Raw genomic sequence first — 115,343 nt, forward strand, 5'->3', positions numbered from 1 at the left:
TGATCTCTATGAATCTTTGATTGATTAGCAGCATATTGAGCAGGATAAATGAAAAGAAGAGTTGATAATATCCTTAATAATGAAATGTGCCAATCATAATGTCCAATATTCAATACAGTAAACGCCATATAACCAACAGCTACCGTCATAAATACAACTGTTATTCTTCTCCACACATTTGCTTGTTTTCTATGATACTCCGCAGTTTCTTGATAGTCACCTGTAACACTAATATTACCAATTATGTTTACTATTTTCTTTGCACTCTCAAGTTTATTTGATAGTTCATTCAATAATCTATTACTCTGTTCTATGACTTTATTTTTTTCTTCTACTATTTCTTTACTTAAAGAAGATTTTAATTGATTAAACTCATTTTGAAATCCTGCAGATAATTGATTTATTTGTTGCTGTTGTTGACTAAATCTTTGATCAATCTGTGTAACTAGTTGATTAAAGGAACTAATTTTATTTTTAATATCATTAAATTTGTTTTGCATTTCTTTTAATTCAGATGTTACTAAATTTCTAAAGTCTGTTACAATCTTTGATAAATTATCTCTTTTAGGTATTATAAAAGGAAGAGAATTTATAGATGGTATTGCATTTATTAAACTATTCTTCGCATTATTAATATGTCCATAATTTTTGTTTACCAAAAAATTATTTATATCGTTAAGGGCTTGTTGAAAGTATGTTTGAATGGTATTAAGCGTATTTTTAATCGTGAATTCGACGTAAACGATACTCATTCTTGCTTCAAAATATTCAATTATAGATATAATTAAATCTCTATCCTCTATTGGTATTTGTGAAGCATCATCAGAACCTAAGCGGCTTCTTATCTGATCAATTACCATAAAAACTTGATGATTATTTATATTTTGGTTTGTACCCATACCTCCACCCTTTTTATTTCTTCTCAATAATCTTTATTTCTTCTTCTGTTAAATCGTATAAACGGTACACCAGCTGGTCTATCTCGCGTTCCCATGCGGTGGTGTCTGTATTTGGGTTGGCTTTCTTAGCCTGAAGAATTTTGTCTACCAGCGCCTCTATCTGCGAAACTATCGGCTGATTGGAGGCGGTGATGGAGGGAATTTTATGTGGCTCTAGAGCTTGAACACTGATAATTACATCACCAGTACCAGTTTTTGGTGAATTCTCTAATAGTTGCTTTATAGATAATCTTGAATTTAAATAACCACATAAAAACTTAATATTTTTACCAGTCATTATAACATTACTATCAATTGTATACATACTTTTATTGTCATAAGAAAATCTAATTACTGAACCGATCCTTTTCCATACCACCTTCTCCTTCTCAAATTTACCAAGATATTCATCATTGGGATTATTATCCAGTTCCAGCCAATGATGTTGTCCAGGAAAATCCTGATTTTTTTGTTTTTCATTTCTTGAATACCTGCATTGACCTCTGTCTTTTAATTGAATCTCAAATTTTTTTAAATGGTTGTAGATTGCAGGATATTCATTTGGAATAATTTTATAACTATTATATTTAGCAATAATCACCCACAGCCCTGCCCATTCGTAGTAGTAGCGTTTTATATCGCGCCCTCTTAAAATTGGTTTGATAATGGCTTCGGTGCGTTCCCTTTCGGCCACATCTTTACAATTATCAAGTATCTCATTGCGCTTTTCGGTGGTGATGATAAAGGCTTCGTTTAAGCCGGTTACAATTCCACGGTAAATATTCACATCCCAATCCCTTAGGGGCTTGCCCTTCCGCTCAATTTTTTCTTTGAGCCTTTGCTCAGCGCTGTTGCCTATGAACCAGGCATCTTTAGTAAGTTTATTTAAGATTACGCCACGCTCATTGAGTTGTTTAGCTATGTCAGCATTATTATTTTCTTTTTGTAAAGTAACTGCCAATAGTTTGTTATCATTGTTTGCTTTTTGTATCAACAGGATGTTTGTATCAACGGTGGCATTTTCAAAAACACCGGGACCTAAATCAATTAACAGTATGGGATTTAATCTTGAGAAGAACTTTCTTAAAACTTCTCCGTAACCCGCACGCATCCATTTGTTAGAAGTGATGTAACACAAAAATCCAGATTCTTTTAATAGATTAATTCCTTTTTCATAAAAAAGACAATAAATATCTCCAGTCCTATCAAATGTTTTATAATTCTGATTTTTGTATAAGTCGGCATATTTTAATTTTGATTTGTCACTAATCGATTTTTGCAATTGAACATACGGCGGATTCCCAATCACGATATAAAATCCCTCACTTCGATCCTGTTCGGTATAAACTTTTACTCCAAACATCCACTCGGGGTCAAACCAATCTGCGTGAGTGTTCTGATCGAATGGGTCCCATTTAGTTATTTTTTCTGTAATGTCATTTGGAAAGCCGTTATGTTCTAATGCAATTTTTAATTCCGCTCTTAACTGCCTCTCTTTTTTCTGGAGTTCATATTTTTCTTTCCGGCTGTTTGTGTAAAAAATTTCTTCTCTAACTTTGAATAAATTCTTTTCCAGTTTTTCAATTTCATTTGAAGTTAGTTTCATTTGTTCCGAACGTTCCAGTCCAATTAATGTATTAGCAGCAACAAATTTTGTTTCGAGATTGGGCAGGGCACGAATGTCGCGGTTTTCTTTTGTGTCATCAATTTCCTGTTCAACGAGGAGTGAAATGAAAAATCTCAGTTTGCTTATTTGAATTGCTATCTCCTGTATGTCAACTCCGTAAATGCAATTTTCAATCAGACCTAATTTTCTTATATAATCAATCGACTTGTTCTGTAGAGATACTTCAGTTTCGTGTCGAATTTCTGCAGGCACTTTCTCGAGCATTTTTTTCTTCCATATCTCATTCTGAGGATCGAGCTTATGCAATGCAAGAACGAGTTTATGCAGAACTCCCATAGGAAAAGCACCGCTGCCGCAGGCAGGATCCAGCACTTTTAGATTTTCTATTGCATCAATTAAAAATTCTTTTTCTTCTGCTGTAAATTCGGGTTGAGTATCGTCATACGAAAATAGCTTTTTGAGTTCAGCTGTAAATTGCTCTTCTTTGTTTATCCATCTGCCTCTTAATAATTCTTCCTCAAGTTTCAGTTGACCAACAATTACACTATTGCCAAACATATCGGCCTGGTCTGTTCCAAGTGGCAAATAACTTTTTGCACGTTCAATTACCTTGTTTTTCAAATAAGCAATTAAAGATTCATCAACCATATACTCGACAATTTCTCGCGGTGTGTAATAACTACCGGTGGATTTTCGTGCTGTGGTTGCTGTTTCGGGGACATAGGCAGCTAAAAGATTCTCAAAAACTTTACCTAAAAGTTCAGGGTCTAATGCAACATCCTGGTCAACCGGAGTATTCTCGTCGATTGTAAAGTTATATTGCTTAAAAATGGAGAATAATCCTTTGACTTTTTTGTTATTAGCTTTTTCAATGTAGTTAGAGAGGTTTATTTCTCTTTCCGTTTCAAGAAAGAAGAGTTCATCCGGTACTTTAAGTCGGGTTTCATTTTTTGGATTATCCGAGAAGCAATCGATTCTTATTTCTTTTCCATCAACTTTTTTATCAAGCGATTCAAACAAACCACCATTAAGAAAAGGTACTTTTTCAAATTGCTTCAGGAATAGTTCTTTATTTTTAATAAATCTTTTGTAACGGTAATAACCTTGCTCAAGATACGCATCGCTTACAAAGCCACGTTTTTCTGCCTCGTCAACAAAAATTCTGCTATTTGGGTCATCGCTTTTCATTTTTGTATTAAGTGTGGCAAAAAACAAATTTTGAAGTATGGCTTTGTAGTAAGTACTGCCGGTTTTATCCTTGTAGTTTATAATTTCATCAATTACAGATTTTTCAAAGAGTGAAGGAGGAATAAGTCTTTTCTCTTTCATAAACCAGATGAAAATCATTCTGGTGATAAGTCGGATGAGACTCTTTGCATTTCTGTTTTCCCTGTCTTTGTCTTCATCATCAGGAAATTCGACAAGATCCATAGCCCAGAAAAACCAGTTCGCAATTTCTGTGTAAAATTCTTTTGTAACTTTCTCTACGCTGAATGCATCTATTATTTTATCGAGGGTTGAAAAGTCGGCAGAGGTTATTTGATTGATAAATGTTTTGTTCGCCTGCTCTTTACTGACAAAGTAAGTGTATCTTTTGAAATTGTTCCAGTCTCTTTTTCCCGTTGCGAGGGGAATTGCGTAGATTAAAGAAAAACGGAAATCACTTTTATCATCGTAAAAAATAAAAAAGCCACCGATGTAACTGTTGAGATTTTTCAGGATTTTTTTACCTAATGCGTATTGTGCTTTTTTGCCGGAGCGTTCGGAGAGTTCTTTGCTTACTTTAACAGTAACAACTATCATTTTGTCATGATTCTCTAATGTGAACTCACCTAAATGTAAACAGTCGATGAAATTTTCATCGTTATACTGCGGAAGGGATCTATTAATTTGTCGAAATGTTCTTGCCTTTTCTCTTAAGAGGTGAACAATATATTCAGGGTCAAAATTGGTTGTAAGGTTGCTTATGATTTCTTTGATGCTCATAAATTACTCCCTCGTTGCTTGGATCTTTTTTAACCGCTAAGGGCGCTAAGAAACGCAAAGATCATTGTGTCAGAGCATTCTTTGCGCAACCTTTGCGTTCTCTGCGGTTTAATTTTTCAGTCTTTCATTTCTTCCTTTTTCTTTGCCCATTTAATCAATGTTTTTAACCGCTAAGGGCGCCAAGAATCGCAAAGGTCACTGTGTCAAAGCGTTCTTTGCGCATACTTTGCGTTCTCTGCGGTTTAATTTCTCAGTCTTTCATTTCTTCCTTTTTCTTTGCCCATTTAATCAATGTTTTTAACCGCTAAGGGCGCCAAGAATCGCAAAGGTCACTGTGTCAGAGTGTTCTTTGCGCATACTTTGCGTTCTCTGCGGTTTAATTACCTTCACTGAGATTTATTCAAGATTGCCACTATTACTTCTTTTTCTTTCGATGATATTCTTTGTTTTTCTTTTGATAAATAATCTTCGCCTAACTCAGCTTCCAATTGGTTTATTTCTTCTATTATGCTTTTGAAATCCATAACTTCAGTTTTAAGATTGGCAATTCTTCTTAATGTATATTCAGACAAAGTTCCGTAGTCAATAATATCTTCTCTTAACATGCGCAGGAATTTTTTATGAGGTAACAACTCAGCAGACTCGTTAGTGCGGATAAGGAAGTCAAGTTTACCGAGTGCTTTATTTTCAATGCTAAACATTGAAGCTCCATTACTGGATGTATTTTCATAATTTTTAACTCTCTCATACATTTCCCAGAATTCATCGTCAATTTCAATTGGTTTTTCCTCCGGTTCGCATTTAATTTTTTCGAGTATCTCTTCAAACGAAGAATCAGAAATATCCATTTTCCCATCAACTTTCCTTAAAAGTCTTATGTACACTCTGCTTTTACGGAAGCAAACAATCATTTCGTCTTCATTAGAAGTTTTAGTTACTTTTACTCGACTTGGAAATTGGTCGATTGTTGAAATTACTTCTGGGTATTTCTCTTTAATTTCCTGATAAAGATTAAGAATTTTTGTATGGAAGCTTTCCTCTTCGCTTTCGTCAGGAGTTTGCATTAATTTTTGATAAAGCTTTGAAGGTGTAGGTTCTTCGTCGATATCAAATATTTTTGAATCTTCTCCTAAGGTATTGTGTATCATAAACATCTTATTCTGTGCAATTTCTCGGGAGCGAACCAGTTCGGCACCCTTTTCGGTCGGGAAGAAGTTAACGATATAGATTTTATCAAATACTTTTTTGCTTATGCGATTAATTCTTCCAAGTCTTTGAATTACTTTAACGGGATTCCAGGGAATATCATAATTAACAATCATTCCTGCGCGATTAAGGTTAAAACCTTCGCTCAGTTTATCCGTTGAAAGTAAAATGTCATAATCATTGTATTGTACACTCGCCGATGCATCAAAATTCTTATTCACCTCTGAAATTTTCGAATCGCTTATTGAGCCTGTAACAACTAGCGTTCTTTCAGCAAGTTGCGGCTTTAACTTTTTCATTTTTTCATAAACATAAATTACAGTATCGGCGTATTCAGAAAAAATTACAATCTTTCTTTTGGGTTCATGTGGCGATGGTACCTCATTCAATTCTTTTTCGATATTTTTAAGCAGACAGGAAACCTTGGGGTCATTATCAATCAAATTTAGATTTGAAAGTCTGTCAAGAATTTCATCAAACAATTGAATATCTGATTGAATATCCGCAATAAATTTTTTTGCATGTTTGAACTTTTCGATCTGGTAGATCTTATATTTTTTCGGGTAAGTTTCTTTTTTAAGAATTTCTGGATACTCTTTTAATTTATCTTCAATTTCATCCGGTGTCCATTCGACAATTCTTTCAATTAATTCTCTGTCTAAAATATATTTCCCTTTTTCTGGATCGTCATTTCCTGTTTTAGTTATAAATTCAAGTACAGTTTAGTTAATATGTTTGAAGTTCTTGATACTTTGCACGAATGCGCCGAAAGAGCTTTCAAATCTCTTAACAAGGAGTCTGCGCATAATATCGAATAAGTTACGCTGTTGTAACAACTCACGATTTTTTTCTTTATCCTTGTCATCGGACGATCTGGTGTCAACACCTTCCTCATAAACAAAAGGCAGATAAATAGCGCCTTTGAATTTCCCACCGTAATCAGGGTCTTCAAAATAATTAGTCATTATTTCATCATAAAAACTTGATTGCTCGTCGGTCAATTCATAAAACCATTCAATCGGTGGTTCGACTTTAGATAAATCTTTAACCTCATTTTTGTAGAAAGGATTTTTCAATAAATCCAATCGATTTCTTCTAATAGTTATTGGTTCAATTACATCGCGAATTTGTTTAGCCAGCGAATGTGATTTCCTTTTAACTCTTCTTAGGTCAATTTCACTTTCGTCAAATAATAATCTGTAATAACTCTTAGCCCTATTTAATTTACGTTTATCTTTCGAATTATAATTTTTTGTAATATAGGCAAGTCTATCGAATAAAGTATTTATTGTTCTAAATGTAGAGATGATGTTGTTTTCAAGCGTGATTGACGATTGTTTGGGAATAATGAAGAGATTGAGCATAGCCAGAATATCTTCCGGTTTATTATTGAAAGGTGTGGCAGTAAGTAGAATTACCTTTTTATTTCTGCAAATATTTTTTAGAAGTTCATAACTTTGAGTATCGGGATTTCTGAAGCGATGTGCTTCATCGACAATAATAACTTCAATGTCATCATTGTTTTTCACAAAATCTAAAACTTCTTCAAGGTCACCAATTGAGCGAGCCTCCCAATCATAAAGCTGAAATTCATTTAAATATTTCCGCCAGCCTTCAGTTTTATTATCATCGCCAATTAAACCAGGCGGACACAACACAAGTCCTCTTGCTCTCAACTGTTTAGCAATCATGCAGGCAATTACAGATTTACCGAGTCCTACTACATCTGCAACCAGTACCCCGCCATGCTGCTCGATGATCGAAAGAGCAATTTCAACAGCATCATTTTGATATTTATAGTTTTTGTACCCTTTTTTACTTAATAATTCTTTGAGAGAGGACGATAAAGATTTATGCTGGAAAGAATCGAGATATGATTTTAAAACGAATACATACGCTTCGAATGGTTTTATTTTTCTGATATGAGTTTCGTTTTCAATAGTTTTGATCAATCTTTCTTTAATATCTTCCTGTTCTGTAATTTTAACTGCGGTATTCCATAAATCATCAAAGTATTTTTCAGCTTCTTCAAAGCCGTAATCGCTAATTTCAACATTAAATTCGTTTTGCTCAGAAAGACCCGCCCGGGTTAGATTGCTGCTGCCTGTAATAAATAATTTTGACTTACCAACCTGTCCTTCCTCCAACTTAAATAAATACAATTTTGAGTGGTTCGGCCGATAGGTTTTTCTTATAATCAATCTATTGTCGGCAATTAATTTCAGGAAAAAAGTCGATTGTTCATAGAACTCCTTGACATCAAAGGCATCATTATTAATTGATTTTTTAACTGAACTAAAGAAATTTTCTATTTTTTCCTCATCAGATAATTTTTCGTCCTCTGAGTGCTCAATTAAACGATAATTGATCTTATCGACATCAAGTCCAACGAGCACTTTAATTGTCACTTTTGGATTTTCTTTTAGTCCATTATACAATTCTCTGATGCCAGAGAAATAAAAAAAACCTATCAGAAATTTTAATTCGTCGCTCTTTGCGAGTAATTCGATAAGTCTTGTTTTTAATTGCTTTTGCTGACTATTCGTTATGAAATTGCTCATTGAGTTAACAGAGAAGGATTTTTACTTAAAATATTTTTTGTAAAATAATGAATTATCATAACTATACAAAGCATAAAGAATTAAACTCAGATATCCCGAATAACAAAAGCAGGTTTAAATTGAAAGCCCTCAAAACAGAGTGCATCGATTTTTAATACTTCAAAAAATTATCTCTTGCCATAATACCGTCTACAAGGAATTAAAGAGCAGATAAGATCAGCTATGGTTACTTAACAATGCCCCGTTACTCTCTGCATATAATAAATGAAGGTTCTATTTTACTTCATTTTTGAATTACAATAGTTCTGTAGATGAATCGTCTGGAATTAATCAGCAATTTTAAAAATAAAAAAGCCTTGCAACAGATTTAAGTTACAAGGCATTAAGGGAGTGAGCGCGGGTGGGCTCGAACCACCGACCCTCTGCTTAAAAGGCAGATGCTCTACCCCTGAGCTACGCGCCCCGAAAAAATGAACGTAAATATTAGATAATTAGTACTAATTGAGATGCAAATATATCGTTTCTGGCAATAAATTCCAAATTTATGGCTTATATAGTTCGATGTGAATTGGGCTTCTTAGTCGAAGTCTTGCAATGAATGCGATATTACTAAAAAATAAGTTTACAAAGGCAATTAACTGATTATTTAGTTGCATTCGATATGCAATAATTGCTCAATAGTTTTCCAATTAAATATGGAAACATTACCGTCATCATTAACTGCAAGGAAAGCTCCTTTCGATAATTTTCCGATTGGAGTACTTGTATACCAGATACCATCTGTATTTGTTGTATTTGTTCCGATAAAAGAGCCAATATAATTAAAATTAGCTCTATCAAATATCAAGAACCTATTATTTTTCTTTGACTGATTCGTGATTATCCATTTACCCCTTTTATCATCACATTTTACTAAAAATATTCCTTCAATCTGGCCATCAAATAAGCCATCACCCATTACATTTCCAGTAAAATTACCCTCGAGGTCGTACACCTTTATAGTAGACTGGGTTGTATCCTCTTCGGCAATCAATAAGAGATTGTTTTCAACGTCGGCATGGATAGACTCAACAACATGCAGTACACCTTTTGCTGTGGTATCGCCAAAAGCTTTTTCAAATCTCCACTTCATATTATTATTTACAATAGTCACTGTATAAATATGAACTCTCTTATTAAGTAAATTACGAGGGGGGATTTTTTCACCGTCTAAATTGTAATTATCTGTAACATACAATCTGTAATTAAAATCATTTGTTTTATATACGAAAATTCCATAAGGTTTTTTTAACAATGAATCACCCAGAGTACCAATCGATTTGAATTCTGGCAGTTGAAAAATCTGTACTCGATGATTGTCTCTTTCTACTACAAAGGCCAAGCTATCGATTACAAAGATGCCATTAGGTCTATCCATCTGGCCTGGTTTGTCGCCTTTAGTACCAATTCTTTTAATGTTTTTACCTGTTTCAGCGTCATCAACTATTAGACAATCAGAGGACTTGGCAGTGGATATAATCCATTTCTCTCCGTTTTTACCCGCCCAGAAGGCTGGCGAGTCGACATTATCTGTTGTATCACGTTTAGTTTGAATATATTCTTTAACTATTACAGGATCTATTGTAGATGAGCATTTTAATGTAAAGAGATTCAGACTAATGAGTAATATAATCTTTTTCATTATTCCACACTTTAATCTGTTTTAACAATTTTATAAGTCAAATTTAATACCTGCAGTAAAATGGATATTATAGTATTCAGCTTGATATGTCCTTGAACTTTCGCCTGCATAATATCGTAAGGGTTGATTTAACAGGTTATTTACTTCAAAAAACAGTCGTAACTGAGGCATAATTCGGTAATAACCATTAAAATCTAAGTAAGTAACTTCATCATAATACCTTTCAAGTCCAGGTGTTAAATCTAATTCATCCGGGTCTAAATAAGGTGCAGTGTAGTTAAATGCAACTCCCAGTGCCATTTTTTCATCTTGATAAGTTAGAGCTAAATTGAGAGTATGCGGAGCCGTCCCTGGTAAAGCAATGTCTTTATCTCCATCGACCTGTTCGCTAAGCATTGGATTATCGGCTTTTGAATATATGTAAGTATAATTTGAATAAAAGTTGAGATTATTTAATAATCCGGGTAAGAAATCCAAGCGTTTTTGTAAACTAAACTCAAAACCAAAGAGTGTAGCACTAGCACCGTTACGAGGCTGGAAAATTTCATAAACATTACCTGATACAGGGTCGAAATAATCATCCTGGTTATAGATATAAATAAAATCTTTAATACTTTTATAGAAAACTCCGCCTGAAATTATGCCCACATCTTCAAAATAATTTTCAAGCATCAAGTCGAAATTCATAGAACGAGTAGGTTTCAGTGCAGGATTACCAACTTCTAATTCATTATCTTCTGTAATAATATTTCTATAGGGCACCAGGTCATAATAGTTTGGACGTGCAATTGTATTTGTCCATGCTGCTCTTAGTATTAGATTTGGCGATAAGTTAAACTTAATATGAACTCCTGGTAAGAAATTGGTATACGAATCGCTTCCATAAGTTTTATTAATTTCTTCAGTCTCTTCGTTAAACTCATTTCCTGCGTAATCAAGAGAAGTATTTTCCACTCTAAAGCCTGCAATAATTTTTAAATTTTTATCGACGTTTTGTTCAAGCATGGCATAGGCAGCAAATATTTTTTCTTTCGCATTAAAATTTTGGGGTGCATATTCTGCTGGTACATCTTCTTTCTCGAAAAGAGTCTGGTCATTCAAATCTAGGCTGCCTAAAAATTCTTCTGTTGCAAATTTACCAATCTTATAAGGACCTGCCAGGAAGTTATTATCAGTATAATCCTTCACGGGTACATTGGCTAAAGTTTCGAAGCTATTAATGGGTGTATATGAGAAGAAGTTATTATCTCTCAATTTATCTTTCTTTGAATATTTGGCACCAAATTTCAGAGTATTTTTATTAATTCCTTGTGAAATTGGCAGTTCTAAGTCTATTTTCGCTGAATAATTTTTTTCTTCCGTAAACTGGCGTTCTTCTGTTAGCTCGTCAAATTCCCAATTATTCAAGTCCTCTGGTAACGAGGAATTATAATTTATAATAGGCTTTTCCGGGTTTGATATATCATAAAATTGTTCAATATTTTTCACCTGGAATGATATATATCTTTCATTAGGTCTTTCCTCCGATGCTGAAGAATAGTAAGTCGCCCAGTTGATTTTAAGCGAGGTCAAAAGAACATGTTCGCCTTTTAACGATATCGTAAATGTTCTCTGGTCTTCTAATCTTGCATTATTATTCCTATTGTTGTTAATGCCACCTTTTGTTTGTTTTACAATTCTGTCTTTATCGAGACGATACCTTAAACGATATCTATTTTCCCAATCGTTTCTTTGATTATACATTGTTTTTAGATATATATTATCAGTTGGAGATAGTTGATAATCAAATGATGCTGCAAGGCTTTGTCGTAATCTTCTAATCTTATATGCTCTTACTTCCCATTCAGAGGGAAAAATATTTCCATCATCATTTTCCCACGTCCCTTCTGTATTGTCCGAGCCTAAATTGTGGTCAAATAAAGAGCCACTTAGCACCACACCCAATTTGTTATTTATGTATCTATTAGCGAATACAAGAGCACCATTCCAGATCGGTTTTTCTGATAGGAAATTATAACCACTCGCCAAAGTACTACTTAATCTTAAAAGTGAGGATGGTGCACGCGTAACCAGATTTACAGCTCCCCCTATTGCATCGGCGTCCATATCTGGAGTAATAGCTTTGTTAATCTGGATTGTTTGAACCATATCTGATGGAATTAAATCGACCTGCACATTTCTTATTTCTGCCTCTGCAGATGGTACTCTTTCTCCATTAATCATAATAGAGTTTAAGCGTGGTTCTGTTCCTCTTATATTAACATAACGTGCTTCTCCTTGATCATAATTAACAGTAATTGAAGCAACTCTTTTTAATGCATCGCCTATATTCTGATCCGGAAAACGTCCTATCTGATCCGTCGAGATAATATTTGTAATGTTATCGTTGGTTCTTTGTTGATTAAGCGCTCTTGCCTGCCCTTCTATTCTTTCTCCTAATACTACCACTTCACCAGCTTCAACTATTCCAGGCTTTAATTTAATTTCAACAAATGTTGTTCGGTTAGCTATAATTTCTACCTTTTCTTCTTTTGCTTGATATCCAAGATAAGACACCCTTAAGCTATATTTCCCCTTTTCTAAATTTAATATCGTAAAGTTTCCGTTGTTATCCGTCGTGCTACCGATGGATAATTCTTTAATATAAACATTTGCCCCTATCAACGTATGCCCTTCTGTATCCATTACCTTACCAGCTAATTTACCGACCTGGGCAAAAACTAAACTTGCCCAAAAATTAATCAAGAAAAATGGTATAACTATTTTTTTCATTTCTCCTCCATAAATGGATTTGTTTAATTCGAAATCTAATCCGCAATCATTAAATTTATATTAACCCAATATTAAAATAATGTTAAGATGACTTTGCTATTTTTTGTTCTATCATTTGTATTTTTAGTGAAATGTTTTCACTATACGTAATTGTGGAGTTACAAATATTTTACTTATGATATGATAGTTCTGAAATTGCAAGCTCTTAGATTATTATCTTATGTTCATTGTTTAGAATAAGTGCTTCAATTACTATAAAAATTAAAACAGATGTTTAATGAATTGCCTTCGGGGCATTGGACTTTTCGTTTTGAATTGATTTAAGATGAAACTGGGCGGGATAAGCGAAATTAGAATACGAGAATACCACAAATGGTTTTATCCCCGATTTTTTTTATATTGTTAACAATTTATTTAACGATTGCAAAGATGAAAGACGCCAAAATACTAATTGCTGACGACGACGAAACTTTGTGCTATCTCTTAAAAGAAGAATTGGTTAACGAAGGTTACCGCGTCGACGTTGTTTACGACGGTAAATATGCTATCGAAAAGTTAAAATCGATTCCATACGATATTCTTCTACTCGACCTCGAGATGAAAGAAGTTCATGGCGAAACCGTACTCGAATATGTTATCGAAAATCACCCTTCAACACAGATTATCGTATTGACCGCAAAATCCGACGTACGGACAGCCATCGATTGCATCAAAAAGGGAGCTTATGATTTTATTACCAAACCCTACGAATTTGGTCAGCTCTGCGTAACCATCGAACGCGCTATGGAGCATAAAGACTTAATTGTCAAAAATAAAATTCTATCTTCGAAAGTTAATCAGGCATATACAGGTGCAATTATAGGCGAAAGTGAGGCAATTAAGGAAGTAATCCGTCTGGCTGAAAAAGCAGCTCGCTCGGATTCGAATATTTTACTCGAAGGCGAAACCGGTACAGGCAAGGAATTATTTGCGGAGTTTATCCATAAAAATTCAGATAGAGCTTCAAAACCATTTGTCGCAATTAACTGTGCTTCGTTGCCCGACCAGTTAATCGAAAGTGAATTGTTTGGTTATGAAAAAGGCGCTTTTACAGACGCAAAATCTTCAAAACAGGGTCTGGTTGAAATTGCCAACGGCGGTACTCTCTTTCTCGACGAAATTGGCGAATTGAGTCTTACACTTCAACCCAAATTCCTCAGATTCCTTGAAAACGGAGAATTCCGTAGAATCGGTGGGGTTACAAATTTAAAATCGAATGTGCGGGTTATCGGAGCAACTAACAAAAACCTGATGGAAGAAGCTGAAAATAAGAACTTCAGACGCGACCTCCTCTTCCGTTTAAATGTAATCACGCTTACAATTCCACCGCTTCGACAGCGTCAGAATGATGTTCTCCTTTTAGCAGAGTATTTCCTGAGAAAAAAGTCTCCTGTAAGATCACTCAAAAAGTTATCCGAAAGCGCTCAAAAGGCACTTCTAAATTACAGCTTCCCCGGCAATGTGCGTGAGCTTGAACATATGATCGAAAGGGCAATTATTTTTTCGGACGGAAATATTATTCAACCGAAAGATTTAAACATCCCTAAAGATGAATTCGATTTCACTAAATTTTCTGAAAAAGATGGAGAATTCCTTACGCTCGAAGAACTTGAAAAAATTCATATCAAAAATGCGCTGGACAAATTTCAATGGAATCGGGAAAATACAGCCCGTGCTCTTGGAATAAGTCAAAAAACTCTCTATTCGAAGATTATCAAGTACAAATTGAAATAAAATGAATAGACGGAATTTATCGACATCTCATCTGACACACGATCTGAATAATATTATCACTCGGATTCTAAACAGTCTCGAACTCCTCAAGAAGAAAGTGGCAAACTATGATGAAGTCGAGCCGATTATCAACAGCATCGAAAGCAGTGCCTTTATGGCTACTGAAATAATGGAAGACATGCAAGCCGATTCTAAGGGTAAGCCACATCACAAAAAGAAAATCGACGTCAATAAATTAATCGAAATTCTGGTTTCTACAGTTAGCCTTAGCCAAAGAAATAAAGTCAAATTCAATCTCAAACTTCAACCCGACCTGTACCCCCTCGAAGGGCGCTATTCCGATTTTTACAGAATTTTTCTGAATCTCATCGTAAATGCAATAGAGGCAATTAATAACCGGGGAACCATTACAATAACAACTTCCAATATCAATATAACCGATCGTTCTGGTTCATCGGATTTATTCAACACTCAGCCTTACATACAAATAAAAATATCCGATAACGGCACGGGTATCGATCCAGAAATAATTCCTTTTATTTTCGACGAAAATTTTTCGACCAAGTCGAAAGTTAAAAATAGAGGCTTCGGACTGTCGATAGTAAAACAAATAGTCGATAGTTACGAAGGCGTAATCAAAGTCTGGAGCGAGAAAGGTAAGGGAAGTGAATTTTTACTTACATTCCCATCACTGGGGCATCCGAAAGAAAAAACTACCGAAAAAGCAAAACAGATCCTTTTAGTGGAAGACGAGGAAATTTTACTGGAATTGCTGACCGAATTACTCGAATCGTACGGGTATAAAATTACTGCTGTTTCAGACGGTAAAGGAATGTTTAAAAAGTACGACCCGGCCAATCCTCCCGACCTTTTGATTATTGACCAGAAACTGCCCGATATCGAAGGGATCGAATGCATAAAAAAATTAAGAACTATGAACAAAACAATTCCAATCATACTTGCTTCAGGTTCTCAAACCGATTACAGCTTAGAACCAGGAATAAACGAGATTGTCAGCAAAATAATTCATAAACCCTATAACTTCGATGAAATCCTTTCGATGGTAAAGGAATTAATTGGTTAGTTTTTGCTCTCGTCTGATTTTAAATCGATTATATTCAGATCGTTTACATATGGTGTAATTACGGGTTTTTTAATTGAGCCGAGTTTTTCAAGTACTGCAACTATATCGCGTGCAGCATTTTCAATAAATTCGATTCTTTTAAGAATAGCCTCCTTAGAAAAATTTTCTTTCGACAATTCACGCCTAATTGCAGCAGTGGAGAGATTTATCAAAGTCAGAGGCTGTTTGATTTCATGATTCGCCGTTACGACTGTAGCAGCATACGTTTTGATTTTTTCTATTTCAATCAGGAACTTATTTGTTTCGCTGAAGCGAAGAGCTGATTTAATTCGTGCCACAAGTTCGGTACGATTAAACGGTTTTTTAATATAATCGAACGCCCCAGCCTGCAAGCCTTCTTTCAGATTCTCAGCTTCTGTAAGCGCTGTCAAAAGTATTATCGGAATTTGTTTGGTCTCTTCGGTATTGGTTAAAGTTTTGCATACGTCGTAACCGGACATACCAGGCATCATAATATCAAGAAGTATCAAATCGGGTTTTTCTTCGATCGCTTTTTTAATGCCCATCTTTCCATCATATGCTTTGATCACTTCAAAGCCTTCCTGTTCGAGCCTGTCCTGAAGTAAGAATACATTATCTGGATAATCGTCAATAACCAAGATCTTTTTCATTTATACGCTCTTGCCTTGAAGAATGTTTTTTATTTTAGCCGCAAGCAGAGAGAATTCGACAGGTTTTGTAACCAGATCGTCAAAACCGTTTTTTTCGATAACCTCTTTGTTTTCGAGCATTGCATAAGCCGTTAGAGCAATTACAGGTATTGAGGCAGTTCTGTTTTCTGTTCTAATTTTTTTAATAGTTTCAAAACCGTCCATCATCGGCATCATTATATCAAGAAAAATTAAATCAGGCTCAACATGATTCAACGTCAGAAGGCATTCCATTCCATTGTGAGCAAAGATGGCATTGCAGCCCAGCTGCTTGACAAATTCCCCGATTGTAAAAAGTGTGTCCTGATCATCGTCAACTATCAAGACAGTCGGCTTGTTTTTTTTGACCACAGTTTCTTCTGCCGGTTTTGGGGTTTCGTCGGTTTCGATTAATTTTTCTTTGAGAAACTCATTATCAATTTTTATTCTATCACGGATTACTTTGAGTATATCGAGAGGATGATTTTTTTCCCGTAGCGCAATTGAGTTCATTACACGCGTCAACTCTTCGGCATTCATACTATCATATCTTTCGGGGAGTATTAATATAATCATTGTATTTCGCGTAAAGACGTTATGCCGTATCATTGCAGTAAACAAAATTGCATCGGCAACAAACGACTCAACATCGATAAGAAAAATTTGTGTCGAGTTAAAGTCAATAGCGCTCATTGCCGCTTCGAGACCCGACCTGTATTCAAAATTTGACAAACTTTCACTTTTCAGTGAATCATAAATTTCTTTCTTTTTATCCACCCAGAAAATTGTTTCGGCTTTATTGCCGAGATAGCTTTCCACATCGTTTATCAACTTTTCCAGCCTTTGCCGCGACACCGGTTTTACAACAAAATCGTATATGTTGGGTATCCAGCCAACTTTTTGATCTTCCAGAACGGTAAGTATTATTACAGGAGTATTCGCGTACATTCCCGTCTTCAGTTTATAGAGCGTTTCCCATTCTCTTCCACGATCGTCAATATTTCCGATAATAAATACGTCGGGTTTTTGTTTTGTCTTTGGATCAGACAGATTTTCTGTTTTTAACTCCATCACTTCGTAATTATACGAGGCAAGATAATCGGCAATTAATTTGTATGTATTTTGATTCGATGTAATTATAACTGCACATTTTTTCAGGTCGGAATCTTTTGTTTGGAAAGTCTCGACTTCAGAATCGAAAGTTTCGATAATTATATTATTCAGGAGGAAAGAAAACCGCGAACCTTCTCCGGCTTTCGACTCAAGTTCAATTTTCGAGCCCATCAATTCCAGGAAATGTTTTGCTATCGATAGTCCGAGACCAGCTCCGCCGTATTTACGCGAAGTGTTCGTCTCGATTCTTCCGAATTCTTCAAATATCTTTTCTTTATTTTCTTCAGTAATGCCCACGCCTGTATCTTCAACTGCAAATGCGAGTGAAGTCTCGTCCATCTGTTCTACTTTCAATCTTACATATCCTTCTTCGGTAAATTTAAATGCGTTGAACAGTAAATTAGAAAGAATCTGTTCAAGTTTAGAACGATCAGCCTCGACCATGAAATCGATATTTTTCGGCAGCTCGAGAATAAATTTCAACTTTTTTTCTGCCGCCATCTGTTCGACGTCCTGGATAATATCTTCGATCAAATCGGAAAGTAAGAATCTTTCTTTGTTCAGTTCGAGTTTACCAGCATCCACTTTAGAAAAGTCGAGAATATTATTAATCAGTCGTAAAAGTTTTTTCCCGTTTCTTAAAATAACTTTTAACTTTCTGCTGCTTTTTTCGGAATTAATTTCTTTTAGCATTAATTCTGTCAAACCGAGTATCGAGATCAGAGGCGTTCTCAATTCGTGCGACATATTAGCAAGAAAGCGTGATTTTATATTGTAAAGCTCCACAGCTTTTTTTCTTTCTTCTTCGAGTTCTTCTGCTTTTGCCTTTAATTCCAGATGGAGCTGTTTGAGTTCTTTATTTTGCAATTGGTATTCTTCGTTCAAGCGCCTTAATTCGCCAACCAGATTTTCGAGTTGTTGAAGCGACCGAGCATTGACAAGACCTACAGCCAGTTGCTCCTGAATATTATTCAAATAAAGCTTGATATCGCTGGCAGGTAATTTTTCCGACGCCAGTTCCAGTACGGCTACTGTTTTATTATTATAAATTATTGGGTATAAGAGCAGATAACGAATTTTAATACTACTAAGTCCCGTTCTGATTACAGGGTGATTTTCTTCAAAAGTCAGTTCAATTATTTCCTTTTTATCGATAGTTTGTTTAAGATAGGCCTCCGGCTTTTCTATCGAGTTGCCCTCGATGCCGTAAGAGGCACCGGTTATTAATTTATTTTTATCTATTACGTAAATTATTCCGAAACTAATTTGAGTCGTTTTAATAATCTTGTTTAGTGCGGCGTCGCATATTTCATCGAGTGAAGGATTTTTATTGATCAGTTTAATAAATTCTGTGTATTCTCTTTCGGTCTTTTCTTTTTCGTTAATAACGTCGAGCATCTTATTAAATGCTTGGCCGAGTTTGCCAATTTCGTCTTTTGTAATAATTCGCGCTCGGTGATTTAAATCTCCTCTGGCAGTAATTTCAGCAGCTTCATCGAGTATCGAAATCTGTTTTCTGAATTTATAGGTAAAAATCAATACTATTATAAATGTGAAGGCTCCCCCAGAGACGATAACAAGAATAACAACATTCTTGAGAGTATTTCTGAAATTTACACCTTCTTCGAATGTGTCGAAGGTAAGAAACGAGAATTTTCCCGAAGGAATTACAATTTGTGTGGGTGTATAAATCGATGCGCTGAAATCTATTTCGTCTGATTCTATGCTGAAAATATCATAGTTGTTCTTGTATTTAAGGTTGTCAATTGCTTGCTCAAGATAGTTCACTATACTTTCATTCTTCAAAGGATTTGATACTTCCATTACTTTATTATTGACCACAAATGCAATTTCCGAACGAATCTTTTCGCTTATTTTCGTCAGGAAATCCGAGTCGATTATCATACCATAATAATAAAAATTATCTTGAGAATTCAGATAGCCGAGGACTATTCTTGGATTGTTATTAATGAATTCTTTGAAGTCCAGTCTACTCAGATCGAGCTTGTACTTTTTTTTTGATTTAAACGACTGCAGATCTATAATTGAATTATCTTTTAAAGTAAATAAAAAATCGATTCCAAGTGAATCAATGTCAACTGAATTACTATTATTAATAATTCTTTTTATGTCGTATTCATTTTGCTGTAAATAATTTTCGAAGAGGAAAATGAAGTCGTTGGTTGAATTAAGTATCAATTGCGATTTAAAGCGTGTAAAAAGCCTCTCAGTTAAAGAATAGTAGATAGTTGACGAGGCACCAATTGTAATGAGTACAATTACAAGCGATATTAATATCAGCTTGGCATTTAGTTTCATCTTTTCCCGACATAGTTATTATAGAGCCATATTATTTATCTTCGTATTCTTTTTCTCTTTGGGATTCCTGCATATATTGTTTTATTTCGTCGGTATTCTTTTTCAATTGTTCTTTCAAAACGCCTTTGCTCTTCTTGTCGGAAATTCTGTCTTTAAGCGACGGCAGTATATCGGCTTTAATAAGCATAATAATTTCTTTTGTTGTTAAACTTTTCTGCTCGTAACCGAATATATATCTCAATCCCAGAACCCACCAGGGGAGATCTTTCAGGATTGGGACGCCGCGTCTGTCCGAAGTCTCTTCGTTAACGTAGAGTCCTCCGATAGCAGTTTCTTCACCGTCGAGCAGAAGCACACTTGTTTCTGCAGTTGTCTTACGAATTTCGGTTGTAATCGTTCCTGGATTAGCCGAGCTTCTTTCAACTTTCAGCTTTAGGTAAACATAATCTATTCCGTCTTCTGTATAGATATAAGGAGTAACTTCGATAATTGTTCCGGTTGAGTAGAATCGGTCAATAATATTCCCTGCAAAATCGCGTTCTTTAATTGAAATATCCGAGCCAACCTGCGTCCTGCCTTTAACTCCGTTTACAGTGCTAACAGTAGGACGTGAAATTATTTTCCCGAGATTTTCTGTTTCGAAAAATCTAAACAAAGCCGTTGCGTCTCCTTCAAATTCACCCATTGTAAACTGTGATTTAGTTTCGATACCGAATTCGGGCGGTTGCTGCTGCACTTGAGTTGTTGTGGTTGAAGATTGCTCCTGTTGTTCCTGTAATGTTACCAATTTACCACCAATTGATAAGCCGCTTCTCGACAGAAGGAATTCCCAGTTGATTCCTCGTTCTCTCATATCGGCTACATTTGCCTCGAAAAGAAGTGCAGAAATTTTAACTTCCCTTTCGTCGACGGGGGCATAAATTTCTTTTGAAAGTTCAGCTTTAGCGTCGTCTTTTTTCTTGACAATTATTGTCGATTCGGTCTCCTCAAACATTAAATTATTGTACTGAACTATGATTAACAATGCTTTTTTGTACTGAATATTTTTCAGTTCTATTCCGATTGGTTGATTGATTTCTACAGTTGATACGATTTTTTTACCAGTAATTTTCTGGCTGACTGCGCTCAGCACTTCAATTGCCTGATTAAATGTAATATTCTCCGAAAGTGTAACAAGTTCTTCAGGGTTGACATAACCTTTTAATTTCTCCTGCAAATCTATTTGTGCATGCAGCAACGCTGAAATCAACATGACCGATATAAAAATTAACCTTTTCATTTTATTTACTCTTTTTATTTTCTTTTTCGAGTTTTAGAGTAACCGTTTCGACAATGCCGCCTTTATTGAGGATAAAGTTGACCTGATTGTTATCGTAGTCGATCTTTGTAAGATAACCGAGATAAACTTTGTCACCTTCCCATAATAGATAAGTATTTCCGCTTGCATCTGAAAGGAACGCCCCATCGGGAATTAATGCCAGCAGCGAAGCCGATTGTACATCCAGCAGTCCATCTACATTCGGTGGAATTTCATTGCGTATCAAAGGATAAAATATATCATATACTGGATTTGGTGTTAAACTATTTTCAGCATAATCTTTAACATAAAAGCGATCGTCATTCGAAAAATAGACATTCACTGTAAATTTATACGAAACGAGATAATGCGGAATCCCATCCTTATCCACCTGGACATTGTTTGCCATGTTGAGATCACTAATTTTCTTTAACATCTTGCTCTCTTCGATTGCATAAATCAATCGATTTAAATCATTGAAGGTGGCAACTCCACTTAATTTATATACATAATAATTGAGTTGACTTCCAGTCTCAGTTCTGTCATATTCGATATTAACGTATGAATAAGGCGAAAATGTGAATGATATTTTATTAACAAAATCATAGAAATCCGACTGCGACAGATTGAACGGAACATTATATTTTCTATTCGATAAAATTGAATCGAGTTTTGCAACTTTATCTTTCAAGAGGACCAGTTGTTGTTCAAGTGTTTCAGTATCGAGCTGAAAGAGTGTCAGATCTTTAATTTTTTTCTGTCTATCCTCAATTTTCCCTTTTAGATAAACATAGTTAAACAATGAGCCAACAGCTACAACACCTATGAAAATTGCAAGAATTATAACCGTATTTTTTACTTTGAGGCTCATTGAATTGAACTCTTCTTTTCATTGAGTTTAAGATTAATTATGAATGAGAAAGCCGACTTTTCCCGGATTGTTTCCGAATTAATATTTTTTATAACTGCAGTCGGATAGTTTTGTGCAAATTCTGTAAGTACACTTCTTGAAAGAGAAAAGCCATAAATGATTATATCGCCTTGATTAGGATTTTCGAATTTCGATATCCAGAAATTTCTTCTCCGTTCCATAAAATCCGAAATTGCTAAAAGATTTTCGTTCCAGATGCCGGCATTTACTGTAGCAGAATCGAGTATCGACTGGGTTGCGTCAAAATTGTTGATTCGATTTTGAAGAGGAGTAATTTGTTCGATCAATGCTTGATTTTGCATCTGTTTCTGGTTTAGTCGAGCAATTTCTAAATCGAATTCATTAATTTTTTGCAGATTAGATAGACTTTCAAATGTAAAGAAAAAAGTAGCGGCAAATAGCAATGGCATTACAGCATAACTGTGCCACCCAAACTGAAGAAACTTTTGATTTTCCTGAATATAACGCGGCAGTATATTAATTCCGACGTGCTTTTTCTCAAGTTCGTCAAAATATTCGACGGCTGCAGAAATTGGGATGGAGTAGAGTGCCAGCTCTTTCTGAACCTCTTCACTTAACTCGGAAATATCGATATCCTCAAATTTCATTTCACTTACATTTGCTTCTGGAAATGTACCATAAAAAGAGAGAATAAGATTTTCGGAACGGTCTTCTCCGCACAAAATAATATTGTCGAGTTTTGTTATACCACCATTTTCCATTTCGAGCAAAATTTTTGAAAAGTAAACATCGTATGTATGCAAATTTGTGAGGCCTACGTCGAGAGTTGCTCCGATGTGCTTTAATTTATTTCCTTCGAGGAAAATCAATTTACTGGTTTCCCTTCCAATATAAATTATCAGCGTATTGTCCTCAGGGAAAAAGTTTCCGTTTTTTGCCACATAATATGCCAGCGATAATTCAGCCGGCTTAATTGCTGGAATTTTTAAATAACGCCTCTTATTAAAGTTTGCCAGGCGATTAATAAGATTAACGGCCGGAATCTCTCCTTCGAGAAATACGCTAAGTAAAGTCTTCTCGTCAAATTCTGTGTAACCAAGCATGTCAGGGCTTACTTTTACGCCTTTCGAATTCTCTATATCGGAAATAATTGCCTGTAATAACTTCTTCTTATTAGTATCAGCGGGAAGTTCAGAGAAGTGATAATTAGCCGTCGGTTCGCTCACTACAGGCATAAACTGAACCTGTGAAAGCTTGATGCCCGAGAGTATTGAATTTAGTTGCGACATATCCGAAACGTCGCTGCCTTCGCTTTCAGAATCAGCTATGTTTGCCAATTCATCGAATGAAAGGTCCTTATCTGCAGCGGGAGTTTCCAGATCGAGCATATAATTGCCTGTGCCAGCTCTGCCCGGCGCCGATACAGAAAGAGACATTACGCGCAATACTTTGACAGATTCTTTCTCTTTTTCGAGCAATGCGACTTTTGCATTACTACTTTCCGTATAAACACTCAGTAGATATTTCATATTATCACGCTTTTAGTAACTGCATAATTCGAGTTTTATTATTAGCGTATGCAATTGCATTTTCCTTCGAAATCTTCCTTTCGGTATAAAGTCTCAACAAATCCTGTTCCAGAGTAATCATTCCCTGCTGAGTACCCTGATTAATCATCATATATATTTCGCTTGTATTATTGTTCTTTATTGCGGCTTTAACGCTGGGCGTAACAATCAGTACTTCTTTGGCAAGGACACGTTTACCATCGAGACTTGGAACAAGTTTTTGAGATACGACAGAAATCAATACATCGGCGAGACGATTTCTAACACGTTCCTGTTCAGATGGATGAACTTCGGCAATTATACGATCAATCGACTCAACCGCTGAAGATGTATGTAGAGTCGAGAAAACTTTATGGCCGGTATCGGTTACTTCGAGGGCAGCCATAATTGTTTCAGGGTCTCTCATTTCGCCAATTACAATTATATCGGGATCCTGACGCAAAGCCTGAATTACGCCATCCTTAAATGAGAGGACATCTCTTCCTACTTCGCGATGTTTTATAATAGATTTTTTTGACGTATGAACATATTCAACAGGCGATGCAATGATAACGATATGACATGGGTCGAACTGATTATGATAATCGATAATAGCGTCGAGAGTGGTAGATTTACCCGAACCAGTAATACCTGTAACGAGCGAAAGTCCGAATTTGATATAATTATGGCTCATTGCTCTAATGGCAAGAGGATGAAATTCGAGTGAATTCAGAGGTCTAACTTTAGCCTGTATTGCTCTCATATTAAGAGCAAGCGTATCGAGGTCGAAATATGCATCGGCACGAAATCGTACGTTTCCATTTTCTTTTTCATAAAAGAATGTATAACTAAAATCGAGATTACGTTCTGTAAGTAGAATCTGACGTTGATTTGGATTTAATAGCGACATAATCAGTATTCCTGCTTCGTCAGGAGTCAATTGCGGTAAATCCTGCACACGTTCTTTATTGCCATAAATTCGAAACCAGACGTATCCTTGAGTTCCAAATCCGCCAATCTCAACGTCCGATGCCTCTCGCTCCAGCATCAGCGTAAGGATATGATTGGCAAATTTTAACAGCAGGAGTTTTTGTTCATCGTTCAATTTATCGATATGCTCGGCGATAAAGCGCACTCTTTCTGGACCGAAATAAATTTCAGGTATCTTTGAAACGAATGCAGACAATAATTGTTTAGCTTGTTCTATCATAATTACACAAAATAAGTAAATAATTTATTTTAATCTTCCATTGTAGCGCCAATAACTTCCTGTATAGATGTAAGTCCCAATTTTACTTTTTCGAATCCCGACTCGCGCAAACTTTTAGTACCATCTTTCCGTGCCTGATTTCTGATGGCTTCTTCATCTACTTCGTCTCCTGAGGATACAATAATTTTTCTAATTTCTTTTGTAAAATAGAGCGCCTCGTGAATAGCAAGCCGACCTTTGTAGCCGGTATGATTGCACTTTTCGCAACCCACAGCGTCGTAGATCTCGCAATCCTTCCATTCATCTAAGTCCAGACCTAAAGATTTAATATGCTCTTCGACATTATCCACTTTCTTTTTACAGTTTTCGCACAATCTTCTAATCAATCGCTGAGCTACAATGATATTAATTGCATAAGCAATAAGAAAAGGCTCGATGCCCATCTTATAAAGACGTGCTACGGCGCTGGGAGCGTCGTTTGTATGAAGAGTTGAAAATGTAAGGTGACCGGTATTGGCAAGTTTAATTGCAGTTTCAGCCGTTTCCTTATCTCTCATTTCGCCCACAAGGACAATATCGGGATCGTGTCGCAGGATGGCTCTTATCGCCTGTTCAAAATTCATCTTGTGACCGATTTTCAATTGACGCGCTCCTTCAATTACGTATTCAACCGGATCTTCAACAGTCAGAACATTTTTTGTCGGGTCAATTACTTGATATAGTGCGGCTATTAGAGTGGTCGATTTACCACTTCCGGTCGGTCCTGTCAGAATAACCATTCCCTGCGGTTGTTTAATTGCTTTTTCGAATGCGGTGCGTGCATACCCCGTCAATCCGAGTTTGCTTAAATCGCGTATTACTTTTCGATCGTCGAGTATACGAATGACGATACTTTCGAATTTGTTTCTTAGTTCTGTGCCCACTGTTGGCAATACCGAAACACGAAAACGAATAATATGACCATCGATTTCCCTCTGAATAAAACCGTCCTGAGCTTTTTCGCGTTCGAAACGGTCGAGTCCTTTTGAACGATCTTTAACCACAGCCATAACAGCTTCGGGCATAGTATTTTCCTGTACATGCCATAGCTGCAGTTTACCGTCGATTCTGAAATGGATTTCAGTACGCGTTGCCGATCGGGGAATAATATGAATATCGCTTACTCCTTTTCGCACTCCTTCGACTAAAGCGGCTTCTACCAGATTAATCAACGCGCTTTTATTAATTTCCGCATCGAGTTCTTCTTCATCAATACTGGCTTCGTCCTGAACATGAAATTCTTCTTCGGCTTCCTGAACCATTCTCAAATATTCGTTTTCCGAAGTAATTACCAGATTAATTAGTTTATCGTAATCCTTTTTGCGGAGATAATTTATTTCATATTTCTTGGCATTGAGGGCATAAGCAATTTTTGGTAAATTTCTGTCGGTAGGGTCTACAGCAGCAAGTATCAGTTTATCTTTAATTTTATCGTCGTATTTGAAGGGAATAACTCGATGTTCAAGCAGAAGGCGTTTTAACTCGTCGCCCTGCTTGGTCATCATATTCTTAATTTCGTTAATCCGTTCTTCTGATAGTTCTTCCGGTTTTATGTTGAGTTCCTTGAAAGCGTAGAGTATTGACACTTCACGAAAGATTACGTCGTGTTCAAAACCAAACTCTTCGACCAGAATTTGTGCGAGATTTCGTTTTTTTTGTAGCTGGTCTGCTTCTTTAATTTTAAGAGCCTGCTCAAGAATATTTGCATCGATTATCCCTTTTTTAAGAAGTAGATAACCGATTTTATCAGCCATTTCGAGTTGTGAATCCAGCATAACCAAATACCTTCGTTAAAATTAATTTATCATCCCATCATAGGCGACTTAGGACTTATTGTTGCCGTTTCTGCCGAAATTAGAGTTAAAGCAATCATCACAATCATAATTATCATTGCTATTACTACCTGAATCAGTTCGATTACATTCTTAAGTCTGAACACAGTTTCGCTTTCGTAATAATTGGCAAGTTGCAGAGCAGTATTTTTAATTGTACCGGTTTCCTCGCCGGAATGGAAACGAGAAATGGCGGTGTCGGTAAAAACACCACTTGCCTGAAAGGCATCCGTAACGCCGATACCTTTTTTAATCATCAACGGAATAGCCACATTTTTAATTTGATTTTCAAAATACGAATTTCCGGTGGCTTCTGCAGCAATTCGTATCGGCTCGATGCTTTCTGCCGAGCCGCTGTAAAGAGTATAAAAGACGCGGCAAAAAACTTCAATCGATGTTTTATGTATCAAAGAACCGATCACAGGTATTTTGTACATCAATCTATCGACAATCAATTTTCCTTTTTTGCTTTTAGCAAACTGCCATAAAAAAATGGGCGGTAGAACAGACGCAAGAGTAACCCACAATACATTATCGATCAAAAATTCACTTAACTTAAGCGTTGCGGCTGTCAGTGGCGGCAAGTCAATCTTAAATTTCACAAAAAGTTTTGCCGTTTCAGGGAAGATATAACCGACATAAAACAAAACAGCCAGAAAGAGAACAAATAAAGTAACAAGAGGAGTAATGAGGGCGCTTCTTAAATTCTTTCGAAATTCTTGTTGACGTTCCAAAAACTTTGCAGTGGCTTTATAAATTTCTGCCATATTGCCACTTTTGGAAGCCAGTCCGAGCATATAAGCCGTAAATTTACCGAATATCGATTGATATCTGAGAAACGTAGTCTGGCTATCGGCACCTTTTTTCAGTTCGTTGTTAATTTGTTTTAGTGTTTCCCTGAGTGTTTTGTTTTCAATGTCGTTTATTAGCAAAGTCAGGATTTCACTGTATGGTAATTTTTGGTCCAGTAATTCTGCAGAAATTTTAACAAAGGAAACGATATCCTGCTGTGGCGGTTTGAGATTGAATTCTAATAATTTTTTGTTTACCGAAATTACTTCGTAGCCCAATTTCTGAAGAGCGTTAACCACTTCATCTTTTGAGAAGGCTCTTTGCTCACCTGTAATTGGCTTTTCGTTTCCGCGTCTTATCTTGTAGATATAAGTACTTTTTTTCTGGATGGAGCTGATTTTAAGATTGTGTTTGCCGGCTAATTTATGGATTTTCCTTTTTGCCTCGCTGTAGGAGGGTTCGTTTAGTATGCCAGAAATTGCTTGGCCATTCGGTTTAATTGCACTGAATCTTACCTCAATCATCAGAAATTTTCCACACTTATCATATTAAGAAAGCTGGTAAAACAGTAAATTGTTTTACCAGCATTTTAAAACTAAAATTATAAAAATTAGTTGTTAATAGTTGTTGATGTAATATCACTTGGACCGACAACCATAGTAACCTTAACGGGTGTAGTACCATTGTTACCGGTTTCATTGCCTGTTCCAACTAAAGTAACAGATTGTGCTGATACTGTTGCTGTATAGACGCCATTACCTGTAGTATCAAGTTGAGCGGGAACCGTCCAGCCGGTAAAAGTATTACCCCCACCTCCCAAGGCAGTGGGTTTACGATAGTATTGCTGAGCAAGCGAAGCTAGATTAGTCAAATCTGCAATAACTGCATCTCTGTTTGCCTGCGTGCTGCTTGCGGTAAATACATTAATACCTACAACTACGGCTATACCGACAATAATAACACCGAGTACAATAAGTAATAATTGTTGTTGACCCATAACTTACTCCTTTTGTTTTGTTATTGTTATGTTGAATGTTGATTAAGGATAATACTTCAGAAAAATTTATTGAACATATTAATTAATAATAATTGTTCTGAATGAAGTAGCGCCTATTGAAATTCTCACTTTTATGGAGTCATTAGCTGTAACCACCTCATTTCCCGTACCAATAATCACAACACTATCCTGTCCAACAGTTTCAATTCTGTAGTTTCCATTTGCAGTTACTCTAAGAGAAGGAGGTATCGTCCAGCCAACAAATGAACCTGCACCGCCTCCAAGTGCTCTGGGTTTAAGGTAATATTGCTGAGCCATCGATGCAAGATTTACCAGTTCATTCGTAACGTTGTTTCTTTTGGCTTCAATTGCATTAGCTCTAAAAAGATTTAGACCCATAAAAATTGCTATACCCACTATAATGATTCCAAGTACAATTAAAAGTAATTGTTGTTGTCCCACTCAACTTTCCCGATATTTTTTAGTTATTATCGGTAGCGTTTAATTATTGTTTAGCAAATACCGCACCAAAGCCAAATCGGTAATAATTTCCGATAATGCTCTATGGAATATAAGAAAGGGCGCAAATAAAGCAAAGTTTTTTTTGCGTTTGAGAAGATTTATGATTTTGTGCTGTAAAAATTACATGTAGAATTTTGTTATTTTTTAACAAGATTCAAATTGTAGTTTGAATTTAGAGTTTGATTCGCTCACTTCGTTCGCTCGCAAAGACATGTGTGAGTCATTCCAAAGACAATAATAAGCCAGTTATTAAAAGTCCAGCCGAAGGTGGGACTAAGCAATCTCTTTAGTTTTAAATAAGCCATCTATCTCACGTAGCGGTTGCTGAGTAGCAAAGCGTATCGAAGCAACCGTCAGCGCTCGTCTCGATACGAACTTCGTTCTACTCGACGAGCGATTACCTCCCGGTCGTTGAGCTTGTCGAAACGACCGCTAATGCTCGTTTCGATACACACTTTGTGCTACTTGACGAGCGATGAAATCCGCGGTCGTAATGAAATGTATCGAAATGACAGCTTTTTAGATAAAGTAAACTTTTAGGATTCTTTGGAGTTTGCTTCGCTCACTTTGTTTGCTCGCAAAGACAATTCAGTAAGTGTCATTACGAGGAATCCCCCCGTCTATGGCGTGGGGATGACAAAGTAATCTAAGAAAGCATTTGTTTGAGGCTGCTTCGTCATTTGCCTTTGGCTTATTCTTTCGCAAAGGTGTGGGACATCTGTGTAGGAAGGTTATTATGCTCGTTGTACTAAATCACGAAGACAATCCTACAACTGTCATTGCAAACCCTCACCCATCTAAGGCACGGGAGGGTGAAGCAATCTTCTGCCGGTTTTTACAAGAGTTTGCTTCGCTCGTTTCACTCGCTCGCAAAGACATGTGTGAGTCATTCCAAAGACAATAATAAGCCAGTTATTAAGAGTCCAGCCGAAGGTGGGACGAAGCAATCTCTTGTAGTTTTAAAATAAGCCATCTATTTCACGTAGCGGTTGCTGAGTAGCAAAGCGTATCGAAGCAACCGTCAGCGCTCGTCTCGATACGAACTTCGTTCTACTCGACGAGCATAGAAATCCGCGGTTGCTGAGTAGCGAAGCGTATCGAAGCAACCGCCCTAAGCTCGTCTCGATACGAACTTTGTTCTACTCGACGAGCATAGAAATCCGCGGTTGCTGAGTAGCGAAGCGTATCGAAGCAACCGTCAGCGCTCGTCTCGATACGAACTTCGTTCTACTCGACGAGCATAGAAATCCGCGGTTGCTGAGCCTGTCGAAGTAACCGCCCCAGGCTCGTTTCGATACATACTTCGTGCTACTCGACAAGCGATTACCTCCCGGTCGTTGAGCTTGTCGAAACGACCGCTAATGCTCGTCTCGGTACACACTTTGTGCTACTTGACGAGCGATGAAATCCGCAATCGTTGAGTAATGAAATGTATCGAAATGACAGCTTTTTAGATAAAGTAAATTTTTAGGATTCTTTGGAGTTTGCTTCGCTCACTTTGTTTGCTCGCAAAGACAATTCAGTAAGTGTCATTACGAGGAATCCCCCCTCCTATGGCGGGGGGATGACGAAGTAATCTAAGAAAGCATTTGTTTGAGCTTGCTTCGTCATTCGTCTTCGGCTCGTTCCTCGCAAAGATGAGTGTTATACGTTCACTCGCAGGGACAGGACTTCTTCAGTGCTTACTACGTTCACTTCCTAATACGAATATGAAGCTCGGTCAATTGAGCGTCGTCTACATAAGAAGGTGCGTCGTCCATAAGTGAAATTCCACTGGAAGTTTTGGGAAAAGCAATCACATCTCGAATAGACGATTTTCCTGCAAAGAGCATAACGAGTCGATCGAAACCGAAAGCAATACCACCATGTGGTGGCGCCCCGTATTTGAAAGCATTCATTAAAAAGCCAAATTTTTCTTTTGCTTCTTCTTCACTAATGCCGAGCACTTTGAACATCTTTGCCTGTAAATCGGAATTGTGAATACGAATACTACCACCTGCAATTTCGTTACCGTCGAGCACAAGGTCGTATGCGCGTGCTTTAACTCTGGAAGGATCGGTATCCATCAACGGTATATCTTCGATTCTTGGAGATGTAAAAGGATGATGCATAGCATAATAGCGCTTGGTTTCGTCGTCCCATTCAAATAATGGGAAATCAGTAACCCATAACAACACATGTTTATCGTTGTTTTCGAGCAGATTCATTCTTTTTGCCATTTCGAGTCGGAGAGTACCCATGATAGAAAGTGTCTTTAAGCGAGGACCGGTCAAAAGCAAAAGGAGGTCTCCCGGTCGGGCGTCCATTGTTTTTATCAAATTTAATTTTTCTTCCTCGCTTAAGAATTTAGCAATTGGAGCTTCGAGTTGATTCTCTCTAACGCGCATCCAGATTAACCCGCCGGCGCCTAATTTTTTGGCATAATCGGTCAATGTGTCGAGTTGATTTCTTGTATATTCACCGCACCCTTCGGCTTTCAATCCAGTAATAATTCCGTTTTTCTCGATCGATTCCTTGAATACTCGAAACTCGGAATTTTTGAACACTCCATTTAATGTTACCATTTCAAGTCCGAACCGCAAATCGGGCTTGTCGCTGCCGTACTTCTCCATTGCTTCGTCGAATGTCAATCTTTGAACTGGAACTTTTAATTCAATTCCCCAAATCTCTTTGAAAAATTCTTTCATCAATCCTTCGGCCATTTGGAGTACATCTTCCACGTCGACAAATGACATTTCGACGTCGATTTGTGTAAACTCATATTGTCTGTCGGCTCTCAAATCCTCATCACGGAAACATCGAACAATTTGAAAATAGCGGTCAAAACCCGCGACCATCAAAATTTGCTTATAAGTTTGGGGCGATTGCGGTAGAGCATAAAACTTCCCTTTATGGAGACGGCTGGGCACAAGAAAATCGCGCGCACCCTCGGGTGTCGATTTCATTAGAAATGGTGTTTCGATTTCAACAAAATTATTCGAATCGAAATATCTTCTGGTTATCTGATACATCTTATGACGAAGAAGGAGACTTTTTTGCATCGCTGGTCTGCGTAAGTCTAAGTATCGGTATTTCAATCTGATATCTTCGCTGACGTCAATATTGTCCTCAATCTGGAAAGGAGGAGTATCAGAAGTATTCAGAATTGTAATTTTGTCAACCATGACGTCGATCATTCCCGTTTCGAGCGCAGGATTTTCAGTTCCCTCGGGTCGTTTTCTTACCATTCCTTCGATAGAAATCACATATTCGCTTCTTAATTTTTTAGCTGTTTCATGAGCTTCGGCATTATACCCAGGTTCGAAGACCACCTGAGTTATTCCGTAGCGGTCGCGGAGTTCAATAAAAATAACGCCTCCCAAATCGCGCCGTGTTGCAACCCAGCCATTTAGTACGACTCTTTCTCCAATATTCGATTCTCTTAATTCTCCGCATGTTTTAGTACGTCTTTTAAATTCCATACCGCTATTTTGTCTCCTTAACTTCCTTAAAAATTACGGCAAAAATAACTAATTATTAATGCTATTACAAATAATTTGCACACTAATGCATAATTTTGAAGAAAATACGGTTCACAAAAATTATTATCTTTATATTTGAATTAAATCTTTTCGGTGTAAAAATGAAACATAAAATCGTAGGTAAACAGAAAAATTCAAAATTATGCTTCGTATGCGGGATGAAAAATGACCTTGGACTTAAAGCTCATTTTTATATTACAGAGAGCGGGGAATTAATTGCCTTGTTTAAGCCATGCGAAGAACACCAGAGTTATCCGGGAAGACTTCATGGCGGCGTTGCCACTGCTATTTTAGACGAGACCATTGGTAGAGCAATTTTGAATAAATACGACACCGAAGTTTGGGGCGTTACAATTGAATTGAATGTTAAATTCAAAAAACCAATTCCGCTAAATGAAGAATTAAAAGTAGTAGGTCGAATTACAAATGAGAATAACAGAATTTTTGAGGGCACCGGTGAAATTTATCTACAAAATGGAGATGTAGCTGTCACAGCTTATGGCAAATATTTCAAAGTGCCTCTCGATAGAATTGCAGATTTCGACCCCGTAGAAAACGAATGGAAAATCATCAATAAAGATGATGATCCTGACGAGATTGAAATTTGAGATTCATAAAAGAATTATTTAACACTTTTCAATCGCGGGAAACGATAAATAATTAATAAATAAATCAATAAAAGAATTATACCGTTTAATAACACCGCAGATGGTATTCCCACCAGTTCAGCTTCGCTTCCAATTAAAAGCGAACCAAGAGGAGCAAATGCAAGAAACGAAAAAGTATAAAGACTCATAATGCGTCCCCTGAACTTTTCGTCGACGAGCGTTTGAATGAGGCCATTGCACAAATTGTAAATAACAATCATAAGTCCACCTAAAAGGACAAGTAAAAGAATTGTAAGTAATAAAGACCGATTGAATGAAAACAAAATTATTACAAGAGGAACTGCCAGGATCGCATACGAAAGCAATCTTCCTCTGACAACATATTTATTAATAGTTGCAATTATAAGAGAAAAGATAACTGCTCCAACGCCACGTGCCGACTGCATAAAGCCGTTTGTAGTAGCATCTCCGTTTAGAATCTTTACTGCCCAGGCAGGGAAAATAGTTACAAGTGAAATTCCAAATAAACTTACAGCAGAAACTATTAAAACAAATGCCATAATTGTTTTCTGAGTAAACAAATATTTAAAACCCTCTTTAATATCTTTGAGTACAGAATTAGTTCTGATTGTTTTCTTAATCGACACAATATTCATTCTTAAAAGGCCAATCAGTACGGCCATAAATGATATTGTATTAATAATAAAGCATGCCGCAGGTCCAAGCAACGCATAAATAATTCCTCCCAGTGCAGGACCAATTGAAGTAGCCGTGTTAAACATAGTTGAATTCAGAGCAATTGCATTAACCATATCTTCTCGTGGTACCATATCGTTAACAAAGGCATGACGTGCAGGAGCGTCAAACGTGTTCATCATTCCCATTCCTGCAGCTATTAGTAAAATGTGCCAGCTTTCTATAATTCCAGTAATTGTCAGAAGAGAAAGGATCAACGACAAAACCATCATACCCAGTTGAGTATAAATAAGGATTTTTCTCCTATCGAACCTGTCGGCAATTACGCCGGCATAAAATGTTAAGATCCACGCAGGAATTCCTCCTGCGAAACCGACATATCCAAGAAATGCAGGCGACTTTGTCAGCTCGTAAACAAAAAATGCAAGCGCGGTAGATTGCATCCATGAACCAAACAATGAAATCATTTGCCCCCAGAACCAGATTCTATAATTCCTGTATCCAAGAGCAGCAAATGTATTTTTCAGTCGGAAATTTTTTCTAATTGCCGGCAGGATTCTTTTAGTACTTCCATCTTCCGGTGGTATGATCGGGTATTCCAATTTACTTTTCGACATTGTCAATATCTAAAAAAGAAAATGTAAAAATAGTAAATTGTAATGATTGATGGTAAGGATGAAAAATTATTGATGAGTGTCTCGGTTATATTTTTTAGTCGTGGAAACTATCGTTTCAAAGTTAGGGAGTTTTTTTGTTCAGCGTATATTGCATAAATGCTTTATTTATTAAATAACGAATTGGTTACAAAGAATGATTGATTCCCAATAATAAAACACGAAGCAAATCTCCTCGCGATGAAACTTTGTACCTTGCCTCTGCGAGCTAACTGATTGAGCAAAGCAAACTCTTGTAAAAACCGGTAGGAGATTGCTTCGCCCCGCCTTCGGCAGGGACTCGCAATGATAAATTGCGTTAGAATGTCACTACTTACAAAACAATTTCATGTCTTTGTAAACGAATGTATTACACACTTCATTGCGAGCAAACGAAGTGAGCGAAGCAAATTGACTTAAAAAACTTAAAGGTCTTTTAAGTCTGGACTCAAAGAGAAATTGCTAATTAAGTGTCAGCAACTCATAATAGTTCTAAACGGAAACAAAATCATTTTAATAGACGTGCGACGTCTTTTGCAAAATAAGTGAGTATCATATCGGCGCCTGCACGTTTTATAGCAATCAACGATTCGAGCATAACTCTTTCTTCGTCGAGCCATCCGTTTTTAGATGCTGCCTTTATCATTGAATATTCGCCGCTGACCTGGTAAGCTGCCGTAGGCATACCAAATTTTTCTTTTACACGCCAGATGATATCGAGATACGCTCCAGCAGGTTTTACCATAATAATATCGGCACCTTCTTCGATATCGGTTTCGGCTTCTCTTAAAGCTTCGAGAGCATTTGCCACATCCATTTGATGCGACCTTCTATCGCCAAAAGCTGGAGCTGATTCGGCAGCATCTCTAAAAGGCCCATAGAATCCCGAAGCATATTTTACGGCGTAACTCATTATTGGAATTTCCACGAATCCGTTATCGTCGAGTATTTTTCTAATAGCGGCCACTCTTCCATCCATCATATCCGAAGGCGCAACCATGTCGGCACCAGCTTGAACGTGAGTAAGAGCCTCTTTAGCAAGTACCTCAACAGTTTCATCATTGAGAATTTTTTCTCCGTTAAGCAATCCACAGTGGCCGTGTGAAGTATATTCACACAAACATACATCTGTAATGACAAGAAGATTTTTAACTTCTTTTTTAATTGCTCTAACTGCTCGTTGAATTATACCGTTGGGATTGTAAGCCTCCGATCCTTTTTCATCTTTGTGCTCGGGAATACCAAATAAAATTACAGCAGGCACGCCCAGTTGTTCCAGTTCTTTGCATTCTTCAACAAGTATATCGATTGACATTTGATACACACCTGGCATTGAACCAATTTCTTTTTTAACCTTTTCGCCAGGCACTACAAACAAAGGATAAATCAAATCTTCTTTACTTATTTTGGTCTCGCGTACTAAATCCCTCACAATAGGATTGTATCTTAATCGTCTTAAACGTTTGATTGGGTAGGTAGCCATAACTTCTCCTTTTTGAATACAGCGTTAAAATATTCTAATTTTTTAACATAATTTAATATATGATTATAAATTAACAAATATCTGCAAAAATTTATGTTAAAGAATATTAGACTAGCAATGAGAGCATAAAATTTGCAGTCCTAATATTACAATTAATACACAAATTTTGATTTGAGATTCTGTGCCGCACGCTTCTTCCAAGATAAACACTGGTAATTATCTGCTAGAAGATTTATTGATATTCAAAATTAATTGTGAACCATCTGGCTATGTGTCTTCTTCTATCGAGTAATTGAATATTTTTTCAAAGTATTCTGATTAGATTTGTTAAATTAAATAATGTCTTATCAGGTCGACTATTAAATTTCATTACAAATTCATAATATGATACACCCGATTATTAATATTTAGAAATCGTTATTTACAATGGAAAAGAAAGAGATCGAAAAAAAGAATACATTAAGGGGAATTCCATTATTTGCTGAATTGAGCATAGAACAGCTCAGAAATATTTCTTCCATAAGCAAATTATATAAATTTTCAAAGCACCAAATTCTTTTCAATGAAGGCGACCACTACAATGGTTTTTATATATTATTAAAAGGAGTAGTAAAAGTATTTAAAATTGCATCTGATGGCAAAGAGACAGTCATACACATAGTAAAACCCTTGAATGTATTTGCAGATATACCATTATTTGAAGGTGGTAATTATCCAGTTAGTGCCGAAGCACTTGAAGAAAGTATCGCCATTTTAATCCCCAAAGATAAATTTCTCGAAATAATCAGAAGCGAACCTCAACTGGCTTTAAAAATGCTCGCTGGTTATGCTAAAAGGTTAAAATCGTTAGTTAATCAACTCGAAGATGTAACCTTAAAAGAAGTACCTAACCGACTGGCAAAATTTTTACTAAAGGAGTTGAAAACTTCAGGTACAGAAAATTATCCAGAACCATTTGTTAAACTCTCCGTTCCTAAAACTACGATAGCTTTGTATCTTGGCACAATTACAGAAACTCTATCAAGAACCTTCCGGAAGCTCCAGGCTGAAGGAATAATAAAAGTTAAGGGTAAAATTATTATTGTTACTGACTTAAAAAGATTGAAAGAACTTGCAAGATAAATTATCCGCTAATTGCTTCTTACAAATAAGCTATCATCTAAAAAAAACTGACTTAAGTCAAACTTATCATTCATTATAATTTTTATTCTTTACTTACAAGGATTCAAAAACATTGAAGGAGTAAAAAATGAAAATAAAAGAATTAGATATTCGACCTATTCCACCGAGAGAAAAACATCCAACTATATTTGCAACTTTTGATTCACTTAAAAGTGGCGAAGGGTTTCAATTAATAAACGACCACGACCCAATTCCATTATTCTACCAGTTTAATGCTGAAAGACCAAACCAGTTTAATTGGGAACCTATTGAAAAGTATCCTACAGTTTGGCGGGTTAACATATTTAAAAAATAATTATTCTCTTATCTCAGTAATGAGTATCGACTTGATGATAACCAAAGAGATGAAAATATCGGAAATACTTTCAAAATATCCTCAAACACTTGCTGTGTTTCTGAACATGAGTCCGCATTTTAAAAAATTGGAAAATAAGTTCTTGAGAAAGGCACTTGCAAGTAGAGTTACAATTGAACAGGCGGCTAAAATCGCGAATGTTGATTTAACAACTCTTTTATTTGAGTTAAATAAATCGATCAATAAATCATTTGAACCAATTGATTTGCAAACAGAGGAACTTCAATTAAAGGAAAAACCAAATAGTCAACCCGATTTCATTAAAAAACTTGATTCAATGCATATCAAGACTCTCGATGTTCGCCCAATAATTGATTCAGGTAAAGATCCCTTTAATGATATAATGGCTAAGATTAAAGAACTCAGTGAAGGAGAAATACTTCTGCTTATAAATTCTTTTGAACCAATCCCGCTCTATTCTGTTCTGAAGAAGAAAGGTTTTAAGCACTGGACAATCAAAGAAAATGAACTATTCAAAGTATATTTTTATAAAGAAAAATTTGCGGATACTTCAAATAGTCCTCCTGAGCAAAAATTATCCTTACAAAAAATTGATTATAAAAACGTAGTTGAGATAGATGTAAGAGAACTAACACCACCCGAACCTATGATGAAAATACTCGAGACTTTGTCACAAATTGATAATGATACAGTTTTAATCGTTCATCACCATCGCGAACCTATGATGCTATATCCGAAACTTGAGGAAAGAGGATATGAAGCAATTTCAAATAAAATTGAAGAAAACTACTATAATGTAATTATAACGAAGAAAAGAAGTTAATATGAATATTACAAGCAATATGGCATCTTCATATTCTCCACCATTTAAAATAGTTGCAAAGTATTTTATTTCCGGAATAATCGCTTTTATTTTACTTAATATTTTGTTCATGTTAAATTATAAAGATATCTCTGGTTACCATTTCCAGCCCAAAATACTTTCGCTCACTCATATTGCAACGCTGGGCTGGATTACCATGATAATTTTTGGTGCAATGTTCCAGCTGGTGCCAGTAATTTTAGAAGTAAAACTATTCAGTCCAAAATTATCCGAGATACAATTCTGGATTTATCTTATCGGAATAATGGGACTGGCTTATAAATTCTGGTATTTTAATTCATTTATTAGTTTTACTGTTCCGGCTTTATTAATTAATCTCTCCATCTTTATTTTCATTTATAATTTAATCGCTACAATGAGAACCGTACAAAAATGGAATTTAACTGGCACTTATCTAACGTGGGCTCTATTTTATCTTTTTGTTACTGCAATAGCTGGATTGTTATTAGCAATTAATTTAGATCATCCTTATATAAAAATTAATCACCTTCAGTACTTAAATCTACATGCACACGTTGCTTCTATCGGTTGGGTCACTATGGTTGTCATTGGGGTTACTTTGAAATTAATACCAATGTTCACACTTTCGCATAATTATAAGTTAAAGTTAGCAAAATATGCACTTATTCTTATTAACGCAGGCTTATTAGGCATATCAACTGTCATTCATTATAGTAAAACAACAATGGTTAATTATATTTTGGTGTCATTTATTTCCCTCGGTTTATTTTTATTTCTGCTTCAGGTACAAGATATTCTAAAGAACAGAATAAGGAAGAAATTTGATATTGGAATTAAATATTCCATATTTGCATATACCATCTTAGGGCTCACAATCATATTAGGGTTTATTATGAACTTTATAAATTATGAGAGCGTTGTCAATTTTACATTAATATACGGCTATCTTATTATTTTAGGTTACATATCAATGTTAATAGTCGGTCAAATGTATAAGATAGTCCCCTTTTTAGTCTGGTATCATAAATATAGTAGCAAAGTAGGCGTTGAAAAAGTTCCACTCCTGAAAGATATGTTCAGTGAAAAATACGCATTAATACAATACTTTCTGATGATAATCAGTCTAATTTGTACAGTAGTTTCTCTTACCTTTCAACTAAATTTTCTTTTGTTGTTTTCTTTTACATTAATGTTTATAAGCTCTTTGATTTTTGCTACGAATATGATAAAAATATTCAGGAGTTAATAATAATGGAAGAAAAAGAAAAAATACTAAATTTATTAAAGCATGTAATTGATCCGGAAATTGGAATTAACATTGTAGACCTCGGCTTGATATATGATATAAATATTACTGAACATGATATTATAGTCAAAATGACACTAACAACACCAGGTTGTCCAATGCATAATAGCATGATTGACGGGGTAAAAAATATAATTTCGAATTATGCCCCTTCTAAAAAAGTTAATGTAGATCTTATTTGGGAACCTGCATGGACACCGGATAGAATGTCAAACGAAGCAAGAGAAGAACTGGATATATAAAGGAGAACTTATGTTTACAACAGTAAGGTATTTTATTAAAACAAGTATAATTTTTCTTGTCATTGGAATTATAACGGGAATTTATATCTCTTTAGTAAAGTATTTTCCTATCGCAATTTATTCTCAGGAATTAATCTCTGCTCACACTCATATTATTCTCGTTGGTTCTGTAATGATGATGATTATGGGTGTTGCTCTCTGGTTTTTCCCCCGTCCAGAAAAAAATGATAAAAAATATAATCCTACCTTGATCTGGATTACTTACTGGATGATGACATTATCAACTTTATTAAGATTTATTTTTCAAGTTGTTGGAGCTTATTATTATATACAGTGGGTTAATGTTGCAATTGTCATATTCTCGATTTTTCAGGTACTGGCGATGATTTTATTTTTCTATTCAATATGGGGAAGAATTAGAGCTGTTGGTAGTCAATACCGTGAAGCCAAAGGAGAGAAGTTTTGATGTCAATGATAATTACTGACGATTGTATAAACTGCAGCGCTTGTGCTGTCGAGTGCCCAACAGAAGCTATTTATGAACCCGGAATAAGTTATGAAGTAAAAGAAAAATTCTATAAACCAATTTCGAATGAACATTTTTTTATTGTAACAGATTTATGCAATAGATGTGAAGGCTTTGAGGAATTTAAATGCGTTCTGATTTGCCCGATGGATGCAATTAGAGCAACTCATAATTTCGATTCTGACATCTGGAAGAGTTAAAATCCTGTTTTTAGTTACCAGATTTAAATTTATAAATGTGATGGACAATAAGCTGAAAGAAAATATTGAGAAATTTTTAGATGATTTTATGTTGATTCAATACAAAGGCAATGATCATATAATTGCAAGACAGTTCTTCCGCAAAACATTCAATGAACTTATTCCTAAGTATTTTGAAACAAAAAGATCAATTGATAAAATTACCCCTGAAAGTTCTGAAGACAGTTCCTTAATAAAAAATATCGTCGTAATCGGTGCAGGTTATGGCGGAATAACTGCTGCTCTTCGTCTTGAACGGTTATTAAAAAAACATCCTTTCTTCAGTGTTCATCTTATTGACAAAAATCCATATCACACTATTAAAACTCAGTTGCACGAAGCAGCTGTTCGCAAAGCCGAAGTTTCAATTCCTCTTTATAAGATTTTGAAAAACCGCAAAATACATTTTCATTTAGGCGAAGTAAATAGTATTGATGTCGAAAATAAAATCGTTTCGATTGACAATCGCACGCTCCAATTTCATTTTTTAATTATTGCAATTGGCAGCAAAGTAAATTATTACAATATACCCGGAATGAAAGAACATTCTTTCCCGCTGCAAACTTTATATGACGCCAATAACATTTATGAGCATATTTCCAAAATGTGTGCACTATCTGCTTCTGAAAAAGATGAGAAGAAACGGAAAGAAAATCTTCGTTTCGTTATTGGAGGCGGTGGATTATCGGGTGTCGAATTGGCTGCCGAGCTGGCAGAACATACTTCGAAGTGCCTTTCAGATTTTAATATCAACAAAAAATATTTAGAGGTTATACTTATCGAAGCTGCAAATCGATTAGTGCCTTTTATGGATGAAGAATTTTCCGAAAAAATAAAAGAGAGATTAATCGAAAAAGACATAAAGATTTTACTAAATTCTAAAATAATTAAACGAACAGAAAATGAAGTGTATCTCGAAGATGGGAAAGTAATTCAAACAAATAAATTTTTCTGGACGGGCGGAATAAGAGTATCGGATTTATTAAAGCGAGGCGGTTTAAAGACCGGTCCCGCAGGTAGAGTAATTGTTAACGAATATTTACAGGCTGAAGGAAACAAATATATTTATGCCATAGGTGATAGTGCCAATGCCATAAATCCAGTAACAGGCAAACCTGTGCCGGCTGCAGCACAATTTGCTCTTCAACAGGGTAGATTGGCAGCTGAAAATGTTTATGCGGAAATATTTGGTAAACTTAAAAAATCATATTGGCCAAAGGTTTTGGGTGAAGTTGTTAGTCTCGGCAAACATCTCGCAATTGGATGGTTAGCACTTCCAATATTAAAGAAAATTACATTTGTTGGCTTCCTTGGAAGATTATTAAAAACAGCAATTAGAGAAAAACATATTATTTTATTGCGGAAAGAGAGCAGAAACTGGATTACATATTAAACCATTTATAATGAGAAAGAAACTCATAGGATAGACTAATATAAGAATTTAAAATAACTTTACTCGTCAATTAAAAATAATTGCAAGAGATATCTCGAATCAATCCGAAAGGAATTATAATTATGATTTATCGAGTAAAATATCCATATGCTTTAGCAGCCACTTTCATCTGGATTGGATTTGTAGGTGCAATAAGTTTTATGGAAGCCTGGCTAAAATTCAGAGCACATGGAATTACATTGCCATTAGGGCTTGGAATTGGAAGGCTTGTATTCAATGCATTGAATAAAGTTGAATGGGTACTGGCTTTTGTTATAATCCTTAATTTAATTTTTGCAAAATCGAATTTGTTATCGCTGAGCAACCTCGCGTATTATATCCCCTTGTTGATTCTCATCTTACAAACTTTCTGGCTTCTCCCCATTTTAGACGCAAGAGCAGAATTGTATATCACAGGGCAAAATGTACCGGAATCGAATATTCATTTTGTTTATGTAGTGCTTGAAATAATTAAAGTTGTTTGCCTGTTCATCTTTGGAATTTCAATCTATCAGAGTTCAGCAAATTGAAATAAGATTTAAAGGAGGGAAAATGAAAGAATACAAAGTCAAAATTCTTGATATAAAAAATGTTACTCACGATGTGAAAGCATTAAAAATTGAGAAACCTGCCGATTATAAATTCACACCGGGGCAAGCTACTGATGTTGCAATTAACAAACCAGGCTATGTTGATCAAAAGAGGTCGTTTACTTTTACTTCGCTGAATGAATGGGATTATTTTGAATTTATTATAAAAATATATGATGGTCATAATGGAGTAACAAAGGAAATCGGTAAACAAAATGTTGCAGATGAACTAATTATTGGTGAACCCTGGGGCACGATTAACTATAAAGGTGAAGGTGTTTTTATTGCCGGTGGTGCAGGCGTAACACCATTTATTGCAATTTTGAGAGAGCTTAATTCCAAAAATAAAATTGGAAATAATAAGCTGATATTTGCAAACAAAACAGAAGCAGACATAATTCTAAAGGATGAATTCGAAGCAATGCTTGGTAAAAACTTCATAAATATTCTATCCCATCAAGAATCCCAAAAATATTATAATGGATTTATTACAGAAGAATTCCTTAAATCTGTAGTAGAAAATTTTAATCAGTATTTTTACATATGTGGTCCCGCTCCAATGATTGAATTGGTGGAAAAAATACTCGACAAATTAAATGTTGATAAAAGTAATATAGTTAAAGAGATTTGTTAATTAAGAGAAAGTAATTCAGATGAAAAACTACAATAGAACTAACTGCCAAGATAATTAAAATTACTTCATTATTACAGGAAAAAATATCCCGAGCTATATCAATATCTCGGAGAGATACCAATAACGATTCCAAATGATCGAAATCCACATATTGATAATCAAACTTAGAATGATTACTATGGGTATATAGTAACGATGTTGAATAACTAAATTAATTCATACAAACAAGAGCCTCACAATGACAATCAAAGTAAAAAGAGTTTATGAAAAACCCGAAAAAGAAGATGGCTATAGAATTCTGGTTGATAGACTTTGGCCAAGAGGTATATCAAAGGATGAAGCTAAAATTAATATGTGGTTAAAAGAAATTGCCCCAAGCGATGAGTTGAGAAAATGGTTTTCTCACGATCCTGCAAAATGGAATTCATTCAGGGAAAAGTATAAAAGGGAACTTGAAGGGAAAAAAGAAATTATGAAACAAATTAAAGCACTGGAAAAAGAAAACGGTATTGTAACGCTTCTTTATTCAGCAAAAGATGAAAAGCACAATAATGCAATTGTTTTAAAAAATATTATCAACTCTTTGTGATTAAAAACACTACTATTAATTAAAGAAAAAATAAATAAAAATTCTCTTGACAAGAATATGAAAACTTATTATGTTTGTTAGTGTACGATAACTAATTTATGGAAGTAAAAAAATGCCGCGTTTAAGTACAGAGCAAAGACAAGAAATGATTATTGATGAAGCAATCAAAATCATTCACGCTGAAGGGTATCAATCTTTCTCAATCAGGGAACTCGCAAAGAAAGTAAAAATTAGCGAACCAGCAATTTACCGTCATTTTCTCAACAAAGAGGATATTATACTTGGCATATTAAACAGAATGCTGGATTTTGATCATTTGCTTGGAAAAGAAATATTGACAAAAAAAACTGCTCAAAATAAAATTAAGCACTTTGTTCAATTTCATTTCGATTTCCTAGAAAAAAACCGCGAAATGACATCAATTTTATTTGCTGAGGATATGTTCGATAAAAGTGAAGTACTGCGGAATCGTCTTTTATTTATTATTCAAAAAAGAAGAAATCTGTTAGCCACTATAATTGAAGAAGGTAAATCAAAAAATGAAATAGTTGATATTGATACCCAGGATTTATTGACGATAATTTTAGGGATGATAAGAATGATTGTTTTAGAATGGCGGTTGAATAATTTTGCCTCTTTTTTGTCACAAAGAGGTAAAAATGCTATTAAATCTTTAGATGAATTAATTTTTAAGAAAACATAACTTTATATTTTTTTTGATTATTATGTTAGCGTACGATAACAAACATAATTTAATGAGAAATACTAAAAATCAGCTTACCAGAAGCAAAATCGAGGAGAAGCTTATAAATCTACTTGATGAGAAGCTTAGCAGAAATGGATTTGAAAAGTTTTCTATGGATGAGCTTGCAAATGAGCTGCACATCAGCAAGAAAACTATCTATAAAAGTTTCCCTACAAAAGAAGAGTTAGTTAGAAAGTTCTACTTAGGAAAGCTCGACTATGCTTATAGTGTTATTGTGACAAATATTCAAGCGCAATCAAATATTGTAGAAAAATTTGTTGAACTATCAAAAATGATTCAAGAGCATCTTGTTTTGTTCAATAATGTATCAATGCTACAGCTGAAGCATTATCATCCAGAATTAGCAAATGAACTGATCACTTTTAGAAATGAACGGGTTATTCCACTAATAAAACTTTTACTGAGAGTTGGAAGGAAGAAAAAATTAGTTAATGATATTGGTGATGAAATCATTATAAAAGTATTTACTACATCACTTGGGGAAATTACTCGGCTGAAAAAAAATTACGAACAGATTGAATATCAAAAAATATATGAAACTGCTTTTGAAATACTATTAAATGGTATTCTAACAAAAAAAGGAAGACAATTATTAATTAATAAAAGGATAAAAAATGGAAGCAATTAAAATAACAATCATCTTTGTATCAGTATTACTTATTGCGGGTTGCAATAGTAAAAATAATGATACTTTCATCGAAGCTACAGGCACAATCGAATCAACTAACATTATCGTAAGTTCAAGAACAGCCGGTGAGGTAAAATCAATTTTATTTGATGAAGGCAGTCGGGTTAATGCTGGCGATACAGTTCTTATCATAGACAGAGAAGCACTCGATTACCAATTAGAACAAGCATTAGCTGCAGAGCAGATTGCACAGGCTCAACTCGATTTGATGCTTAAAGGTGCAAGAAGTGAAGACATTAAACAAGCAGAAGAAATGCTGAAACAAAGCGAAATCAATTTTAACACCGCCAAAGCAGATTTTGAAAGATACAAACAGCTCTGGGAAACTAAATCAATATCTAAAAAACAATTTGAAGATATGACAGCGAGATATGAAGTTGCATTAGCACAATACAATTCTGCTAAAGAAAACTATCAAAAAGTAAAAAAGATTTTCAGGCCCGAAGAAATTGAACAGGCAAAAGGTAATCTTAGAAAAGCCAAAGCTTCGGTTGACCTTCTTAAAAAGAATATACGCGATAGTTATGTAACTTCTCCATTGAGCGGTTTTATCGTAAAAAGATTTGTTGAGCCGGGAGAAACTGTTACTCCAATGTCTTCGCTTTTCAAAGTATCGAACTTGACGACCGTTGATTTAGTCATCTATGTGTCTGAAGTCGAACTGGGAAAAATAAAACTCGGAGAAAAAGCTGAAGTTACAATTGATACTTATCCGGATAGAAAATATGTAGGTAAAGTAACCTACATTTCACCGGAAGCAGAATTCACACCAAAAAATGTTCAGACGAAGGATGAAAGAACTAAGCTTGTTTTTGCTGTAAAGATTTCTGTTGATAATAAAAATTTTGACTTAAAACCTGGTATGCCAGCAGATGCTAAAGTTTATTTATAAATCAGATATGAGTTAATAAAATGGATGCTATTATAAAAATAAACGGTTTGAAAAAAAGCTACGGTTCAGTTATAGCAGTTGATGGTGTAAGCTATGAAGTTAATCGAGGCGAAATGTTTGGATTGGTCGGTCCCGATGGAGCCGGCAAAACTTCTACTATGAGAATGCTGGTTGGTTTGCTTAATCCAGATTCCGGGAATGCTGAAGTTTTAGGATATGATTTATTAACACAAAAAAATCTCATCAAAGATGAGATTGGATATTTATCGCAGAGATTTTCACTTTATGGTGATCTGTCGATTGATGAGAATATTGAATTCTTTGCTGACATACACGGTGTTAAAAATTATAAAGAAAGACGAAATGAATTACTTGAATTTACAAGATTAACTCCTTTCAGAGATCGTCTTGCCGACAAACTTTCGGGAGGAATGAAACAAAAATTAGCTCTTGCTTGCACACTTATTCATAAACCCAAGATTATTTTCCTTGATGAACCAACCACCGGCGTAGATCCGGTATCAAGAAGGGATTTCTGGAAAATTCTATCAAATCTTTTGAAAGATGGAATTACAATTTTTATGACAACGCCCTATCTCGACGAAGCTGAAAGATGTAACCGTGTTGCCTTGATGGATAAAGGAAAAATTATAAGCTGCGACACACCAAAGAATGTAAAGGATTCAATGAATATGCAAGTGATTGAAATTGTTTGCAGCCCGATTAGAGAAGCTTATAACGCTATCAAATCATCAACAGAGTTTGAAGTGCAGATGTACGGCGATAGACTAAATGTTGCTGTTCCAAATTACGACAACGATTATGCTGTAATCAAAAAATTATTCGACGAAAACAATATCACAGAAATTGATAAAAGATTAATTACGCCGTCACTGGAAAATGTGTTCATTCATTTTATGAGTAAACCGAAAGAAGTTGAAGTATCATAAAGTTTTAGAAAAATAAAAAGGAAATTGAAATGAAAAAAATATTAATCTTAATTCTCTTTGCAAGTTCATTATTTGCGCAAGAAAGAATTCTGACACTGAAAGAATGTCTGGAAATTGGATTGCAGAACAGCAAAGACTTAAAAATTTCACAATCAAGAATAAATTTTTCTGAGGCAAAACTCTCTGAAATAAATAGCCAGTTTCTGCCGCAGTTTAAGTTATTTGGTAATTATACACGCTTGAGTGATAACATTCCGGCTTTTGAGTTTTCATCTCCTCTTTTCCCGAGTACAATTAGAATATCAGAGCCGCTTTACAACAATTACACTTTTAAATTTGGTTTCACTCAACCTCTTTTCACCGGCTTTAAACTTCTATCTTCAAGAAGTGCGGCAAAGTATAATCTGCAAGCATCTGAAAGTGATTATTCAAAAGATGCGAATGAAGCTGCATTTAATATTTACAGCGCATACTGGAATTATTATAAAGCAAGTGAAATAAGAGATGTGATTGAGCATACATTAAAGCAGATTGAAAGTCACCTAAAAGATACGCGTAATTTTTATGAACAGGGATTAGTGCCTAATAATGATCTGTTGAAACTTGAAGTCAAATATTCAAACACAAAATTAATGCTTATCGAAGCGGAGAACAATTTAAAGATAGCACGAATTGCATTAAATAAAGCACTCGGAATTGAACTTGATTCACAAATAAAAGTATCGGGTGCAGAAACATCATTAGAAAATGTTAATTATGATTTATCTGAAATTTTAAATGAAGCATTAAACAACAGACAAGAATTAAAATCCTTAGCTTATCGTGTACAAAGCAGTGAGGAAGGAATTAGCGCTGCAAAGTCAAACTGGCTGCCATCAATTTATTTAAGCGGCAATTATTATTACAGTAATCCCAACCCAAGATTTCTACCGGCAAAGGATGAGTTTAATTATAACTGGGATGTTGGCGTTACACTTAGCTGGGATGTTTGGAACTGGGGTCTAACTTCATCTCAGGTTTCACAAGCTGAACAAACAAAAATTCAACTTGAAACAAATTATGATCAGCTTAAAGAAAATATTCAGATGGAAGTCCATTCAAATTATTTGAACTTATTAAAGACTGAAGAAAAAGTTAAAGTAAATAAAATTGCTTTAGAACAGGCATCAGAGAATTATCGAATAACTGCCGAAAAGTACAATCTGCAATTAGCAACAAGCACTGATTTAATTGATGCCGAGACTTTAAAACTTCAAGCAGAAACTAATTTGAAAACTGCAGAAGTTGATTATCAATTAGCAAAGGTAAGACTTGAGAAATCACTTGGGAGAAGGATTTACTGATGAAAGCCATAGAAGTAAATAATCTAACTAAAAAATTCGGCAGCTTTACTGCAGTTGATAATGTGAACTTCACAGTAAAGCAAGGAGATATTTTCGGTTTCCTTGGCGCCAACGGAGCCGGTAAATCTACAACAATAAGAATGTTGATTGGTGTATTAGAACCAACTTCCGGCGATGCTCTGGTTGGTGGTTATAGCATTATGAAGGAACCGGAATTGGTGAAAAAAAATATTGGTTATATGTCACAAAAGTTTTCACTCTATAATGATTTAACAGTTGCAGAAAACATCCGATTCTATGCAGGGGTTTATGGTCTTGATGGTAAGAAATATCAGGAAAGAAAAGAATGGGTTTTGAAAGTCGCTAATCTTGAAAATATGGAAAATGTTCTTACTGCTTCTCTACCCGGAGGAATAAAACAAAGATTGGCACTTGGCACTGCTGTAATCCACGAACCCAAAATTGTTTTTCTTGATGAACCTACAAGCGGTGTTGATCCAATATCACGAAGAAATTTTTGGGATTTAATTAATGATTTATCTGCCGCTGGTACAACCGTTTTAGTAACAACTCATTATCTGGATGAAGCTGAATTTTGTAATGATATTATTCTTATTAATGCAGGTAAAATCGTTGCTCAGGGCAACTCAAAGCAACTTAAAACAAATTATATAAAAAATCCTATTCTGGAAATTGAAACTGAACGTACAGTTGAAAGTCTGGAATTTTTAGAAAAAGAAAAATGGGTCGGCGAAACATCAATCTTTGGAAATTACATTCACGTAATCTTAAATGACAATACAATAACAGAACAAAATATTATTCACTTGCTGCAGGAACAAAATGGTATAGCTGTAAAGCGTGTTGATAGGATCGTTCCAACGCTTGAAGATGTATTTATTCATCTAATTGAAAAGGGAAACAAATAAAATGTTAAACAGAATATTTGCAATTGCTAAAAAAGAAATCAAGCAGTTAAGAAGAGATACCAGAATGTTGTTTATCATTTTTTTCTTCCCGATTGTCCTTCTGATAATTTTTGGATATGCAATCAATTTTGATGTTAAGCATATTAAGATTGCTGTTTATGATCTTGATAAATCTGATTACACAAGAGAATATGTTAATGGACTCATCAGCTCTGAATATTTTGACCTTGTAACTTATGTTCAGGATGAAAATGAAATTAAAAGATTGTTGGATGAAAAAATTGTTCAGGCAGTTGTTGTTTTTCCAAATGATTTATCTCGCAAATTATTATCAAAGCAAGATGTAAAAGTACAATATCTTATTGATGGAGTTGACGGAACAACAGCCAGTGCAATTCAAAATTATGTTAATGCAGCTACTTACAGCTACTCAATTAAGTTAACAAAAGAATATCTGGCTGTTACAGGTAAGAATTTATATGTACCAATAGATTTACAGCCGCGCTTTTGGTTTAATCCGGAACTGCAATCAACAAAATTCCTTATTCCCGGTTTAATGGGAATGATTTTGATTGTTACTGCAGTAATCTCAATTTCACTTTCAATTGTACGAGAAAAAGAAAGAGGAACAATAGAACAAATAAATGTTTCTCCACTTTCATCTTTTGAGTTTATTCTTGGTAAGACGATTCCATACATTTTTATTTCTTTAATTAATGCAGTAATAGTTCTTGTTGCAGGTTACTTCTTATTTGGAATTGTAATTAAAGGTAATTTGTTCTTGCTGCTATTCGGAACACTCACATTTTTATTTGCAGCATTAGGATTAGGAATTTTTATATCAACAGTTGCAGATTCACAGCAAGTAGCATTCCAGGCAGCAAATGTTACTTCATTGCTTCCTTCATTTATTCTTTCTGGATTTATTTTCCCTATTGAAACGATGCCTACAGCAATTCAAGTGTTAACAAATGTTACGCCGGCAAAATTTTATGTTGTGATTTTAAGAGCAATTCTTTTAAGGGGTGCAGGAATTTCAGCTTTCTGGGAGCAGCTATTCTACCTTGGAATTTTCGGAACCATCTTTATTACACTTGCAGTCATTGTTGATCAAAGATCGAAAGGAAAAGACTAATATGAAAACAATCTATCATTTTATTATCAAAGAACTATTGCAAGTAAAGAGAGATAAAAAGATGCTTGTAATAATTTTTATGGCTCCTATTCTGCAGCTAATATTTCTTGGTTATGCTGCAAATATGGATGTTGATATTGTTCACACAACCATTTATGATCTGGATAAAACCGAAACAAGTCGTAATTATATAGAAAGGCTGGTAGAGACAGGATATTTCCAGATTGATTACTATGTAAAAAGTTATGAGGAAATAACTGATTTGCTGGAGAACGGAAAAACGCTCGTCGCTATTGTGATTCCAAAAGATTTTGAGAAAAAAATAAATCGCCGCGAAACAACACCGGTTCAAACTTTATTTGAAGGGTCGGATGCAAGCAAAGCTTCAATGGCACTTGGTTACATACAAGGTGTTACAACAAAATTTTCTCAGAATCTTATAGTAGATACTAAAGACAAATTGGGAATGAAAATATCACTCAGCGGTTCTCTTACGCCAGAAGTAAGAGTGTGGTATAATCCGGAAATGAAATCAAGGATATTTATGGTTCCGGGAATCTTAGGATTAGTTTTAATGATTTCTACCATATCCTTGATGTCGATGGCAATAGTAAGAGAAAGAGAAATTGGAACTATGGAACAGTTAATTGTAACTCCGATTAAAAAATATCAACTGCTACTTGGTAAGTTAATTCCATTTACAATGATCGGATTTGTGATCCTTGTAATTGTAATGATTATAATGACTCAGTGGTTTGGAATTTCTGTTAGAGGAAATGTTCTTTATCTGCTTTTTGCGGCATTTCTTTTCATCTTATCAAATCTTGGAATCGGATTATTTATTTCAACCGTTTCCAAAACACAACAGCAAGCAATGATGGCTTCTGTTTTTGCTTTGATGATGCCGATGATTTATCTGTCTGGCTTTGCATTCCCGATAGAAAATATGCCTCAGTTTTTCCAGTACATAACTTATGCAATACCATTAAGATATTTTATTACAATAATCCGTGGAGTAGTGTTGAAAGGAATTGGCTTTTCATCGCTTTGGCTCGAGACATTAATTCTTTTTGCAATGGGAGTATCAATTTTAGTTCTGAGCGCTAACAGATTTAGTAAGAAAATAGAATAATAAATTGAGGAAAACAGTATTATGAAAAAAGTACAACAGAATCTATTAAAAACAATCTCATTCATTGTGATTAGCTTTTTCTTTGCATCAGCACTATTTCTTAATGATACAAATGCACAAACAAAAGATCATTATAAGGTGCTTGATATTAAAAATGAAATTAATTCTGGTAAAGACAAAGAAATAAAAATGTTATTTGAAGGCGAGAGAAGAAAGATTGTTCAGCTTACATTGCGCAACGGGAGAAATCTAAGGTGGCACAGCGTACCTGAACCGATAACAATTCAATGTATTGCAGGCGAAGGTGATATGTTGATAAAAACTGAAAACCAAACAGATACGATTAAACTTTTACCTGATACTTTCATAACACTTGACCCTCTGGTTGATCACGATATAATTGGGAAACCAGATGTATCAATTCTACTCATTAGGTTTTTAACTGATGAAGACAACGATGAATAAATATTCAACAATCAGACAGTTCACGACGGGGCTGTCTGAGTAATTAAATAAATATAATAAATAATCAAAGGAGTGATACAATGAAAACAAAATCATTATTATTAACAGTTGTGCTTTTACTTACAGGCACAAGTCTATTCGCTCAATCGAGCAGAGCAGGAAAATTTGGTGTTGGATTAGATAACATATCTTCATCACCAAATTTAATGTTCAAGTACTATGCTTCAGATAATTTCTCAATGGATTTTATCGTTGGAGCTGATCTTAAATTCTTAGGTGAAGATGCACCGTTAGGCGAAACAAAAGTAGATGGTTACAACTTAAGATTTGGTTTAGCTGGTTCGTATCATTTTAATGTCGATAAGGTTTCACCATATCTTGGCTTACAAGCATTATACGGTATAAACCAGGATGCTGGTTATTATGCTGTAGAACCGGATCCCAAAAACAGTGTAAAAGTTGGTTTAATATTTGGCGCGGATTATTTCTTATTCGAAAAATTCAGTGTTGGTATTAAACAAAATCTCGGTTTTGATTTTCAACTTTCCCGAGATATTCCAAAAGAAGAAACCGATGTGTTAATGAATACGAAAACGGAGTTAACAGCAAGATTCTATTTTTAATTTGCTAAAGATTCTTTTGGTAAAAGCCGGTTGCGTTGTACAGCCGGCTTTATTAAAGATAGGTAAAATAAAAAACAGGAACAGAATGAATAACAATTTATACAAAATATTTTTTACAATTATTTTTTTAAGTCAAAACTTATCTGCGCAGCTTAATGATACTAAGTTTCTTCCTTCCGGTTTATCTGATGATCAAACGAAGGTTGAAAACGATTCAACATCTACTTTAAGTTCTGATGTTAAAAAAAATTACTGGCTGCCAGCAGTTGAAGTTGTTGGATTAAATTTTGCTGTCTGGGGATATCAGAGGTATCTAAGCAGGCAGAATTGGGCAGCAATCAGTTGGGAATCGATAAAAAATAATTTCAAAAACGGATTTGTCTGGGATTATGATGGCTATTTGATAAATCAGTTTTGGCATCCATATCACGGTGCTAATTATTATAATACAGCAAGATCAAACGGACTTACATTCTGGGAGTCAGCACCTTATGCTTTTTTTGGAAGTTTGACCTGGGAATACTTTTACGAAAACGAACGGCCTTCTTATAACGATATTGTAAACACACCCGTAACAGGAATTATTCTTGGTGAGATTTCTTTTCGTGTTTCTAATTTAATTATTGATGAAAGTGCAGTCGGACTTGAAAGAGTTATTCGTGAATTCACCTCAATTTTAATTGACCCAATGCAAGGATTGAATAGAATGATTAGAGGTGACATGTGGAAAACAGGATTGCCCCGGAAAAGAGACAATTTTAGTGTGGTTGTCTCAACCGGAGTTCATAATGTTTTTTTTGGTAATAAGTTTAATGATAATAAGTCATATCTCGCACTTAGAGCAGATCTGAATTATGGAGATGAATTTTCAGTTTCACAACATCAAAAACCATTCGATTACTTTTCATTGCATATTGAAATCAATATAACACAAGACGATAATATAGTTGTAATTCTTGCCAGCGGTGTTCTGTGGGATAATAATATTAAACTCTTTAACACTTCAAAAAATATAATTGGCGTTTACAAAGAAGTAGATATTCACATCAATACTGTCTACAAACTTTCCGCTACAAGTGTCACCGGACAAATAATAAACAGAATAGAACTCAGTCCTTCAGTGGCAATGCAAAATTATCTTGGTTTATCTGCTATTCTTATGGGCGGCACAAATTCTCAATATTCAAGCGAGTATGGAAAAGATTATAACATAGGTCCTGGTGCAAGCGGTAAAATAGGGCTTGCTTTAAAAGTCAAGAATATTGGTGAAGTTTACACGAACTATAAACGATATTGGATTCACACTTTAAGTGGTGCAGAAAGTGAAGAGTTTGTCGGACTTTTTAATTTTGGTATAAGTTACAATTTATTTGCTCAGACAGCGCTTGGGTTGGATTATTTATTGTATGAACGCTATGGTGATTACAAATATTTTCCAAATACATCTGATGCAAATTCTGCACTTAGAATTTATATCAGGTATAATATTTAATTATAAGTAAATGATGTTTTTAAATTATAGTTAATCATAAAGGTAGACATTGAATAAATCAATTAGAATTATTTCAGCAATCATTGCAATCCTTTTTAGTCTTATGACAATTGTAGAAGGCTCAAAAGTATTACTTGGAATTACAATTCAGGATTATACAGTTTTTACACCAGTGTTAATCTATAATGTTATTATGGGAATTGTCTGACTCTCAGCTGGTGTCGCAATATGGTTTAATCACAAAAAAGCTTTTACTTATACAAAAATTGTGTTAATAATGCACTCGATTGTTCTTGTAACTGTAATTGCACTATACCTTTTAAGTAATGTTGTTGCAATGCATAGCGTGCAAGCAATGATTATTCGTGTAATTGTATGGATTGTAATTTTACTCTTGGTCTGGAAAAGCGAACGATCAAAAACAAATAATCAAATAATGTTAAACAAATAGATAAAGGTCATTCAGATGAGAAATAAAATAATTGCTATAATGTTTGCAATGCTAACATTTTCAAACTTCACTTTTCCGCAAAACAAAATTTCATTGCTTGATTCGGAAAAAGTAAAAGATTATTTAGAACTTAGCCAGGAACAAATTAAAGTAATCGTTCCAAAAATTGAAAGAATAAAGGCAACCATAGAAGAAGACAAAAAAATTATTGAACAAATAAAAGAACGCGTTAAAAACGATGATGAACCCGGATTCTTTGAAAAAATCAGAGTAAAGCGAGGGCACGATAAACGCGCTTCGAAGATAGAAGATTTGATAGATGAAATTAAAGATCAACTAAATGATCAGCAAAAAATTAGATTTAAAAATATCGAAAAACCGGTGTTAAAGCCCTTAGACAAAAAAGAAATTTTTGGAAAGTAATTTGACGGAAGTCTAAACGGTTAGCAAATTGAAAAAGAATTATTAAATATTATGTTAATAAAATCGTTATCAAAAATATTTGTTTTTTTCTTATTAGAAGTGGGAATAATTTATTCGCAATCGCTGGATGAGAATGTGAAAGTAAGCAGGGATGGTTTCTATCCAGTGCCTGTAATTTTTTATTTGCCAAATACCGGATATGCTTTTGGCGCAGCATTTCTATATTACAATAACCCAGACAGAGGTAATTCAAATAGATTCCCTGATATTGTCGGTGGATTTGGTACATATTCTACAAAAAAACAGGTTCAGGGTAGCATACGCGTAAACAGATATTTTGGCGATAATGATTACAGGTTCGACCTTGATATTTCTTACTTCAGGACACCGGATGAATTTTGGGGAATAGGACCCGATCCAGCAACCAAAGTTAAAGAAGATGTAACTTATAACCAGTATAGAATAAAAGTTGATTTTATTATTGCAGTAGAAAAACATTTCTTTATTGGTCCATATTTCTGGTTTGAAAAATTTTCAATCGCTGAATATGTACCAGGCGGAATTATAGAAACTGGAAACTTACTCGGGGCCTTAGGCGTAACCACATCTGGCGCCGGAGTAGGATTTGTTCTTGATTATAGAGATAGTTTGTTTTTCCCAACAAAAGGGATCTATGGAGATTGTAAGATTCTGTTCTATAGAAAATTTCTTGGTGGGGATGTTAACTTTTTTCGATTCGATTTTGATGGAAGACATTATTTGACTATTGCAAAGGGACAGGTTATTGCTTTTAATACAATATATAACGGTACTGCTGGTGATGTTCCGATTCAAATGCTGCCCAAATTAGGCAATCACCAAATGATGCGCGGCTACCCAATGGGAAAATATTTAGATAAAAATTTGTGGGCTTCTCAAGTTGAATATAGAAGACCATTATTATGGCGTATTGGAGCATCGGCATTCTTTAGTATTGGGCAGGTTTTTCCGGAAATTAAAAAATTCACATTCAATGATTTAAAGATTTCGGGAGGGCTCGGACTAAGATACTTGTTGGATAGAGACGAACATTTAAATGTTCGGTTGGATGTTGCTCAATCACGCGAAGGCACTTACGTTTATTTTACAATACAAGAAGCGTTTTAAAGTTAGAAAAACTTTAATAATGAAATGAAGATAGGTTTTTCAAATATACTTACATCAATTATGATTTTTTCACTCGGTATAACAATTATAACCGAGAGCTTTGCACAAGGTATAGAGTATGGCATAAGAACGGGGATAAATAATACGCATAAAAAAGATTTGGACTTATCAGTGTTTGAAATCTTTTTACATACTGCACCACCGGTATATTCATTGATGGATAATATTTTTGCTCCGTTAAATATTTCTTTTGAAATTGCGTTTGGAATGATAAGAGAGAAAACAAATAGTTCTTTGATGTTTTCAATGGGTCCAACATTAAATTTAATTAACTATAAGAATATTTTCTCTGTTTCAACTGGTCTCAAACCCAGCTTAACGACTAATCATATATTTAACAATTTTGATCTCGGTGGAACGCTTAATTTTAAAAGTCATATCGCAGTAAATGTTTCACCTAACAAAAAAATTATTTTAGGATATAGACTTGAACATATTTCAAATGCCGGGTTATATCAAAAGAATCCCGGATTAAATATTCACTATGTGGAAGTTATTTTTGTTTTGTAAAATGAGTAATAATATCAACATAAAGAGATAAATATTATGGATTTAGCAATTATAGCTGCTGGGGAAGGGCTTAGATTAAAAGAAGAAGGAATTACTATTCCAAAACCACTCGTGAAAATTAACGGTGTTCCTTTAATTAAGAGAATAATTGATATGACACTTATAAATGGATTCGACTCTATAGTATGTATTATTCGTGAAGAATCGAAGGAGCTGGAAAGATTCTTAAAAGAAAATTATACAAATTACCCGTTGAATTTAATAGTGAAATCAACACAAAGTTCATTCCACAGTTTATATCAATTAAGTAGATTATTATCAACGCCATTTCTACTAACTACTTCTGATTCAGTATTTCTAGAGTCAGAATTTAAATCGTTTGTGAATTATGGAATGAATTTAAAAGATGCCGATGGGGTAATTGCTGTAACAGATTTTATCGATGACGAAAAACCATTGTATGCAGACATAGACGAAAACGATAGGATAATAAACTTTAATGATTCGAATAACGGTTATGAATTTGTAACAGGCGGTTTGTATTTGTTTAAAAAAAATATTCAAAAAGAGATTGAAGAAGCTATGAACTCTGGAGTTATCAGATTAAGAAACTTTCTAAGGTTTCTAATTCAAAAAGATTTTCGATTGTATGCTCTCCCATTTTCAAAAATTGTTGATGTAGATCATGTAAGTGATATTAAAACAGCCGAGGAATTTTTATCTGATCACAATGCTAAAACTCAGGAGAAAAATTAAATTGACCCGTTTTCAAAAAATGATTATTAGTTTGCAGGAATATTCTTTTTTAGTGAAAGATATAATCGTCGGCTTTTCTAAAATTAGAGATTACTGGGGCGAAATGATTGAGGAAATGTACTTAATTGGTACGAAATCATTTTACCTAATTTTTTTAGGTGGATTGTTTACCGGTGTAATTCTTGCAATTGAAACCGGTCATCAACTTGAAACATTCGGAGCAACAAGCTGGATTGCGAAGACTGTATCTTTAGGCATGGTTCGTGAACTGGGACCTGTAATTACAGGATTATTACTTGCCGCAAGAACAGGCGCAAAAAATACATCTGAACTGGGGGCAATGCAATTAAGCGAGCAGATTGATGCGTTAAAAGCATTCGGTGTTAGTCCTGTCGAAAAACTTGTAATTCCACGTACTGCAGCTGCTCTTGCAATGTTTCTACCTCTCACATTGATAGCAGACCTTGTAGGAATTCTGGGCGGTATGCTAGTATCAAATCAAACGTTCAACAGCGACCTAAATACATTCTGGCATACAGCGGTTATATCTCTTAAAATGAAAGACCTGTTCGTTGGATTCATAAAGCCGTTCTTCTTTGGATTTTTTATAGCAACAATAAGCTGTTACTTTGGATTAACCACTAAAGGCGGTACAACTGGTCTGGGTAAAAATACAATTAATGCTGTTGTCTATTCGTCGGCAATCATATTAGTTCTTGATTTCATCTTTACTAAAGTAGTCTGGGAGTTATTATAAAATTATGGTTGAATTGAAAAATGTTTCATTAGAAATAAACAATAACAGAATATTGAGGGACGTCTCCCTTACGATTGAAAAGGGAAAAAATACAGTAATAATGGGACCAAGTGGTGCAGGCAAGAGTTCTATACTAAAAGTAATACTTGGATTATGGCTTCCCGATGAAGGAGACGTAATTTTTGAAGGTAGAAGCATCAATGAAATGAACGATAGTGAATTGTTGGAATTAAGGAAAAATATCGGAATGGTTTTTCAGGGGAATGCGCTTTTCGACGCTTTAACAGTAGCAGAAAACATCCTTTATTTTTTACCGGATAAAAGAAAATATTCCGAAAAAGAATTAAAAATTAAAATCGAAGAACTCCTTTCGTTTGTAAATCTTACAGGCACAGAAAATTTGTATCCTGAAGAATTGAGCGGTGGAATGAAAAAAAGAGTTGCCATAGCACGCGCCCTTGCTTTCAATCCTAAAATTATTCTCTTTGATGAACCAACCACGGGACTCGACCCGATTAATACCGCTTCGGTTCTTGAAATGATTGATAAATTAAAACTTAAAAACGCTACGTCTGTAATAGTTACACATATTGTTGACGATGCAATAGAAATAGGTGATAAGTTTATAATGATTAATCAAGGAGAAGTAGTTGACGAAGGAGACCTTCAAAAAATTCTGAACTCGAATAATCCTTTTGTAAATCAATTCTTTATGAAAAGAAAACAATTATTGTCCAATAGAGTTTCTCTCGGAGTTTAAAAGATGATAAGAAATGGGAAAAAAAATCAAAGCTTAAAAGTCGGTTATACTATTTTCGCCGGACTGGTAATATTTTTTGTTTTTATAATACTGGTAGGAACGGAAGGCTATTACTTCTCGAAAACATATACTCTGAATATGTACGTAAAGAATACCAACGGTTTAATCGAGGGGAGTAAAATTTATCTGGGAGGATTAAAAGTCGGAACAATTGATAAAATTGAGTTCACAACATTTGGAGATAATAATCTAGTATTGCTGCGACTCGCAGTTCTTGAGAAATACAAATCCCGGATTACTGTTAATTCTTATGCTAAAATTGAAACAAGTGGATTATTAGGTGATAAATTAATCAACATATCATTAGGAAATCAGAATGAAAGACCTCTTCAAGAAGGTGAATTTATACAAGTAAAGGAATCAGTCTCCTTCGATAATATAGCGGATAAGATTGTGCCAATTGTTAATAACATTGAAAAAATTACTGCTAATATTGCAACTGTAACAGATTCATTAAATGGTCAAAATAAACTTTCGGGGTTATTATTTGGAATCGAAACTACGAAAAATTTGAATTCAACATTAAAAGAACTAAACGCTATAACATCCAAACTCAATAACGGTAACAACACATTCAGTCGTTTTATTAATGAAGACAGCCTGTATGCAAGCCTTAAATCACTCGTTGATAATTTGCAAAATATTTCCAGTTCATTGAGTTCAGGCAGGGGTACGCTGGGGAAATTAATTAAGAATGATTCAATTTATAATAATCTTAATGATATTACGGGCAATCTTGAGAAAGTCACCTCATCTCTCAATAGCGATTCTACAATAGCAGGTGGTATTCTCAACAACCCGGAAGGTTTTGAAAAGTTAGTTAAACTGTTAGACCAGCTTGCTAATCTCGTTAAAGATATTAAAATAAACCCTGAAAAATATTTTCATATATCGGTCTTTTAATAAATAGGAAAATAGTTATGGAAAGGATTGCCGGTATTAAAAGAAGCAGAGAATTTTCCCCCAATCATATAGAGAACGACTCACTCATATTTATGAAGACTGTCGAGGAGCTTAATAAACTTGGAGTTGAAGTAAATATTTACAACGAAGAAGAGATAGAAACGGGTAAGAATTTAAAAGAAAACCTAATTTTTTCGATGGCAAGAGGCACTCAAGTATTAAAAAAATTACTTAAAGCAGAATTAGAAGGGAAAATTGTTATTAATCCATCTCTAACAGTACTTAAATGTCATAGAATTAATATGTCAAAGTTGCTTAAAGAAGCTGGTATTCCTTTTCCTTTGACGATTGCTGGCACTCTCGATTATTTAGAAAGTTACGATTTTGAAAATATTGGTACTACAAAAGTATGGATAAAAAGAGGCGATATTCATGCTATACATAAAGAAGATGTAACGGCAGTATTCAGTAACGAAGAAAAAATAAATATTTTAAAGGAATTTGGATATCGTGGAATTACTTCTGCTATTTTACAAGAACACATTGAGGGGGAAGTTCTAAAATTCTATGCTGTTAAAAACACTGATTTTTTTGAATACTATTTCTACAATAGAGATAATAAAATAAATGTAGATGAAGATAAATTGAAAGAGTATGCTGCTAGGTCAGCAGATGCACTAGGACTGGAAATATTCGGTGGCGATGCTATTGTATCCGACTCAGGGAAAATTACAATAATCGATGTAAACGATTGGCCTAGCTTTGCCCCTGTACGGAATAAAGCGGCAAAATTTATAGCGAATTAATCTATGACAAGCTAATAAATAGTGGAAATTAAGAGGCAAAAAAATGATAAAAATTGCTGGCATTAGAAGACATGTAGCTTATTCACCAAATCACATAAGTAATGATACAAAGATATTTCTGCGCACAGTTGAAAAACTAAATGATAAGGGATTTGATATTACTATTTATGAAGAGCAGGATTTGACCTATATAGATATTAAAGAATCTATTATATTTTCTATGGCGCGGGGAATGGAAAGCACTCTAAAATTAAAAGAGCTCGAAAAAGAAGGTCGGCTGATAATTAATTCACCGCAAGGTTCAATCAATAGTTACAGAGTTAATATGGTCAGAATACTTCCTGAAAACGGAATCCCTTTTCCCAAAAGCTTTGTAATTAAAGTGGAAGAAAAGGAAAAAATAAAATTTAAGGATTTTAATAGTCGTAAAATCTGGATAAAAAGAGGAGATGTTCACGCTGTGCATCGGGAAGATGTAACAATAGTTTATTCAGAAGAAGAGAAAGAAAATATTATTTCGGAATTTGCACGAAGAGGAATACAAAAAGTAGTATTACAAGAGCATCTCGATGGCGATGTAGTCAAATTTTATTCAGTGGCTAATACGAATTTTTTCCATTGGTTTTATTTAAATGGCATAAATCATAATCCTTTTGATATAAATCTGCTTAGAGAATTGGGCAATGAATCAGCCGGGGCAATCGGGTTGGATGTATATGGAGGCGACGCAATTATTTCGCGAGATGGAACTATTTCTATTATTGATATAAATGATTGGCCAAGTTTTGCGCCGGTACGCGAAGAAGCAAGTTCCTCAATAGCCGAACTAATTGTTAGAAAAATAAATAATTTTTTTGTGGAGAGATGATATGGAAGTAGAACGAAAAATCGAATATGCCTCTGTTCTTACAGAAACTCCCGGTCCGAAATCATTGGCATTGTTTAATGAAGAGCAGAACTACATTGCTCCGGGCATTCAAACCATTGCGACACGTTCAAAAATTGCTATTGAACGTGGTCAGGGATGTTTTGTCTATGATGTTGACGGTAACAGGTACATTGATTTTTTTGCAGGTGTCGGTGTCGCAAGTCTTGGGTACAATCATCCGGTTTACAACAAAATGATGAAAGAACAACTTGATAAAATTCATGTTGGCAGTTTCACTTCTGAAAATAGAGTCAAGCTTACCAAACTTCTTTCTGAAATTGCAATAGGTGATTTAAGATGGAGCCAATTTTACAGCGGCGGCGCTGAAGCTGTTGAAGCAGCTCTTAGAATGGCAAAATCATACACAAAGAAAAATGAGTTTATAGGATTCTGGAATGGATTTCACGGCAAAACTGTTGGTGTACTTGGATTACTTGGAGATAATTTTAAGTTTGAACTCGGTCCTCTACCACCAGGAATTTATACCACTCCTTATGCTGATTGCAGACATTGTGAATTTAATAAAACTTTTCCTGGTTGTAATTGGGAATGTGTTGATCACATAAGAAAAAAAATTAGATATGAAACAACAAACAATATAGCTGCAATCATTGTAGAGCCAATTCAAGGAACCGCAGGAAATGTTGTACCTGCTCCAGGATATCTAAAAGAATTAAGAAAACTTGCCGATGATATTGGAGCATTATTAATCTGTGATGAAATGATAACCGGATTTGGAAGAACAGGAAAAATGTTCGGGACTCAACACGAAAATATTATCCCTGATATCATTACAATTGGAAAAGGATTTGGCGGCGGATTTCCAATAACCGGAGTTATGTCTCGCAAAGAAATAATTTTTGCCAAACCTTTTGGTAATCCAAGTGGAAGTTCCTCCAGTTATGGCGGAAATCCATTTGCATCAACAGCGGCTTATGCTACCGTTAAAACAATTATTGAAGAAGGTTTAGTTGAAAATTCTGCAACAGTTGGTGCTTTTATGCTCGAAAAACTTAACGAGATGAAGTCAAGAATTCCGATTATTGGGGATGTGCGTGGCAAAGGTTTAATGATTGGGATTGAACTTGTCAAAGGTAAAGATTCAAAAGAAAAACTTGATAAAAAATATACCGAAATGGTTTTTCAGGAATGTCTGAAACGCGGATTGATTTTAATGGGATATAATGCAGATATAAGAGTTTATCCACCTTTAATCATCACAAAAGAAATTGCAGAAGAAGGTATGCAGATTATGGAGGAAGCATTTACTTATGTGGCTGAACAAATTAAAAATTGAATCAACATATAAATCAACTGATACTGAAGAATTTCTCGATAAAATATTTTATCGGAGAGTGGGTTATGCAATGGCTCTTGCTTCGAAGTCATTGGGACTCACACCAAATAATGTAACATTTATCAGCGTTATTTTTGGTGTGGTTGCAGGTAATCTATTTTATTATCAAGATATTACTTTAAACATAATTGGCGTCATTTTCCTTATAATAGCTGAAGCGCTGGACGGAGCGGACGGGCAGCTTGCTCGAATGACCAATACTTATTCACGTTACGGTAGAATATTTGATGGGGTAGCCGGTAATTTATGGTTTATAAGTATCTACCTTCATATGTCCGCAAGGTTTATTATAGAAGGTGGAACACCGTTTATATTACTGATTGCATTGATTTCCGGAATTAGTCACTCTTTTCAGAGTGCAATGGCAGATTACTACAGAATCTTCTATTTGTATTTCACTCAAAATAAGAATAAAGATATTGATGATCTTAGTGAGGTTAAAGAAACATATTCCAGACTATCCTGGATAAATGCACCTTTTAAGAAATTCCTGCTTAGGGTTTATATAAATTATATTCGTCAACAACATATCCTTGCAAAGAATGTTAGAAGCCTTTACAGGTATGTTGAAGATAGTTTTAATGGTATCGCCCCGCAATGGTTTAAAGAGGAATATAGAAATCTAAACAAACCAATGATTAAGTATCAGAATATTTTAACTACTAATACAAGAATGATTGTTCTGTTTATTTCAGTCTTTTGGGGCAATATCCTTTACTATTTTCTTTTTGAATTAATAGTACTCAATCTGGTGCTGATCTACTTTGTAATTAAGGAAGAAAAGATTCATAAATACTTATTTGAGTTTGTGAAAGGTAAAAAGGAATTATCAAATGCTTAAAGGAGCTATAGTTGGTTTTGGCAAAATAGCAAGAACAAATCATCTTGTAGCTTTTCGATCAGAAGAATTAAAAACAAGTATTGATATAACTTCTGCGGTTGAATCAAATGCTAACACAAGAGAAAACTGTAAGAAAGAGTATAACGAAATAAATTTTTACGAATCATTAGACAAAATGTTTGAAACCGAGAAGATTAATTTTATTGATATAACTACTCCGCCTAAATATCATAAAGAAATTATAGAGTGGGCAATTGATAAAGGCATTCATATTATTTGTGAAAAACCATTTACTACATCTTACGCCGAAGCAACAGAACTATATAAAACTCTTATCGAAAAGAATATATTGTTCGTACCTTGTCATCAATATAAATATTCTCCTCTGTGGGGCGAGTTCAAATCTTTTGTTGATGAATTAAATGATAATGAAAGAATATTTCTCCAATTCAATGTTTTCAGAACAGGTGCTGATCCGGGTTTGAGTGTTAATCTTCCGCCGTGGAGATTAAATAAGGAAATCAGCGGAGGTGGAATTTTGTCTGATACAGGCTTTCACTATCTCTACCTTTCAAACTGGTTGTTGGGCAAGCCATTAAGGGTAACTACGGTTAACCAAAATCTTGCGCACAATCAATATCAGGTTGAGGATACATCTCAAATAATTTTAGAATATCAGCAAGGAATTATACAAATTAATCTCAGCTGGGCTTATCACTCCCGCCGAAATGAAGCAAAACTGATTTCTAAGAGTGGAAGTCTTTTCTATGATGGCGATAGCTATATCATAAAAACTAAAAATGAGAAAAGTGAAAAAATATCTGTGCCCGATGCTTCTGATAAATCCCATTATACAAATCTTTATATAAAACTCTTTTCTGATTTTACAAAATCTGTTCAGAACAAGAATTTTCATAAAAAAGGATTGGAAGACGCATACAACACAATTTACTTGCTGGATAAATGTTACCAATCTGCTTGCAAAAACAAGACAATAGAATTATACAATGAGTAAAAAATCCAAAATAATATTGTTCTTAGTCGGTCTTACAATATTTACTTATCTGGTTTGGGATTTCGGATTAAATAATATTTTATCAAACCTTTATAAAACCGGCTGGTATTTTATTCCCGTTATTGGTGTATGGTGTTTCGTCTATTTTTTTAATGCACTTGCCTGGAAATTTATACTTGGAAATAATAAACATAATTTCCCATTCTATAAAATATTTTCCCTAACCATCAGCGGATTTGCAATTAATTACATTACGCCATTTGTTGGACTGGGTGGCGAACCATATCGTATTGCAGAACTAAAAGCGCAGCTGGGAACAAGTAGGGCGGTTTCTTCTACTATCCTGTATTCAATGATTCACTTTCTTTCTTCTTTTATTTTCTGGATACTAATTATTTTGCTTGCGTTCATTACACTAACCCTTACAGTAGCAACTAAGCTATCTTTGTTAATTGCACTGATAGTGTTTTTGGTAATAACATATTTTTTTATCACACGCCACAAAAAAGGGGTAGTAAAATCTTTATTTAATATCTCTTTAAAAATCCCTTTCATAAATAGAGTTTTTGTCCCCCTTTTTAATAAAAAAGAATCAATTCAAATAATCGATGAGCAGATAACAGATCTATATTTAAATCGAAAACTGAATTTTTATTTAGCACTATCAAGTGAAATTATTTCACGGATTATTGGATCACTTGAATATTTGTTTATTCTAAAGGCAATTGGAATTAATATAACTTTTATTGAGGCATTGTATATCAATGCTTTTTCCGCTTTTATGATAAATCTTTTTTTCTTTATGCCTTTAGAATTGGGTTCCCGCGAAGGTGGGCTTATACTTGTTTTAGAAACTTTAAATATAACTTCTTCGCTTGGTATTTATGTGGGATTGGTAAATAGAATACGAGAACTTTTCTGGATATTAATTGGAATTATTCTCATTGCGCTAAGCGGGAAAAAAGCAAATCCGGATTTATTAACTGAGACAGATTATGAAAAAAGCACTGTTATTTGATTTTGGCGGAACACTTGATACTGATGGAATTCACTGGAGTGAAAAATTCTTTGATCTTTATAATCATTTCCATATTCCACTTACAAAAGCAAATTTTAGGGAAGCTTTTGTTTATTCTGAACGGACTATTTCTAATATCATTAAACCAGATTTCAGCTTAAAGCAAACTCTTAAATCTCAAATAGCATATCAATTAGAATATTTTAAAAAGAATAATCTGTTAAAAGAAGATTTTTCACAAAACATTAACAAACTAACAGATTGGTGTTATAGTTCTGTAATTGAAAATGTGAAAATCACTAAAGAGATATTAAATCAGCTTTCAAATGAATATTTGCTTGCACTTATTTCTAATTATTATGGAAATATTGAGATAGTTCTAAAAGAACTTTCAATCAAAAAGTACTTCGCTTTCATTGTTGATTCTGCAGTAATCGGATTCAGAAAACCAGATCCAAAAATTTTTCAGTTCGCTTTGAATGAATTAGGCGTAAATCCCAATAATGCTGTTATGATTGGCGATTCTTACAACAATGATATTGTTCCGGCAAAGTTAATTGGTTGCAAAACAATTTGGATAAATAACAGAGGATGGAACGAACAAAACGAAAATGATAAAGCAGATTTTATTATAAAATCATTTAAGGAGTTACCTGAAATTTTAAAAACGATAAATAAAGTCATATAAATATTCATTATTCTAAAGAAGGAGAGAGAAAAATGGAATCAAAAATGATTGAAAATCCCGATGGTAAACTTGGTGTTTTAATTGTCGGGTTAAATGGTGCAATATCAACAACATTTTTAGCCGGCATCTATGCCATTAGAAAAGGATTGGCAAAGCCAATCGGCTCGCTTACACAAATGGGTACAATTAGAATCGGAAAAAGATCCGATAATAATTTCCCATTGATAAAAGATTTTGTTCCACTAGCTGCTATTGATGATCTGATTTTTGGTGGCTGGGATATAAGAGATGAAACCTGTTTTGAAGCTGCCGAATATGCAAAAGTATTAAATGAAAAAGATTTGAATAATGCTGCAGAAGAATTAAAATCTTTAAAACCAATGAAAGGTGTTTTCGACCAAAATTATGTTAAGCGATTAACAGGCACTTATGTAAAAGAAGGAAAAACAAAATACGATCTGATGATGAAAATAAGAGATGATATAAAAACTTTTAAAGAATTACATTCACTTAAACGTGTTGTTGTTATCTGGGCAGCAAGCACAGAAACTTTCATACCGGTAAGCGAGGTTCACAAAACTAAAGAAGCATTTATTGAAGGGATGAAAAATAATCATCCTGATGTTTCGCCCAGCATGCTTTATGCTTATGCGGCAATTGCGGAAGGAGCTCCATATATAAATGGTTCACCAAGCTTAAGCGTTGACGCTCCGGCAATAGTAGAATTTGCTAATGAAATGGAGGTCCCGGTTGCAGGTAAAGATTTTAAGACTGGTCAAACTTTGGTTAAGACTGTAATAGCTCCTATGCTTAAAACAAGATTGCTCGGTTTAAGTGGTTGGTTTTCAACAAATATACTTGGCAATAGAGATGGAGAAGTGTTGGATGATCCCGGTTCCTTTAAAACAAAAGAAGAAAGCAAACTATCCGTAATTGATTCAATTCTTCAACCGGATTTATATCCGGATTTATACGAAAATTATTATCACAAAGTCAGAATTAATTATTACCCGCCGCGTGGTGATAATAAGGAGGGCTGGGATAATATTGATATTTTCGGTTGGCTGGGATATCCGATGCAATTAAAAATTAATTTCTTGTGTCGTGATTCTATTTTAGCAGCTCCAATTGTACTCGATTTAATTTTATTTGCTGATCTTGCAAAAAGAAGCGGAATGAAAGGTATTCAGGAGTGGATGTCTTTATTCTTTAAGAGTCCCATGCATTCGCCAGATGTTGTACCTGAACATGACCTTTTCATTCAAATGATGAAATTAAAAAATACATTGCGAAGATTAATGAATGAATCTCCAATTACACACCTGGATACGAATGGAACAAATCATTTAATAGACGAACTAGAATATTTAGATTAAATAATTAATAAAAATGATGATAAAACAAACTGCTAATAATAGACTAAAAATAAATGCTCTCTTGCTCTTATTATTTAGTTCACTTTTTTATGCCGATGTTAAAAGTCAATCAGAGATTAGCAAATCAAATGAATTTGCTTTCCTGAATAATGACTTAATTGAAGAAGTTATAATTGATTCTCTCGTTCAAAAAAATAATGACATTACAATTTCAGCACTGCCCTTCGCACTTTACAGCGAAATATTTGGTTGGGCTGTCGGCGGGTTTGTTGGAGTTCAGGGATTATCACAAAAAAATATGTCCCTTTATATGGGTGGATTAATTAGCACTAATGGAACCAAGTATGGATTCATTCAATTCAGAGAATTTTATTTACCGTTTTATCCGCGAGTATATATTGCGCCGGATATTTTAGGCGGTTACTTTGGCGTGCTTAAGGTTTACAAAGACCCGCCCGGTTCACCTCCCCCAGCAACTTCAAAAGAACGTGCGGGAAGCAATGATTCCGATGAAAATGATTATGCGGAAGTCAGCGGTTCCGATCAATGGTACGAAATGAAAGTGAGATTTTTGCTTCCAATTGGTCACGGAAAGGATAAAGTCTATTTCGCTCCGAAATTTAAAAACGGAATATTAGTCTCGGGAGAAACGGGCGGGACTCATTGGAATCCTTTTCTAAGTGGAAGGACATTTATCGATATAAAACCTTTTTACAGAAAACGTGTGGCTTTTGCTACAAATGGAATTGAATTTGCGCTTACAAGAGAGAATACAGATTATTATGTAAATCCTACACGAGGGAGCTTCCAGAAATTTGCATTTCGAAGAGATTTTGGATGGTTTGATACTATGGCACCCTGGAGTGTTGTCGAAGCAGATCTAAGATGGTACTTACCGCTTCACGAAATTTTTTCAGATAAAAATTCTCTGCCAAAAGTATTAGCTATTGATTTCTGGACTGTTAACACACTTACTTGGAATAGTTATGATATTGTCGGAATAGATCAAAATGGAAACAATATTAAAAAATTTCATCGACCACCGCCATATACCGGAGCTTATCTCGGCGGAAGATATCATTTACGGGCATATTACGAAGGCAGATTCAACGATCGCGCTGCAATTTATTATGGTGCAGAATATAGACAAATAATTTCCTGGAATCCTTTCAACGAGTGGTGGTTAACAAGAAATCTTAATATTCATTGGCTGCAATTTGCTTTGTTTGGAGAAATCGGCAGAGTTGCCTCTGATTGGAAATTATCAACATTGCATTCCGATATGAAATGGTGTGCCGGTGCCGGTATTCGAATATTTATGAATAATTTAATATTAAGATTGGATAATTCTTTTGGCAAAGAAGGAATGTATATTCAAATGTTTGTTGACCATGCGTTTTGATATTTACTGAAAATCGGTTCCGTATCAAGCAATTTGAAAGATAAAGTAAGAATACTTAAACGATATATTTAAAATCCTTTGATATACATTTGAGAAATATCTGATAATCTTTTTAATATCCTGCAAGCCGCACATTAAATAAATGAGTCATAGGATTTATTGAGCTTAGATTTTTCCGCATTTTAAGAGTAAGTGAATTGAATACTTTATACAAACTAAACTATTCTGACCTAAGTCAATGAATTTAATTTGTAATGGAAATAGTTTAAACCTGCTATAAAAAAAGGAGAATATGATGAAGATTAATATCCCTTTATCCTTAAAATTTAAACACGCTGAGACCTACAATCACCTCGCCAATGCAAGCAAATTGGTGGCGTAGAACTAAGACTATTGTTATAGCTCTTAATAGATTGGTTGAAGTAACAAAGGGAAAAAATAAAAATGATATCGTTGATTTAGCTCAACAATTGAAACTACAAGCAAAAATAGAAGAGGAAGTTACCTATCCAACTGCACTATTGTTTGGAGAGTACTTGTAAATAAAATCAAATTATTAATTAAGGAGGATACTGCTATGATACTCAAATCAAAAATTGCAATGATATCATTTTTAGCGTTGTTTACTTTTATCCTGTCAGATTCCACTTTTGCTCATTGTGATTCGATGGAGGGTCCAGTTGTTAAAGCTGCTCAAAAAGCTCTCGAAACAGGTAATATTAATTATGTATTAATCTGGATTAAAGCTGAATATGAGTCGGAAATCCAAAATCTCTTCGATAAAGTATTGCGTGTCAGAACACTTAATAATGAAGCTCTGGAATTAGCTGATATGTATTTCTATGAAACTGTTGTCAGGCTTCATAGAATGGGTGAAGGTGTTGGTTATACCGGATTAAAACCCGCAGGTTATAGACCAGAAGAAGGAATTGAAGCTGCAGACATCGCAATTGAAAAAGGTTCAGTTGAAGAAATTCTTCAACATGCAGATAAATCCAAACATTCGGATGTAATAAAGTATTTTAATGATGTTCAACTAAAGAAAAATTATAAAGTAAATGATATAAAAGCCGGGAGAGAATTTGTTGAGGCTTATGTTCATTTTATCCATTATGTTGAAAAGCTATTTAATACAGACAAAAACGAGAATCAACATAACACGCACAATCAAAATCATTTTTAACAAAATGAGGATATTATGAAAAAATATTGGATCAGCTTTTTAAGTGTGATTATTGTATCCTTTACTGTACTTAGTATAATCGGTATAAAAATTTACCAGCAAAAACCTCCCATACCGGAAAGAATTGTAACGAAAAACGGAGAAATAGTCTTTACGAAGTCTGATATTCAGGAGGGGCAAAATGTATGGCAGGCAATGGGTGGAATGGAATCTGGTTCGGTTTGGGGACACGGAAGTTATGTTGCACCTGATTGGACTGCTGATTGGCTCCATCGTGAGTTGGTAACTGTCCTTAATATTTGGTCGGCACAAAATTATGGGACAGAATTCAGCAAGCTAACGGCAGAGCAACAATCATCTCTTAAGGCAAAATTAATAGAGATGTATAGAACAAACACGTATAATGATCAAACAGGTGAAATTCAAATAGCTAACGAAAGATATGATGCGATTAAAGAAAACATTAAGCACTTTAATAACGTCTTTACAAATGGGAATGATGATTATGCAATTCCCAAAAACACTTTAAGTGATCCTGAAAAACTAAGAAAGCTTAATGCATTCTTTTTCTGGAGCGCATGGGCTGCATCTACTAACAGACCTAATGAAAATTTTACCTACACAAATAATTGGCCTCACGAAGAATTAATTCAGAATATTCCTACTCCCGATACAATTGTTTGGACTGGAGTAAGTATCATACTGTTGTTGCTTGGCATTGGTGGAATGGCGTGGTATTACGCCGCAAACAAAGGCACGGTAGAACACAAAGATTTTCCAAAAGAAGATCCACTATTGGGAGCTACAGTAACACCTTCTCAAAAAGCTGTTATTAAATATTTCTGGATTGTTTCATTGCTTTTTCTTCTGCAAATAATTTTAGGAGTGGTTACTGCACATTATGGAGTAGAAGGCGGAGCTTTTTATGGAATACCTATAGCCGAGATTTTTCCATATGTAATTACACGAACCTGGCATATTCAGCTAGGGATTTTCTGGATTGCAACCGCCTGGCTCGCCTCTGGTCTTTACATCGCTCCTGCTGTTAGTGGTGTTGAACCCAAGGGACAAAAATTAGGCGTTAATATTCTTTTTATCGCTTTACTGGTAGTTGTTCTTGGTTCAATGGCAGGTGAATGGCTTAGTATAAAACATTTATTGCCTGAAAATTTCTGGTTTTACTTCGGACATAGTGGTTATGAATATATTGATCTTGGCAGATTTTTTCAGATTTCACTTTTAATTGGATTATTTTTGTGGTTATTCCTGATGTGGCGTGGAATCAAACCTGCTCTCAAAAAAAATAACGAACAAAAACCTATTCTTACTCTATTTTTAATTTCTACAATTGCTATTGCTTTATTTTACGGAGCTGCATTGATGTACGGAAAGCATACAAATCTCGCAATTGCCGAATATTGGCGCTGGTGGGTAGTTCATCTTTGGGTCGAAGGATTTTTTGAGGTTTTTGCTACAGTTGTAATTGCATTTTTATTTGCCAGATTAAACCTGATATCTATTAAAACTGCAGGACAGGCCACCGTACTTTCAGCAACAATTTTTCTTTCTGGCGGAATTATTGGCACACTTCATCATCTCTATTTTTCCGGAACTCCAATGATTGTGCTGGCATTAGGCTCCGTATTCAGCGCTCTTGAGGTTGTACCACTTATGTTTGTTGGTTATGAAGCGTGGGAAAATATTAAACTTTCAAGATCGACTGAATGGGTGAAAAAATATAAATGGGCAATCTACTTTTTTGTCTCGGTTGCTTTTTGGAATATGCTGGGAGCAGGACTTTTCGGGTTTATGATTAATCCCCCAATTGCCCTTTATTATATGCAAGGACTAAATACTACTCCTGTTCACGGACACGCTGCATTGTTTGGAGTTTATGGAATGCTCGGAATTGGATTAATGCTATTTTCACTACGCGGAATTAGACCGGATATCGAATGGAATGAAAAACCAATTAAATGGTCTTTCTGGCTGATAAATTTTGGATTATTTGCCATGGTTACCTTTAGTTTACTCCCTGTCGGTTTAATGCAAACCTGGGCTTCAGTTGAACACGGTTACTGGTACGCAAGGAGCGCTGAATTTTTGCAAACCAGCACAATGCAAACATTAAGATGGCTGAGAGCATTTGGCGATTCAATTTTTGCAATTGGTGCAATTATCCTCGTCTATTTTTTTTTCCAATTGTCTATTAAGTTCTTAAAAAATAAATAAAACAATTAGTGAGTAATATAATGAACGATGAAATTAATAAAGTGTCACTAGCCGATTCAATTGCTTATCAAAATGGCTCAATTGTCAGTAAACAGATTCTTAAAAAAACGAGCGGAAACATAACACTTTTTGCTTTCGATAAAGAAGAATCTTTAACAGAGCATACTTCACCTTACGAGGCTGTTGCTTACGTCGTCGAAGGCGAAATGGAAATAACAATAGGCGGAAAGGTTAATAATGTTAAAACTGGAGAACTAATTATAATGCCACCAAATATTCCACATGGATTAAAAGCGATAGACAGATCTAAACTGCTTTTGATTATGATAAAATAATTTGTTGTATATCATCGGGCGGAATTTCTTATTTATTTATAAGTCCCGGATTCTTAACTCGGAATTTTTAATACAATCTCCTACTGAGATTCCGCCCCGATAATTACCGCTCAAAACGATACCTTTATTCTTTTTTTCAAATTGTTCAATATAACTTTCATGCTCGATGTAACCGAGATTATACTGAGGAATTGCTTTTTCCCACATTATAGATTCAATAATTATCGGCTCACCTTCAATTTTCATTATCTCATGAAACTCCGAAAGCACAATTTTTATTAGCTTGGATTTTTCCATATTAAAAATCTGAGGCGAACGAGCACCACCGATAAACAACGTAAAGGCTGCTTTATCGTCGGGGCATCTATTCGGAAAGATCGACGAACTCCATATTGCGCCGAGGAAATGCTTTTTTTCTTTTGACGGTATCAGGAATCCAAAACCGTCGAGTTTCCTTTGTATATCCGATTTTTTATAACCCAGATATAGCACCATTACCGGCGGATAATAAATTGAATTTAGATGCTCAGCCAGCTTATCGTCGAGCTCACAAAAAACTTTTGAAGCAACATATGCCGGCAATGTAGAAATAATTGAATCTGCTATTAGACTCTCCTGCTTACCATCCAATTCAAATATAACCTTCCATTGATGATCGTTAGTACCCAATACATTCAATACTTGTGCATTAAAGACGATTTTATCTTTCAAATTTGCCGCAATTGAGTTGGGCAGCGATTGCATTCCTTCAATAAAAGAAAACATTTTTGCACTCTGTTTCGATTCCTCGTTTCGTTGTTTTCTTTCTTTTGCGCCTTTAATCATACCCTTGATTAATCCGCCGTAGACTTCCTCGAGTCTGTATAATTTTGGGAAAGCCGATTTAACACTCAATTTTTCGGGGTCGCCGGCAAATACTCCACTCACAAAAGGATCAATTGCATAGTCGAGAAATTCATTGCCGAGCCGTCTCCTGACAAATTGAGCAATACTCTGATAATATCCGTCGTCGGATTTTGAAATAAACGGTTCCGCCATCAATCTGAATTTTGCACCCGTAGAAAACAAATTTGTTTTAATAAACGAAAGCGGGCTCATCGGCAGTGGGATTAATTCACCGTTTTTCAAAATGTATCGTTTCGATGCCGAACTGTTAGCATAAATCATTTCATCGTTAAGTTGTACTTCATCAACCAATTTCTTAATCAATGGAGTCGTTTCCAATCCACTGTTTGGTCCATAATCAACCAGGAAGTCATCAATCCTTCTTGAAACCATCGACCCGCCAGGCTCATTTTTTTTCTCGAGGATTATTACATCAAACCCATTTTTAACAAGCCAGTAAGCAGTCGATAGTCCTGATATACCTGCTCCGAGAACAATTATTTTTTTTGACATATAAAACATCCATTTATTATTTGCACATCTAAGAAATGGGAACTATAACAAAAGAATAATTTAATTTAGACCTCTTCTTTTCAGTAGAGCATCAACTTTTGGTTCCCTGCCTCTGAATTCGATATATAGCTGCATCGGTTCTTTTGTGCCTCCTTTTGCCAATAATTTTCCGAATGCATTTGCCGTTTCTTTGTCGAACAAATCGCCTTTTTCTTTAAAAGCTTCGAACGCATCTGCATCCAAGACTGCAGACCATATATAGCTATAATAACCGGCTGAGTAACCACCTACAATATGTGCAAAATTTGTCGTTTGATAACGTGATTCGATTTCAGGAATTTTACCGAGTTTATCGAAACATTTCTTCTCAAATTCTTCCACGTCGTAGATTGCAGTATCCGTTAAAGTATGCCAGTCCATGTCGAGGAATGCTGCCGCCAGATATTCTACCGTTTCAAATCCCTGATTAAACAATTTGGAGTTTTCAATTTTAGCGATTAACTCGTCCTGCATGGGTTCGCCTGTTTTGTAGTGTTTTGCATAAAGTTTTAACACTTCCGGTTCCAATGCCCAGTTTTCCATAATCTGCGAGGGTAATTCTACAAAATCGCGCGGCACCCATTTGGTTCTGTGATAAGTTGTATTCGACAAGAGTGAATGCAATGCATGTCCCAGTTCATGGAATAAAGTGTTAACTTCGTCCACACTCATCAATGCAGGTTTATCTGCAGTTGGTTTCGAAAAATTGCCGACGTTGTAAACCAGCGGCGTCACAAAATTGCCGTCAATATTCGTCTGAACTCTAAAGCTGCTCGACCATGCACCGCTTCTTTTACCGTCGCGGGGATAATAATCGGTATAAAAGATACCGATATGTTTATCATTCTCATCAACTACTTCAAAAACTTTTACGTCAGGGTGGTATGTCTGTATATCGTTTCTTTCGATGAATTTTATTCCGTACAATTTAGAGGCGACTTCAAAAGCACCTTTAAGCACATTTTCCATCTTGAAATAAGGACGAAGCATTTCCTCATCGAGATTGTACTTTTCTCTTTTCAATTTTTCAGCGTAGTACCACCAATCCCACGCTTGCAGTTTGAAATTATTGCCTTCAGATTCTATGATCTTCTGCATTTGTTTAACTTCCGATTTTGCGCGTTTTAATGCAGGAGTCCATAATTCATGCAAGAATTTATAAACCCTGTCGGGAGTTTTTGCCATATTCACTTCGAGTACATAATCCGCATGTGTTTTATAACCCAACAAATTTGCTCTTTTGACTCTCAGAGAAACAATGCGTGCAATAATTTCTTTATTATCATATTCATTATTGTTGTTGCCTCGTTTTATATACGCTTTGAATAATTTTTCGCGCAATTCTCTTTTAGGTGAATATTGCAGGAACGGTATCCAACTTGGTTTTTGAAGAGTAAAGACCCATTTGCCTTCATATCCTTTTGCCGAAGCGTTTTCCGCAGCCAGTTGAATAACGCTTTTGGGCAATCCTACCAGGTCTTCTTTGTTATCGATTACAAGTGCGACTGCATTCGTTTCCTTTAATAAATTTTCGCTGAACTTAAGAGCAAGAGAAGATATCTCCTCGTTGATCTTCCGCAATTCTTCTTTCTTTTCCGGCGGAAGGTCGGCTCCGCTACGCACGAAGTCTTTATAATAAAATTCAAGGAGACGCATTTGTTCGGGATTAAGTCCAAGCGATTCTTTTTTTTCGTAGAGAACTTTTACACGCTTATATAACTTTTCGTTAAGATAAATATCGTCTTCATGGCGCGTAAGAATAGGAGTAATTTCACGCGCTGCCTTCTGCAATTTTTCATTTGTATTCGCCTCGTTCAAAGCATCAAATAATCTCGATACCCGATCTAACATACTTCCGCTTTTTTCCATAGCTTCGATAGTATTTTCGAACGTTGGCTCTTCACTGTTGCTGGCAATTGCTTCAATTTCTTTCTTCTGCAATTCGACTGCATATTTGATAGCCGGTAGAAAATGCTCGTCTTTAATTTCGTCAACCGGAGGAGTTCCAAAGGGGGTATTCCATTCTTTTAATAAAGGATTATCCATAATTTTCTCTTGAGGAATTATTGTTGATAAAGTTATAACAAACAAAAAAATAAAGGACTTCATAACAGCTCCGATTTATCTAATTATAATTTTATTTCGGAGGTAGATAATTAATAACAAGCTCGTATAGAGCGTCTACAAACAAAGACGAATCGTTCAGTCCGTTCATAACAAAATAATTTTCAATTCCGCAATCATCTGCCACATGCCGGTATTCGATATCGAGTTCAAATGAAGTTTCAATGTGGTCTGAAACAAAACTAATCGGAATAACAAGCAAGTGTTTATTGCCATTCGATGCAAGTTTTCTAATCATTTCATCAGTTGCAGGTTCAAGCCATTTTTGTGGACCTACTTTACTTTGGAAACAGAGGTGATAGGGATGTGAATAATTTCGAGCTTTCATTACAGCTTCCATTGTCTCTTTTATCTGGTGACTGTAAGGGTCTCCTCTTTTAAGGAGATTTACCGGAGTTCCGTGGGCACTGAAAACAAGAACTATTTTATCGCGAACATTTTCGGGAAAACGTTCTATTGTTTCATCGATCCTTTGATTTAATGCAGCAATATATTTATCGTTAGTGTGATAATGGTCGATATAAATCAGCTTGTCTTCTGGTCCGCGATATTTTCTTTTCCACTCATTAAAAGACGAACCTGTTGTGGTTATTGAATAATGAGGATATAGAGGAAGTAAAAGAATATGATCGTAATTGCCGGATTCTACTTTATGCGCAACTTCATCCGTAAAAGGTTTCCAGTATCTCATTGCCACAAAAACGTCGTACTTAGAATCCGTTTGATTCAATTTTTCTTCCAGCATACTTCTTTGTTTTTCGGTCCATTCGTTAATTGGCGATTTCCCACCAATCAATTTATATTCTTCTATAACTTTTGGAGCTCTTCTGCTGGAAATAACTTTTGCAAATAACTTTTGACCAATTGGAATTTTGAATATATCAGGGTCCTGGAATAAATTAAAAAGAAACGGCTCTACGCTTTCAAGTGAATCCGGACCTCCCAAATTAAAAAGTACAACCGCATTTTTTCCCATTTTCTCTTCTTTCTGCTATTATGAATATCTAAACACGCAAATCAATTATATGGTTCGTGAATATTTTGTATTTTCTTTTTCGAGATATCTATCGAAATTCATGGCGATATTTCTAATTAATAATCTACCCATTGGAGTAACCGTAATTTTCCGATTATCAATTACAACAAGGTTATCCTCGGCAAATTTTTTCAACCCTTCGAGAGCATTTTTAAAATAGTTTTCAAATTCAATATTGAATTTATTTTCGATTGACTCAAAATCGAGCTCGAAGTCGCACATAATCCTGGTGATGACTTCGCGCCGCAATAAATCGTCGTCGCTAAGATAATATCCTCTCTCGGTCGGGAAGGTTTCGTTGTCCAGAGCTTCGAAGTATTCTTTCTCCTTTTTGTAATTCTGAGTATAAATTCTTCCGATCTGACTTATTGAAGTAATACCCATAGCATACAGATCTGCGCCGGCGTGTGTGCTGTAGCCCTGAAAATTTCTGTAGAGTTTCTTCTCTCTCAAAGCAACAGCCAGTTCATCTTCCGGCCTGGCAAAGTGATCCATCCCGATAAAAACATATCCGGCGGATGTCAGTTTTTCGATTGTCATTTTAAGAATCTGTAATTTAACTTCCGGCTTTGGTAAATCTTCAGGATTAATAAGTCCCATATGTTTTTTTAGCCATGGAACGTGAGCATAGTTAAAAACCGCTATTCTGTCGGGCGAAATGTCAATTATTTTATCAACAGTGCTTTCAAATGTTTCGAGGGTTTGAAAAGGGAGACCGTAAATTAAGTCGAGATTAATGCTTTGAAAACCGAGTTCACGCACCCAGTTTACCACTTGCCTTGTCATATCCTCGGGTTGAATTCTGTTGACGGCTTTTTGGACCTTCTCGTTGAAATCCTGCACACCCATACTTATTCTATTGAACCCGCCGTATCGTAATGCTTCAAGATGTTCTTTAGTTAACCCGCGAGGATCAATCTCGCATCCTTTCTCTGCTTCGGGCAGCATTTCGAAATTGGAATTGATATAACCGATAAAGTCTTCAATTTCATCAGGATTTAAATGTGTAGGAGTACCTCCGCCCCAATGTAATTGGATTACCTTTCTATCGGGTTTTATATAAGTCCTTAGCAAGTCGATTTCATTTTTCACGTAATTGATATATTTTTTTATTCTGTCTCGGTTCCTAGTAACAATCATATTGCAACCGCAGAAATAACAAAGCGTATCGCAAAAAGGTATATGATAATAGAGCGAAAGATAAGGTGGATTATCCTGATTATTCGTTCTGATAACTTCGTCAATAAAATTTTCCGCTTTAAACGATTCATTAAAATGCGGCGCCGTCGGATAACTTGTATATCTTGGACCGGGTCTGTCGTATTTCTTAATCAAATCGAGATTTATGTCGAACATTTCGTACCCATTTTTTTATTAAAAATTTTTTTTGCTTTCTTCTTTAATCGTGGCGACGAGAAACTTCACATTTTCCGGATCGATATCGGGTAAAATTCCATGACCGAGATTAAATATATGTCCGGAACCTTTACCGTAAGAATTAAGAACTCTTACAGTTTCTTCAAAAATTTTATCTTTACCTGCATAAAGTACAGTTGGATCGAGATTCCCCTGTAATGCTACTTTACTACCTACTTTATTTCTGACTTCATTCAGATTCATAGTCCAATCGAGGCCGAGCACATCAGCTCCGCAGTCAGCCAATTTTTCAATCGAGTAATGAACGCCTTTTGCAAAGACAATAATTGGTTGGTCCTTGCGATTAATTTTTGAGATTACTTCTTTAATATATCTGAGAGAAAATTCCTCGAAGTCGTGAGGGGTCAGAATGCCGCCCCATGTATCAAAAATCTGAACGGCATCTACTCCGGATTCCAATTTAGCCGATAAATATTCTGCCACTGCGTCAGAAATCATTCCAAGTAAACGGTGAGCAGCTTCGGGCTGGTTATAAATAAACTTTTTGACTTCCGAAAAGTTTTTTGTTCCCCCACCTTCCACCATATAGGTCATTAAAGTCCAGGGCGAGCCGGAAAATCCAATTAAAGGTACTCGATGATTCAATTCTTTTTTTGTTAGAGATACCGCATCGAGGACATATTTCAGATCTTTAACTGGGTCAATTTTTTTGAGTTTGTAAATATCGTTTGCGTTTCTGACCGGTTCGTAAAGTTTTGGTCCTTTACTTTCTACCATTTCGAGTTTCATACCCATCGCTTCGGGAATAACGAGTATGTCGGAAAAAATGATTGCGGCATCAACACCGATTATATCAACCGGCTGAATAGTTACCTCTGCTGCAAGTTCCGGTGTTTTGCACATCGTGAGAAAATCGTATTTTTCTCTTACTTTTCTATATTCGGGCAAATACCTTCCCGCCTGTCTCATTATCCAAACCGGAGTTCTTTCGGTATTTTCTTTTTTACAAGCTTTCAGAAATAAGTCGTTTTTTAAGTTCAATTTTCCTCCTTAAGCCATATTGCCTGTAGATTTATAAAACGTTATGATGGCATCTGAAATTCCATTTAGCGAAAATTCTGCCGGGACGATATTTACATTCACACCGGATTTTCTTATCTCTTTCTCGGTAGTTGTTCCGATTGCGCAAATAAAACTATCGCCAAAATAATCGGCAGGATTGTCAATGTTCATAATGCCGATAAAATTCTTGTAGTTTGACGGACTCGTAAACACGAACAGATCGGGTTTATCTTCTTTAATCAATTCAATTTTATCGGCGAGAGTATCTGAATCGTTCTGAACCGTATCGTAAATTTTCATTACTTTAACGGTGGCACGAAGTTCTATCAGTCCTTTTTGTAATTCATCCCGTGCAATTGACGAAGAGGGTAAAAGGATTTTTTTATTTTCGACGCCGATATTTTTAAATCTTTCGAGTAATCCGGCTGCGCTGAATTGTTCCGGAATTATATGAATATAATAGCCTTTTTCTGCGCACTTATCTGCAGTAGTTTTACCTGTTACTGCAATTTTTGTTTTAGAAAGGTCCAGTCCGAAATCCTCTGCTATATCATGAAAAATCGAAACTGCATTTTGTGAAGTAAAAATCAAATAGTCATAATTTCTAATTTCGGTCGAAAGGTCGATAATTTCCTTTTCGCTAAAAGCAGGGACTATTTTAATAGCCGGGAAGAAAATCAATTCGGCTCCCTCGTCAGCAAGGGGTTGCAACGAGGAATAAATTCCTTCCTCTTTCGTTATCAATATTTTTGTGTTTTCGAGTATCAATTTATCCGTTTGATTTAATGTCGGATAAAATTTTTCGTGATCCGGCACGCAACAAATCCTTCGCCAGTTTTTTACCAAGGGCTTCCGGTTTGGCGGACGAACCTCTCATTTTCTTTCTGAAAGTAATAGTACCGTCTAAACTGGCAACAACCGCGTCGAGATACAAACCGTTCGATTCTTTTTTAGCATAAGCTCCGATGGGCACCTGACAGCCTCCTTCGAGCGATTTCAGCAATGACCTCTCGGCAGCAGTTTCAACGTAAGTTTCAAAATCGTGAATCGATTTAAGAATTTCTATAGCGTCTTTATTATCATTCTTAACTTCGATACCGAGAGCTCCCTGCCCAACAGCAGGTAATATTTCTTCAGTTGATATAAAAGAAGAAATATATTTTTTAAGATTAAGTCTTTCAACTCCTGCTCTTGCAAGAATAATTGCATCCCAATCCGACTCCAGAAATTTATTTATGCGAGTCGGTACGTTTCCTCTCAAATCGACAATTTTAATATCTGGCCGTAAATGGAGTAATTGTGCTTTCCTTCTGAGTGATCCGGTTGCAACTATAGCGCCTTCGCGCAAAGATTCGATAGTAGTTCTTTTTTTTCGAGCAATCAGAACATCTTCAACCGGGTGTCTTTTTGTTACTGCGGCAAGCATCAAACCGTCGGGTAATTCAGTTTGCAAGTCTTTCAAACTGTGAACTGCTAAGTCAATCGTGCCTTTTATTAATTCATTCTCGATTTCTTTGGTAAACAATCCTTTATCGCCAATCTTCGAAAGCGATTTGTTTAATATTTTGTCGCCTTTTGTGCGAATAATTTTAATTTCAATGTCGAGATTTTTATCGACCTTTTCGAGTTGTTTTTTAATAAAATTAGCCTGCCAGAGAGCCAGTTCGCTCCCTCGGCTGCCAATAATAAGTTTACGCTTATTCAATTTTTTTCCTCTTTATTTTCTTCCGTGCCGTTTGTTTTATTATCGAGCGAGAAAAGTTCTTTAATCAAAAACGAGTGATTTGCTATATCGTCGGGATTGATGCCCTGTTCGGCAAGTTGTCTTAATTTAATTGTAGGATTATGCAATAATCTGCCTATCATCCTGCGAGTCATATCTTCTATTTTATTAAAATCTTCCGGAGTAACTTTATGTTTAATTTTTTCGAGTTCATCTTCGCGAATTGAATCGAAGAAATTCCTGAGAGATTTAATTACCGGCACAATTTCGAGAGTATTGTACCATGCAAAGAAATTCTGCATTTCTTCCATAATAATCGATTCGATTTTAGGAATTTCATTTTTTCTTTTCTGAATATTCTGGTCGACAATAACTTTTAACGATTCCATATCGTGATAAAAAACGCTGTCAATTTCTTTTACTCTCGAGTCGACATCTCTCGGAATTGCAATGTCCATAACTACAATTGGTTGTCCTTTTCTTTTTTTAACAGCAGATGCCAAATCCTCATAATGAATAATAAGATTTTCTGCACTTGTAGCGCTTATTATAATATCATAATTATGCAAATGCTCTTTAAGGGATGGGAACGGAGTAATCCCGCCTTTAACTTTTTCTGCTAATTTTTCGGCGCGTTCAATTGTACGGTTGGAAATACTTATTTTGCCAATTCCTTTGTCTCTCAAGTGAACTGCAGCCAATTCGCCAGTCTCACCTGCCCCAATAATCAACGCTGATTTTTTATCGAGATTCGAGTAGATTTTTTCGACCACTTGGACAGCGGCATAGCTGACTGTTACAGCGCCTTCTCCAATAGCCGTCTCCTTTATAGCTCTCTTTCCTACTTTCAAAGCAGCTTCGAATACTCGCTTAATTACTGAACCGGAAAAATTAATATCCTCGGAAATTTCATAAGCTTCTTTAACCTGTCCCAATATCTGGCTATCGCCAATTACCAGCGAGTCGATTCCCGCAGCAACAGAGAAAAGATGCTTTACGGCTCCGCATGAAAAATATCTTCTGAAATACTCGTTTTTAAGATTTTCTACTTTTTTAAATTCCAGCAAACTGGCAATTATCTTATTAGAATCCAGATTGTAATTGGGAAGTAGCGAATATATTTCCGTTCGGTTGCATGTCGATAAAATCACTCCTTCTTTATAATTTTCTTTTAAGTGCGATATAAATTCAATTATTTCATCACGACTAAGGTGGAGCGATTCGAGTATTTCAATCGGCGCAGTATTATGATTTATTGTAATTCCAACAAAGTTCATTTATGCAAATCTATTTTTAATAAAATGAATGAAAAGTATTTTGCAGAGTGCTCGTCAAAATCAACGAGACCATTGTAAGGACAAATCCGGTAAGCGAAAATATTATAACTTTTCTGCCATACCATTTCCCGATTAATTTGCTTGCAATACCGAGACAATAGATAATCCACACAAAGAACGTTCCGACAAGCTTCGGGTCGCCGTAACTGAAATCGGGGAAAGCGCTCGGCAGCCATATTATTCCAATAATCATTGCTACTGTTAATAAAATAAATCCAATCAATACCGAATAAAAACTGAGCTTCTCAAGTATTTCGAGACTCGGCAGTCTGTTGAAAATCAGTCCGAATTTATTTGTCTTGAGATTTTTGTAGAGTATAAGGAACAAAATTCCGTATACTGCGGAAATTGTAAAACCGGAATATCCAAGCAGTGCGCTTATTACATGTATACCCAACATTCTGTTTCTGAGCACTTCCGGCACCTGATAGTTATGTTCTATAAAGAGGGAAGAAATAATCTGAAATATTACAGAGAAAAAGAGGATGAATGTTCCGGTTCCTCTGATATCTGTGAGGAGTTCCAGTAAAAAATAAGAAAACGCAATTGAACATGCCAATAATGAAAATATTTCGAATTTACTCGTAATCGGGGTATGATCGAATTCAACCGTTCTGAAAATGATATAGAGAATGTGGGCAATTAATGTGACAAAGAGGAATATTCTCTTTGAATGCGTGAACTTACTTTTCTCCGAGAAAAAGTCGAAAGCGTAGACCAAAAATACAATTATGTATAAGAACGGTAGCAATATATTGAAAAACGAAATAGTAGATAGCATATACTTTATTAATTTTATTTGTTAATCATAAATTAACAAATTATTAGCAAAAAAGCCGTTAATCTTTCATGTCATAGAAGACAATATTTCGCGATAAAAAAGCATTAACATTTCCTCATTGCAGCGAATTTTGATATTTTTAGATCAGTAATTGAGAATTAAACAGTAAAGGAAATTTATGAACACAGAAAAAAGTGAAAAATTGTTTGAACGAGCGCAGAAATTAATTCCGGGCGGAGTAAATTCGCCTGTCAGAGCATTTAAATCCGTCGGGGGAACGCCGCTTTTCATAACTAGAGGCAAAGGTTCCAAAATGTTCGACGTCGACGGCAATGAATTACTCGATTACATTGGTAGCTGGGGACCTCATCTATTCGGGCATAATCCTCCTTTTATAAAAGATGCACTACTAAGAGCAATTGAAGAAGGCACAAGTTTCGGAGCTCCCACAGAAATTGAATTAAAAATGGCAGAATTGATTTGCGAACTGGTCCCATCGGTCGAAATGGTACGAATGGTAAACAGTGGCACAGAAGCTACAATGAGCGCTATTAGAGTAGCCCGCGGTTTTACAGGCAAAGAAAAAATAATCAAATTCGAAGGCTGCTATCACGGACATGGCGATTTCTTTTTGATTAAGGCTGGCAGTGGTGCTCTAACTTTCGGCGTTCCAACCAGTCCAGGCGTTACAAAAGGAAACGCAGCAGATACATTACTGGCTGAATTCAATAATATCGAGTCGGTTAAAAAAATAATTTCCCAAAACAAAGGCGAAATTGCAGCCCTGATTCTCGAACCAATTGTTGGAAACATGGGAACCGTCAAAGCCGATGGCAATTTCATAAAAGAATTGCGCGATCTGTGTTCTGAAGAAAAAATTGTATTGATATTCGACGAAGTAATGACGGGATTTAGAGTGGCTGCAGGCGGCGCTCAGGAAATTCTCGGCGTTAAGCCTGATATGACAACATTCGGAAAGATTATAGGTGGCGGACTACCCGTAGGTGCATATGGAGGCAAAAAAGAAATCATGGAAATGGTTTCACCTGTTGGACCGGTCTATCAAGCAGGAACTTTAAGTGGCAACCCGCTGGCAATGAACGCCGGATTTGCAGCGCTCTCCTACATCAAAAATAATCTGAGCATCTACGACGAACTCGAAAAAAAATCCTCACTCCTGGCAGATGGGATTATTAATGCTGTCAAGTCTGCAGGTAAGAATTTTCAACTAAATCGAGTCGGCTCAATGATGACTCTCTTCTTTACAGAAGAACCTGTTTACGACTTTAAGACCGCTATTAAATCCGATACGGTGCTATTCGGCAAATTCTTCCATTCGATGTTAAAGAGAGGAATTTATCTTCCTCCGGCGCAATTCGAAGCGCTTTTCGTTTCTACAGCTCATACTGAAAATGATATTAATACAACTATTAAAGCAGCTGAAGAATCTTTGAAAGAAATATTATGATTTTCCCGGCGGATTAAGCTCTGTCGGATTTTTTTAGTATACTCCTTTCGCATTCAAATGGAGAGTGTATTTTTTATCGCTGCCCTGAATATGTCCCACAAGCCAGTCCTGGAGGAAATTCATAACATTAATACTTAATGTGGTATTCCCTTTACCGTAACTATCTATTAATTCTTTCAACTGATTAATTAAATTCTGGTGTGTCTGTCTGTGGAATGTAAGTTCGCTGTAACCATATTTTTCCATCAGTTTTTCTTCATAAGAAAAATGTGAATGAGTATACTCAAGAAGTTTGTCAAATATCTTACCCAAAGCCTGCTTACTATTGCCTACTTTCATTGCATCGTGAAGTTCATTGATTATTTCCAGTAGCTTTTTATGCTGCTCGTCAATACTTTTAATATTGACAGAGTACGAGTCGTTCCACTTTAATAAAGACATTATACCTCCAATTTTTAATATATTATCGATAGAAAAATTAAAAAGTGTAGTATGACATTCGTACCGTCTTACATTAAACTTCTCGAATCAGGTGAACTTGAAATGCGGGCTGAATTAGCTTACAAAAAAATGTACGAATGTACTGTATGTCCAAAAAATTGCCATACTGATCGGATAAATTATAAATACGGTTTTTGTATGAGCGGACCTTTACCTATTGTTTCTTCATATACTCCTCATTTTGGTGAAGAGCCTGTTCTTTCTGGTACCAAAGGAGCTGGCAATATATTTTTTGGAAATTGCAATTTGAGATGCATCTATTGCCAGAATTACCAGATTAGTCAAAATTGGGAATCTGAAAAATTCAACGAAGTTTCCCACGAACGACTGGCAGAAATAATGCTCGAATTACAGGAGATGGGCTGTCACAATATCGGACTTGTATCGCCTACTCATTTTAGCGGCACAATACTCAAATCAATTTATATTGCTGCAAAAAAGGGACTGCGTCTTCCAATAATTTACAACTCGAACGGATATGATTCGGTAGAGATGCTGAAATTGTACGACGGTGTGATTGACATATACTTGCCCGACTTCAAATACGGAGACAGCAAATATGGTAAACTTTATTCCAATGCAAAAGATTACTTTGAAGTAGCAGGAAAAGCAATTAAGGAAATGTACCGACAGGTAGACTCCAAACTGATTTTCGAAGGCAACACAGTAGTGCGAGGACTGATAATCCGTCACCTGGTTTTACCCAATGACCTTTCTGAATCAGAAAAAGTTTTCAAATTTATTGCAGAAGAACTCGATCGTGATGTTCATATCTCTTTAATGTCGCAATATTACCCAGCACACAAAGCCATTAAGGAGCCATTACTGAGCAGAACGTTACGTCCTATTGAATATTACAAAGCCATTGAACTGATGGAAAAATATGGTCTAAGAAACGGATGGATACAGGAATTGGAAAGTTATAATTACTATCGCCCCGATTTCGATTACGATCGGAAAAATCCTTTTGGGATTTAATTAAACATACAAATGTTCGTATCTATGAAATATTCGTTCAAGTCTTTCGGTCAATTGTGAAAGGATATCTGTTTTCAAAAGACAGCCTTCTATCCTGTAAGAAATTAATTTTTCGATATGTTCCCTTTCACTATTTGTCGTTAAAGCTATCACAGGCACGTTGTAAGTCTTTAATGTTTCCAGGAATCCGAGCCCGCTTTCAAAGTTCGTGTCCGTGTCGACAAATACCATTCTTGGTTTTCTTCGGTCGATTTTATCGAGTGCCTCTTTTTCAGAACTTGCTTCAACTACAGTCGTAATGAATTTCTTTTCGATAAACTTTTTCAGTAATCCCCTAAATTTGAGGTCATTATCAATAAGCAAAATATAACTCATTTTAATCCCTCTTTTATCTATCTGTATTATCGTAAAAAAAAGGGGGTAAATTTATAGCTCAATAGTAAAAATTTTTATAAAAATAGATTATATAAAAAGACTATTGAAACATCCTTTCGACAATTTTCTTGTTTTGGTGGTTATAAATATTTTTTCCATCCGCAGTAAAAAGGTAATCGATCCTTTGTTTATAGAATTCGGTTATTTTACTGCGAACCATTTTAAGTGTACTGTTGAGGAAATGATTTTGCTCTGTAAAGGCTTCGCCCAGAAGGGCAAAAGTAGCCGGTAGCCATCTTTCTGGAAATTCTCCTGCAAATTGACCTCCTTGTTTGAATTTTGATATCTCGTCGTCGATCAATTTTATGACGGTATTCTGCCCTTCATCTGTTTTATGAGATAAGTTTTTCTCTTCGAGGTATAGTCTAACCTGTTCTTTATTAGGAACAATAAGAGCTACTGTATAAGGTGATTGATTATTGTAAAGCATAATCTGATCGATGTATCTGGAATTTTCTGTAAGAGATTCTTCAATTCCTTCGGGTGAATATTTCTCTCCGTCGCTGGCAATTAAAAGCGATTTGAATCTGCCCAGTACATAGAGAAAACCATCTTCGTCGAGATACCCGAGGTCGCCGGTAAAAAGCCATCCATCTTTGACCGTTTCTGCGGTAGCTTTTTCGTTCTTCCAGTAACCGGCCATTACATTTTCTCCTTTAACCACAATTTCACCTTTTTGACCGATGGGCAATTCGTTTCCGTTTTCGTCGCATATTTTAATTTCAAGGTTATCTACAATTCTGCCCGAAGAGCCGAGTTTATGTTTAGCCGGTACATTTGCCGAAATAATTGGTGCTGCTTCGGTTAAACCGTAGCCCTGAAGCATAGGAATCCCAATTGCATAAAAAAACCGCTGTAATTCGATATCGAGCAAAGCTCCGCCACCGATAAAAAATTCAAGTTTTCCGCCGAAATTTTCGCGTATTTTCGAAAAAAGGATTTTATCATATAGTTTATAGAGTGGTTTTAAGAATTTTCTTTTTCCTCTTCCCCTGTTCCATCCCTCGGCATTGTATTTATAAGCCAATTTAAGAGCATGATTAAAAATCTTTTCAACCCGTTCTCCTTTTTCACGAATTCCTTTTTCGATATTCTTTCTGAAATTCTTTGCCAGTGCAGGTACACTCAAAAGAAAAGTCGGTTTTATTTCTTTAATATTTTTAGGGATGTTTTTCAGAGTTTCCATCGGAGTCCGGCCTAATTCAACAGCTGCCAGCGATGCTCCGTTATACATTAAAGTATAAATCCCAGCAGTATGCGCAAAAGCATGGTCCCACGGTAATATTAACAACGTTGTGTACCATTCAGGGATTGGCAAAAGGCCAGAGGCCTGTTCTACGTTTGCTGTATAATTTCTGTGAGATAAAACTATTCCTTTCGGATCGGCTGTAGTACCCGAAGTATAACAGATATTTGCATAATCGTTTTCTTTAACTGATTCCATTCTTTCATTCAAGATATGTCTGTTTGATTTTAGAAATTCCTCTCCCATTTCAAATAAATCTTCGATGTATAATTCATCATCCTGAAGATCCTCAATTTTATCGAGCACAATTGTTTTTTCGAGTTCAGGTAGATCCTTTTTAATTCCTCTTATTTTATGTAGCTGTGAGGCTGAAACAACGGCGACTCTCGCACCTGAATGGTCAAGTCGAAATTTCAAATCGTTAAGTTCATCAATTTTAACAGAAATAGGGACATTTACTGCACCGGTATATAATATCCCTAACTCACTAATAACCCAGTAATTTCTCCCTTCAGATATTAAAGCAAGACGGTCTCCTTTGTTGATACCCAACGAAATCAAACCTGCGGCAAAATTGTAGACAAGCCTTTTCACTTCAGAATATGTCAGCCCTTGATATATTCCGTTTCTCTTTTCTTTAAGAAAAACATTCGATGAATATTTCGAAACGCTTGTTTCGAACATATTGATAATGGTACGTTCCATAATTACACCTGCAGTTATAAATGATTAATGCTAAAATAAGAAGAAAAGAGAAACAGGAAAATTTAAAATAAAAAAGCCCGGACTGTGCCGGGCTCATTCTTAAAAAAATTTTCAAGCCAGCGATTCTTTAGACCGCCTTGAAGCCGATATTATAAATCCGATTACCATCACTACCACACCAAGCCATACAAGACTGATAAACGGTTTTATACTGACTTCTACTGTTAATACTTCTTTAGGAGTTTGAATGGGAATATTTTCTGAAGAAAGAGGTTGCAGTACTATTGTTATCTCACCGCCTGTTGCATTCATATTTGCAAGTGCGATTTTAAGGTCGGCTTCTTTGAGTTCTGCATTGTGAAATTCCTGTTGACCACTCGCACTTTCCATATATGGCTCCAGGTTAAAAGTTTTGCCATTGTAAGTTACTCTAAGATTTGCGCCGATTTTGAATTTTCCACCGCTCATCATAGCAGTCATATCTTCAGGCAATATGAAATTTGTGAATTCAATCTTCATCCCTCGGTAGTCGATTACATCTCCTTTCTTCATGTTAATCGTCTCTCCGCCGTCTGATGGATTTTCTTCATCATAACTTACGGGCGCCACATAAAAATCTTTAGTTAAACCCACTAAAATATCGGGTTCACGCATTAAACTATTATTGAATTCAGCAATATACATAATAGGAGCCGCAACCTTTATATCATCACCATCTTTGATTTCTACATTAAATGCATATTTCTTACCCCCTTCGATAGGTTGATAACCGGCAAAGCTCAACTGATAGTCCCATAATTCTACTTTTTCTCCTTTAACCAGGTCAACCTGTTCACTTTTAGTGTATCCTGCAGTTGCGGCTACACCTACCATAAAAATTGCTATTCCGATATGGGCAATATAAGCGCCGGCGTGATTTTTTTTGCCGCGCAGTATTTTAACTACTATCTCACCATTAATTACTATCGCAAAGATCGAAGAGAATGTAAGAATTACAAGCATAAAGTTTTCAACGCCGCTGATAAGAAAGATTGCAGCGGTGAGCAAAAATGAAATTACTAAAGGCATTCTAATACCTTTAAGCAATTCCTCTTTGCCAGTTGTCTTCCATTTCAAAATTATGCTGAGTCCATTCAAAAATCCGATAATAATAGCAATCGGGAGGTTAAGTTCATTATAGAATTTAAGTTCAACAGTTTGTCCGAAAATAGGAGCGCTTGTTCCCACCAATATGATAATTGCCGATGCAATCAAGGCAAAGGAGCCGGTAAAGAGTGCCAGTTCACGGGATAAAATATTTTCTTCGTACGAAAAATTCTCAGTCAAATATTTCCATCGATAAAATACGAGTCCGAGTCCCAGCAATCCAAAGAAGAGAAGAAAGACAAGGAGCAATAAATACACCATCATGCCAGGATCGACGAAAGAATGGACAGAAGCATCGCCGAGAATACCGCTTCGAGTTAAAAACGTGGAATAAAGAACAAGAATATATACAAAGATGCTCAAAATTAAATTGGTCTTTACAAATCTTCCTGCGTTGAGTTTATCGTTGTTAGATTTATCCTGAGTTTTTTTCTGAATAAGCATTGTATGGATTGTAGCAACGGCAATCAACCAGGGAACCAGAGATGAATTTTCTACAGGGTCCCAACCCCAGTAGCCACCCCATCCCAGAACTCCGTAGGCCCAGTAACCACCGAGCATAATTGCAAGTCCCAACACCATTGTACCGATAAGCAGCCAAGGCAAAGATTGTTTTACCCATTCATTATATTCATTTTTAATCAATGCAGCCATAGCAAATGAATAGGGAACGGCAGCCATTGAAAAACCGACAAAAAGCATCGGGGGATGAATTTGCATCCAGAAATTTTGCAAAAGCGGATTTAATCCTTTACCTTCAATTATAAATTTATCGAGAGGAACATTGTTCGCTTTTAATATTGCGAGCAAATCTGGTCCTATCTGAATAAATTGTTTTCCGGATTGAGGATCGCTAAATAAAAAATTTTGTAGTGCTGGCAAGGTCAAATAAGCGCTATTTATATGCTTCAGGTCGATGAAGTCGGGCTGACTCCAGATATAAATAAAAGGAGATTTCAGCAAAGGATTGACCATAACGAGAAGGTATATGACACAGATGCCATAGACCATCATAACTCGTTGTTCGAGGTCGCCTCTTTTTGAAGTATAGTCGAGCAATATCAAACCTACTATCGACGAAAAGAGCGTCCATAGCATAAAACTGCCTTCCTGGCCAGCATAAAATGTGGACATCAACAATCCCAGAGGCAGTCCACTGCCGCTGTAATTATAGACATATCGATATTGATATTGATGCGTTAAAATTGCCTGCAATAAAAGTGCGCTCGCTACAAGCACCATAATTGCACTTATATGAAAACTAATTCGCGCTGGCCCTAATGTGTTTTTATATCCTCGATAATTCAGAAAATACATAATTACAGAAAAGACAGCTGACAATAATGCCAACGTTAAAGCTACGTTGCCAATCATATTAATATTCCTTTAAAAATTATTTTAATTAAGCTCCGGCTTGCTGAACCGGTTGTTCCTGGTATTTGGAGGGACATTTTGTCAATATATCTGTTGCATAAAAAACTCCGTCAGAATATTTTCCCGTAACGACGACACTTGTAGACGACTCGAAGTTGTTCGGCATTGCGCCTTTATAGACTACCTTCATTACGTTTCCGTTTGTATCCTGGATATAAAAACTGAATATTTTATTTTGTTTATCTATCTGATAACCTTTTTCTTTGACCCAGCTTCCGGTGGCTTTTACCGTCTTGCCGGATTCCATAACTTTTACAAAACTACTTTCGTACTGGACATTGGTTTGAGTAAAAAGATAGATCATTAATCCGAGGAATACAACTATGATAGTTCCACCAAAAATATATTTATTGTTCATCGTTTTTCTTCTCCTTGAGTTCTTTTTCCAAAACTTTTAGCTTTTTATCCGTATTATTCAGGAACAAAAAAATGCCAAGCCACACAACAAGCACTATAAACATAACAATATAAATTGAGTTCGTTTCAAAGAAGTTTAGCAATCCGTTTTCCACATCAACCTCTCTCTAATTTATTATTTTCCGAAAGAATTAAAATTTTATAGCGTAGTTTCCACATCCAGAAATACAAGATTGTAAATGCCAACAACGACAGATAAAAAACAATTTGCATATTAGCATTCATCTTAAAATCGACAATTGGGCCAGAAGTGTCGTCGTTAGCCGAGCCTGGATGGAGTCCCACCATTATTCTAGGCATAATAAAAATGAAAAACGGCACAGTCAAAAAAGCAATAATCGAATAGACTGCCGACAGACGTGCTCTTTTTTCCTCGTTTTCGATTGCAGAACGGAGTGCCAAAAGCGAGCCATAAATTAAAAGAAGTATAAAAATACTCGTCTCACGTGGATCCCAATGCCAAAAAGCTCCCCATGTGAATTTTGCCCAGATTGAACCTGTAACGGTTGCCAGTACCGTGAACAACATCCCTAATTGAAGGGCAGCGTTTGATCTGGCATCGTCGTCCAGATTTTTGTTCTTGAGATAACGAACTCCGTATAACATCGCCATCAAAAAAGCTATGACCGACAACCACGCCGTAGGAACATGGAAAAAAATTATCTTTGCTTTCTCTTCTAATCCGGGAATATTTGGGAATTCATACCAGTGCGAGGGTTGAGCCACTATCGGAAATGTAATACCAACAATTAACACGTATGTCATCAACACAAACAATATTATTTTCCAATAAGTTTTCATAACGCGACTACTTTCAATTTTAGTACCAAAAAAATATATCTGGATATAATATAGTATTAAGCGTTTTATTTGCCTAAAATATAAAAGTACCCCCTCAATTCCAAAGAATTTTGGAAGGATAATCCAGGTGACCATTCCGATTTATAATAAATAATTTCTATTGATATATTAATTTTAAGAATCACATAAATAATTTGTTACATTTCAGAGGTGAATACGTCTAACCAGACAAAAAAGAGTGGGGATAAGTTGCCGCATCAAAATCCAATAAAACGAATTTTCGATTTGTATACGAGCGACCTCAGTTATCAAGAAATCGAAAATTTGATTAAGCGAGAGGCAAGCGAAGTATACGAATTCTTCAAAAGCGACATTCCCAAACCAGATCAATCGAAGAATAAATTAATCAGGGGTTTGATATTTATCCGTAGTCTGTTCAATGCCTTTATTATGAAACTGACACCAGCCCGGCGGATTTTCTACTTGATTTCGATTTTCTTTTTCGGAATTGGATACCTAGAATACAACACTCTTTATATCTGGAGTGGATTTATCATATTAAATTTGCTTCTCGCTTTTGAGCTTGCAGATAAACTGCTGGCAAAAAATGAGCTCGATATCGCAAAGAAAATTCAGCTTGACCTGATACCGAAGCATAAAGCAACTATTGGCGTATACGAAGTGACATCATACTATGAACCCGCAAGAGAAGTAGGCGGCGATTATTTCGATATTATCGAGGCACACGACAAAACGTATATTGTAATTGGCGACATTTCCGGAAAAGGGATGGCAGCAGCGCTTTATATGACACGAGTACAGGCAATAATCTATTTCCTGCTCGATAATTATTCCGACGTTAAAGAAATTCTTATCAAATTAAAAAAATATTTCTCTCAAAAACTTCGAAAAGAATTCTTCCTTACAATCACAATTGCATCGATAGAAAAAGATGGAACGATTAATCTTGTCAGAGCCGGTCATCCGCCCCCGATTCATTACGACTTCCTGAAGAAGGAATTCAAAGAAATAAATACATGCGGTATTGGTATTGGATTCAATGATTATGGAGTTTTCGAAAAAACTCTCGAGCTCTATACTTTCACTCCCGGCGAAGGCGATACGATTGTTTTTCATACCGACGGATTAACCGAAACGATGAATAAGTACAAAATAATGCTCGGTGAAAAGCGTATAAAAAAAGCAATTGAAAGAAATTCCGACAGAAGCGCAGAGGAGATTAAAAAATCATTAGTGAGCCTCATAAACAATCACCGCGCAGAAGCCGCTCAAAACGACGATGTGACTTTTATAGTTTTGAAGAGAATCAGTTCTCCGAGTAAATAACGAAAGTTTCGTCCGTAGGTCTTAACTCGTCATACATTCTTTTAAGAGAGTTATACGCTGTTTCATTACCACGCCGAGCTGCGATTCGATACAATTTTACAGCCGCTGCTTTCTCCTCTTTTACCGAAATCCCCTTCTCATAACAGAATGCAAGGTAAGTTTGTGCCAATACTGAACCTTCGTCGGAATATTTTTTGAGAATTTCAAGTGCATCGTTGTTGTAAGCTGTCAATGAAGAGTCAACTAAAGTCGTAAAGGCAATACGAATTTCGGCTTCGGTGCTACCCATTTTTTGTGCTTTTTCCCAATATGATATCGCTCTATTTAAATCTTTTTTTACTACAACTCCCGAACTGTACAAAAGTCCGAGTTCAATTAAAGCAGGTATATAGTTGTTCCCCGCAGCAATGTTGAGATATTCAATCGCTTCTTTAATGGAAATAATATTTGTCATTTCCAGAGCTCTAATGCCTGCCAGAAAATAATAAGCCTCGCTGTTGTCAGACTTAATTTTATTTTTTAATACCTCTATCAGATCTTTCGATTGAATCAGTCTGAAGAGACGTTCGCCCGCTTTATACGACCCTAATCTGTATGCAGTAAGATAATGAATGCCTGCTTGAATAAGGTCCTTAGTGTGCCACAGTCCCTTTTCGTAACTGGCGGCAATTAACAATAGAGCTTCCGGACTACCATTTTCTGCGGCATATTTAATTAAACCAAGTGAAGATGTGTCTTTCAAAGATTCATTTGAGACATTAATTCCCAGGTAGTCTCTTAATTCGTATTTATTCTTTTTCAATAGATTAGAAATCCGTTCTTCTTCCGTAATACTGGAATCGCTTTCCATTGATAAATAATCGATGTCCCAATCGGTATTGATAACTGGCGAAGGTTCGTTAGTTTGATTTTGTTCAACAGCAATTGAACTATCGGCTGACGGCACAAGACCCTTTTTCAAAAATTCTTCTTTCAATTCCATGGCAGGCTCATATCCAGCATTTGCCGCTTTAGTGATATAAGTAAAAGCTTTGTTGTAATCCCTCGATACTACCAGATTATCTGTATAAATAATTCCAAGAGCAAATTGAGCTTCGGGCATTCCGAGTTCGGCCGCCGATTTGAAATTATAAAACGATTCGAAGGGATTCCAAGGTACTCCAATACCATTATAAAGCAAAATACCGTAGTTATATTTTGCAGCGGCAAGATTCTGATCAGCTGCTTTTCTAATCCAATAAATTGCTTTAACTGTATCGGGTTCAAATCCTTTACCCATAAGATATCTAATTCCAAGTTCATGTTGAGCGAAAGGGTCGCCTCTGTTGGCTTCGTTTACCAGAATATATCCTGCTAAGAGTGAGTAAGAAGGATATTTTGCTTTGAAATAAGATACTTTACCTGGCTTAGAATTTCTAAATGCCTCGCTTTTCAACGTATCTTTTTGAGCGATTGAAAATACAGAAAAGAAAAGAATTAAAAGGAGAGTATGTTTTATCATGATTTAAGAGATAGATTTCTTCAAAATAAAATAGTTCTTGCCGTTAATCGAGAAATAATTGACATCGTCCATTAATTGTTTGATAATATAAAGACCCATTCCACTTTCTGGAAGATTATCGATATCCTGGGGATCGAAATCCAGGTCGGGAATTTCGAGGTTAGGACGAGCAATACCTTCGTCTATAATTTCGAGTATGAGATAATCATCTTCTTTATAGAGTTTGATTATAATATTTTTGCCTGCTTCTTCTTTATAACTGTGTTTAATTACATTATTTGCAGCCTCAGTCAAACAAATATTAAAAGCGTTTTTTATATGTTCTTCGATTTTATAATGTTCCAGCACAGCAAGTAATTTCTCGGCAGCTTCATGAACACACTCGTAGCGACTATCGATATTTAAGGAGAATTCATCCATTCCCATTTAGATTAAATCACGTTCAAATATATGAAAAGCCAGTAAAAATTGAAATGAAATAAAACGATTGCGGCAAAAAACAAATAAATCTGCTTTCAGTTGATTCCCTAATTATAAATCAATTAAAAACCTTTAATACAAAAGAAGAAACAGATGCAATAAAAATAAGATAATTATCACTATCAAAAGAGGTGACGTTTGTTTACTGACTCTTCAAAATAATAAATACGTTATAAAATTTATTATGGTCATTTATTTCTGGATACACAAATAATAAGCTTAGCTTAGTGGCATCTGAAAAATGTAAACAAAAGCAGGCATTAATTTTTGGAATTATATAATGACGAACAAAAGTCACAGATGTGTGTGAATGAAAAGGTGTAATGCTAATAAAATTTATAATGAATGTGATTTAGCAGAAAAAACTCATCCATCGCCATGAATCAAAATAGGCGAATAAAATCGCTGTTACTTTTTCTTTGCACTTCGTCGAGCGTTATTACGGTAAGCTAATTTTGCATAGTGCTCTTTTAATTGAGCACTGCAAAATCTCTCTCACGCTCAACAATCTTATACTTCCACCTCATAAAAACAGAGGATTACTAAATATTTTCAACTACAGTTTACTAACAAGATGCTTTACATCTTTTCTATAAATCTATTCCTCTTTGGCATCTGGTTCTTTGGTTTTGCATGTCGATATTCCAAAAGGCAAATACAATGGGCACCAGCCTATTAACCCTGTTCCGAGCGGGATTAAACCAATCAATCCCCACCAGCTTCCATAAATGATACCGAGAATAAGTATTACAAGACCCAGAATAATTCTAAAAGTCTTGTCGCCTCCACCTACATTCTTTTTCATACCACCTCCATTTAATTTGTACTATTTAGATGCTTTGAAAGTAAAGTCGATTCATTTGAGAATCGTACATTTAGATGCAACAAAATAATCATCCGTTGAAAGCACGATAAAATAAACGCCCGAGCTATAGTTTGAGCTATTTATATAAACTGTATGATATCCTGGATAAACATCTTTCTCGGTCAAAATTTCTACGAGTTCACCATTGAGCGAATAGATTGCAAGTTTAACAGACATAGTCCTGCTTTCATTCCCCGGCAAAAAATATTTAATACGCGCCCAGGAATTAAAAGGATTGGGATAAACTTTCAATTCGGCATAACTTTCCTGATTTAATTCCACAGGCTCGGATTCGTAAAACTTAAAAGTACCGTCGAAATCGATTTGTTTGAGGCGGTATTTAAATTTAATTCCGTTTTCTGGAATATCCTCGAAGTAATAAAATTTCGGAGAATATGAATTTCCATGTCCGTGTACAAATCCGATTTTTTGCCAGCTTTCATTTCCGCTGCAATTAAATCTTTCGACCTCGAATCCATAGTTATTCAATTCAGTCACTGTTTCCCAGCTCAAGATTATTTTGTTTTTGAGCGACCTCGCTCTGAAAAATGCCATTTCTACAGGCAGAGGCGCTTCACTCCACGAAGTCGACACTCGAATCCCGTCAATATATGCCTTGTTGGTTGTGATATCCTGTCGGAGTGCAACTACAGAAATATTGGCCGGTTCGTTACCCGCTGCTGAATCAATTCGTATATCAGGTTCTGGTTCTGTCTGAGGTATTTCATTTTCGAAGATAAACAAGCTCACCTGATCATTACCTGACCCTGAATTCAGTATGTATTTAATAACGACCAGGTAAGTTTCATTAAATAAATAGGGAGAATCAGTAAATTCAACAGTATCGGTAGTTTTACTAATTCCGAACAAAAATCTCGATGCGTCATACTTTTTTAAAAATAATTTGCCCGCCATGAATGGCGAAGTGGTGCTATTATTTGCAAAGCCAATTATATCGCTTCCCAATTGCGCAGTAGTGGCTTGTTGCACATTAATTAAGAAGGATAAATAAAAGGTACCTGTCTCATATTCCTGGCCTAAACTCCTGTAATAATCTACTCCTGACGTATCAATTTTTATAGAATTTCCTGAAATCGAAGGGTAATTTGGAAAGGTTAAGTTATAATCTTCAATCAATATTCCGCCATCACCCTGCTTATAAATAGTCCAATTATGATGCGACAATGAATCTCCAACAGGATAGTCAAAATTTTCTTCAAGGATTAGTTGGGAATAATTCAACGAAACACACACGAAAAAGAGAATGACAAAATACTTTTTCATGTCGTACCCTCTTAGTTAAAGACCCTGCTGAAAGGAGCTGAAAAAAGATAAATATTTGAATCGAAAAAGTCATCCTAAAAATGAGAAAATTTTAATATTCTTCGACGCAAACAATTTTATCCTCACTTCGGAATTTTTCGATTAACAGTGGAATTATTTTATCGCGGCCAAGAATCCCTTTTTGTTTATAAACTATATCCCCCTCTGATGGATTTTTTGCTTTTCCCCAGTATAAATTGATTTTATCTGCTATACTCAAATAGGCATACAATCTGGCAACAGGATTATTAATGTTTAGCTTATCGAGATTTTCACCCCAAATATTGTAAAGTTGATTAAGAGTAACTGCTCCTTCTGTTACCAGTCCAATACCCTCAATATAATATCCTGGCGGTGTTATATCGTTATCATTGCTATATTCAAGATAAAGTTCTTTACCGAGAATTCGAGCAATTATTTTGGCTGTTGTAGCTCCACAGACAATCTTCAGTCCAGTTTTACTCATAAATTTATTGACCACTTCTTCATCCATCGATTTATCTACAGGAGCTCCTGTTAGAAGATTTACAACTTTAGACCTACGACATTTAATCAAAGCCACCGTAGAATCGTCTTTGGGTTCGTAATTCCAGAGTCGTTTTGATTCATTCAATATAAGTCGGGGTAATTCTTCAATTTTCACACCATTGTTGAGCAATTCATTTGTATATTTAACAACTTTTTCAATTTGCCAGCCTGCCGCATTTTCAACACCGATTCCAGCTTGTGTAATACCATCACTTAAAATTAGTAAGCCCTCTTCTTTTTTTAGAGTAAAACTAATTTCATTAACAATAGTGTCGTAAAAAGAGTGGACAACGCCATTCAATAGAACCGCTTTTCTATCGGAGATTAAAATTACCGGTGGCATATCATATAAAAGAGCAACGCCGAGACCGTCATTCAAAATTCTTATAGCAGACAAAAATGCGACAGGATTCTCATTCCTCTTGGCATTTTCGATTGTATGAATTAAGCTTGCAAAGGCTTTTCGAAGAGAATACCCAGAATTTATTAGTGCAATAAATTGTGAGGAATAGAATTGAGCCGACAAATGAGCCTTAAGTCCCGAACCAAGACCATCGGCCAGTAAAAATGTAGTCCCGATACTGTTCCGTATTGTTTGTGTGACATCCCCACTTAAAACATTATTTCCCTTTGAGATCGATTCGACAACTACTTCGCAGTATAGCTCTTCCATATCCAGTCACTTGCTTCTCCCGAAATTTGCTTTTTTTCCTCGCTCGATAACTGCATTAATTTCTCAACCAGTTCCTCGCCTTTAGCAGTGCTTTCTCCCAGAAATTTTGTAAGATTTTGAGCCATCATAATCTGATGATTTAACAGTTCGCGCGCTTGATCTAAAACCTTTCGACGAATTATGTTTAATTTTTCTTCATTCAAAATCATACGTGTTATGTCGACAAAAATTCCTACATACTGATCTTCTTCTGGAAGCTTATAAATTATTTGATGACAGATCAGATTATAATTCTTATGTTTTTCAGTTACTTCGATAATTCTATTGTTTTCGTCTCGAAGGCGTATAAATGGTTCCGGATCCATCAAGCAAGATATTTTTTTTCCAAGAAGAGCATTCCCACAAACAAAAAATTTTTTAAATGCTTCATTCATGCTAAGAATATTAAGTTCTCTATCCAGTATTACAATTCCATTGGGAGACGACTCGATAATTTTATCTGTTCTCTGCTCTGCAAGTCGTCTCATATAAGGAATACACGATTCTAATTCTATTTTATTATTTAATACTGCGATTGCATTCTCGCGACAGGAATTGTAACCACAAGCACCACAATTCAATTCGTCTTTTTCGTTCATTATTCCTTTTTGATTAAGTATCTTAATAATTTCATTATCGTCTTTGTTTTCTTCCTTGCTTTTATTGATGCGCTTAAAGGCTCTGGTAATTTCAATTGGATACTTCTGAACCTCTGCGGGATTAAAAGGACGTTGTTTTTTGTTATACGAATCAATTACTTTTCTTTTTCTTTCAAGAACTGAATTTTTTCCAAAAGCACCAGGACCATTGATACATCCCATCTTGCACATTAAAGGTTCAATAAAGTTTTGTTCCTTTGAGATTTCTTTTAAAGAATCTTTAATTTCATCCCAGCCACACATATAATGAATTTCATCATTGAGATTGTCGGCATTTGTCAAAGCAGTTTTAATCATGCCTCCTGAGAGTGGATAGAGTCTTGAATAACTCACCGACTCTTCGTCGAAATTACTTTCTTCAAAATTCTTAAATTCAATTGCTTCTTCATTCATCCAATCGTATAATTCTTCAAAAGTAATTACGGCATCGACGAGATCTTTAAATTCGGGTCGCTCTGCTTCGTCTTTCTTAGCAACACATGGTCCCACAAAAACAACCTTCCAGTTATCTCCGAGTGTATATTTAATTTTGCCAGCATGAGCCATCATAGGTGATAGAAAAGGAGCTAAATAGTCTATCAGCTCCGGTCGATGCTTCTCAATATAATTTACGACAGAAGGGCAAGCCGAAGAAATCAACGATTTACCATTCTTACTGTAATAATTAAATGATTCCATAGCTACATTACTTGCAGCGACCGAAGTTTCGGCAACGTATTTAAATCCAAGTTTTCTCAAAACCGAAGGCAATCTGTTCGATTCCCATTCCTCAAAAAAAGCAGGGTACGAAGGTGCAACTGAAATTGCTGTATTAAATTCTTTTACAAGGTGCTTTACTTTTTCGATGTCGCTTCGGTATTGTTTTGCGTTTTGGGGACATTCTTTCAGACAGTTTCCACACAAAATACACAAAGTTTCGTCTACCGATGCTTGTCCATTAATAATACTGATGGCATTGACTGGACAATTTCTTAAACATCGATAGCAATCCCTGCATTTGGCTTCAATTGTATAAATAATCCTACCCGACATATTTCAATTAAATTCCATTTAATGATTTATTTCCTGATTTAGATTAAGCTTATCATTAATCAGTTTGATTATTTCAGAAGAATCGGAGATACTTTTTGACTCGCCAAAAATTTTCACATTTGGACCTTCCCCACATTTTTCCATACAGAAGGTTGCATTTAGTGTAACTGCATTCGACAGGCCCTTTTTCTCAATATAATTAAGAACTTCTGAAATAATTTTTTGAGAACCCTTTACGTAGCAGTTAGTACCTACACAAACATCTATGGTGAGTTTTTTTGAATCGTTGTCAACTATTTTTATTAAATTATCTGGGCTAATTCGCCTACGGTTATAATACTTAGTGTGTAGAATTTTGTGAGCCATCTGGCTGTTTGGTTCGCCCAATAAAGTGGCATATAGTTCAGAGACATAAGGATTATCCTGAGATTTATGCAATTGTAAAGTTTTATCGGATTCGTAGAGTGCCATGGTTCTTTTAAGTTTATTGTCAGATTCGGTTGTATATGGTTGTCCCGCACCTGCAACACAACCGCCGGGACATGCCATTACTTCCACTATATCATATTCCACTTCTTTATTCTTAATTTTCTCGATTAGATCGGCAGCATTCTTCAATCCGCTTACGATTGCCATTTTAATATTAGTTCCGTTTAATTCCAATTCAGTAGTGCGCAAGTTGTTACTGCCTCTCATTTGCTTGAATTCAAAATCAAACAATTTCTTGCCTGTTTGTTTTTCGTAGACATAACGGGCAACTGCTTCGCTTACTCCTCCGCTGTTGCCAAATATAATTCCTGCACCCGACTTAAAACCCAAAGGCATATCGAGTGGTTCAGGCGTAAGGTTTTCAAATTTGATTCCCGCTTCTTTAATCATTGCAGCCAGTTCAACGGTCGTCAATACATAATCGACTTCTTTAATACCACCGTGATTGAATTCGGGTCTTACAGCTTCGGCCTTTTTGGCAGTACAGGGCATAATTGAAACCACAACGAGATTTTCTTTCTTAACATTTAACGTTTTTGGTAAAATTTCTTTTGCAATCGATCCAAACATCTGTTGAGGCGATTTACAAGTTGACAGATTATTAATCAATTCTGGATGATAATATTCGACAAACTTCACCCAAGCGGGACAACAGGAAGTGAAGAGTGGCAATTTATAATTTTCATTTTTGCGTTGAATAAATTCATTTGCTTCTTCAATTACGGTTAAATCGGCAGCAAATGAAGTATCGAACACTTTGTCGAAACCGATCATTTTAAGTGCATTGACAATCTGACCGGTTAAAAGAGCACCCGGTTTGAAACCAAACAATTCTCCAATTGCAACTCTAACAGCAGGTGCAATTTGAGCGACTACCACCTTATCTGGGTTTTCAATTTCTGCCCAGACTTTATCGACTTCATATTTGGGAGTAATCGATGCAGTGGGGCATACGCGGGCACATTGCCCACAATCAACACAGTCGACTTTTGCAAGTTGTTTACCGAATGCCGGCATTACAGCTGCTTTTTCACCTCTCTTTACAAAATCGATAACTCCGATGCCCTGAATTTCACTGCAGGCTCTAACACAGTCTCCGCATAAAATACATTTATTCGGATCTCTAACCACAGAATTAGAAGATTTGTCGAGATCAAAACGGATCTCCTTTTCTTTAAAGCGAATTTTATCGACACCCAAATCGTTCGAAAGTTTCTGTAACTTACAAGTTTCACTTTTTACACAAGAAGTACAATTTTTATCGTGATTTGCAAGAATCAACTCCAATGCAATTTTTCTAATTTTACGGACTTCACTAGTATGAGTTTTGACTTTCATACCGGGCTGGGGCTTAGTGGTACACGAAGTAACAATTCCAAGTCCCTCGATATCAACAACACACATTCTGCAGGCACCGTAGATACTTAATTCTGAATGATAACAAAAAGTTGGTATCTCGATATTTGCTTTTCTTATAACTTCCAGCAAATTTCGTTCGTTTGTATACTCTACTTTTTCACCGTTTATATAAACAAAGTTAGTTTCCATATTAACCTCCGATTGTAACTGCATTTAAACGGCATACATCGACGCATGCCATACATTTTATGCATAATTCTTCATTAATTACATGGGGTTCTTTCTTGGAACCTGTAATTGCTCCGACTGGGCATTTTTTCATGCAGAGACCACAGCCTTTACACAATTCTGGAATAATAACCGGTTTTAATAGTGCTTTGCATTGTTTTGCGGGACATCTCTTTTGTTCTACATGAGCATAATATTCATCCCTGAAATAGCGTAAGGTCGAGAGTACCGGATTGGGTGCAGTTTTACCAAGTCCGCATAAAGAACCTTTACTTACAGCCGATGCCAGTTCTTCGAGCAAAGATATTGTTTCGTATGTAGCTCGTCCTTCGATAATGTCGTCAAGGAGAAACAGCATTTGTTTTGTACCTTCGCGGCAGAGCACGCATTTGCCGCAAGATTCATTTTGAGTAAACTGCATAAAGAAGCGAGCCATTTGAACCATGCAGGTAGATTTATTCATAACAACAAGTCCTCCCGATCCAACCATTGCTCCAACATTACGCAGAGAATCGTAATCGAGTGGTAAATCGAGATGTTCCTCTACCAAGCATCCTCCCGAAGGTCCTCCTATTTGAACAGCTTTGAAAGCATCGGGGTCAATTTCGCCTTTTTCATTTAATACCCCGCCACCGATTCCGAAAATTATTTCTCGCAGTGTGGTTCCAAACGGTACTTCGATAAGTCCCGTATTAACAACATTTCCTGTCAAAGCAAACGTTTTGGTACCTGAAGAATTGGCTGTTCCTACCGATGAAAAATATTGAGAACCGTTCAGAATTATTTTTGGTACACTACTTAAAGTCTCTACATTATTTATAAGTGTTGGTTTACCGAACAGCCCTGCCTGTGCAGGGAATGGCGGTTTTGGATTAGGCATTCCTCTATTACCCTCGATCGACGCAATTAAAGCAGTTTCTTCACCGCACACAAAAGCGCCCGCTCCTTCCATTATTTCGATATCGAAATTGAAATTACTGTTGAAAATGTTAAATCCAAGTAGTCCGAGCTCTCTTGCCTGCTGTACGGCAATACGGAGTCTTTTTACTGCAAGTGGATATTCCATTCTTACATAAATATACCCTTTTGATGCACCAATGGCTTTTGCTGCTATAATCATCCCTTCGATTACTGAATGCGGATTACCTTCCATGATACTTCTATCCATAAAGGCACCAGGATCGCCTTCATCTCCATTACAAATAACATATTTTGTATCGGCTACTGATTTAAGCGTTAGCTCCCATTTTTTTCCAGTTGGGAATCCTCCGCCACCTCTACCACGCAATCCCGATCTGGTAATTTCACGGCATATTTCAACATCGGTCATTTCAAGCAATGCTTTCCTTGCGGCTTTATAACCATCTACTGCAATATATTCATAAATATCCTCGGGATTAATTCTACCGCACTTCTCAAGAATCATTCTATTCTGGCGTTTATAAAAATTGATTTCATTCGTGCCCTTGCATTTTTTACCTGAAGTCAAATCGGTATATAGTAGTTCTTCTATAATTTCATTTCCAATCAAGGTTTTATCTATTATTTTCTTTACATCATCCTTCCTCACTTTAACATACATGATGCCATCTGGTTCAATTGTAACTAATGGTCCCATCTGACAAAAACCCTGACACCCACTATTGCTGACGAGAACGGCATCTTTTTTCTCTTCCTTTAATTCAATTTTAACAATATGTTCTATACCGCTTGTTTTCAGTAATGTAAGAAATTCGTTATAGACATCGAGTGAACCATTAGCTACACAACCGGTGCCAGCGCAAATAATTATTCTCCTTTTCATCAATTTAGTCGCACTTTTGTAGTTTAGGGCGAGTTTATCCAGGTCAGCAGGTTGCTTCAACATAGGTTTCCTCCTTCTTGATATTTTCAATCAGCATTTCGGTTTTTTCAGGAGTCATCAGCGAATGAACTTCCTCATTGACAACCACAACAGGAGCCAATCCACATGCCCCCAGACAAGAAACAGTTTCTAGTGTGAATAGCATATCATCGGTTGTTTTTTTTGAGGATGTGAGTCCGAGTTTTTTTTCTATTGCCTGAATAATTGCTTCCGACTTTTTTACGTGGCAAGCCGTCCCGTCACATACTTTAATAACATATTTTCCTTTTGGTTCAAGAGCAAAGTGAGAATAAAAAGTTGCTACTCCATATACCTTGGCGGGCGAAATTCCCAGTGAGGTTGAAATAAAATGAAGAATTTCTTCGGGCAAATATCTATATTCGTTTTGGACAGCCTGTAAAATAGGGATTAATCTTTGGGGATCATATTGATTATCTTCGAGTATTTTACAGACTTTGTTGAACTTATCAGCGTTTGTATTGGTCAATTCGCTCATGACAAACTCCCTTAAATAATAAATACTTTTGACAATTTATGCGTCAACACCGCAAGAGATTGCGACAATTGAGCATTTTCAACAATTATGTTTTCTGGTACTTTCAAGTGAACAGGCGCAAAATTCCAGATGCCAACCACTCCACCTTCAATCAACTTTTCTGCTATTTCTTGTGCTGCTTCGGCAGGTACTGTAATGATTCCCATATGAACATGCATTCTCTTTGCCATTTCTGTAAGTTTGTTCACAGGTAGAATTTTAATTCCTTTAATCGACTTTCCGATTTTTTTAGGATCGTTATCAAATGCAGCAACGATTTCAAGACCATATTCTTTAAATCCTTTGTAACCCAGAAGCGCACTACCTAAGCTTCCCGTACCCACAAGGAATGCCTCGTTTTTGTTATTCCAGTTCAACGCACTCAGCAGCGACTCCAGTAATTCCTCTACTTCAAATCCAAGTTTTGGTTTTCCAATAATTCCAGTAATACTCAAATCTTTACGCACCTGTATCGGATCAAGGTCGAGAACCGATGCAATATAGCTGCTCGACACATACTTTTCGCTTCTATTATGAAGATTCTTGAGAATATCAATATACCGCGGTAGTCTTTTGAGTGTCGGTTCTGGAATCGTAATTGGTCTTTTTTCCATTATCATAAAACACCTATCGTTATTTTTTTATCGATACAAATATATCGATAAATAAATATCGAATCAAGTCTCTTAACATTTTTTTAATCCTTTCTTAACAATGCCTTAACAACTGATTGTTAAGTTGAGTGTGGTATAAATGACTTTTGATGAAATTTTTAACTTAATTCTTGCGGTAAATAGATGTTCCTCTGGGGAAGTGCAACGTCATCATTTCAAATTGAAGGAAATATAAGTAACGACTTTACTGATTACGAAAAGCTGCTTGGTTTTCCGCCATACGAAGATGGATCGAATCATTGGGTGATGTGGAAAGAGGATATTGATTTGATTAAACAACTAAATCATAACGCATACAGATTTTCGATCGAGTGGTCACGGATTCAGCCACAAATTAACACAATATCAATTGATGCACTTAACAGGTACGACGAAATAGTCGACTGCCTGCTTGAAAAGAACATCGAACCGATGATTACTCTGCATCATTTTACACACCCGAGATGGTTCCATGGCTCATCTCCCTGGCATACAGAAGATTCGATCAAAAGATTTGTTGATTATTCTGATTTAATATTCCGCCGATTGGCTGATAGAGTAAAATACTGGATTACTTTCAACGAGCCGGTTGTCTGGGTACTGGCGGCTTATGCCGATGCAAAATTTCCGCCTGCTTACAATGACCTCAATTTAATGATGAAAGCACTTTTTAATATGATGAGAGCTCATGTGAGAGTTTATGACATTTTGAAATCTTACAAAGCCGAAAACCAGATCGGAATTGCCAAACATTTTATAATCTTCAAAGAAGCACGTGAATGGTTCTTCCCAGATAAAACCATTGCGCGGAAAATCAATTACTTTTTTAACGTAATGCTGCTCGATGCATTTTCCTCAAATCGGATGGTTGTCAATTTTGCACTGCTATTGAAGTTTGATGAGCAGATAAATCTCAACAACAAAATCGATTTCTGGGGCATTAATTATTATTACCGTCTGCATACCAAATTCAAATTGAGTCTGAATAATCCCTTTTTCCTTTACACAAAGAATCCAGCTACCGACACAGGTTGGGAAATTTACCCAAAAGGGCTAAAGAAAATTATTAAGCTGGTTTCACAATACAATAAAGAGATGATAATTACAGAAAACGGAATTGCCTCGAGTGACGACCTGCTCAGAAAAAAGTTTATTAAAAAACATGTAAAGATTATAAGAAAGCAAATTGAAAAAGGTTACAGAATTAAAGGCTATTTCTACTGGAGCCTCCTGGACAATTATGAATGGTTACACGGCAAATCCAAAAGATTCGGGTTAGTCGAAGTAGATTACGAAAACCAATTTAAACGGACTATCAGACCCAGCGCGTTTTATTACACCAAATTAATTGAAAAATTTCTCACTTCTCTTCATCACAAAACATTCAAAGAAGAAAAATCGACTGGAACTTGAAATGGAAACAATCATATATATGCTAATTTTACTTCCTGGCTTACTTTATGGATTCCTCTCACTTTATTTCATAAGTAAAGCAAAAAAGCAAATCCCGATCTCACTCCCCATCAATAACCACCAACCTCCCATATCAATATTGAAACCGATAAAAGGAATTGACGATAATCTTGAAGATAACTTATGCTCATTTTTCGAACTGAACTACCCCGACTACGAAATAATTTTCGGAGTAGATTCCGAAGACGATCCGGCAGTTACTATTATTGAAAGGGTGATTAATAAGTACCATCACCAAAATGCACGACTAGTTATTGACAGTCGCAGACATGGCTTAAATCCAAAAGTCAATAATTTGATCAATATGTATTCTTATGCAAAAGGTCAATTAATTCTTATTAGCGATAGCAACACAAAATGCAATAAAGATTTTCTTATTAATTTAACCGCACATTTTAACGACGACGAACTTGGTATGTTAACGGCAACAATTCGTGGGCATGGTGAAAAAAATATTGTTTCGGCAATGGAGAATATCCATCTGAACACTTTCGTTGCTCCTAGTATTTTTGCTGCATCATCCCTCGCAGATATTCAAATAACAATAGGGAAAGCAATTCTAATTCGCAGAGAAGCACTCGATGCCATTGGTGGCTTTTATAGTTTTACTAATTACCTCGCTGAAGATTTCATGATGGGCAAAAAGGTCAAAGAAGTAGGCTACAAAGTTATGACATCACCAATTCTAATTGACAATATCAACGAAAAGATTCCGTTAAAAAAATTTATCAATCGTCACAGTCGCTGGTCAAAAATGAGATTCAGGATCGATCCATTTCATTATCTGCTGGAACCCCTGACAAATCCAGTTGCACTCGGTTTATTGTTGCTCCCTTTTTTTAAAGGGATATTAATTTATTTCTTATCGTCGACATTAATTAAAATAATACTCGACTACTTTATAAGTCGCCATCTCGTTGCCAAGCATAAACCTTACACATATTTTTTTATTCCTCTAAAAGATCTTCTAATATTTGCAATCTGGTTGATTCCCTTTTTCAACTCTAGAGTAAAATGGCGCAACAACGTTATGTTAATCAGAGAAGAATCGCTCCTCATGCCCGTATCTTAATTAAATTTTCCATTCTCGTAAGACTTAAAATACTTTGCGGATTCACGATTGTGAAGCATCCACTTAGGATGTCATATTACTATGATGAAAATAATCGGAATAGATTTTTGGGGGACACTCATTTACCGAAGAAAGCAAGCATGTTTACGTTTATGCAACAACAAATACTGTAGAAATATTTTTAAATAAGCCAATATACTTTTACCACAGTATGACCCAGGCATATTATAGAAAGAGAAAGGATTTAACAATATTCCACTTTTCTAAGTTGGATTATAGCAACTCTCAAAGAAGATATTTTATATGTTGTCAATGGAAAAAAGAGTTACTACGACACACAATTATTTCCCAAATATTGGTAATACTTTTCCTGTAGCAGTCGCTGGCACTTTAATTCCGAGATAATGTGAGACAGTAACAGCAATGTCTTCGATATAAGCCTCCTGGCTACTATTTTTACCCTTATCAATTCGAGGCCCGCAAAAAAGTAACGGTATCATTAAATCGTAATTCCACGGTGTGCCATGTTCAGAACGGTTATAAATTTTATGACTATCTGGCAATGAGGGCTCAAAAATAATGTAAAGATTACCCGATCTTTTATGAAAATACGAATTGATTACTTTTATATTTAGTGCGGTTGGCGACAAATTATTCTTTTCAATTTCTGTGGAAGTAAAAACATCGTATATATTATTCATATTTCTAAGGTAATCTTTTAAAAGAAATTCAACCACACTAATTTCAAGGCCATTATTAATAATCGCTTCTTCATTTAAATAAATATTTGGTAAAATAATTTCTTCAATCACATCGAAGTTAACATTTAACTTTTCTTTAATATATTCATTGCACAATCTACGAAGACCATCAACTTCCAGTTTTTGTAGATTGCTGTTCTTATTACCATTTGTCGGAGTAAATGAGTCTTTAGCCCCGTGATCTGATGTAAGAATGATCAAAGTATTATTCATCCCAATTTGACTGTTGATAAAATCAACCAGCTCCGCGATCAATTTATCCAGCCTGTAGAGTTGATCTTCAAATTCGATTGAAGAGTTGCCAAAGTAATGTCCTATTTTATCTGTAGATGAAAATGAGATAGAGAGATAGTCGATATATTCATCTTTGCCAAGTTCATTCTGGTAAATAATATGTTTTGCAAATTGTAAAGTCAAAAAATCTCCAAGAGGCGAAGTAATAATCGACGATACCTCAGACGGCTTATTAAATCTTTTTAAGCCGAAGTTATCTAACTGTTCTTGCCCAAAATAATTGATATATTTTTCAGGTTCATATAATGGTTCCCACTTAAAATCAATAAGATACTCTTCATTTATTTTTTTATTAAAGTTCTCTAAAAACTCAGGTTCTTTTTCATAATAATAACTGCTTGTAGTAAACTGTATTGAGTCATCTGACAACCAGAAAGCTTTACCGTAATGGCCTGCAAGAAAGATAGCACCTCTATCTTTTGAAGAGATTCCAAAGATTTTCGACTTTCCACCACTCGACAGATAAATTTCATCGGATAAAGTAGACCCAATTAAATTAAGAGGTGATTTCACTCCATTGTACTCTGCACAATACACCTTTTGTTTTAGTTTACGATTATACCAATCATTACTTATGATTCCGTGGTAAGCTGGTAGAGACCCTGTCGCAATAGACGCATGTCCCGGACCTGTTGCACTCAGAGTATACGATAATTTTGCGTTACTAAAATTTACCCCTTCTTTTATTAAATAATTAAACCCACTTTTTGAAAAATTAGATGAATATTTATTTAAGTAGTCAGCCCGTAGCTGGTCAACTACAATTTGCAAAACCAGTTTAACTTCAGCCTTACTTTCAAAGTCATTTGCTTCAATTACATTGTTTGAAATATTGAATAGCAATAATAAAATTGCCAAAAAAATATTGCCGAGCATCATATCTCCAATAATGTTTATATAAAATATAATACGTCTATATTAAGATAACATTAATTAGACATGAATAATTCTTAAATTCATTAACAGTCTTTTTAATTGAAGAGTTGTTTATTACCCAAGAGAGTTAGTAATAGATTGGCAAGTGTTTACTATTACGAATTGATCGAACCTGCAACCCTGCGCTTTATATAATCCCATGTAAACTCCCGCCCCTTTTGGCTTTTTAACTGCTTTTCCCTCTTCAAAGCTTCACCTCGTGTTGGATATTCTTCTGTATAAACTACTTCCCACGGCTTATATCTTTTTGTATACGATGATAACAGCCCATTATTATGTTCATTAATCCGCCTCTGCAAATCTTCGGTCTGTCCAATATAAATTTTATTGTGATGGCGAGAATATAAAACATATACTGTGTACATAAATAAAAAGCCCCTTAATCTTACTGGGGCTCTATTTGTTTTTGCTCCGCGTGCAGTCCGTTAGCTAACGGATCGAACCTGCAACCCTGCGCTTTATATAATCCCATATAAACTCCCGTCCCTTTTGGCTTTTTAACTGCTTTTCCCTCTTCAAAGCTTCACCTCGTGTTGGATATTCTTCTGTATAAACTACTTCCCACGGCTTATATCTTTTTGTATACGATGATAACAACCCATTATTATGTTCATTAATCCGCCTCTGCAAATCTTCGGTCTGTCCAATATAAATTTTATTGTGATGGCGAGAATATAAAACATATACTGTGTACATAAATAAAAAGCCCCTTAATCTTACTGGGGCTCTATTTGTTTTTGCTCCGCGTGCAGGACTCGAACCTGCAACCCTGCGGTTAACAGCCGCATGCTCTACCATTGAGCTAACGCGGAATATTTTATAAGAACGAGTGATTAAAAAAATCGAGTCAAAAAATAGAGTTTATTCTAACTTTTGTCAAGTATAAATATGAAAAAAATATCTGGTATTTTCCATTTATTGACTTTATCTTTCTAAAATATGAGAAGCTGATCATTATTTTGTGACGTTATTGTCTTTTTTTGACCGCTTATTGCACTTAGTTCATATTTATTATAATACGGCACACTTATTGATGTAAACTTTTATTCTTATAAGGAGTTATTAAAATGGATTTAGAGGAATTGAGGAAGAAAATAGAAGAAACCTATGCAGATTGGGAAGAAAATTATTACAAAAAAACCATAGACCGAACCCCGGAACGACAGCCTGAATTTACAACTCCTTCTTTTACAAAAATAAAACAACTCTATACACCCAACGACTATTCATTCGAAAATTATCTCGAAGAAATCGGATACCCTGGTAAATTTCCTTTTACACGTGGCGTTCAACCTACGATGTACAGAGGCAGGCTCTGGACAATGCGACAGTATGCCGGTTTTGGTACGGCGCGGGAGTCGAACGAACGGTATCGCTTCTTATTATCGCAAGGTCAAATGGGATTGTCTGTTGCTTTCGATTTGCCTACACAAATCGGATACGACAGCGACGATCCGATGGCTTTAGGTGAGGTTGGAAAAGTTGGCGTTGCAATCGACACTCTGGCAGATATGGAAATTTTATTTGATCAAATTCCACTTGATAAAGTTTCCACCTCGATGACAATCAATGCACCTGCATCAATTTTACTTGCAATGTACATTGCGGTAGCCGAAAAGCAAGGCGTTGGCAAAGAAAAATTGAGTGGTACTATTCAGAACGACATACTGAAAGAATACGTTGCGCGCGGCACTTACATCTTCCCGCCCAAACCATCGATGCGTCTTATTACCGACATTTTCAAGTTCTGCTCGGTTGAAATTCCAAAATGGAATACAATTTCGATATCGGGCTATCATATAAGAGAAGCTGGTTCAACAGCGGCTCAGGAAGTTGGATTTACGCTGGCAGATGGCATTGCGTATGTCGAAGCAGCAATAAATTCCGGCTTGAATGTGGACGATTTTGCCGGTCAACTCTCCTTTTTCTTTAATTCTCATAACGACCTGTTCGAAGAAGTGGCAAAATTTAGAGCTGCGAGACGGTTATGGGCTAAAATCATGAAAAACCGCTTCAAAGCGACCAAACCTAAATCGATGATGCTGAGATTTCACGCTCAAACTGCCGGCTCGGCATTGACTGCTCAACAAGTGGACAATAACATTATTCGCGTTACAATTCAAACATTAGCTGCTGTGCTCGGCGGAGCTCAAAGCCTTCATACTAATTCAAAAGACGAGGCGCTGGCACTCCCCACAGAAGAGTCGGTTAAAATTGCTCTGCGAACGCAACAGATAGTTGCATACGAAAGTGGAATTACAAATACAATTGACCCTCTTGCCGGATCGTACTACGTGGAAACCCTTACGAATCAGATTGAAAAAGAAGCGGAAGAATATATAAATAAAATCGACGCACTCGGTGGAATGGTATCCGCAATTGAACTTGGATATATTCAAAGTGAAATTCAAAAATCCGCTTACAAATATCAGCAAGAAGTCGAAAAAGGCGAACGAATTATAATCGGTTTAAATAAATTCACTGAGAAGGAAGAACATAAAGGCAAAATACTGAAAATAGACGAACACATTCAGAAAGAACAAATTAATTTCCTGAAAAAAATTAAATCGGAACGCAATAATCATTTAGTCGAACAGAAATTAAAAGAATTAAAAACGGCAGCCGAAACCGATACAAATTTAATGCCCTACATTATCGATGCGGTCAAAGCGTATTCAAGCATAGGGGAAATTTGTAACACGCTCCGCTCTGTCTTCGGAGAATACAAAGAACAAGTCATAATTTAAAATGGAGGCGAAAATGGAAATCACGCATATAGAACATATCGGCATAGCCGTTAAAAATCTTGAAGCTGCAATTAAATATTACGAGGATGTACTCGGTCTTAAATGCTATTCAGTTGAAGAAATTAGAACTCAAAAAACGCGTACAGCTTTTTTTATGGTTGGACAAACAAAGATCGAGCTCCTTGAATCTACCGAGCCATACGGACCTATTGGAAGATTTATCGAAGCAAAGGGTGAAGGGATTCATCATATAGCATTTGCCGTAAAAAACTTACCCGAAGCTTTAAAAGAAGCTTCTTCTAAAGGCATTACTCTAATCGACGAAGAACCTAAGCTCGGTGCAGAAGGTTTGAGAATTGCATTTCTGCATCCAAAATCAACCAGAGGTGTTTTAACTGAATTGTGTGAGCACCCTGAAAACGACAATAAATAAACTGGTTTAATAGAATGTCGATAAGCGAAAAGATAAAAGTACTGATGGAAATGCGGGAAGAGGCACGTCTTGGCGGCGGAAAATCCCGCATCGAAGCTCAACATAGCAAAGGAAAATTGACAGCCCGCGAAAGAATTGAACTGCTCCTTGACGAAGGAAGTTTTGAAGAATTCGACATGTTTGTAACTCACAGAACAACTGAATTTGGACTCGATAAAAAATCGTATCTCTCCGATGGAGTAGTTACAGGATACGGTACAGTCGACGGTAGATTGGTCTATGTTTTTTCGCAGGATTTTACAGTTTTTGGAGGCTCACTCTCCGAAACTTATGCCCAGAAAATATGCAAAATAATGGACAAAGCTCTCAAAATGGGAGCTCCTGTAATTGGAATTAACGACAGCGGCGGCGCAAGAATTCAAGAAGGGGTGCGAAGTCTTGCAGGCTATGCCGATATATTCCAGAGAAATATTCTTGCATCGGGTGTAATTCCACAAATTTCTGCAATATTTGGACCATGCGCTGGTGGTGCAGTTTATTCACCTGCTTTGACCGATTTTACAATCATGTCAAAAGACACGAGCTATATGTTCGTTACAGGTCCGAAAGTAGTTAAAACTGTAACCGGTGAAGTCGTTACCGAAGAAGAACTTGGCGGTGCAATGGTTCACGCTACTAAATCGGGCGTTACACACTTCGTGGCTGAGAACGAAGAAGAAGGAATTATGCTCATCAGAAAATTGTTGAGCTATCTGCCTCAGAATAATCTGGAAGACCCGCCAATAATTCAATGCGACGATCCGATAGATAGAGTAGACGACTTTTTAAATGAAGTAATTCCAGAAAATCCGAACAAGCCCTATGACGTTAAAGATATTATTCAT

General features: G+C 35.6%; 102 protein-coding genes, 2 tRNA genes and 1 pseudogene (2 of these 105 only partly in view). 54 read left to right on the top strand and 51 right to left on the bottom strand.

Annotated elements, in window-relative coordinates:
- The 7 genes from ACSSV9_RS00995 to ACSSV9_RS01025 all read right to left on the bottom strand — a co-directional run.
- On the bottom strand, positions 1 to 926 hold the 5' portion of the coding sequence (locus ACSSV9_RS00995; protein WP_437345371.1) for a hypothetical protein. The gene continues 229 nt to the left of window position 1, outside the view; only the first 926 of its 1,155 coding nucleotides appear in the window; the start codon lies at positions 924 to 926; its stop codon lies beyond the left edge, outside the window.
- The gene (locus ACSSV9_RS01000) at positions 913 to 4,551 is read right to left on the bottom strand and encodes an Eco57I restriction-modification methylase domain-containing protein (RefSeq protein WP_437345372.1); all 3,639 of its coding nucleotides are present in this window, start codon (positions 4,549 to 4,551) and stop codon (positions 913 to 915) included. The genes ACSSV9_RS00995 and ACSSV9_RS01000 overlap by 14 nt, the downstream gene beginning before the upstream one ends.
- Positions 4,552 to 4,937: 386 nt before the next feature.
- Positions 4,938 to 6,239, bottom strand: coding sequence for a helicase-related protein (locus tag ACSSV9_RS01005; protein WP_437345373.1), 1,302 nt, complete (start codon positions 6,237 to 6,239; stop codon positions 4,938 to 4,940).
- 240 nt (positions 6,240 to 6,479) lie between these two features.
- Entirely contained in the window at positions 6,480 to 8,318 is a 1,839-nt protein-coding gene (locus ACSSV9_RS01010; RefSeq protein ID WP_437345374.1) for an SNF2-related protein, read from the bottom strand.
- A 391-nt stretch (positions 8,319 to 8,709) separates the two neighbouring features.
- Positions 8,710 to 8,781: transfer RNA gene (locus tag ACSSV9_RS01015), tRNA-Lys, on the bottom strand.
- A gap of 183 nt (positions 8,782 to 8,964) precedes the next feature.
- Positions 8,965 to 9,999 (bottom strand): NHL repeat-containing protein, encoded by a 1,035-nt coding sequence (locus ACSSV9_RS01020; protein ID WP_437345375.1) that lies wholly within the window; start codon positions 9,997 to 9,999, stop codon positions 8,965 to 8,967.
- Between the two features lie 30 nt (positions 10,000 to 10,029).
- Positions 10,030 to 12,771, bottom strand: a complete 2,742-nt coding sequence (locus tag ACSSV9_RS01025) for a TonB-dependent receptor (RefSeq protein WP_437345376.1) — start codon at positions 12,769 to 12,771, stop codon at positions 10,030 to 10,032.
- Positions 12,772 to 13,200: 429 nt separating this feature from the next.
- Between ACSSV9_RS01025 and ACSSV9_RS01030 the strand changes: the two genes are divergently transcribed.
- Both ACSSV9_RS01030 and ACSSV9_RS01035 read left to right on the top strand, forming a co-directional pair.
- The gene (locus ACSSV9_RS01030; RefSeq protein WP_437345377.1) at positions 13,201 to 14,544 is read left to right on the top strand and encodes a sigma-54-dependent transcriptional regulator; all 1,344 of its coding nucleotides are present in this window, start codon (positions 13,201 to 13,203) and stop codon (positions 14,542 to 14,544) included.
- A 1-nt stretch (position 14,545) separates the two neighbouring features.
- Positions 14,546 to 15,628, top strand: coding sequence for an ATP-binding protein (locus ACSSV9_RS01035; RefSeq protein WP_437345378.1), 1,083 nt, complete (start codon positions 14,546 to 14,548; stop codon positions 15,626 to 15,628).
- Here ACSSV9_RS01035 and ACSSV9_RS01040 read toward each other — a convergent pair.
- The 12 genes from ACSSV9_RS01040 to aspS all read right to left on the bottom strand — a co-directional run bounded on the left by ACSSV9_RS01040 (position 15,625) and on the right by aspS (position 32,338).
- Entirely contained in the window at positions 15,625 to 16,299 is a 675-nt protein-coding gene (locus ACSSV9_RS01040) for a response regulator transcription factor (RefSeq protein WP_437345379.1), read from the bottom strand. The two genes, ACSSV9_RS01035 and ACSSV9_RS01040, sit on opposite strands and share 4 nt — an antisense overlap.
- Positions 16,300 to 19,749, bottom strand: a complete 3,450-nt coding sequence (locus ACSSV9_RS01045; protein ID WP_437345380.1) for a response regulator — start codon at positions 19,747 to 19,749, stop codon at positions 16,300 to 16,302.
- A gap of 31 nt (positions 19,750 to 19,780) precedes the next feature.
- Entirely contained in the window at positions 19,781 to 21,028 is a 1,248-nt protein-coding gene (locus ACSSV9_RS01050) for a type II secretion system protein GspD (RefSeq protein WP_437345381.1), read from the bottom strand.
- A 1-nt stretch (position 21,029) separates the two neighbouring features.
- Positions 21,030 to 21,917 carry a hypothetical protein gene (locus tag ACSSV9_RS01055; protein WP_437345382.1) on the bottom strand — a complete coding sequence of 296 codons (888 nt, stop codon included), beginning with the start codon at positions 21,915 to 21,917 and terminating at the stop codon, positions 21,030 to 21,032.
- Positions 21,914 to 23,467, bottom strand: coding sequence for a hypothetical protein (locus tag ACSSV9_RS01060; RefSeq protein WP_437345383.1), 1,554 nt, complete (start codon positions 23,465 to 23,467; stop codon positions 21,914 to 21,916). Before ACSSV9_RS01060 ends, ACSSV9_RS01055 begins: the two co-directional genes overlap by 4 nt.
- Positions 23,468 to 23,471: 4 nt before the next feature.
- Complete coding sequence (locus tag ACSSV9_RS01065) at positions 23,472 to 24,695, bottom strand: type IV pilus twitching motility protein PilT (protein WP_437345384.1); 1,224 nt, start codon at positions 24,693 to 24,695, stop codon at positions 23,472 to 23,474.
- A gap of 29 nt (positions 24,696 to 24,724) precedes the next feature.
- Positions 24,725 to 26,509, bottom strand: a complete 1,785-nt coding sequence (locus ACSSV9_RS01070) for a GspE/PulE family protein (RefSeq protein ID WP_437345385.1) — start codon at positions 26,507 to 26,509, stop codon at positions 24,725 to 24,727.
- Positions 26,510 to 26,538: 29 nt separating this feature from the next.
- Entirely contained in the window at positions 26,539 to 27,882 is a 1,344-nt protein-coding gene (locus tag ACSSV9_RS01075; protein ID WP_437345386.1) for a type II secretion system F family protein, read from the bottom strand.
- Between the two features lie 86 nt (positions 27,883 to 27,968).
- A complete protein-coding gene (locus ACSSV9_RS01080) occupies positions 27,969 to 28,355 on the bottom strand; it encodes a hypothetical protein (protein WP_437345387.1) in 387 nt (128 codons plus the stop codon).
- A 78-nt stretch (positions 28,356 to 28,433) separates the two neighbouring features.
- Positions 28,434 to 28,817, bottom strand: coding sequence for a hypothetical protein (locus tag ACSSV9_RS01085; RefSeq protein ID WP_437345388.1), 384 nt, complete (start codon positions 28,815 to 28,817; stop codon positions 28,434 to 28,436).
- 1,199 nt (positions 28,818 to 30,016) lie between these two features.
- Entirely contained in the window at positions 30,017 to 30,196 is a 180-nt protein-coding gene (locus ACSSV9_RS01090; protein ID WP_437345389.1) for a hypothetical protein, read from the bottom strand.
- 372 nt (positions 30,197 to 30,568) lie between these two features.
- Positions 30,569 to 32,338 carry an aspartate--tRNA ligase gene (aspS, locus tag ACSSV9_RS01095; protein WP_437345390.1) on the bottom strand — a complete coding sequence of 590 codons (1,770 nt, stop codon included), beginning with the start codon at positions 32,336 to 32,338 and terminating at the stop codon, positions 30,569 to 30,571.
- A gap of 161 nt (positions 32,339 to 32,499) precedes the next feature.
- Here aspS and ACSSV9_RS01100 point away from each other — a divergent pair, with 161 nt between their 5' ends.
- The gene (locus tag ACSSV9_RS01100; RefSeq protein WP_437345391.1) at positions 32,500 to 33,006 is read left to right on the top strand and encodes a PaaI family thioesterase; all 507 of its coding nucleotides are present in this window, start codon (positions 32,500 to 32,502) and stop codon (positions 33,004 to 33,006) included.
- Positions 33,007 to 33,020: 14 nt separating this feature from the next.
- Here the strand turns inward: ACSSV9_RS01100 and ACSSV9_RS01105 are convergent, their stop codons facing one another.
- Both ACSSV9_RS01105 and hemB read right to left on the bottom strand, forming a co-directional pair.
- On the bottom strand, positions 33,021 to 34,319 hold the full coding sequence (locus ACSSV9_RS01105) for an MFS transporter (RefSeq protein ID WP_437345392.1): 1,299 nt from the start codon (positions 34,317 to 34,319) through the stop codon (positions 33,021 to 33,023).
- Positions 34,320 to 34,863: 544 nt separating this feature from the next.
- Positions 34,864 to 35,838, bottom strand: coding sequence for a porphobilinogen synthase (gene hemB, locus ACSSV9_RS01110; protein WP_437345393.1), 975 nt, complete (start codon positions 35,836 to 35,838; stop codon positions 34,864 to 34,866).
- 426 nt (positions 35,839 to 36,264) lie between these two features.
- On the opposite strand from hemB, the gene ACSSV9_RS01115 reads away from it, so the two are divergent.
- From ACSSV9_RS01115 to ACSSV9_RS01325, 43 genes are all read left to right on the top strand, one after another.
- The gene (locus ACSSV9_RS01115; RefSeq protein ID WP_422881138.1) at positions 36,265 to 36,960 is read left to right on the top strand and encodes a Crp/Fnr family transcriptional regulator; all 696 of its coding nucleotides are present in this window, start codon (positions 36,265 to 36,267) and stop codon (positions 36,958 to 36,960) included.
- A gap of 127 nt (positions 36,961 to 37,087) precedes the next feature.
- Positions 37,088 to 37,315, top strand: a complete 228-nt coding sequence (locus ACSSV9_RS01120; RefSeq protein ID WP_422881136.1) for a DUF2249 domain-containing protein — start codon at positions 37,088 to 37,090, stop codon at positions 37,313 to 37,315.
- 49 nt (positions 37,316 to 37,364) lie between these two features.
- A complete protein-coding gene (locus ACSSV9_RS01125; RefSeq protein ID WP_437345394.1) occupies positions 37,365 to 38,159 on the top strand; it encodes a DUF2249 domain-containing protein in 795 nt (264 codons plus the stop codon).
- 1 nt (position 38,160) lies between these two features.
- The gene (locus ACSSV9_RS01130; RefSeq protein ID WP_422881134.1) at positions 38,161 to 39,426 is read left to right on the top strand and encodes a hypothetical protein; all 1,266 of its coding nucleotides are present in this window, start codon (positions 38,161 to 38,163) and stop codon (positions 39,424 to 39,426) included.
- A gap of 5 nt (positions 39,427 to 39,431) precedes the next feature.
- Complete coding sequence (locus ACSSV9_RS01135; RefSeq protein WP_422881133.1) at positions 39,432 to 39,728, top strand: metal-sulfur cluster assembly factor; 297 nt, start codon at positions 39,432 to 39,434, stop codon at positions 39,726 to 39,728.
- Positions 39,729 to 39,738: 10 nt separating this feature from the next.
- Positions 39,739 to 40,194, top strand: a complete 456-nt coding sequence (locus ACSSV9_RS01140) for a cbb3-type cytochrome c oxidase subunit I (protein ID WP_422881131.1) — start codon at positions 39,739 to 39,741, stop codon at positions 40,192 to 40,194.
- Positions 40,194 to 40,454 (top strand): 4Fe-4S binding protein, encoded by a 261-nt coding sequence (locus ACSSV9_RS01145; RefSeq protein ID WP_422881129.1) that lies wholly within the window; start codon positions 40,194 to 40,196, stop codon positions 40,452 to 40,454. The genes ACSSV9_RS01140 and ACSSV9_RS01145 overlap by 1 nt, the downstream gene beginning before the upstream one ends.
- A gap of 40 nt (positions 40,455 to 40,494) precedes the next feature.
- The gene (locus tag ACSSV9_RS01150) at positions 40,495 to 41,886 is read left to right on the top strand and encodes an NAD(P)/FAD-dependent oxidoreductase (protein ID WP_437345395.1); all 1,392 of its coding nucleotides are present in this window, start codon (positions 40,495 to 40,497) and stop codon (positions 41,884 to 41,886) included.
- 122 nt (positions 41,887 to 42,008) lie between these two features.
- On the top strand, positions 42,009 to 42,455 hold the full coding sequence (locus ACSSV9_RS01155) for a hypothetical protein (protein ID WP_422881127.1): 447 nt from the start codon (positions 42,009 to 42,011) through the stop codon (positions 42,453 to 42,455).
- Positions 42,456 to 42,477: 22 nt separating this feature from the next.
- On the top strand, positions 42,478 to 43,149 hold the full coding sequence (locus ACSSV9_RS01160; protein WP_422881126.1) for an FAD-binding oxidoreductase: 672 nt from the start codon (positions 42,478 to 42,480) through the stop codon (positions 43,147 to 43,149).
- Positions 43,150 to 43,387: 238 nt separating this feature from the next.
- The gene (locus ACSSV9_RS01165) at positions 43,388 to 43,738 is read left to right on the top strand and encodes a DUF488 domain-containing protein (protein ID WP_422881124.1); all 351 of its coding nucleotides are present in this window, start codon (positions 43,388 to 43,390) and stop codon (positions 43,736 to 43,738) included.
- A 112-nt stretch (positions 43,739 to 43,850) separates the two neighbouring features.
- Positions 43,851 to 44,441, top strand: a complete 591-nt coding sequence (locus ACSSV9_RS01170; protein WP_437345396.1) for a TetR/AcrR family transcriptional regulator — start codon at positions 43,851 to 43,853, stop codon at positions 44,439 to 44,441.
- A 52-nt stretch (positions 44,442 to 44,493) separates the two neighbouring features.
- On the top strand, positions 44,494 to 45,132 hold the full coding sequence (locus ACSSV9_RS01175) for a TetR/AcrR family transcriptional regulator (protein WP_422881120.1): 639 nt from the start codon (positions 44,494 to 44,496) through the stop codon (positions 45,130 to 45,132).
- On the top strand, positions 45,119 to 46,084 hold the full coding sequence (locus ACSSV9_RS01180; RefSeq protein ID WP_422881119.1) for an HlyD family secretion protein: 966 nt from the start codon (positions 45,119 to 45,121) through the stop codon (positions 46,082 to 46,084). The genes ACSSV9_RS01175 and ACSSV9_RS01180 overlap by 14 nt, the downstream gene beginning before the upstream one ends.
- Before the next feature lie 20 nt (positions 46,085 to 46,104).
- On the top strand, positions 46,105 to 47,034 hold the full coding sequence (locus tag ACSSV9_RS01185) for an ABC transporter ATP-binding protein (RefSeq protein WP_422881118.1): 930 nt from the start codon (positions 46,105 to 46,107) through the stop codon (positions 47,032 to 47,034).
- Between the two features lie 29 nt (positions 47,035 to 47,063).
- A complete protein-coding gene (locus tag ACSSV9_RS01190; RefSeq protein ID WP_422881116.1) occupies positions 47,064 to 48,377 on the top strand; it encodes a TolC family protein in 1,314 nt (437 codons plus the stop codon).
- On the top strand, positions 48,377 to 49,306 hold the full coding sequence (locus ACSSV9_RS01195) for an ABC transporter ATP-binding protein (RefSeq protein ID WP_422881114.1): 930 nt from the start codon (positions 48,377 to 48,379) through the stop codon (positions 49,304 to 49,306). The genes ACSSV9_RS01190 and ACSSV9_RS01195 overlap by 1 nt, the downstream gene beginning before the upstream one ends.
- Before the next feature lies 1 nt (position 49,307).
- The gene (locus ACSSV9_RS01200) at positions 49,308 to 50,441 is read left to right on the top strand and encodes an ABC transporter permease (protein WP_422881112.1); all 1,134 of its coding nucleotides are present in this window, start codon (positions 49,308 to 49,310) and stop codon (positions 50,439 to 50,441) included.
- A gap of 1 nt (position 50,442) precedes the next feature.
- Positions 50,443 to 51,573 (top strand): ABC transporter permease, encoded by a 1,131-nt coding sequence (locus tag ACSSV9_RS01205; RefSeq protein WP_422881111.1) that lies wholly within the window; start codon positions 50,443 to 50,445, stop codon positions 51,571 to 51,573.
- A 21-nt stretch (positions 51,574 to 51,594) separates the two neighbouring features.
- Positions 51,595 to 52,038 (top strand): cupin domain-containing protein, encoded by a 444-nt coding sequence (locus tag ACSSV9_RS01210; RefSeq protein ID WP_422881110.1) that lies wholly within the window; start codon positions 51,595 to 51,597, stop codon positions 52,036 to 52,038.
- 80 nt (positions 52,039 to 52,118) lie between these two features.
- Positions 52,119 to 52,661 carry a hypothetical protein gene (locus tag ACSSV9_RS01215; protein WP_422881109.1) on the top strand — a complete coding sequence of 181 codons (543 nt, stop codon included), beginning with the start codon at positions 52,119 to 52,121 and terminating at the stop codon, positions 52,659 to 52,661.
- Between the two features lie 85 nt (positions 52,662 to 52,746).
- Positions 52,747 to 54,153 (top strand): DUF3943 domain-containing protein, encoded by a 1,407-nt coding sequence (locus tag ACSSV9_RS01220; protein WP_437345397.1) that lies wholly within the window; start codon positions 52,747 to 52,749, stop codon positions 54,151 to 54,153.
- A 49-nt stretch (positions 54,154 to 54,202) separates the two neighbouring features.
- Positions 54,203 to 54,361, top strand: coding sequence for a hypothetical protein (locus ACSSV9_RS01225; protein WP_437345398.1), 159 nt, complete (start codon positions 54,203 to 54,205; stop codon positions 54,359 to 54,361).
- A gap of 258 nt (positions 54,362 to 54,619) precedes the next feature.
- Positions 54,620 to 55,027: a hypothetical protein gene (locus ACSSV9_RS01230; RefSeq protein WP_437345399.1), complete on the top strand. Its 408-nt coding sequence runs from the start codon at positions 54,620 to 54,622 to the stop codon at positions 55,025 to 55,027.
- Between the two features lie 51 nt (positions 55,028 to 55,078).
- Complete coding sequence (locus tag ACSSV9_RS01235) at positions 55,079 to 56,173, top strand: BamA/TamA family outer membrane protein (protein WP_422881106.1); 1,095 nt, start codon at positions 55,079 to 55,081, stop codon at positions 56,171 to 56,173.
- 24 nt (positions 56,174 to 56,197) lie between these two features.
- A complete protein-coding gene (locus tag ACSSV9_RS01240) occupies positions 56,198 to 56,743 on the top strand; it encodes an acyloxyacyl hydrolase (RefSeq protein WP_422881104.1) in 546 nt (181 codons plus the stop codon).
- 36 nt (positions 56,744 to 56,779) lie between these two features.
- Positions 56,780 to 57,499: a sugar phosphate nucleotidyltransferase gene (locus ACSSV9_RS01245; protein ID WP_422881102.1), complete on the top strand. Its 720-nt coding sequence runs from the start codon at positions 56,780 to 56,782 to the stop codon at positions 57,497 to 57,499.
- A gap of 1 nt (position 57,500) precedes the next feature.
- Entirely contained in the window at positions 57,501 to 58,256 is a 756-nt protein-coding gene (locus ACSSV9_RS01250; protein WP_437345400.1) for an MlaE family ABC transporter permease, read from the top strand.
- A gap of 4 nt (positions 58,257 to 58,260) precedes the next feature.
- Entirely contained in the window at positions 58,261 to 59,016 is a 756-nt protein-coding gene (locus ACSSV9_RS01255) for an ABC transporter ATP-binding protein (RefSeq protein ID WP_422881098.1), read from the top strand.
- Positions 59,017 to 59,019: 3 nt separating this feature from the next.
- Positions 59,020 to 59,979 (top strand): MlaD family protein, encoded by a 960-nt coding sequence (locus tag ACSSV9_RS01260; protein ID WP_437345401.1) that lies wholly within the window; start codon positions 59,020 to 59,022, stop codon positions 59,977 to 59,979.
- A 17-nt stretch (positions 59,980 to 59,996) separates the two neighbouring features.
- The gene (locus ACSSV9_RS01265) at positions 59,997 to 60,785 is read left to right on the top strand and encodes an ATP-grasp domain-containing protein (RefSeq protein ID WP_437345402.1); all 789 of its coding nucleotides are present in this window, start codon (positions 59,997 to 59,999) and stop codon (positions 60,783 to 60,785) included.
- Between the two features lie 43 nt (positions 60,786 to 60,828).
- Positions 60,829 to 61,653: an ATP-grasp domain-containing protein gene (locus tag ACSSV9_RS01270; RefSeq protein WP_437345403.1), complete on the top strand. Its 825-nt coding sequence runs from the start codon at positions 60,829 to 60,831 to the stop codon at positions 61,651 to 61,653.
- A 1-nt stretch (position 61,654) separates the two neighbouring features.
- Positions 61,655 to 63,010, top strand: coding sequence for an aspartate aminotransferase family protein (locus ACSSV9_RS01275; protein WP_437345404.1), 1,356 nt, complete (start codon positions 61,655 to 61,657; stop codon positions 63,008 to 63,010).
- Entirely contained in the window at positions 62,985 to 63,911 is a 927-nt protein-coding gene (locus ACSSV9_RS01280; RefSeq protein ID WP_422881089.1) for a CDP-alcohol phosphatidyltransferase family protein, read from the top strand. Before ACSSV9_RS01275 ends, ACSSV9_RS01280 begins: the two co-directional genes overlap by 26 nt.
- Positions 63,904 to 64,926 carry a Gfo/Idh/MocA family protein gene (locus ACSSV9_RS01285; RefSeq protein ID WP_437345405.1) on the top strand — a complete coding sequence of 341 codons (1,023 nt, stop codon included), beginning with the start codon at positions 63,904 to 63,906 and terminating at the stop codon, positions 64,924 to 64,926. Before ACSSV9_RS01280 ends, ACSSV9_RS01285 begins: the two co-directional genes overlap by 8 nt.
- On the top strand, positions 64,919 to 65,944 hold the full coding sequence (locus ACSSV9_RS01290; protein WP_422881085.1) for a lysylphosphatidylglycerol synthase transmembrane domain-containing protein: 1,026 nt from the start codon (positions 64,919 to 64,921) through the stop codon (positions 65,942 to 65,944). The genes ACSSV9_RS01285 and ACSSV9_RS01290 overlap by 8 nt, the downstream gene beginning before the upstream one ends.
- Positions 65,922 to 66,632: an HAD family hydrolase gene (locus tag ACSSV9_RS01295; protein ID WP_422881084.1), complete on the top strand. Its 711-nt coding sequence runs from the start codon at positions 65,922 to 65,924 to the stop codon at positions 66,630 to 66,632. Before ACSSV9_RS01290 ends, ACSSV9_RS01295 begins: the two co-directional genes overlap by 23 nt.
- A gap of 32 nt (positions 66,633 to 66,664) precedes the next feature.
- Positions 66,665 to 68,008, top strand: a complete 1,344-nt coding sequence (locus tag ACSSV9_RS01300; RefSeq protein WP_422881083.1) for an inositol-3-phosphate synthase — start codon at positions 66,665 to 66,667, stop codon at positions 68,006 to 68,008.
- A 13-nt stretch (positions 68,009 to 68,021) separates the two neighbouring features.
- The gene (locus ACSSV9_RS01305; RefSeq protein ID WP_437345406.1) at positions 68,022 to 69,410 is read left to right on the top strand and encodes a BamA/TamA family outer membrane protein; all 1,389 of its coding nucleotides are present in this window, start codon (positions 68,022 to 68,024) and stop codon (positions 69,408 to 69,410) included.
- A 359-nt stretch (positions 69,411 to 69,769) separates the two neighbouring features.
- On the top strand, positions 69,770 to 69,952 hold the full coding sequence (locus ACSSV9_RS01310; protein WP_422881079.1) for a hypothetical protein: 183 nt from the start codon (positions 69,770 to 69,772) through the stop codon (positions 69,950 to 69,952).
- A gap of 35 nt (positions 69,953 to 69,987) precedes the next feature.
- Complete coding sequence (locus ACSSV9_RS01315) at positions 69,988 to 70,593, top strand: DUF6448 family protein (RefSeq protein WP_422881077.1); 606 nt, start codon at positions 69,988 to 69,990, stop codon at positions 70,591 to 70,593.
- Between the two features lie 15 nt (positions 70,594 to 70,608).
- On the top strand, positions 70,609 to 72,825 hold the full coding sequence (locus ACSSV9_RS01320; RefSeq protein ID WP_422881076.1) for a nitric-oxide reductase large subunit: 2,217 nt from the start codon (positions 70,609 to 70,611) through the stop codon (positions 72,823 to 72,825).
- Positions 72,826 to 72,845: 20 nt separating this feature from the next.
- Entirely contained in the window at positions 72,846 to 73,160 is a 315-nt protein-coding gene (locus ACSSV9_RS01325; protein WP_422881074.1) for a cupin domain-containing protein, read from the top strand.
- A 36-nt stretch (positions 73,161 to 73,196) separates the two neighbouring features.
- Here the strand turns inward: ACSSV9_RS01325 and hemG are convergent.
- The 9 genes and pseudogenes from hemG to ACSSV9_RS01370 form a co-directional block, all read right to left on the bottom strand.
- Positions 73,197 to 74,573, bottom strand: a pseudogene (gene hemG / locus ACSSV9_RS01330) (protoporphyrinogen oxidase); the annotation flags it as partial.
- A gap of 45 nt (positions 74,574 to 74,618) precedes the next feature.
- Positions 74,619 to 76,706, bottom strand: coding sequence for a M3 family metallopeptidase (locus ACSSV9_RS01335; protein ID WP_437345407.1), 2,088 nt, complete (start codon positions 76,704 to 76,706; stop codon positions 74,619 to 74,621).
- 28 nt (positions 76,707 to 76,734) lie between these two features.
- Positions 76,735 to 77,697 (bottom strand): ferrochelatase, encoded by a 963-nt coding sequence (gene hemH, locus ACSSV9_RS01340; RefSeq protein WP_437345408.1) that lies wholly within the window; start codon positions 77,695 to 77,697, stop codon positions 76,735 to 76,737.
- Positions 77,698 to 77,742: 45 nt separating this feature from the next.
- Complete coding sequence (gene hemN, locus ACSSV9_RS01345) at positions 77,743 to 79,113, bottom strand: oxygen-independent coproporphyrinogen III oxidase (RefSeq protein ID WP_437345409.1); 1,371 nt, start codon at positions 79,111 to 79,113, stop codon at positions 77,743 to 77,745.
- An 18-nt stretch (positions 79,114 to 79,131) separates the two neighbouring features.
- Complete coding sequence (gene hemE, locus ACSSV9_RS01350; protein ID WP_437345410.1) at positions 79,132 to 80,175, bottom strand: uroporphyrinogen decarboxylase; 1,044 nt, start codon at positions 80,173 to 80,175, stop codon at positions 79,132 to 79,134.
- Positions 80,176 to 80,184: 9 nt separating this feature from the next.
- On the bottom strand, positions 80,185 to 81,012 hold the full coding sequence (locus tag ACSSV9_RS01355; protein ID WP_437345411.1) for a uroporphyrinogen-III synthase: 828 nt from the start codon (positions 81,010 to 81,012) through the stop codon (positions 80,185 to 80,187).
- Complete coding sequence (hemC, locus tag ACSSV9_RS01360; protein WP_437345412.1) at positions 80,966 to 81,901, bottom strand: hydroxymethylbilane synthase; 936 nt, start codon at positions 81,899 to 81,901, stop codon at positions 80,966 to 80,968. The genes ACSSV9_RS01355 and hemC overlap by 47 nt, the downstream gene beginning before the upstream one ends.
- Complete coding sequence (gene hemA / locus ACSSV9_RS01365; protein WP_437345413.1) at positions 81,898 to 83,196, bottom strand: glutamyl-tRNA reductase; 1,299 nt, start codon at positions 83,194 to 83,196, stop codon at positions 81,898 to 81,900. The genes hemC and hemA overlap by 4 nt, the downstream gene beginning before the upstream one ends.
- Before the next feature lie 16 nt (positions 83,197 to 83,212).
- On the bottom strand, positions 83,213 to 84,037 hold the full coding sequence (locus tag ACSSV9_RS01370) for a cytochrome C assembly family protein (RefSeq protein ID WP_437345414.1): 825 nt from the start codon (positions 84,035 to 84,037) through the stop codon (positions 83,213 to 83,215).
- 178 nt (positions 84,038 to 84,215) lie between these two features.
- On the opposite strand from ACSSV9_RS01370, the gene hemL reads away from it, so the two are divergent.
- Positions 84,216 to 85,505: a glutamate-1-semialdehyde 2,1-aminomutase gene (gene hemL, locus ACSSV9_RS01375; protein WP_437345415.1), complete on the top strand. Its 1,290-nt coding sequence runs from the start codon at positions 84,216 to 84,218 to the stop codon at positions 85,503 to 85,505.
- 33 nt (positions 85,506 to 85,538) lie between these two features.
- Here the strand turns inward: hemL and ACSSV9_RS01380 are convergent, their stop codons facing one another.
- The gene (locus ACSSV9_RS01380; protein ID WP_437345416.1) at positions 85,539 to 85,946 is read right to left on the bottom strand and encodes a bacteriohemerythrin; all 408 of its coding nucleotides are present in this window, start codon (positions 85,944 to 85,946) and stop codon (positions 85,539 to 85,541) included.
- A gap of 51 nt (positions 85,947 to 85,997) precedes the next feature.
- On the opposite strand from ACSSV9_RS01380, the gene ACSSV9_RS01385 reads away from it, so the two are divergent.
- Complete coding sequence (locus ACSSV9_RS01385; protein ID WP_437345417.1) at positions 85,998 to 86,984, top strand: radical SAM protein; 987 nt, start codon at positions 85,998 to 86,000, stop codon at positions 86,982 to 86,984.
- Here the strand turns inward: ACSSV9_RS01385 and ACSSV9_RS01390 are convergent, their stop codons facing one another.
- The 6 genes from ACSSV9_RS01390 to ACSSV9_RS01415 all read right to left on the bottom strand — a co-directional run bounded on the left by ACSSV9_RS01390 (position 86,985) and on the right by ACSSV9_RS01415 (position 93,303).
- A complete protein-coding gene (locus ACSSV9_RS01390; protein ID WP_437345418.1) occupies positions 86,985 to 87,359 on the bottom strand; it encodes a response regulator in 375 nt (124 codons plus the stop codon). It abuts the gene before it with no gap.
- Between the two features lie 100 nt (positions 87,360 to 87,459).
- Positions 87,460 to 89,370, bottom strand: a complete 1,911-nt coding sequence (locus ACSSV9_RS01395; RefSeq protein WP_437345419.1) for an AMP-dependent synthetase/ligase — start codon at positions 89,368 to 89,370, stop codon at positions 87,460 to 87,462.
- Positions 89,371 to 89,481: 111 nt separating this feature from the next.
- A complete protein-coding gene (ccsA, locus tag ACSSV9_RS01400; protein ID WP_437345420.1) occupies positions 89,482 to 91,890 on the bottom strand; it encodes a cytochrome c biogenesis protein CcsA in 2,409 nt (802 codons plus the stop codon).
- Between the two features lie 28 nt (positions 91,891 to 91,918).
- Positions 91,919 to 92,308, bottom strand: a complete 390-nt coding sequence (locus tag ACSSV9_RS01405) for a cytochrome c maturation protein CcmE domain-containing protein (RefSeq protein ID WP_437345421.1) — start codon at positions 92,306 to 92,308, stop codon at positions 91,919 to 91,921.
- The gene (locus ACSSV9_RS01410) at positions 92,298 to 92,462 is read right to left on the bottom strand and encodes a CcmD family protein (RefSeq protein ID WP_437345422.1); all 165 of its coding nucleotides are present in this window, start codon (positions 92,460 to 92,462) and stop codon (positions 92,298 to 92,300) included. Before ACSSV9_RS01410 ends, ACSSV9_RS01405 begins: the two co-directional genes overlap by 11 nt.
- A gap of 1 nt (position 92,463) precedes the next feature.
- A complete protein-coding gene (locus tag ACSSV9_RS01415) occupies positions 92,464 to 93,303 on the bottom strand; it encodes a cytochrome c biogenesis protein (protein ID WP_437345423.1) in 840 nt (279 codons plus the stop codon).
- Positions 93,304 to 93,417: 114 nt separating this feature from the next.
- Here ACSSV9_RS01415 and ACSSV9_RS01420 point away from each other — a divergent pair, with 114 nt between their 5' ends.
- Positions 93,418 to 94,515 carry a PP2C family protein-serine/threonine phosphatase gene (locus tag ACSSV9_RS01420; protein ID WP_437345424.1) on the top strand — a complete coding sequence of 366 codons (1,098 nt, stop codon included), beginning with the start codon at positions 93,418 to 93,420 and terminating at the stop codon, positions 94,513 to 94,515.
- Here ACSSV9_RS01420 and ACSSV9_RS01425 read toward each other — a convergent pair.
- The 10 genes from ACSSV9_RS01425 to ACSSV9_RS01470 form a co-directional block, all read right to left on the bottom strand.
- Positions 94,496 to 96,016 carry a tetratricopeptide repeat protein gene (locus ACSSV9_RS01425; protein WP_437345425.1) on the bottom strand — a complete coding sequence of 507 codons (1,521 nt, stop codon included), beginning with the start codon at positions 96,014 to 96,016 and terminating at the stop codon, positions 94,496 to 94,498. The two genes, ACSSV9_RS01420 and ACSSV9_RS01425, sit on opposite strands and share 20 nt — an antisense overlap.
- Positions 96,017 to 96,019: 3 nt before the next feature.
- Positions 96,020 to 96,436 (bottom strand): ATP-binding protein, encoded by a 417-nt coding sequence (locus ACSSV9_RS01430; RefSeq protein WP_437345426.1) that lies wholly within the window; start codon positions 96,434 to 96,436, stop codon positions 96,020 to 96,022.
- A gap of 658 nt (positions 96,437 to 97,094) precedes the next feature.
- Positions 97,095 to 97,301, bottom strand: a complete 207-nt coding sequence (locus ACSSV9_RS01435; RefSeq protein ID WP_437345427.1) for a YgaP family membrane protein — start codon at positions 97,299 to 97,301, stop codon at positions 97,095 to 97,097.
- 51 nt (positions 97,302 to 97,352) lie between these two features.
- On the bottom strand, positions 97,353 to 98,645 hold the full coding sequence (locus ACSSV9_RS01440) for a T9SS type A sorting domain-containing protein (protein WP_437345428.1): 1,293 nt from the start codon (positions 98,643 to 98,645) through the stop codon (positions 97,353 to 97,355).
- Between the two features lie 91 nt (positions 98,646 to 98,736).
- Positions 98,737 to 99,885, bottom strand: coding sequence for a SpoIIE family protein phosphatase (locus ACSSV9_RS01445; RefSeq protein ID WP_437345429.1), 1,149 nt, complete (start codon positions 99,883 to 99,885; stop codon positions 98,737 to 98,739).
- A complete protein-coding gene (locus ACSSV9_RS01450; RefSeq protein ID WP_437345430.1) occupies positions 99,861 to 101,615 on the bottom strand; it encodes a [Fe-Fe] hydrogenase large subunit C-terminal domain-containing protein in 1,755 nt (584 codons plus the stop codon). The genes ACSSV9_RS01445 and ACSSV9_RS01450 overlap by 25 nt, the downstream gene beginning before the upstream one ends.
- Positions 101,616 to 101,633: 18 nt before the next feature.
- Positions 101,634 to 103,652, bottom strand: coding sequence for a [FeFe] hydrogenase, group A (locus tag ACSSV9_RS01455; protein WP_437345431.1), 2,019 nt, complete (start codon positions 103,650 to 103,652; stop codon positions 101,634 to 101,636).
- Between the two features lies 1 nt (position 103,653).
- Entirely contained in the window at positions 103,654 to 105,558 is a 1,905-nt protein-coding gene (locus ACSSV9_RS01460) for an NADH-ubiquinone oxidoreductase-F iron-sulfur binding region domain-containing protein (protein ID WP_437345432.1), read from the bottom strand.
- Positions 105,539 to 106,051 carry an NADH-quinone oxidoreductase subunit NuoE gene (gene nuoE / locus ACSSV9_RS01465; RefSeq protein ID WP_437345433.1) on the bottom strand — a complete coding sequence of 171 codons (513 nt, stop codon included), beginning with the start codon at positions 106,049 to 106,051 and terminating at the stop codon, positions 105,539 to 105,541. The genes ACSSV9_RS01460 and nuoE overlap by 20 nt, the downstream gene beginning before the upstream one ends.
- 11 nt (positions 106,052 to 106,062) lie before the next feature.
- Positions 106,063 to 106,704 (bottom strand): redox-sensing transcriptional repressor Rex, encoded by a 642-nt coding sequence (locus tag ACSSV9_RS01470; RefSeq protein WP_437345434.1) that lies wholly within the window; start codon positions 106,702 to 106,704, stop codon positions 106,063 to 106,065.
- A gap of 183 nt (positions 106,705 to 106,887) precedes the next feature.
- Here ACSSV9_RS01470 and ACSSV9_RS01475 point away from each other — a divergent pair, with 183 nt between their 5' ends.
- Positions 106,888 to 108,156: a glycoside hydrolase family 1 protein gene (locus ACSSV9_RS01475; protein WP_437345435.1), complete on the top strand. Its 1,269-nt coding sequence runs from the start codon at positions 106,888 to 106,890 to the stop codon at positions 108,154 to 108,156.
- Between the two features lies 1 nt (position 108,157).
- Positions 108,158 to 109,288 carry a glycosyltransferase gene (locus ACSSV9_RS01480; protein WP_437345436.1) on the top strand — a complete coding sequence of 377 codons (1,131 nt, stop codon included), beginning with the start codon at positions 108,158 to 108,160 and terminating at the stop codon, positions 109,286 to 109,288.
- A gap of 341 nt (positions 109,289 to 109,629) precedes the next feature.
- On the opposite strand, the gene ACSSV9_RS01485 is transcribed toward ACSSV9_RS01480, so the two are convergent.
- The 4 genes from ACSSV9_RS01485 to ACSSV9_RS01500 form a co-directional block, all read right to left on the bottom strand.
- A complete protein-coding gene (locus tag ACSSV9_RS01485) occupies positions 109,630 to 111,219 on the bottom strand; it encodes an alkaline phosphatase family protein (protein ID WP_437345437.1) in 1,590 nt (529 codons plus the stop codon).
- Between the two features lie 155 nt (positions 111,220 to 111,374).
- Positions 111,375 to 111,644, bottom strand: coding sequence for a GIY-YIG nuclease family protein (locus ACSSV9_RS01490; RefSeq protein ID WP_437345438.1), 270 nt, complete (start codon positions 111,642 to 111,644; stop codon positions 111,375 to 111,377).
- Between the two features lie 64 nt (positions 111,645 to 111,708).
- A complete protein-coding gene (locus tag ACSSV9_RS01495) occupies positions 111,709 to 111,975 on the bottom strand; it encodes a GIY-YIG nuclease family protein (RefSeq protein ID WP_437345439.1) in 267 nt (88 codons plus the stop codon).
- Between the two features lie 44 nt (positions 111,976 to 112,019).
- Positions 112,020 to 112,091, bottom strand: a tRNA-Asn gene (locus ACSSV9_RS01500).
- Between the two features lie 255 nt (positions 112,092 to 112,346).
- On the opposite strand from ACSSV9_RS01500, the gene ACSSV9_RS01505 reads away from it, so the two are divergent.
- The 3 genes in view from ACSSV9_RS01505 to ACSSV9_RS01515 are tightly spaced (at most 14 nt apart) and all read left to right on the top strand, a layout consistent with a single transcriptional unit that may run on beyond the window.
- Positions 112,347 to 114,026 carry an acyl-CoA mutase large subunit family protein gene (locus tag ACSSV9_RS01505; RefSeq protein WP_437345440.1) on the top strand — a complete coding sequence of 560 codons (1,680 nt, stop codon included), beginning with the start codon at positions 112,347 to 112,349 and terminating at the stop codon, positions 114,024 to 114,026.
- A gap of 13 nt (positions 114,027 to 114,039) precedes the next feature.
- Complete coding sequence (gene mce / locus ACSSV9_RS01510) at positions 114,040 to 114,459, top strand: methylmalonyl-CoA epimerase (protein ID WP_437345441.1); 420 nt, start codon at positions 114,040 to 114,042, stop codon at positions 114,457 to 114,459.
- 14 nt (positions 114,460 to 114,473) lie between these two features.
- A protein-coding gene (locus tag ACSSV9_RS01515) for an acyl-CoA carboxylase subunit beta (protein ID WP_437345442.1) crosses the window boundary here: on the top strand, positions 114,474 to 115,343 show its 5' portion. It continues 690 nt past the right edge of the window; 870 of the gene's 1,560 nt are visible here — the first part of the coding sequence; its start codon is at positions 114,474 to 114,476; its stop codon lies off the right edge, out of view.

It is taken from the genome of Melioribacter sulfuriphilus (assembly GCF_051488685.1).
Lineage (GTDB): Bacteria > Bacteroidota > Ignavibacteria > Ignavibacteriales > Melioribacteraceae > Melioribacter.

Coding starts and splice junctions, on each gene's coding strand:
- ACSSV9_RS01000 (WP_437345372.1), bottom strand. CDS start 4,551: ATGAGCATCAAAGAAATCATAAGCAACCTTACAACCAATTTTGACCCT.
- ACSSV9_RS01010 (WP_437345374.1), bottom strand. CDS start 8,318: ATGAGCAATTTCATAACGAATAGTCAGCAAAAGCAATTAAAAACAAGA.
- ACSSV9_RS01020 (WP_437345375.1), bottom strand. CDS start 9,999: ATGAAAAAGATTATATTACTCATTAGTCTGAATCTCTTTACATTAAAA.
- ACSSV9_RS01025 (WP_437345376.1), bottom strand. CDS start 12,771: ATGAAAAAAATAGTTATACCATTTTTCTTGATTAATTTTTGGGCAAGT.
- ACSSV9_RS01030 (WP_437345377.1), top strand. CDS start 13,201: ATGAAAGACGCCAAAATACTAATTGCTGACGACGACGAAACTTTGTGC.
- ACSSV9_RS01035 (WP_437345378.1), top strand. CDS start 14,546: ATGAATAGACGGAATTTATCGACATCTCATCTGACACACGATCTGAAT.
- ACSSV9_RS01040 (WP_437345379.1), bottom strand. CDS start 16,299: ATGAAAAAGATCTTGGTTATTGACGATTATCCAGATAATGTATTCTTA.
- ACSSV9_RS01045 (WP_437345380.1), bottom strand. CDS start 19,749: ATGAAACTAAATGCCAAGCTGATATTAATATCGCTTGTAATTGTACTC.
- ACSSV9_RS01050 (WP_437345381.1), bottom strand. CDS start 21,028: ATGAAAAGGTTAATTTTTATATCGGTCATGTTGATTTCAGCGTTGCTG.
- ACSSV9_RS01055 (WP_437345382.1), bottom strand. CDS start 21,917: ATGAGCCTCAAAGTAAAAAATACGGTTATAATTCTTGCAATTTTCATA.
- ACSSV9_RS01060 (WP_437345383.1), bottom strand. CDS start 23,467: ATGAAATATCTACTGAGTGTTTATACGGAAAGTAGTAATGCAAAAGTC.
- ACSSV9_RS01065 (WP_437345384.1), bottom strand. CDS start 24,695: ATGATAGAACAAGCTAAACAATTATTGTCTGCATTCGTTTCAAAGATA.
- ACSSV9_RS01070 (WP_437345385.1), bottom strand. CDS start 26,509: ATGCTGGATTCACAACTCGAAATGGCTGATAAAATCGGTTATCTACTT.
- ACSSV9_RS01075 (WP_437345386.1), bottom strand. CDS start 27,882: ATGATTGAGGTAAGATTCAGTGCAATTAAACCGAATGGCCAAGCAATT.
- ACSSV9_RS01080 (WP_437345387.1), bottom strand. CDS start 28,355: ATGGGTCAACAACAATTATTACTTATTGTACTCGGTGTTATTATTGTC.
- aspS (WP_437345390.1), bottom strand. CDS start 32,338: ATGGAATTTAAAAGACGTACTAAAACATGCGGAGAATTAAGAGAATCG.
- ACSSV9_RS01100 (WP_437345391.1), top strand. CDS start 32,500: ATGAAACATAAAATCGTAGGTAAACAGAAAAATTCAAAATTATGCTTC.
- ACSSV9_RS01105 (WP_437345392.1), bottom strand. CDS start 34,319: ATGTCGAAAAGTAAATTGGAATACCCGATCATACCACCGGAAGATGGA.
- hemB (WP_437345393.1), bottom strand. CDS start 35,838: ATGGCTACCTACCCAATCAAACGTTTAAGACGATTAAGATACAATCCT.
- ACSSV9_RS01115 (WP_422881138.1), top strand. CDS start 36,265: ATGGAAAAGAAAGAGATCGAAAAAAAGAATACATTAAGGGGAATTCCA.
- ACSSV9_RS01120 (WP_422881136.1), top strand. CDS start 37,088: ATGAAAATAAAAGAATTAGATATTCGACCTATTCCACCGAGAGAAAAA.
- ACSSV9_RS01125 (WP_437345394.1), top strand. CDS start 37,365: ATGAAAATATCGGAAATACTTTCAAAATATCCTCAAACACTTGCTGTG.
- ACSSV9_RS01130 (WP_422881134.1), top strand. CDS start 38,161: ATGAATATTACAAGCAATATGGCATCTTCATATTCTCCACCATTTAAA.
- ACSSV9_RS01135 (WP_422881133.1), top strand. CDS start 39,432: ATGGAAGAAAAAGAAAAAATACTAAATTTATTAAAGCATGTAATTGAT.
- ACSSV9_RS01140 (WP_422881131.1), top strand. CDS start 39,739: ATGTTTACAACAGTAAGGTATTTTATTAAAACAAGTATAATTTTTCTT.
- ACSSV9_RS01145 (WP_422881129.1), top strand. CDS start 40,194: ATGTCAATGATAATTACTGACGATTGTATAAACTGCAGCGCTTGTGCT.
- ACSSV9_RS01150 (WP_437345395.1), top strand. CDS start 40,495: ATGGACAATAAGCTGAAAGAAAATATTGAGAAATTTTTAGATGATTTT.
- ACSSV9_RS01155 (WP_422881127.1), top strand. CDS start 42,009: ATGATTTATCGAGTAAAATATCCATATGCTTTAGCAGCCACTTTCATC.
- ACSSV9_RS01160 (WP_422881126.1), top strand. CDS start 42,478: ATGAAAGAATACAAAGTCAAAATTCTTGATATAAAAAATGTTACTCAC.
- ACSSV9_RS01165 (WP_422881124.1), top strand. CDS start 43,388: ATGACAATCAAAGTAAAAAGAGTTTATGAAAAACCCGAAAAAGAAGAT.
- ACSSV9_RS01170 (WP_437345396.1), top strand. CDS start 43,851: ATGCCGCGTTTAAGTACAGAGCAAAGACAAGAAATGATTATTGATGAA.
- ACSSV9_RS01175 (WP_422881120.1), top strand. CDS start 44,494: ATGAGAAATACTAAAAATCAGCTTACCAGAAGCAAAATCGAGGAGAAG.
- ACSSV9_RS01180 (WP_422881119.1), top strand. CDS start 45,119: ATGGAAGCAATTAAAATAACAATCATCTTTGTATCAGTATTACTTATT.
- ACSSV9_RS01185 (WP_422881118.1), top strand. CDS start 46,105: ATGGATGCTATTATAAAAATAAACGGTTTGAAAAAAAGCTACGGTTCA.
- ACSSV9_RS01190 (WP_422881116.1), top strand. CDS start 47,064: ATGAAAAAAATATTAATCTTAATTCTCTTTGCAAGTTCATTATTTGCG.
- ACSSV9_RS01195 (WP_422881114.1), top strand. CDS start 48,377: ATGAAAGCCATAGAAGTAAATAATCTAACTAAAAAATTCGGCAGCTTT.
- ACSSV9_RS01200 (WP_422881112.1), top strand. CDS start 49,308: ATGTTAAACAGAATATTTGCAATTGCTAAAAAAGAAATCAAGCAGTTA.
- ACSSV9_RS01205 (WP_422881111.1), top strand. CDS start 50,443: ATGAAAACAATCTATCATTTTATTATCAAAGAACTATTGCAAGTAAAG.
- ACSSV9_RS01210 (WP_422881110.1), top strand. CDS start 51,595: ATGAAAAAAGTACAACAGAATCTATTAAAAACAATCTCATTCATTGTG.
- ACSSV9_RS01215 (WP_422881109.1), top strand. CDS start 52,119: ATGAAAACAAAATCATTATTATTAACAGTTGTGCTTTTACTTACAGGC.
- ACSSV9_RS01220 (WP_437345397.1), top strand. CDS start 52,747: ATGAATAACAATTTATACAAAATATTTTTTACAATTATTTTTTTAAGT.
- ACSSV9_RS01230 (WP_437345399.1), top strand. CDS start 54,620: ATGAGAAATAAAATAATTGCTATAATGTTTGCAATGCTAACATTTTCA.
- ACSSV9_RS01235 (WP_422881106.1), top strand. CDS start 55,079: ATGTTAATAAAATCGTTATCAAAAATATTTGTTTTTTTCTTATTAGAA.
- ACSSV9_RS01240 (WP_422881104.1), top strand. CDS start 56,198: ATGAAGATAGGTTTTTCAAATATACTTACATCAATTATGATTTTTTCA.
- ACSSV9_RS01245 (WP_422881102.1), top strand. CDS start 56,780: ATGGATTTAGCAATTATAGCTGCTGGGGAAGGGCTTAGATTAAAAGAA.
- ACSSV9_RS01255 (WP_422881098.1), top strand. CDS start 58,261: ATGGTTGAATTGAAAAATGTTTCATTAGAAATAAACAATAACAGAATA.
- ACSSV9_RS01260 (WP_437345401.1), top strand. CDS start 59,020: ATGATAAGAAATGGGAAAAAAAATCAAAGCTTAAAAGTCGGTTATACT.
- ACSSV9_RS01265 (WP_437345402.1), top strand. CDS start 59,997: ATGGAAAGGATTGCCGGTATTAAAAGAAGCAGAGAATTTTCCCCCAAT.
- ACSSV9_RS01270 (WP_437345403.1), top strand. CDS start 60,829: ATGATAAAAATTGCTGGCATTAGAAGACATGTAGCTTATTCACCAAAT.
- ACSSV9_RS01275 (WP_437345404.1), top strand. CDS start 61,655: ATGGAAGTAGAACGAAAAATCGAATATGCCTCTGTTCTTACAGAAACT.
- ACSSV9_RS01280 (WP_422881089.1), top strand. CDS start 62,985: ATGTGGCTGAACAAATTAAAAATTGAATCAACATATAAATCAACTGAT.
- ACSSV9_RS01285 (WP_437345405.1), top strand. CDS start 63,904: ATGCTTAAAGGAGCTATAGTTGGTTTTGGCAAAATAGCAAGAACAAAT.
- ACSSV9_RS01290 (WP_422881085.1), top strand. CDS start 64,919: ATGAGTAAAAAATCCAAAATAATATTGTTCTTAGTCGGTCTTACAATA.
- ACSSV9_RS01295 (WP_422881084.1), top strand. CDS start 65,922: ATGAAAAAAGCACTGTTATTTGATTTTGGCGGAACACTTGATACTGAT.
- ACSSV9_RS01300 (WP_422881083.1), top strand. CDS start 66,665: ATGGAATCAAAAATGATTGAAAATCCCGATGGTAAACTTGGTGTTTTA.
- ACSSV9_RS01305 (WP_437345406.1), top strand. CDS start 68,022: ATGATGATAAAACAAACTGCTAATAATAGACTAAAAATAAATGCTCTC.
- ACSSV9_RS01310 (WP_422881079.1), top strand. CDS start 69,770: ATGCAAGCAAATTGGTGGCGTAGAACTAAGACTATTGTTATAGCTCTT.
- ACSSV9_RS01315 (WP_422881077.1), top strand. CDS start 69,988: ATGATACTCAAATCAAAAATTGCAATGATATCATTTTTAGCGTTGTTT.
- ACSSV9_RS01320 (WP_422881076.1), top strand. CDS start 70,609: ATGAAAAAATATTGGATCAGCTTTTTAAGTGTGATTATTGTATCCTTT.
- ACSSV9_RS01325 (WP_422881074.1), top strand. CDS start 72,846: ATGAACGATGAAATTAATAAAGTGTCACTAGCCGATTCAATTGCTTAT.
- ACSSV9_RS01335 (WP_437345407.1), bottom strand. CDS start 76,706: ATGAAGTCCTTTATTTTTTTGTTTGTTATAACTTTATCAACAATAATT.
- hemH (WP_437345408.1), bottom strand. CDS start 77,697: ATGGGAAAAAATGCGGTTGTACTTTTTAATTTGGGAGGTCCGGATTCA.
- hemN (WP_437345409.1), bottom strand. CDS start 79,113: ATGTTCGACATAAATCTCGATTTGATTAAGAAATACGACAGACCCGGT.
- hemA (WP_437345413.1), bottom strand. CDS start 83,196: ATGAACTTTGTTGGAATTACAATAAATCATAATACTGCGCCGATTGAA.
- ACSSV9_RS01370 (WP_437345414.1), bottom strand. CDS start 84,037: ATGCTATCTACTATTTCGTTTTTCAATATATTGCTACCGTTCTTATAC.
- hemL (WP_437345415.1), top strand. CDS start 84,216: ATGAACACAGAAAAAAGTGAAAAATTGTTTGAACGAGCGCAGAAATTA.
- ACSSV9_RS01380 (WP_437345416.1), bottom strand. CDS start 85,946: ATGTCTTTATTAAAGTGGAACGACTCGTACTCTGTCAATATTAAAAGT.
- ACSSV9_RS01385 (WP_437345417.1), top strand. CDS start 85,998: ATGACATTCGTACCGTCTTACATTAAACTTCTCGAATCAGGTGAACTT.
- ACSSV9_RS01390 (WP_437345418.1), bottom strand. CDS start 87,359: ATGAGTTATATTTTGCTTATTGATAATGACCTCAAATTTAGGGGATTA.
- ACSSV9_RS01395 (WP_437345419.1), bottom strand. CDS start 89,370: ATGGAACGTACCATTATCAATATGTTCGAAACAAGCGTTTCGAAATAT.
- ccsA (WP_437345420.1), bottom strand. CDS start 91,890: ATGATTGGCAACGTAGCTTTAACGTTGGCATTATTGTCAGCTGTCTTT.
- ACSSV9_RS01405 (WP_437345421.1), bottom strand. CDS start 92,308: ATGAACAATAAATATATTTTTGGTGGAACTATCATAGTTGTATTCCTC.
- ACSSV9_RS01415 (WP_437345423.1), bottom strand. CDS start 93,303: ATGGTCACCTGGATTATCCTTCCAAAATTCTTTGGAATTGAGGGGGTA.
- ACSSV9_RS01425 (WP_437345425.1), bottom strand. CDS start 96,016: ATGATAAAACATACTCTCCTTTTAATTCTTTTCTTTTCTGTATTTTCA.
- ACSSV9_RS01430 (WP_437345426.1), bottom strand. CDS start 96,436: ATGGATGAATTCTCCTTAAATATCGATAGTCGCTACGAGTGTGTTCAT.
- ACSSV9_RS01435 (WP_437345427.1), bottom strand. CDS start 97,301: ATGAAAAAGAATGTAGGTGGAGGCGACAAGACTTTTAGAATTATTCTG.
- ACSSV9_RS01440 (WP_437345428.1), bottom strand. CDS start 98,645: ATGAAAAAGTATTTTGTCATTCTCTTTTTCGTGTGTGTTTCGTTGAAT.
- ACSSV9_RS01445 (WP_437345429.1), bottom strand. CDS start 99,885: ATGGAAGAGCTATACTGCGAAGTAGTTGTCGAATCGATCTCAAAGGGA.
- ACSSV9_RS01450 (WP_437345430.1), bottom strand. CDS start 101,615: ATGTCGGGTAGGATTATTTATACAATTGAAGCCAAATGCAGGGATTGC.
- ACSSV9_RS01455 (WP_437345431.1), bottom strand. CDS start 103,652: ATGGAAACTAACTTTGTTTATATAAACGGTGAAAAAGTAGAGTATACA.
- ACSSV9_RS01460 (WP_437345432.1), bottom strand. CDS start 105,558: ATGTTGAAGCAACCTGCTGACCTGGATAAACTCGCCCTAAACTACAAA.
- nuoE (WP_437345433.1), bottom strand. CDS start 106,051: ATGAGCGAATTGACCAATACAAACGCTGATAAGTTCAACAAAGTCTGT.
- ACSSV9_RS01470 (WP_437345434.1), bottom strand. CDS start 106,704: ATGGAAAAAAGACCAATTACGATTCCAGAACCGACACTCAAAAGACTA.
- ACSSV9_RS01475 (WP_437345435.1), top strand. CDS start 106,888: ATGTTCCTCTGGGGAAGTGCAACGTCATCATTTCAAATTGAAGGAAAT.
- ACSSV9_RS01480 (WP_437345436.1), top strand. CDS start 108,158: ATGGAAACAATCATATATATGCTAATTTTACTTCCTGGCTTACTTTAT.
- ACSSV9_RS01485 (WP_437345437.1), bottom strand. CDS start 111,219: ATGCTCGGCAATATTTTTTTGGCAATTTTATTATTGCTATTCAATATT.
- ACSSV9_RS01490 (WP_437345438.1), bottom strand. CDS start 111,644: ATGTACACAGTATATGTTTTATATTCTCGCCATCACAATAAAATTTAT.
- ACSSV9_RS01495 (WP_437345439.1), bottom strand. CDS start 111,975: ATGTACACAGTATATGTTTTATATTCTCGCCATCACAATAAAATTTAT.
- ACSSV9_RS01505 (WP_437345440.1), top strand. CDS start 112,347: ATGGATTTAGAGGAATTGAGGAAGAAAATAGAAGAAACCTATGCAGAT.
- mce (WP_437345441.1), top strand. CDS start 114,040: ATGGAAATCACGCATATAGAACATATCGGCATAGCCGTTAAAAATCTT.